Raw genomic sequence first — 115,343 nt, 5'->3', positions numbered from 1 at the left:
CCAATTCCTGCTTGAGCGGATTATCATCAGCGGCCAACAACGGCCCCGTAAAAGCCATCAAGGTAGCCAGGGTCAGCGACCGGATGAGCATGCGCACCTCCTTTGAATTCCATGCAGGGTTCTTGAGTTTCATGTCTGCGACAGCCAAATTCAAGGATGATTCCTACACCACTTTGAGAAGCGTAGGTCAGGAAGCCCGCTACGCAAGGGCTTGGACAGTGGCCTGGTCATTGTTTCTTCCGGTTACGAGACCTTCCACTGCGGCCAATGTCGGGCAAAAACGGGGGCCACGACAGGGTCGGCGTCTACCCGCTCCAGGCTCTGCGCAAAGCCCGGCGCCAGGTTGCCGAGCACCGCGCGCGCGTCGTCCCAACGCGACACAGCCGCCGCCATGATGCCCAGTGCATTCGGCGCGTTGCTGGGTGTAAACAGTTGGCCGGCAAACTGATCGGCAAACACGACCCAGGCCTGATGCAGGTAGCGCCGTGTGCCGCTGACCAGTTGCGCTTGCTGCGCCTCATCGGCATTGCCCAACCAGCGTTGCGGGTAGTCGATGATGCCGATCGCCGCATAGCAGTTGGCGGCGATGTACAGCAAGCCGCGCAGGATCTGCGTACGATCGCCAGCCAGCAACTGGGCCTTGGGATACTCCAGGCCCAGGTGGATCAGGATCGCGGCGCTTTCGGTCAGCACCTGACCATTTGGAGTAACCAGCGTGGGGATCTGCTTGAGTGGATTGATACGTGCAAGGGCGTCGCTGCCCTCGCCGTCCTGCCAGGAACTGGCCTCCACGCGATGCCACGGCACTGCGCAGCGTTGCAGGGCAATTTCGATCATGCAGGAGCCGGATTCGTCGGTGCCATAAAGCGTGTACATGGGCGTTTCCTCCTGAGCCAAGGGCAATAGTGAGCCTGTGGTCGATTAGCTAGAATAGCCCCATTTGCCCGCCCACCAACGTACCGAAATCATCATTCACGAACGGCAGGATTGCGTCGGCCACGGGCTGCAATTGGCGCGTGACGTAGTGGTCGTAGTCGAGGGGCGCCTGGCGTACTTCCAGCGGTTCCGGGCCGTTGACGCTGATCACGTAGCTGATCCAGCCACCGCGCTGGTACTGGCGCGGGCGGCCCAGGCGATCGTTGTACTCGTCCGCCAGGCGCGCGGCGCGTACGTGGGGCGGGACGTTGCGTTCGTAGTCGTGCAAGGGCCGGCGCAGGCGTTTGCGGTAGATCAGCAACTCATCGAATTCGCCGCTCAAGGTACGCCGCACGTAGTCGCGTATGTAGTCCTGATGGGGCTGGCGATGGAAGATACGTTGGTAGAGCTCCTGCTGGAATTGCCGGGCCAGGGGCGACCAGTCGCTGCGCACGGTTTCCAGGCCCTTGTAGACCATTTCTTCGCTGCCATCTTCGCGTACGACCAGGCCGGCATAGCGCTTTTTGCTGCCCTCCTCGGCGCCACGGATAGTCGGCATCAGGAAGCGGCTGAAGTGGGTTTCGTATTGCAGCTCCAGAGCGCTTTGCAGGCCGAACTCGTTGCTCAGGTGTGCGCGCCACCAGTCGTTGACGTGCTGCACCAGCGCCAGGCCGATGCGATTGGCATCCTGCTGGGAATGGGCGCTGCCGAGCCAGACGAAGGTGGAGTCGGTGTCACCGTAAATCACCTCGTACCCTTGGGCCTCAACCAGTGCGCGAGTCTGGCGCATGATCTGGTGACCCCGCAGGGTGATCGAGGACGCCAGCCGAGTGTCGAAGAACCGACAGCCGCTGGAGCCGAGTACACCGTAAAAGGCGTTCATGATGATCTTCAGCGCCTGGGATAACGGCGCATTGCGCTCGCGTTTGGCCTCTTCGCGGCCTTCGGACACCCGCGTGACGATGGACGGCAGGCAATGCCGAGTGCGGGAGAAGCGCGCCCCGCGAAAGCCTTCCACCGAGTCGCTGTCGTCGGGATGCTTGAGGCCTTCGATCAAGCCCACCGGGTCGATCAGGAAACTGCGGATGATCGACGGGTAAAGGCTTTTGTAGTCCAGCACCAGCACCGACTCATAAAGGCCCGGGCGTGAGTCCATGACAAACCCGCCGGGGCTGGCTTGGGGCGGTTTGTCGCCCAGGTTCGGCGCAACAAACCCCTGGCGGTGCATCAACGGCATGTAGAGGTGGGTGAAGGCGGCCACGGAACCGCCGTTGCGGTCGGCCGGCAACCCGGTGACGCTGGCGCGTTCGAGCAGGAACTTGAGCAGCTCGGTCTTCTCGAAAATCCGCGTGACCAGTTCGCAGTCCTTGAGGTTGTAGCGCGCCAGGGCGGGCTTGTCCTCGGCGAACATGCGGTTGATTTCGTCCATGCGCTGGTACGGCGTGGAGATGTCCTTGCCTTCGCCAAGCAGGGTTTGCGCGACGTTTTCCAGGCTGAAGGATTCAAAACTCCAAGTGGCCGAACGCAGCGCTTCGATACCGTCGATGATCAACCGCCCCGCCGCCGCCGCAAAGTAGTGATTGCGGCTGCCGTGTTCGCGCCAGGCCATGGCTTCACCGCCACGTCCCAGCAACAGCGGCACGTTCAGGCGTTGGGCGTGTTCGTGGAGGACGCGCAGGTCGAACTGCACCACGTTCCAGCCGATGATCGCGTCGGGGTCAAACGTGGCCAGCCATTGGTTGAGGCGTTCGAGCAGTTGAGCGCGGGTGTCGCAATAGTCGAGCTTGAAATCCACCGCGTCGGTTTTGTTCGGCGGGCCGAGCATGTACACCTGGCGCTCGCCGCAGCCTTCGAGGGCGATGGAGTACAGATCTCCCTGGGCGGTGGTCTCGATATCCAGGGACACCAGCTTCAAGGGCGGACGGTAGTCGGGGGCGGGCTTCATCTGCGCGTCGAGCAAGGTGCCGCTCGCATCCGGCGTGCCGCCGAACCACACCGGGGCGGTGATAAAGCGCTCCATCATGTAGCGCTCGGGCGGGCGCACGTCACCTTCGTAGACATCGACCCCGGCAGCGCGCAGGCGCTTTTCGATGTCCATCAACTGGCGGTGCTGGCGCGCATACAGGCCCAGGACCGGGCGGTGATGAAAGTCGCACAGCTGCAACGGGCGCAACTCAAGATCGCGCTCGCCCTTGAGCAACCAATCGAGTGGCTTGCGATGAGCCTCCGGGATGAACACCACCGAGGTTTGCACGGGTAGGCGAATGCACCGTGGCCCTTGGTCGGTGGCCAGCCAGAAGCTGACCTCCGTGCCCGCCGGGGTATCGCGCCAATGCCGGGTCAGGACAAAACCCTGCTGTAAATCCACCGTACCGCACCTCAAGAATCGCGTTCAGGGCGTGATTCTACTCGGCATCCGGGCTAAGGCGGCGGGTAAACGCATACGCAACGCGCAATCTCATAAATTTGTTGCAGGACATTAATAGTAATTACTATCATTTGCACCGGAGTCGTATCCGCGCAGTGAGGAAGCGCAACGTTGTTGCCCACTTCCTCATAATTGACGGTTCGCCGTCAGGACCGACCATGCCCATCTGTCACCCTCTCGCTGTACCGTTTCGCCCTGCCCTGCTTGCCTTGTACTGCTCCCTGAGTGTTACGGCACAGGCGGCCCCCCCATCGACGTCAGACAACGTGCTGGAGCTGGGTGCCACCAGCATCAATGCCGAAGCGCCGGCCCCCACTGCGCTGCCCCCCGAGTTTGCCGGCGGCCAGGTTGCACGTGGCGGCCAACTGGGTGTGCTGGGCAACCAAGACATCATGGATGTGCCCTTCAGCATGTCCTCCTACACCGAGAAGTTGATTCGCGACCAGCAGGCAGAAACCGTTGGCGACGTGCTGCTCAATGACTCCTCGGTGCGCCAGGCCTCGGGGTATGCGAACCAGTCCCAGACGTTCATGATCCGTGGCCTGCCGTTGAATGGCGACGACATTTCCTATAACGGTTTGTACGGCATCCTGCCGCGCCAGATCATCTCCACTGACGCCCTGGAGCGCGTAGAGGTATTCAAGGGCCCCAACGCGTTTATCAACGGCGTCACCCCCACCGGCTCGGGGATCGGCGGCGGTGTAAATCTACAACCCAAGCGCGCCGATGATGTGCCGCTGCGTCGTTTCAGCACCGACATCAGCAGTGATGGCCGGATTGGAGAACACTTGGATATTGGCCAGCGCTTTGGCGAAGACAACCGTTTCGGCGCACGGGTCAACCTGTCCCAGCGCGAAGGCGATACCGGCATTGATGATGAGAACCAGCGTTCGAAGCTGTTTGCCGCCGGCCTGGACTACCGCGGCGATGCGTTGCGCTTGTCCGGTGACTTTGTGTATCAGAAGCAACGCATCAACGGCGGGCGCAACTCGGTCTTTCTCGGCAAGCTCACCCACGTACCGGATGCCCCTTCGGCAGACACCAACTACGCACCGAGCTGGAGCAGTACCAACCTTGAGGATACCTTGGGCATGCTGCGCGCCGAGTACGACCTCAACGAATACTGGACCGCATACGCGGCAGCCGGCGCCAAGCACAGCCGCGAAATGGGGCGCTACTCGTCAGTGACACTGAGCGATAACCTCGGCAATGCCAGCGCCAGTGGCTCGACGATCGCCCACGAAGAAAACAACACCAGCGCGATGGGTGGGCTCAATGGCAAGTTCCAGACCGGCCCCGTCAGCCATCGGCTCAACGTCGGCCTGGCCGGTATCTGGACCGAGGCGCGCAACGCCTATGTGTTCGCCAGCGAAAAAACGCCAACCAACATCTATCACCCGGTGACCGGCGCGCCACCGGCCCTCAATAGCCCGCGCAATACTCCCGGTACCGACTTCAGCGATCCGACCATCACTGGCAAGACGTTCGTACGCAGCCTCGCGGCATCCGACACTTTAGGGTTCTTCGACGACCGCTTGCTGGTGACCGTCGGCGCACGCCGCCAGCAGATGGTGGTACAGAGTTACAACTACATGAGCGGCACCCGCACGGCCAATTATGACGAGTCGATCACCACGCCGGTGTACGGCATTGTGTTCAAGCCTTGGAAGTATGTGTCGCTGTATGCCAACCGCATCGAAGGCCTGGCCCAGGGCCCGACATCGCCGCTCAAATCCGGCAGCCTCACGGTCATCGGTGGCGGGCAGGCTTATGCGCCTGCACGGTCCAAGCAGATCGAAGCGGGTGTCAAAGTGGACATGGGCTCCTATGGCGCGACCTTGGGTGTGTACCGTATCGAACAGCCAGGCGCGGGTTATGCCGAAGCCATCGACGCCACCAACGCCCGCTATGTGCGTGAAGGCCAGCAGATCAACAAAGGCGTCGAGCTGAACGTATTTGGTGAGCCCGCCAGCGGCCTGCGCCTGCTGGGCGGAGTGACGCTGATGAATACCGAACTCAAGGGCACACTCAACGGCGCCAACGACGGCAACCGCGCCATTGGCGTACCTTCATTCCAGCTCAACGCGGGGGTGGATTGGGATGTGCCGGGCTTGCAGGGCGTGACCCTCAACGGCCGTATGCTGCGCACCGGCGGCCAGTACGCCGACGCAGCCAACGAGCTGAGCCTGCCGGCCTGGAACCGCTTCGACGTGGGCGCGCGCTACACCTTCATGCTGCAACAGCGTGAGGTGACGGTGGGTGCCACGGTGGAGAACGTGGCCAACGAGAAGTATTGGGAATCGGCCCAGGGTGGATTCCTGAGCCAGGGGGATCCGCGGGTGGCGAAGTTGTCGGCGACGATTGATTTCTGAAAACGTAAAAGGGTTGGGGGACAGAACTCCCCCCCGCCCCCTCACCTTGTTGGGCGACTGCTCAGATAATTTTCGATATTGCCCATTTGCTCGTCCCAGCCACGGGAGTTCATCTTGAAGGCTTTCTGACGCCGCGCTTCGGGTATCTTGTCAAAACCGGACTCAACGACCCGCAAGAGAATGCCTGGAGCGCGATCTTCAATCGTGAACTCCACCAGCGTCGGTGTTTCCTTATCGTAGTCGATGCCCTCTTCCACTGCGAAAGGATGCCACCAGAAAGAAAACAGCGTTTGGGGCAGGATGCGTTCGATCCTGGCCTTCCACACGACATGTTCGTAACCTTTGTAGGTAATGGGTGCTTCGATGGTTTCTCCGGCCACAAAGGTTTTACCCTTAAGCGCGATACCGAACCACTGACCAAATTGCTCGGCCTGCGTGAGTGCCTCCCAGACCTGTTTACGTGATGCGTTGAGCAGGACTTTGCGTTCGATGCGATCTAATACGTGCATAAGTCACCTCCTTCATTGAACACTAGGCGACATCAACCAATGCGCAACCTTGCGTTGTGCGCGATGATGATGACCCCCTCCTTGCCTGGCCATAGGTTATGACTGACCCACTGAATGGAAGTTGCTTGTGCAAAGGCGTGCGCTACCAAGTGGACAGCCTGGACATGCCCATCAGCCACTGCCACTGCGAAAGCTGCCGCAAGGCACACGCGGCCGCGTTTGTTGCCACGGCCGGGGTGATGCGTGAGCATTTTCGCTGGACGCAGGGTGAGCAACTGCTGTCGTCCTTTGAATCTTCGCCGGGCAAATTCAGACATTTCTGCTCGCGCTGCGGCTCACATCTGATCGCCGAACGTGAGCATCAGCCCCACGTGATCGTGCGGGTGGCGACGCTGGATGATGATCCGGGCGTCAGGCCCACCTCGCATATCTGGACGGCCCATGAAGTGCCCTGGCTGGCTTATGACGGCGTAGCGCGCTGGGACGAATGGAAGGTCTGAGTCAAACCCGTGGATCGCCAGGGGCCTTGGCCGGCGCCGCGTATTGCGGCTTTAGGTGGCCTTCCTGGTCGAGCAGCCAGGCATCCATGATCTGTCGCACCACAGGCCCGGCGACACGGCCGCCGGCCTCACCGTTTTCGATCATGACTGAAATCACGATTTGCGGATGTTCGGCCGGCGCAAAGCCGACGAACAAGGCGTTATCGCGGTGCCGCTCCAACGTCTTGTTACGGTTGTAGCGCTCACCCTGCTTGATCGCCACCACCTGAGCGGTACCGCTCTTGCCGGCGATGCGGTATTGGGCGCCTTGCGCTGCCGCCCGGGCAATACCGCGGGGATCGTGCATCACCAATTGCATGCCATGGTTGACCTGCTCCCAGTCACGCGGGTCCTTGAGGACCACGTTGGGCATTGGATGCTCATCCACAGGAGCCACACCATTGATGGTCTTGGCCAGGTGCGGCCGGTTCCATACACCTTTGTTGGCGATCAATGCTGTGGCCTGGGCCAATTGCAGAGGCGTCACCTGCATATAGCCTTGGCCAATGCCGAGAATCACGGTTTCGCCTGGGAACCACGGCTGGCGGCGGGTCGCACGCTTCCAGGCCTGGGATGGCATCAGGCCGGCAGATTCTTCGAACATATCCAGGGACACTTTCTGGCCCAGGCCGAACTCGGCCAGATAGTCGTGCAGGCGATCGATTCCGAGTTTATGGGCCAGGTCGTAGAAGTAAGTGTCGTTGGAACGCATGATGGCCGCGTCCATGTCCACCCAGCCGTCACCGCTGTGGTTCCAGTTGCGGTATTTGTGGTCAAAGTCTGGCAACTGATAGTAACCCGGGTCGAAGACTCGGGTTTGTGGGGTAACAACGCCACTGTCGAGACCAGCGATGGCCACTTCCGGCTTGATGGTTGAACCCGGCGCATAGAGCCCGCGTAGCACGCGGTTGAACAGCGGTCGGTCAATAGAATCATGCAGCGCTGCGTATTCCTTGAAGCTGATGCCGGTGACGAACAGGTTCGGATCGAAACTCGGTTTGCTGACCATGGCCAGTACTTCACCGGTTTGCGGGTCCAGGGCGACTACCGACCCACGACGGTCGCCCAAGGCCTCTTCGGCAGCTTCCTGTAGCTTGACGTCGAGGCTCAGGACAATGTTTTTGCCAGGGATGGGATCGGTGTGCTTGAGCACGCGCAACACGCGGCCCTGTGCATTGGTCTCGACCTCTTCGTAGCCGACATGGCCATGCAGTTCAGACTCGTAAAAACGTTCGATGCCGGTTTTACCGATGGATTGGGTACCGCGGTACTCCACCGAATCAAGGGTCTTGGATTCTTTTTCGTTGATGCGGCCGACGTAGCCGATGGAGTGGGCAAAGTGCGCGCCCAGGGGGTAGTGGCGAACGAATTGTGGCTCGACGTCCACACCAGGTAGACGGAACTCGTTGACGGCCAAAACGGCGATCTGCTCTTCGGTCAACTCGTAGAACAACGTGACGGGAACGAACGGGTGACGGGCCTGCTTGAGCGCCTTATCAAACACTGCACGGTCTTCGGCAGGCAGGTGTAACAGATTGACGATTTCGTCCAGCTCACCCTTGAGGTCGGCAGTGCGCTCACGGGTGATGGTCAGGTTATAACTCGGGCGGTTGTCGGCCAGGACTACGCCATTCCGGTCATAGATCAGGCCGCGAGTCGGTGTGATGGGCAGGACGTGGACCCGGTTGTTTTCGGAAATTGTGGAGTGGTAGTCGTACTGCACCACCTGCAGGAAATACATGCGCCCTACCAGCGCACACGTGATCCCAATCACCAGCACCGCACAGGCGAGCAAGCGCTTGTTGACCAGGCGGTTTTCTTTTTCGTGATCTTTGATAGGTATCGGTTCAGGCATTTCTACAGCATCTCGTTGGAAAAGGTCGACGCCGCATCCTGCGGATAAAGATCAATCCTTGTGAAAATGTGCTGCACCATAGCAAAAATGCAGAAACACTTTGTATCGAATTCCCTCAACGGCAGCTTATTTAATGTTGCCTGTCAATGGCCATTAATTTTGACCCACTTTTGGCCAATAGAATTGACCCACTTGCTCACCGCTAACCGCCGGTTTTCTGCTTCAAACGATAGCTCTCACCTCCCAGCATAAAGATGTGTGAATGGTGGATCACGCGGTCGATGATGGGCACGGCCACGTTGTCGTCATGGAAGAACTCGCCCCAGCTGGTGAAGTCCTTGTTGGTGGTCAGGATGACCGAGCGGTACTCGTACAGGTTGTTGATTAACTGGAACAGGTTGTACCGGGCTTGGCGCGTCATCGGCAGGTAGCCCAGCTCATCGATGATCAGCACGTCGTATTTGCTCAGCTGATTAAGGCGCTTCTTCAGCTCGCCCTTCATTTCCGCCAGCTCCAGATCCTCGACCAACGCCAGAGCCGTGCGGAACAGCACCTTGTAGCCCGCCTGAACCGCCTTGTGGCCAATCCCAATGGCCAAGTGGGTCTTGCCCACACCCGGTGGTCCGATGAACACCAGGTTGTCGCGGTTGTCGATAAAGCTGAAGTCCAGCAAGGTGCTGACCTGGCGCTTGGTGATGGTGGTCTGGTGCCGGTAATCGAAGGCCTCCAGATGCTTCTCCGAGGGGAACTGCGCCTGCTTGAGGTTGCGGCTTACGCGGCTACTGGAGCGGGCGTTAAGCTCATGCTCGACCAGTGACTGGGCGAAGCTCAGGTAGGACAGTTCATTGGCTTCGGCTCTGGCCAGCAGGGTGGCCAGCTCACCCGCGGTCGCGCTGAGGCGCAGGCTTCGGTACTGCGCGATAGTGCTGTCGAGCAGGCTCATTGGGTCACCCCGTGGCCAGTCGACTGGCCAATGCGGGCATAAGCGTTCAGGTCGGCGTGACTAACCTGGCTACCGGCCTCTGGCGCATAGTCATGGTCGCCGATGATCCGGCCCCGCGCCTTGGCTTGCTGCCATGCTTCGAGGTAGCGCTTGAGCCCGGTGGCGGTCAGTTCACTGCGCTCGCACAACTCGCCGAGCAACGCCGTATCAACCGGCGCATGGGCCATGAGCAGGTCGCGTGCAGCAACCAGCTGATCCTTGTAGATACGCGGCGAAGTACGCTTGAGCAGTTGGCACAGGGTTGCCCCAAGGGCATCGGGCAGGATCGAGTCGATGCCGCGCTCCAGGTCGGTAATGCGCTGGGCATGGTCTCGGTAATGGTTGTTGTTCTTGATCATCCGGCCCTTGGCCTTGCACAGGTCATGGGTGGCTATGAGTTCACCGCTCTCCAGGTCATGGATCAGCAACTGGTTGTCCTGTGCGCTGACACCGACACGGGCTTGCTGCCAGGCCATGGGTACCGAGTACTTGTTGGCCTGCCATGAGATCAAGCCGGTCTTGTCGACCTTGCGGGTCTCCCTTGTCGGCGCCACGTGCAGCAGGTTCTGCGGGACGAGATAGGGCTTGAGCTGACTACGCTCCAGTGCCTCGAAATGCGCTCTTGGATGCTGCCCCGTCGTGCCGTGCACGCGTGCGTTGGCGACAGTCTCGAGCCAATCATTCAGGTGCTGTCGGACGGCGGCCTCGTCCTGGAAGTGCTCGCCGTAGAAGCAGTCACGCTTGACGTACTTGACCCCGGCCTCCACCTTGCCCTTGCTCTCCGGGTCATAGCCCTCGCAGGCATGGATGCGGTACCCGACGGTAGTCGCATACTGGTGGAAGCGCTGGTTCAGCGTCAGCTCACGGTACTGCTCGTTGATCACCACCATCTTGGTCTGATCGTAGATGCACTCCTCGGTGACGCCGCCGAAGTAGCGGAAGGCCTCGTCGTGCATCTGGATAAACCGTTCGGTATCCAGCGGCCGGAAGTTCAGACCGACATACATCAGCCGTGAACAGGACAGCACAAACACCACAAAATGAACGACACGCTCCAGGCCGCCAATCATGACGCCTCGCAGCTCACCGGGGTCGACCTGACACTGCACGCCAGGCACTGACTCAACGACCGGCTCGTAATAGCGCAACTGGCCACTGGCAACCTGCTGCTTGAGCGCTTGCACATAGCGGCGAATGCTCCGGTCTGACACCGCCAGCTCGGTGGTGCGCTCCCTCAGGCGACGGGCCAGCTTGACTGCGCTCAGGGCTGGAAACTGACCCAACTGATTAATCAGATAATCGCGGTGCTCGTCGAGCACCTTGGTGCGTGAAGGGTCAGCAATGGTAGCGCTGATCTGCATCTCATCCAGGTGGAGATACTTGCGTACGGTGTTCCGGGAAATCCCCAGCTCACGACTGATGGCACGGACCGACAGGCCTCGGCCCTGGTCATACAACCCCTTGATCTTGTGAATCACAACCCACTCCTTCAATGATCTGTCCCCGGCCTGTGCATAAGGCGGGTGACGCTACATGGTCGGTGGCCAATGCCACTATGGGTGGGTCAAAATTGTTGGCCAGAGGTGGGTCAGTTTAATTGGCCATTAACAGTTGCCAGAAGCGCTGGAATTTTCGAGCGCCCAAAACAAAACCCCAACTGCTTTCGCAATTGGGGTTTCGGAATTTAATCTTGACGATGACCTACTCTCACATGGGGAAACCCCACACTACCATCGGCGATGCATCGTTTCACTGCTGAGTTCGGGATGGGATCAGGTGGTTCCAATGCTCTATGGTCGTCAAGAAATTCGGGTACTGAGTCGTGGCCAGTTGGCCTCGCTTCAGCAAATTGGGTAGGTGATAGATCTCGGTGTTTTGTGAGCGTCGAACTTTCGGTTCATTTTCGTCTTCACACACCGCAATCTGATGCTCGTTAGAGTAGTCAAATTGCTTGGGTGTTATATGGTCAAGCCTCACGGGCAATTAGTATTGGTTAGCTCAACGCCTCACAGCGCTTACACACCCAACCTATCAACGTCGTAGTCTTCGACGGCCCTTCAGGGAACTCAAGGTTCCAGTGAGATCTCATCTTGAGGCTAGTTTCCCGCTTAGATGCTTTCAGCGGTTATCTATTCCGAACATAGCTACCCGGCAATGCCACTGGCGTGACAACCGGAACACCAGAGGTTCGTCCACTCCGGTCCTCTCGTACTAGGAGCAGCCCCTCTCAAATCTCAAACGTCCACGGCAGATAGGGACCGAACTGTCTCACGACGTTCTAAACCCAGCTCGCGTACCACTTTAAATGGCGAACAGCCATACCCTTGGGACCGGCTTCAGCCCCAGGATGTGATGAGCCGACATCGAGGTGCCAAACACCGCCGTCGATATGAACTCTTGGGCGGTATCAGCCTGTTATCCCCGGAGTACCTTTTATCCGTTGAGCGATGGCCCTTCCATACAGAACCACCGGATCACTAAGACCTACTTTCGTACCTGCTCGACGTGTCTGTCTCGCAGTCAAGCGCGCTTTTGCCTTTATACTCTACGACCGATTTCCGACCGGTCTGAGCGCACCTTCGTACTCCTCCGTTACTCTTTAGGAGGAGACCGCCCCAGTCAAACTACCCACCATACACTGTCCTCGATCCGGATAACGGACCTGAGTTAGAACCTCAAAGTTGCCAGGGTGGTATTTCAAGGATGGCTCCACGCAGACTGGCGTCCACGCTTCAAAGCCTCCCACCTATCCTACACAAGCAAATTCAAAGTCCAGTGCAAAGCTATAGTAAAGGTTCACGGGGTCTTTCCGTCTAGCCGCGGATACACTGCATCTTCACAGCGATTTCAATTTCACTGAGTCTCGGGTGGAGACAGCGCCGCCATCGTTACGCCATTCGTGCAGGTCGGAACTTACCCGACAAGGAATTTCGCTACCTTAGGACCGTTATAGTTACGGCCGCCGTTTACCGGGGCTTCGATCAAGAGCTTCGCGTTAGCTAACCCCATCAATTAACCTTCCGGCACCGGGCAGGCGTCACACCCTATACGTCCACTTTCGTGTTTGCAGAGTGCTGTGTTTTTAATAAACAGTCGCAGCGGCCTGGTATCTTCGACCGGCATGAGCTTACGGAGCAAGTCCTTCACCCTCACCGGCGCACCTTCTCCCGAAGTTACGGTGCCATTTTGCCTAGTTCCTTCACCCGAGTTCTCTCAAGCGCCTTGGTATTCTCTACCCAACCACCTGTGTCGGTTTGGGGTACGGTTCCTGGTTACCTGAAGCTTAGAAGCTTTTCTTGGAAGCATGGCATCAACCACTTCGTTAACTAAAAGTTAACTCGTCATCAGCTCTCGGCCTTAGAATCCCGGATTTACCTAAGATTCCAGCCTACCACCTTAAACTTGGACAACCAACGCCAAGCTGGCCTAGCCTTCTCCGTCCCTCCATCGCAATAACCAGAAGTACAGGAATATTAACCTGTTTTCCATCGACTACGCTTTTCAGCCTCGCCTTAGGGACCGACTAACCCTGCGTCGATTAACGTTGCGCAGGAAACCTTGGTCTTTCGGCGTGGGTGTTTTTCACACCCATTATCGTTACTCATGTCAGCATTCGCACTTCTGATACCTCCAGCAAGCTTCTCAACTCACCTTCACAGGCTTACAGAACGCTCCTCTACCGCATCACTTACGTGATACCCGTAGCTTCGGTGTATGGTTTGAGCCCCGTTACATCTTCCGCGCAGGCCGACTCGACTAGTGAGCTATTACGCTTTCTTTAAAGGGTGGCTGCTTCTAAGCCAACCTCCTAGCTGTCTAAGCCTTCCCACATCGTTTCCCACTTAACCATAACTTTGGGACCTTAGCTGACGGTCTGGGTTGTTTCCCTTTTCACGACGGACGTTAGCACCCGCCGTGTGTCTCCCATGCTCGGCACTTGTAGGTATTCGGAGTTTGCATCGGTTTGGTAAGTCGGGATGACCCCCTAGCCGAAACAGTGCTCTACCCCCTACAGTGATACATGAGGCGCTACCTAAATAGCTTTCGAGGAGAACCAGCTATCTCCGAGCTTGATTAGCCTTTCACTCCGATCCACAGGTCATCCGCTAACTTTTCAACGGTAGTCGGTTCGGTCCTCCAGTTAGTGTTACCCAACCTTCAACCTGCCCATGGATAGATCGCCCGGTTTCGGGTCTATTCCCAGCGACTAGACGCCCTATTAAGACTCGCTTTCGCTACGCCTCCCCTATTCGGTTAAGCTCGCCACTGAAAATAAGTCGCTGACCCATTATACAAAAGGTACGCAGTCACCCAACAAAGTGGGCTCCCACTGCTTGTACGCATACGGTTTCAGGATCTATTTCACTCCCCTCTCCGGGGTTCTTTTCGCCTTTCCCTCACGGTACTAGTTCACTATCGGTCAGTCAGTAGTATTTAGCCTTGGAGGATGGTCCCCCCATATTCAGACAAAGTTTCTCGTGCTCCGTCCTACTCGATTTCATGACTAAGAGATTTTCGCGTACAGGGCTATCACCCACTATGGCCGCACTTTCCAGAGCGTTCCGCTAATCTCAAAGCCACTTAAGGGCTAGTCCCCGTTCGCTCGCCACTACTAAGGGAATCTCGGTTGATTTCTTTTCCTCAGGGTACTTAGATGTTTCAGTTCCCCTGGTTCGCCTCTTGCACCTATGTATTCAGTACAAGATAACCATCTTATGATGGCTGGGTTCCCCCATTCAGACATCTCCGGATCAAAGTCTGTTTGCCGACTCCCCGAAGCTTTTCGCAGGCTACCACGTCTTTCATCGCCTCTGACTGCCAAGGCATCCACCGTATGCGCTTCTTCACTTGACCATATAACCCCAAGCAATCTGGTTATACTGTGAAGACGACATTCGCCGAAAATTCGAATTTCTCAGTTAAGAGAACTCACAAATTTTACCTTAGCCTGATCCGTTACCAGTGAAAGTAACGTTCAGTCTATCTTTCTATCACATACCCAAATTTTTAAAGAACGAACTAGTCAAAGACTAGAAATCAACATTCACCATCACAACGATGGAATGCTCATTTCTAAGCTTTATACAAACAGAAGCAGTAGTGGTGGAGCCAAACGGGATCGAACCGTTGACCTCCTGCGTGCAAGGCAGGCGCTCTCCCAGCTGAGCTATGGCCCCGTATTTCTACAGGCGTTTCCCACACAAAATTGGTGGGTCTGGGCAGATTCGAACTGCCGACCTCACCCTTATCAGGGGTGCGCTCTAACCAACTGAGCTACAGACCCAATTTCGGGCTGCTTCTTTTCGTCTTCTTCAATGAATCAAGCAATTCGTGTGGGAACTTATGGAGCAGCTGATGTCGTCGATTAAGGAGGTGATCCAGCCGCAGGTTCCCCTACGGCTACCTTGTTACGACTTCACCCCAGTCATGAATCACACCGTGGTAACCGTCCTCCCGAAGGTTAGACTAGCTACTTCTGGTGCAACCCACTCCCATGGTGTGACGGGCGGTGTGTACAAGGCCCGGGAACGTATTCACCGCGACATTCTGATTCGCGATTACTAGCGATTCCGACTTCACGCAGTCGAGTTGCAGACTGCGATCCGGACTACGATCGGTTTTATGGGATTAGCTCCACCTCGCGGCTTGGCAACCCTCTGTACCGACCATTGTAGCACGTGTGTAGCCCAGGCCGTAAGGGCCATGATGACTTGACGTCATCCCCACCTTCCTCCGGTTTGTCACCGGCAGTCTCCTTAGAGTGCCCACCATTACGTGCTGGTAACTAAGGACAAGGGTTGCGCTCGTTACGGGACTTAACCCAACATCTCACGACACGAGCTGACGACAGCCATGCAGCACCTGTCTCAATGTTCCCGAAGGCACCAATCTATCTCTAGAAAGTTCATTGGATGTCAAGGCCTGGTAAGGTTCTTCGCGTTGCTTCGAATTAAACCACATGCTCCACCGCTTGTGCGGGCCCCCGTCAATTCATTTGAGTTTTAACCTTGCGGCCGTACTCCCCAGGCGGTCAACTTAATGCGTTAGCTGCGCCACTAAAAGCTCAAGGCTTCCAACGGCTAGTTGACATCGTTTACGGCGTGGACTACCAGGGTATCTAATCCTGTTTGCTCCCCACGCTTTCGCACCTCAGTGTCAGTATTAGTCCAGGTGGTCGCCTTCGCCACTGGTGTTCCTTCCTATATCTACGCATTTCACCGCTACACAGGAAATTCCACCACCCTCTACCATACTCTAGTCAGTCAGTTTTGAATGCAGTTCCCAGGTTGAGCCCGGGGATTTCACATCCAACTTAACAAACCACCTACGCGCGCTTTACGCCCAGTAATTCCGATTAACGCTTGCACCCTCTGTATTACCGCGGCTGCTGGCACAGAGTTAGCCGGTGCTTATTCTGTCGGTAACGTCAAAATTGCAGAGTATTAATCTACAACCCTTCCTCCCAACTTAAAGTGCTTTACAATCCGAAGACCTTCTTCACACACGCGGCATGGCTGGATCAGGCTTTCGCCCATTGTCCAATATTCCCCACTGCTGCCTCCCGTAGGAGTCTGGACCGTGTCTCAGTTCCAGTGTGACTGATCATCCTCTCAGACCAGTTACGGATCGTCGCCTTGGTGAGCCATTACCTCACCAACTAGCTAATCCGACCTAGGCTCATCTGATAGCGCAAGGCCCGAAGGTCCCCTGCTTTCTCCCGTAGGACGTATGCGGTATTAGCGTCCGTTTCCGAACGTTATCCCCCACTACCAGGCAGATTCCTAGGCATTACTCACCCGTCCGCCGCTCTCAAGAGAAGCAAGCTTCTCTCTACCGCTCGACTTGCATGTGTTAGGCCTGCCGCCAGCGTTCAATCTGAGCCATGATCAAACTCTTCAGTTCAAACATCTTTGGGTTTTTAAGAAACCCTAAACTTGGCTCAGCAATCGTTGGTTACATCTTTGATTTCTCGCGGAGTAACTTGTGATGCTGATAATCTTGTTGACTATCAGTCTGACTCCACAAGCACCCACACGAATTGCTTGATTCAGTTGTTAAAGAGCGGTTGGTTAAGATCTTTCGTCTCAACCGAGGCGCGCATTCTACAGCAGCCTCATTTGCTGTCAAGTGGTTATTCTCAGAAGTTTTCGAAGATTTCTTCAACAACTTCAACCACTTGCGCTTGCGATCTCTCGTAAGCGGGAGGCGAATTCTACAGCGTTACACGCTGCTGTCAACACCTCTTTTTCAACTTCCTTTTGGCTTCGATGAACTGAAGCAACTTGCTGTCGAGAACTGCGTAACTCTTTGTTTACCAAGGAGTTTTCCGTTTCGACTGCGCCGGAAGTGGGGCGAATTATAGGCTTCCAGAATTTGCCGTCAACCCAATTATTCGGTTTTTCTATCAAAAACCTCAAAAACCCGATAATTCCACTATATAGATAGCTACGAATCAGTTTTTGCGCAATATATTGCTCATTCGCTGACAGTTAAGCATCATAGCGCCACGTATTTATCGACCATGACTTCGGAAGAACTCCCGCAATGACCACCCCTCCTCGCAGCCTGGCATCCGCATTGTTTCCGATCGGCCTGCTATTAATCGCCATGGCGTCCATCCAATCCGGTGCGTCATTGGCCAAAAGCATGTTTCCTATTGTTGGCGCACAAGGCACCACTGCTCTGCGTTTGATTTTTGCCAGTGTGATCATGCTGGTGCTATTACGCCCATGGCGCGCCACGCTGACGGCCAAGTCCTTACGCACAGTGATCATTTACGGGATGGCGCTGGGCGGCATGAACTTCCTCTTCTATATGTCCCTTCGCACCGTCCCCCTGGGGATTGCAGTAGCACTTGAGTTCACAGGCCCGCTTGCCGTCGCAATCTATGCCTCGCGCCGGGCTGTCGACTTCCTGTGGATTGCCCTGGCGATCATCGGCCTACTGCTGTTGATTCCACTGGGCGAGGCCAGTAGCGGTATCGACTGGGTCGGCGCGGCTTACGCGCTGGGCGCAGGCGGATGCTGGGCCCTCTATATTTTGTTCGGCCAAAAGGCTGGGAACGACAATGGTGTTCAGACCGCCGCACTCGGCGTGATGATTGCCGCCCTGTTCGTCGCACCGATCGGCATCGTGCATGCGGGCGCCGCGCTGCTGACGCCCGCCCTGATCCCTATCGCCATCGGCGTCGCGATTCTGTCCACGGCCTTGCCCTATACATTGGAGATGGTTGCACTGACGCGCCTTCCCGCCCGCACGTTTGGCACGTTGATGAGTATCGAACCGGCGTTCGGCGCCCTCTCCGGCCTGTTCTTTCTGCATGAGCATTTATCTCTGGCCCAATGGCTGGCCATCACGTGCATTATCCTGGCGTCCGTAGGCGCCACGTTGACGATGCGCAACGAATCCAAACCGTTAGTACCCGCCGACTGATCATCTTTAAAGCCAGCGCTGGTATTTACCGCTCATTTAGGCCATGTTTAGGCCGTAACCGAATGTCATTCATGGAGAATTTCGACACGGACAGCATGAACGCTTCGCTCGAGAGCGAGTAAAGCGGCTCTGTTCTTTTGCAGGGCGGCTATTAAGGATGGGAATGAAACGAATTTTGATACTGTTGCTGGTTGTGGGCATCGCTGGCTGTGCTGCAACCACAAAAACAGAAGTGAAACGGGGTAAGAAAGGGCTGCATATCAACTGTTCGGGCCTGTCCTCCTCCTGGGACCAGTGCTACACCAGTGCAGCCAACTCATGCGGCGCCAAGGGCTACCGGGTGATCGCCAAATCCGGCGATAACTCCGAGGAGCCTGGGGACTACCCCTTCGGTCTCAACCCTGCCGGCTATACCAGCCGTAGCATGATCGTCATCTGCAAATAGTTGCCCGAGCAGTCTTTCCTGACTGCTCATCTTAAATCCCGGCCATTTGCGGCATGAAGGCTAAACTCCTGCTCGACCATCGAGCCAATGGAGTTCCCATGCCGCACAACAAGAAAATCGTATTAGTCGTGGGTGCCGGTGACGCGACCGGCGGCGCCATAGCCAAACGCTTTGCCCGCGAAGGTTACATCGCCTGCGTCACCCGTCGCAGCGCCGACAAACTGCAGCCCTTGGTAGACAGTATTAAATCGGCCGGCGGTGAAGCTCATGGCTTTGCCTGTGATGCACGTAAAGAAGAAGACGTGATCGCACTGGTCGAGCAAATCGAAACCGAGCTGGGGCCTATTGAAGCGTTCGTCTTCAACATCGGCGCCAATGTGCCTTGCAGCATTCTGGAAGAAACCGCGCGCAAGTACTTCAAGATCTGGGAGATGGCGTGTTTCTCTGGCTTCTTGAACGCACGGGAAGTCGCCAAACGCATGGTCACGCGTAACCGCGGCACTATCCTGTTCTCCGGCGCCACCGCCGGCTTGCGCGGGAGCGCAGGGTTTGCCGCCTTCGCCGGCGCCAAACACGGGATACGCGCCCTGGCACAAAGCATGGCGCGGGAGTTAGGCCCGATGAACATCCATGTTGCCCATGTGGTGGTCGACGGCGCCATCGATACAGACTTCATCCGCGAGAATTTCCCGCAAAAGTACGCCCTCAAGGACCAGGACGCCCTCCTCAACCCTGACCATATTGCCGACAACTACTGGTTCCTGCACAAGCAGCCACGGGACGCCTGGACGTTCGAACTGGACCTGCGCCCCTGGAACGAAACCTGGTGACGCCCCCTATAACAATAAGCAGTGAGTACAGACCATGAGTAAAACCCTGGAGTTTTTCTTTGATCTCGGCAGCCCCGCCACTTACCTGGCCTATACCCAGTTGCCGGCGCTGTGTGCCCAAACCGGCGCACAGGTGGTGTATCAACCGATGCTATTGGGCGGTGTTTTCAAGGCCACGGGCAATGCCTCACCGATCACGGTGCCTGTCAAGGGGCGCTACATGCTCGATGACCTGGCGCGTTACGCCAAACGCTACAACGTGCCGCTCAGGTTCAACCCGCACTTTCCCATCAATACCTTGTTGCTGATGCGCGCTGTCACCGGCATTCAAATCCACCAGCCTGAGCGCTTCCTCGACTTCATCGACTGCCTGTTCCGAGCACTCTGGGTGGAAGGCCATCACCTGGGCGACCCAGAGGTGGTAGCCAATGTGCTCACCGAACAGGGGTTCGATCCCGAGCAGGTACTGGCCCTGTCAAACGATGCAGCCGTCAAGGACGCCCTCAAGGACAAAACCGAACAGGCCGTTAAGCGCGGCGTGTTCGGCGCTCCCAGCTTCTTTGTAGGAAACCAGCTGTTCTTCGGTCAGGACCGTCTGGACTTTGTGCGTGAAGCCCTCAGCTAGATATCGATTGCAGCCGGCAATGCGCCGGCTGCATTCGATCAAATCGCCGCAGTGCGCACCTGCAACCATTCAAGGGCTGCACCATCGAGCAGCGGGCTCAAACGCTCACGTACCTGGGCGTGATACGCGTTGAACCATTCACGCTCATCCGCCGTCAGCAACGACGGCTCCAGGCACCGAGTATCAATCGGGCACAGGGTCAGGGTTTCGAACTTGAGGAATTCACCAAATTCGGTCTTGCCCGCTTCGCGATTCAACACCAGGTTCTCAATGCGCACGCCCCAACGGCCAGGGCGATAAGTACCCGGCTCAATTGACGTAATCATCCCTGGCTGCATCGCCGTTTGTGGCGCTGCAGCGGCTTGATAGGCAATCACTTGCGGGCCCTCATGCACGTTGAGGAAATACCCTACGCCGTGGCCTGTACCGTGACCGTAGTCCACGCCTTCTGCCCAGATCGGCGCCCGGGCAATGGCGTCCAGCAACGGTGAAAGAATGCCTTTGGGGAACTGCGCACGAGACAGGGCAATCACGCCCTTGAGTACCCGCGTGCAATCGCGCTTCTGTTCTTCACTCGGTGTACCGATGGGCACCATCCGCGTGATGTCCGTGGTTCCGCCCAGGTACTGGCCGCCCGAGTCGATCAGCAGCAAGCCATCACCTTCGATCAGCGCATGCTCTTCTTCGGTGGCGTGGTAATGCGGCATCGCGCCGTTGGCATTGAAGGCGGCAATGGTGTTGAAGCTCAGCGATACATAGCCTGGACGGCGGGTACGCGCAGCGGTCAGGTGTTCGTCAATCGTCAGTTCGGTAATGCGCTCGCGGCCCAGGGCACTGTCGAGCCAGGCAAAGAATTCGCACAGCGCCGCACCATCCTGCTCCATGGCTTGGCGGATATGTTCCGCGTCTGCCAGGCTCTTGCGGGATTTGGCCAGTGTGGTGGGGTTGAGGCTTTCAACCAGCTTGACGCCCGCGTCGAGGTTTTCCAGCAAGCCGGCAGTGACGCGGGCGGGGTCCACTTGCAAGCTTGCGCCCGCCGGTACCGCTCGCAGCGCTTGCGCCACTTCGCTGTAGTCACGCAGGGTCACGCCATCCTGCTCAAGCACCGCCCGCAGTTGCGCATCGACCTTGCCCAACGCCACAAACAAAGTGGCCTGCTGTTGATTGATCAAGGCAAACGACACAAACACCGGATTGAATGACACATCAGCGCCGCGCAGGTTGAATAGCCAGGCGATGTCATCCAGCGTCGCGATGAAATGCCAGTCGGCGCCCTTGTCTTTCAAACTGGCACGCAAGGCGGCCAGTTTCTCGCCACGGCTGACGGTGGCCTGGGGCGGCAGATGCTGATAGATCGGCTGGTTCGGCAATGCCGGGCGGTCTTGCCAGACTTCATTGAGTACATCGATATCGGTACGCAGACGCGCGCCACGCTCGGCCAGCTTGCCTCCCAGGGTACGTGCCGAGGCCACGGCCATGACCGCACCGTCCACCGCCACTACGCCACCCTCAGGGATTTGCTCGGCCAGCCACTCCAGCGGCCCAGGCTGACCCGGTTGCAGCTTAACCAGCTCGATACCGCTGCCCTTGAGTTCCTTGGTTGCCTGTTCCCAGTAACGGCTGTCAGCCCAGACCCCGGCAAACTCCGCCGTGACGATCAGGGTGCCCACCGAACCATGAAAGCCGGACAACCACTGACGCCCTTGCCAGTAACCCGGCAAATATTCGGACAGGTGCGGGTCCGCCGATGGCACCAGCAGGGCATGAATGCCTTCGCGGCGCATCAGTTCACGGGTATGCGCCAGGCGCTGGGGAACCGTTCCATGGGTCAAAGGCTGCGTACTCATTGTGTCTCCTGCTAACCACTAATAATTGTTATGTGTTGCGAATGATAAATCAGACCGCCCAGAATGCCGGCGCGCTCGCCAACGCGGCCTTGATCAACTGCGCGGCCTGGTCGATATCCTGTTCGGTGGTGAACCGGCCCAGGCTCAAGCGAATAGTGCGAGCGGCACTGCGAGCGTCATGCCCCAAGGCCAGGAGCACATGGGACGGCGCATTGCTGGCAGAATTGCACGCTGAAGTCGCGGAAAAGGCAATGCCTGCACTCAATGCGGCTGAATTGAATTCACCCTCGCTGAAGGTAAGGCTCAAGGTGTGCGGAATACGCTGGGTTGGGCTGCCATTAATACGCAAGCCGGCTACCGACGCCAGTTGATCCAGCAGGCGCTGGCGAAGTGCGACAATCGTGGCCTTCTCATCCGCGAAAGACGCCGCCGCCAGAGCGAACGCCGTACCCATGCCGGCAATCTGATGGGTCGCCAGGGTGCCGGAGCGCAAGCCTCCTTCATGGCCACCGCCGTGAATCTGCGCCAATACCTTCTGCTGCGCCCGCGGCCCGACATATAACGCGCCGATGCCCTTGGGCCCATACAGCTTGTGAGCAGAGAACGACATCAGGTCTACCGGCCACCGGGCCAGGTCGATAGCCACTTTGCCTGCCCCTTGCGCCGCGTCCACATGGAACAACGCGCCCTGCTCACGCACCCGCGCGCCAATGGCCGGGATGTCGTTGAGGGTTCCCAGTTCGTTGTTGACCAGCATCAGCGAGACCAGAAAGGTGTCCTCGCGCAAGGCTTCGCTGACCGCCTCGACGCTGATCAAGCCGTCTGCATCCGGTACCAGGTAAGTCACTGCCACTCCGGCTTCCTGCAATTGCCTCGCGGTGTCCAGCGTGGCCTTGTGTTCGATCTGGCTGGTGATGATATGCCCACCCGCCACACCACGGGCCTGGGCCACGCCCTTGAGCGCCAGGTTGTTGGATTCCGTGGCACCGGAGGTCCAGACGATCTGCTCGGCCTGCGCCCCCACCAACTCAGCCACTTGGCGACGCGCCTGTTCAACCTTCTGCCTAGCCGCTTGGCCGAATGCATGGGAACTGGACGCAGGGTTGCCGAAGTGAGCGTTGAAACCCAAACACTCGACCATCACCTGAATAACTCGCTCATCCACCGGCGTGGTGGCGGCGTAGTCGAAATACAACGGACGTTTATTCATGAGGTTAAAACTCGCAGAGCGTATTCCCAAGAGCAGCGTCTCGGGGGGCATCGACCAGAACAGAGGTCGTCAGGTTTAACCGATCGAATGCCATTAAAGAAGGTAACTTTATTTAAATGTGCGTAGGAACGCTCCTGGAATTGAGCTTAACAGGCTGAAGTAGCCCCATGGCAAACAAAAAGCCCGAGGTTCCTTGTGGGAAACCTCGGGCTTTTTGCCGCAAGAAGCGCGCTCAACTGGGCCGACCATGCAAAACCACGCTGCGCTCGGCGTTCATTTCGCCTTGGCGATCAAAACCGAAGGGCTTTTGTGGCTGACCAATCAATGCGGCGCGCTGGCGTTGATAGTCGTCAAACGACAAGCCGCGACGGCCCAGGGCCTCCAGGGCCAACTGCTTGGTTTCCTCGGCCGTATAGGGACGCAACTCCGGGGAAGGCTGGGTCGCACAACCCGCAAGGACAGAGGTGACAAGTAAAAAGGAAACAGCGAGGAAACGGTTCATGGCGATGGCCCTGCGAAGGAGGTTTCGAGTCAATGAACACAGGCTACTCCCGGCCCTTCTCGCTGAAAAATCATCGTCCGTGATAGTCGCTATCACGCGTATCGGCGCCTGCGGCGAAATCGCCGACATATTCATTTAAGTTCTATAAATATAGAAACACCTTCATTTACGAATTAAGACGATCCCTCTATAAAGACCTTGCGCGATGACCACTGCCCACCAGGCAACAGCCCTTCATCAAAGCCCGAATTCCCATGAGAGGTCACCATGCAGCTGTTCACCCTGCCGCCCTCACCTGCCCTCGCCACCTCGATCCGCGCCACAGCCCAGGTCTTCGAAGACCCAAAGTCCCAGGCCCTGCTGGACCATATCCAACAAGTGGCCCCCAGCGAAGCCAGCGTGCTGATCATTGGCGAAACCGGCACCGGCAAAGAACTTGTTGCGCGGCATATCCACCACCTCAGTGCGCGGCGAAACCGGCCCTTCGTGGCGGTGAACTGCGGGGCCTTTTCGCACTCCCTGGTGGAAGCCGAGTTGTTCGGCCATGAGAAAGGCGCCTTTACCGGCGCCCTCAGCGCCAAGGCCGGCTGGTTCGAAGAGGCTGACGGCGGCACCTTGTTTCTGGATGAGATCGGCGATTTGCCGGTGGCCATCCAGGTCAAGCTGCTGCGGGTGCTACAAGAGCGTGAGGTGGTGCGCCTGGGTTCGCGCAAGAGCATTGCAATCGATGTGCGAGTCCTGGCCGCCACCAATGTACAGCTGGAGAAAGCCATCAACGCCGGGCGTTTCCGTGAAGACCTCTACTACCGCCTCAATGTAGTCAGCCTGGCATTGAGCCCGCTGCGCGAACGTACCGGCGATATCCTGCCACTGACCCGGCACTTCATCCAAACCTACAGCCAGCGCCTGGGTTACGGCCCGATCAGCGTGAGCCACGGGGCCGAGCACAAGCTCAAGTGCTACAGCTGGCCGGGCAATATCCGTGAGCTGGAGAACGTGATTCATCACACCCTGCTGATCTGCCGCAACGCTGTGATCGAACCCGACGACCTGCGCCTGTCGAACCTGCACCTCGAACGCCAGAACGACAGCGACACCGATACCCGTGCAGAAGCCCTGCTGGCGCGGGCGTTTCAAAAGCTCTTCGAGGAGCAGTCCGGCGCCCTGCATGAAAAGGTCGAAGACGCTTTATTGCGCGCTGCCTATCGCTTCAGCCACTCCAACCAGGTGCACACCGCCAACCTGCTGGGCCTGAGCCGAAACGTCACCCGCGCTCGCCTGATCAAGATCGGCGAACTGGCCGTGAACAAGCGCAGGCTTGGGGCACACATGCAAGGCGAACGGATGCTGCATCTATCCATTTAGCCGGCAGTGCAGGGCATCGTCCTGACTGCGCTCAAAACTGCGCAGTACCTGAAATGCGCCAAAGGTCACGGCCGTGGCCCGGTGAGCACGGATCAGCGTCCAGAAATCTTCGCCGCCCTGTTCAAAACATTTGAAGGCGGCTTCACCCTCTTCCCGCGATTGCCATTGCAAATAATTGAGCACCCGCCGCCCGTCATCGCTGACCTGCACGCTGGCACTCAAGAAGCCGCCATGGCGCACGGCCAGACGCTCGCTCTGGGTGGTCAAGGCGGCCACCAGGGCGGATTGCTGACGGGGTTCGATGTGAAATTCGATCAGTTGAGTGAAGCTGTGATTTTTCTCTGATACCGGCATGAAAACTCCCCTCGCTCTGTAGGCAGAATCTTGCGATTCGATGCCACGCAGGGTAAAACCTCTAGTTAAGTCGAGGTCAAGCACTGTTTGGGAGAGGTTCATGCTCACTAAGGAACTCAGCGTCGGTCAGCTCGCTGCCCGCAGCGGCGTCGCGGCGACTGCCCTGCACTTCTACGAGGCCAAAGGGCTGATCAAGAGCAATCGCAATGCCGGTAACCAGCGGCGTTACCCACGGGATGTGCTACGGCGGGTGGTGCTGATCAAGATCGCCCAGCGCTTGGGCATTCCGCTGGCCAACATTGGCGAGGCATTGCAGGCCTTGCCCGATGGGCGCACACCCAATGCTCAAGACTGGGAGCGCCTGTCGGCGTTGTGGCGTGAAGACCTGGATGAGCGCATCAACAAGCTGATACTGCTACGCGACAAGCTCAATGGCTGCATCGGGTGCGGGTGCCTGTCGATGGAGGCGTGCCCGTTGCGCAATCAGGACGATAAGCTCGCTGAGCATGGGCCAGGCGCCCAGTTGCTGGAGCCCACTACACAGCCTTGATAAAAAGCACCTCGTCGGCTGCCCGCAGGCCACGCATTACGTGGCCTATAGTGAAATGCTCGTATCTCGACTCAAGGAGAACGTTATGAGCGTTAAAGCTATTCCCGATGGTTATCACGGCATTACCCCCTATTTGGGCATCAACGAGGCCGCAAAGGCGATCGAGTTCTACAAGAAGGCCTTTGGCGCCTCAGTGTTCATGCGCCTGGACATGCCTGACGGCCGGGTCGGCCATGCGGAACTGCGCATTGGCGAAGCGGTGATCATGCTGGGCACGCCCTGCGACGAAACGGCCCTGCGCAATCCGGACGCACATCCCAGTGTCGGCCTGCACCTGTATGTAACTGACGTGGACAAACAATTCAAACAGGCGGTTGGTGCCGGCGCCAGTGAGGTGTCCAAGCCGCAGGATCAGTTCTATGGGGATCGCTCGGCAAGTGTGAAGGATCCGTTCGGGCACCTGTGGTTCCTGGCCACCCATAAGGAGGACCTGACCGAGAAGCAAATCCGCCAACGTGCCATGGAGATGTTCAAGCAAAATTAACCCTGTGGGCGTGAGCTTGCTCGCGCCTGCAACACGCCACACCTTGCCCCAGGTTCCAACCGGCCTGCTCCGGCAAGTTAAAGGCCTCTGTGGCGTTTGGAACATGTCAAGGGTTCGTCGATCTGACACCCCGGTAGGCATTGCGCCCCAGCCATATCGTCATGACCAACAAGGCGGTCAATGGCAGCCCATGGAACAACACGATCACCTGGGCCGGCGTCCACGTCACATAGAACGGCCCGACCACCAGCATGCCCACGCCAAAACCGGCCATCTGGATCAGGGTCAAGAGGCTGAACAACGGCAAGCGCAGGCTATCGGGCTCGCTTTGCGCACGGGAAATCAACGCCACCTCGGACAATCCATCGCCCAACCCTGCCCACACCACCAGCAACAGCGCCAGCCACAGTTCGGTCTGCTGGAATGTCAGGATAAAGCCGCTGGACATCAACGCCACACCGAGCATGAACAAGCGCTCCATGCCTTGGGTGCCACGACCTTTCAACACTGCACTGGCGATGCGCGCGCCAACAAACTTGCCACAGGCCCACACGGCCAGCAGATAGCCCATGACCGTCTTGGCCGTGTCCGGTGAAATATACTGCGACAGCACTGGCCAGCCAACGTTATGGGCCGCACTGCCGAGGGTGTCGAGCATACTGATCAGCAACATCGCAGCCAGCACCGGCGCACCGCGCAACCCCTTGGTCAGCTCGTGCCATTCAGCGGCGAGCCCGCGATGGACGGCAACAGCAACGCTATATAACGCGCGCAAGGGCAAGACCAGGCAAGCGGCAATCACATAGGTGCCGATGTTGACGGCAAACACCGCTTCAAATCCGCCCGTGGCAATCAACAAGCCGGAGAGCAAACTGCCGAAGACCGCGCCGGTGGCGGCCGCCGAGGTGATCCATGCGTTGGTATTTACCCGCTGTTCAAGCGCGACCCAGGTGGGCAACTGACTGTTGAGGCCAATGGCAAACAGCGAATTGCACAGGCCGATGCCGAAGGCGATAAAGGGAAGAAGGGTGAGTTGATGGGCCGGTAACAACACCAACAGGGGCGTCAGCAACAGCGCCCGGGCCAGGTCCAACCCCGCCAACGTCCCACGCCCGGCAAACCGCCGGAAAAACGGGATGCCAAACAGGCTCGCGACAATCCCGCCGGTGACCCGGCACGCCAGGAAGATGCTGACAAACACTACGCTCTGGCTGAGCCAGTACACATAAGTGGACAACGCCACCATGTTGAGGAACGCGCCAAAATCCGACACACCGCGGGCAAAGATGATCAGGCGAGCGTTGCGGGTCGACAGATTCAGTTGTTGATCGTGGCTCATGCAGACTGTGCCTCCTCGACACTGCGCAGGCTTACCAAGAGCACATCGCGCCAGGCCGGTGCCGTCGCCACCCGCGGTCGCACCTCCCCGGCCCGATGGTAGAAGCCACGGTCGTTGATCACGATAGTCTCCAGAAATTTCTCCATCGGCAGTTTCAGCAGCCGGCTGTGCTCCGTTTCGTCGGCAAACACCTCCGACACCACCGGCACCGTGTTGCATTCGCCAATAAAGTGCATGAACACCCAATCCAGGCCGTCCTGGTGAATCCCCGATGTGGTCGGGCTGCTCGATGACACATCCGCCCGCACCCGGAACTGGTGAATATCGATCGTATAGGTCTGTTCGCCCAGGTGCGGGGCAATCACCGCAAGGTCCGTCGCCAGCAGCTTGTGCATGAGTGGGTGCTCGATAAAGCCTTCCTCGCTATAGCTCAGGTGGTTCACGCCCTGGCGATAGTTCACCGCGTAGGTGACCGGCGATTTGAACGCCGTATTCCTGTCGATCTGCAATTGCCGTGACGGTAACAGACGATAGCGCAAGATGCGCCGCTCGCGGTGGGTATAAGTCCTGAACGCCTCGTCGCGCACCAGGTTGTCCCAATACGCACGAAAGCTTTGCTCCTCACCGGGTTCAACGTTGACCAGTTCGCGAAAGTCCGGGCGATGACAGAAGTGATGTTCGCGCAAAAGCGCCGAAATCTGATGGATGTCCATATCGCTATCCTGCAACCGGTGGATCGATGAGGATGCGCAGGTGTTGCTGCAACGCATCGTGCAAGGCATGGGCGTCGGCGGCATTGCCAACCCGGGCCCAGCATTTGAGCAAATAATGCTCCTCGATATCCGCGTCAATGTAGTGGCCGGGGTCCTGCGGGGCATATTCCAGCACCGAGCGGTGTTGGTCCAGGAACTGCAGGCCGTCAATGCCCCTGAAAAGGCCACTGTGCTGCGGATAAATCGCCAGCATCGCGTAGTGTTGCCCCGCATCGGCAACCTTATGTGCGCCAGCCTCTAACTGTGCATTGATGCCCTTCTCGCCCAACAACAATCCCATGTACAACTGATAAGGATCGATACCGGCCAAGTCGCGGAACGCCGAGTTCACATACAGTCCGCCCAGGCGCGGGTTGATCTCGATGGCCACCGGCCCTGCGTCCGTCATGCGAAACTCGAAATGCACCACAGCGTTGGTCAGGCCCACCGCGTGCAGGCAGTCCACCGCGTACCGGCGGATCTGCTCGCATTGGGCCTGGCTGAACGACGTCGGCGGGGAAATCAGCAAGTTCTCAAGGACCGTGCCGCTGCGCTCGGTCAGCAGCAGTTTTTCATTGATCAGCAGCGGATGGACACGCTCGCCGACAATCACACATTCCACACTGCCTTCGATGCCAGGAATATAACCTTCCAGCAGAATGCTGTGGCCTGGCAGGTATTCACGCCGCAGCCCATCCTCAAGTGGCAGGGCGTGCGCACAGCCGTAGAAGTCCGCATACGCGGCGGCGCCATGATCACTCACAAAATGCCGATAGTGGCTGCGTAGCTCCTCCCAGCTCGAGCATTTTTTGATAAACGCTGAAGCCCCGCCAAAGGGCGGTTTGGCGATCAGTGGATAACCCACGCGCTCGGCGCCTTGCTGGAGTTCCTGTTCGTTGTTGCACAGCACGAACGGTACCGAACGCAATTCGTGCTGTTTCAACACGCGGCGCATCAAGAACTTGTTATTGCACGCGGCAATCGCCCCTGGGTGGCTGTAGACCAAGCCCAACCGCTGACACGCCTGCGCAACGATACAGCCCACCTCCCCTTGTGCGGACGGGTGCCCGGCCTGGCAGAAAATCCCCCGCACCTGATAACGCCCGTCTAACTGTCCGACCAACTCCAGAATAGACTGCTCACTGAGCGTTTCGAGCAGGAACACTTCGTCACTGTCGTCCTTGAGTCGTTGCAAGTGCTTGTGCCCAGCCACGGCGGCCGTCAAACACGCCAAGCCGTCGGCGCGGGCCACCGTGAAATGCGGTTCCCGGTAGCGGTAGCGAGCGCAAGTGCTGTCATCTACATCAATAAACAGAATCGCAGCCTGTTTCATACCGCATCCTGCCAGCTGCACCATTGGCCCTCCCAGTTGCGAAAACGGTAAGTGCGCTGCCCATCGCGGACTTCAAAATGCGGTAAGTCTTCAGGTTTTTCAAAGTCCAACAACGGCACGGTGAACTTGCCTTGTGCGTGAGGCAGTACATATTCGGGCAGGGCAATATTCGATACGCGGCGTTTGAGCCGATCCATTATGGCGATGGCTTGGCTGATCGACGCCTTATACTCTGAAGCACCGGGTGAAAACGGCATGAAGTGATATAAGTAATATGGCTTTACGCCCAGACGATAAAGATCAATGAATAGTTTATGCAACGTCGTTTCATCATCATTCACGCCACGCAACAGCGGCATGTTAGAGAATACAATCGGTACCACACCCTGAATCCGTTTAACCGCGACGGCAAAATCAGCACTGAGCTCAAGCGGGTGGCAGACATGCACACCAAATGCATTGACCTTGTACTTCTCCAGCATCGCCACTAATTCATCGGTCACGCGAAACGGGTTGAAACTCAAGGCCCGCGAATGAATGCGTATCAGCAGATCATCACGAATGCCGCGCAATGCGGCCAGCATCTCCTCAAGCTTGCGGTCGGCCAGCATCAGTGGGTCACCGCCGCTGAGAATCACCTCTTCAATCGCTGGGTTACCGCGGATGTACTCCACCGAATCCTTGAACGAGTCGGTGTTGGCGTTAGCTTTGTCGGTGCCCACCTGCAGCGTGCGCAGCGCCTCGAAACAGAACTGGCAATAGGCATTGCACGTGTTGGTGGTACGCAGGATCACGCGGTTGTCGTACTTGTGCTGGCAGATGGGCGTCTTCATCTCATGATTGAGTTCCCAGTTTTCGGAACTGCCGTCGTAGTCGCCCTGCACCTGTTCGCTCCAATACGGTACTACCTGGCGCCACAGGGGGTGGTCCATCACCTCTGCGGTGGTGAGTGAACGCTTGATCAAATCAATGTAGTAAGGCGTGATCTGCATCTTGCGATCTTGCAAGTTGTGCTCGATATGCGCCGTTGTGGCCTCGTCCCATCCACCGCACGCATTGCGCAGTGCAGGTTCATCGCGGATGGCATTCTTCTGCTGCCAACGCCAGTCTTGCCATTGAACTGAACGATGCATGGTTTGATCAAAAATCGACATGAGTTTGAACTCTCTGTTAAGGCATAGGGTCGCGTACTTTTCCAGCGCAGGAAAAGTATTATTCGCAGCAATGACAATCGACGGGCAGGCGAGAGACCACGATCAAGTAACTAACTTGATCAACGGCACCAGAGAGATATAACAGTTCAGCACGTGATGGCACGAATAAACGACTAGCACGGTCATGCGATTAACTTCCTTTTTATAAAATCCGACGTCCAAGTCCGCACTCACTAAAGCCGATGCCCGCCAATGTGTCAATACAATAACCTTGTAGTCCCTCTGGAATTAACCGGCACCCGCGCCAACACCCCGTAATGACAAGGGGTGCTTTCGTTCAAGCCAAGCTATTTGAAAAACAAATAACACTGAAAGTAACTATAGAGAGCGTTATTTCTACTTATACAACTACGTAGCCGCACTTCAGCTGAGCCAGGGGTTGGCCGCGAGGTAGTGGCGCTCAAATGCATAGCTGCTGACGACATCACACAGCGGCATGATCACGTCCTTGGAGGTCTGCCCCGGCCTAACGCAAGCCGCTGAACGCCTGCGGGCTGGTGTATCACGTATTCGATCAGCGCTGAAATCCGGCCTGAATGTGAACCTGAAACATTTTCTTTCATATCCGCCTTAGGGATTTCTCATTCTCATCCGTCTTAACTTAGATACAGCCTGTCGCGTCAGCAAAAGCTACGACTGGCCTTTTCCGGGCCTCCATCGCCCCCTCCGATCAAGACCCTCATTGATATGTCGAAGAAGTCACGCTCCAAACTCTGGTTTCTCGTCCATAGCTGGCTGGCGTTGCCCATCTGGTTCTTTGTACTGATTGTCTGCGTCACCGGCACGCTGGCCGTGGTCAGCCAGGAAATCGTGTGGCTGGCCAACCCGGATATCCGCGCCAGCAAGCCGTCGGATGACGCTCAGCCGCTGAGCTACGACCAAGTGATCGCGGCCATCAAACGCGAAGAGCCCCGGGTGTTCGTTCAGTCAATCAGCCGTCCCGACGAATCCCATTTCGCTCTGAGCGTAGACCTCAGCTATCCCGACGGGCGCTCGGTCGAGGTCTACGTCAACCCCTACACCGGAGCAATCCAGGGCATGAGCCCTTCGTTCAATTTCCAGGAATTCACTCGCGCCCTGCACGGTTGGTGGCTTGTACCGTTCACCAACGGCTACAGTTGGGGCTGGTATCTGATCTCTGCCCTCGGTATTCCGCTGCTTGCTTCACTGGTCACAGGACTGGTGGTTTACAAGAAGTTCTGGAAGGGCTTCCTACGCCCGACACTGCGTGTGCGCCACGGTGCACGGATTTTCTGGGGCGACTTCCACCGGTTGAGCGGCATCTGGTCGATCTGGTTCATTGCTGTGATTGCCGTCACCGGCATCTGGTTCCTGATCCGCGCCATCCTGGGGGACAACCACATTTCGATTTCCACCGAGCCCGCCATCCCGGTGATTGCCCGGGATAAGGTGCCAATGTCGGCGCCTGGTGTACCGGCGCCGATGATTCCCATTGATGACGCGATCAAAATCGCCACGCAGCGTATCCCCGGCCTGGAGCCAAGTTTCATCAGCCTTCCCATGAATGCTTACAGCCACCTGCAGATCGGCGGACGGGGCTGGTATCCGTTGATGTACCAGACTGCGCAGATCAACCCCTATGACGGGGAGGTCGCCGCCGCGCACCTGCTGTCCGACCGCTCGAAACTGGAATTTGTCACCGAGTCGATGCGCCCACTGCACACCGGTGACTTCGGCGGCTTGTGGGTCAAGCTGATCTGGGCGTTCTTCGGCCTGGTGCTGAGCATGATGGTATTGAGCGGCTTGCTGATCTGGACCAAGCGCACCGCCCTGGCCACCCTCAACGCCCTCAAGCGGGAAACTAAGACGCAACGTCAATCCGCTTCCATCCCGGCCATGCGCGCTAAAACCTCGGAGGCCCAGCGATGAGCAAGGTCGCGACCGTACCGCCGTCCCCGCTGCGCGCCTTTTGGCTTAAATGGCGTTTCCATATCAACATCCTGCTGTTGCTGGTGCCGTTGGGGTTCATGCCCAAGTACTTTGCCGACGCCGCACTGTTTCGCGGGGATGCCGGCATCGGCGAGCGCGTGGCCGGGCAGGTACAAGTCGGCCCCTGGAGCCTCACGCTGGCTGAGTTTCGCAACAAAGGCCCGAGCCCGAACCCGGCTGGCCCGATGAAGTTTTTCAACGCCGCCCTGTGTGATACCTGCGCCGAGCAGGTCAAGGCCACTTACCTGCGTATCGGCAAACCCCGCAGCCTGCGCGCCGCCGGGGTGATCTTCTTCGGCACGCCGTACCGTATGGGCGCCGCCCTGCCGATCCCCGAACGCACCCCGGCGGACGCCGAAATATGGGTGACCATGGAAGGGTGGGACGGCAGCATGCACCAGGGTTCCATCCCGCTGAGCCAGGCCTCGCCTGCCACCATTGCCTGGCTGAACAAGCAAGGAGTCAAACCATGACGTTCAAGCGCCTCACCCGCGCCGCGCTGTTGCTGTGCGCCGGCCTGAGTACCACCGCCTTCGCCCACAACCCGATGTGCGAATGCAAGGAAATCCCCGGCGAGCAGATCCAGTGCAAAGGCGGTTTCTCCGACGGCAGTGGCGCCCCCGGCGTAACCCTGGATGTGATCGGCTACGACGAAACCATCCTGGTGCCAGGCAAGCTCGGCGAGGACTCGACCCTGACCTTCAAGAAGCCCGCCGCCGAGTTCTACGTGCTGTTCGATGCCGGCCCTGGCCACGTGGTGGAAATCGACCAAGCGGATATCCCGTCGCAATGAGTACCACACAGGTTGTACGCCCCGCCGGCGCCGGCCACGAAACCCTTTATGTGTTGCTGTTGTGCCTGATCATCCTCGCGGTGGCGGGCACGGTCGTGGCGTTGCACGGGGAAACCCAGGAAGTCGTGGCGGTGCCCAGCCACCAGTTGGACGCCCGCCGCGACCTGAGCGCGGCCGAGCAAGGCATCTACGCCGACCTGCGGGTGACCCTGGATGAAATCCACCTGTTGCAGCAGGAACACAGCGCCTTGCCGACGCCTGAGCAACTGGCCGAGGAAGGCTTCGCGCCGTTTGCCCAGGACGCCAGTTCGGTCAGCCGTGGTGGCCATCGCTGGCAGTTGCTGGCACCCGCCGCCTACCTGGGTTTGAGCCAGGCGCCGGCTACCAGCGGTTCGCTGCTGATGCGCGTGCAAGGCAGTGAGCCGGATATCTGGCTCAACCGCAGCGCCAACCTTGCCGCCCCATCCGACCTCACTGACCAGGCGCTGATCGCGGCCGGCTGGCAGCAGGTGGTCGCGCAATTCGATGCCGGCGTCACCCGCCAGCACCGTCACTGAACGAGAAGACCGATTGCCCATGCCTATGTCATCGCCCCTGTTACGCCTGTTAATGGTTGGCCTGTTCAGCCTGATGCTCGCTCCCCTTGCCAATGCCGAGGCCGCCAAGCGCCTGCGTATCGGCATTACCTTGCACCCCTATTACAGCTACGTAGCCAATATCGTGGGCGACAAGGCCGAAGTGGTGCCGCTGATTCCCGCCGGTTTCAACCCCCACGCCTACGAGCCGCGCGCCGAAGACATCAAGCGCATCGGCACCCTGGATGTGATCGTGCTCAACGGCGTCGGCCATGACGACTTCGCCGACCGCATGATCGCCACCAGCGAGCGCCCGGACATCAAGGTGATCGAAGCCAACGCCAACGTGCCGCTGCTCGCCGCCACCGGTAACGCCGCACGCGGTGCGGGCAAGGTGGTCAACCCGCACACCTTCCTGTCGATCAGCGCGTCGATTGCCCAGGTCAATAACATTGCCCGCGAGCTGGGCAAGCTCGACCCGGACAACGCCAAGACCTACACCCAGAACGCCCGCGCCTATGGCAAGCGCCTGCGCCAGATGCGCGCCGACGCCCTGGCCAAGCTGACCAGCGCGCCCAACCCGGACCTGCGCGTGGCCACCGTACACGCGGCCTACGACTACCTGTTGCGCGAGTTTGGCCTGGAAGTCACCGCCGTGGTCGAGCCGGCACACGGTATCGAGCCAAGCCCCAGCCAGCTGAAAAAGACCATCGATGAATTGCGCGCCCTGGATGTGAAAGTGATCTTCTCGGAGATGGACTTCCCGTCCACCTACGTCGATACCATCCAGCGTGAATCCGGGGTCAAGCTGTACCCGCTGTCGCATATTTCCTACGGCGAATACAGCGCCGAGAAGTACGAAGTGGAGATGACCGGCAACCTCAACACCGTGGTCCGCGCGATCCAGGAGTCGGGAGCATGACCGCGGCGCAGCAACTGAACGCCGTCAGCGTCGGCCCCACTCTGAACTTCGACCAGGTCTCCCTGACCCTGGGGCGCACCGTGATCCTCGACGGCGTAAGTTTCCAAGTACAACCGGGCAGCATCCATGCGCTGGTTGGCCCCAATGGCGGCGGCAAAAGCTCGCTGATCAAGACCCTGCTGGGGCAGACGCCGCACCAAGGGCGTTTGAGCCTGGAATGGCCAACCACACCCGGCACCATCGGTTACGTGCCCCAGGCGCTGGAATTTGACCGGGGCCTGCCGATGACCGTGGACGATTTCATGGCTGCCATGTGCCAGCGTCGCCCGGCGTTTCTGGGCCTGTCCAGGCATTACGCGGGGGCAATTGGCGATGCCCTTGAGCGCGTTGGCATGCAAGACAAGCGCAAGCGCCGCATGGGCGCGTTGTCCGGCGGTGAGCGCCAGCGGGTACTGCTGGCCCAGGGGCTGATTCCGGCGCCGCAATTGCTGGTGCTGGACGAGCCGATGTCGGCCCTCGACGAGGCGGGTATCCAGGTGTTCGAACGGCTGCTGAACGACTGGCGCCTGGCCGGGATTACCGTGCTGTGGATCGAGCACGACCTGGGGGCCGTGGGCCGCCTGGCCGACCGCGTCACCGGCTTGAACCGCCGCGTGCTGTTCGACGCCACACCGAAAGAGGCGCTGACCCCGGACCGTCTGCTCACCCTGTTCTCCACCCACCCTCGGAGCCCGGCGCCATGAGTTATGAAGCCTTTCGCTTGATGGTCCAGGGCTGGGCCTCTTCCGGTTACCTGCCCGAAGCCCTGGCCTATGGGTTTGTGGTCAACGCCCTGCTCGCCGGCTTGTTGATCGGCCCGGTACTCGGCGGCCTGGGTACGCTGGTGGTGGTCAAGCGCTTTGCGTTTTTCTCCGAAGCCGTCGGCCATGCCGCGCTGACCGGCGTGGCCGTGGGCATCCTGCTGGGCGAACCCTATACCGGGCCCTATGGCAGCCTGTTTGGCTACTGCCTGCTGTTCGGCATCCTGCTCAATTACCTGCGTAACCGCACCGGCCTGGCGCCCGATACCTTGATCGGCGTGTTCCTGTCGGTGTCCCTGGCACTGGGGGCAAGCCTGCTGCTGATCCTGGCCGGCAAGATCAACGTGCACATTCTCGAGAACGTGCTGTTTGGCTCGGTGCTGACGGTCAACGGCAACGACCTGCTGGTGCTGGCCATTGTCGGCTCGCTGGTGATGGCCCTGGCATTGCCGCTGTACAACCGCATCATGCTGGCCAGCTTCAACCCGCAATTGGCGGCAGTGCGCGGGGTGGCGGTGAAAAGCCTGGACTACCTGTTCGTGATCCTGGTGACCCTGATCACCGTGGCCGCGGTCAAGGTCATCGGCGCAATCCTGGTCGGTGCCTTGCTGGTGATTCCTGCCGCGGCGGCGCGCCTGTTGAGCCAGTCACTCAAAGGCTTCTTCTGGATCTCGGTGCTGATCGCTACGGTCAGCACCCTGTGCGGCATTCTGCTGCCGATCATCTTCGACCTGCCCATCCCCTCCGGCGCCGCCATCATTCTGGTTGCCGGTATCGCCTTCGCCTTCGCCGCCATCGCCCGTGGCGTTGTGCCCAGCCTCAAAGGGAATCTTGGATAATGCGCCCTGTCTTTCGCCCACTGGCCCTGGCCATCGCTTGCTTGATGAGTACGTCGGCGCTGGCCGTCGATGGTTTCGACGCCAAGGACTTCAAAGTCAACCAAGGCCTCGGTCACGCAGCCCTGACCAAGGCCAAGCAACCGGTCAAGGTGCTGGCCTCGCTGCCGATTACCTACGGCTTGGCCGAGGCGCTGCTCGAAGGCACCGACGTAGCGCTTGAACGCGCCGCGCCAGCCAACCTGCCGGGTTCGCGGCAGGTGTCCTACTTCACCGGCCGCGGTGCTGCGGCATTGAATAAGTTGGCGCTGGACGCCGACGCGGCCATCGGCCTGCGCTCGCTGTGGGCCGATGACCCGCTGTACCCCGTGGCACGGCGCAGCAATATCCGCATCGTCGAAGTCGATGCCGCGCGCCCGGTGGACGGTGGCTTGCCGGGTATCGCAGTACAACCGGGGGTCACCGATGGCTTGAACAGCCAACCCTGGCAATCGAGCAACAACATGGGACGCATGGCCGACGTGATGGCCGCCGACCTGAGCCGCCTGGCGCCGGCAGCCAAACCCAGGATCGACGCCAACCTGGCCGCACTCAAACAGCGTTTACTCAAGCTCACCGCCGACAGCGAGGCGCGATTGGCCAAGGCCGGCAACCTGAGTGTGCTCAGCTTGAGCGATCACTTCGCGTACCTGGTCAGCAGCCTGAACCTGGAAGTGCTCAGCACCGATGCACGCCCCGATGCCGAGTGGACGCCTGAGGCGCTGCAAAAACTCAGCAGCGCGTTGAAGGACAACGACGTGGCGGTGGTGCTGCATCACCGTCAACCCAGCGATGCGGTCAAAGCTGCCGTCACTGCCGGCGGTGCCAGACTGTTGGTGTTGAATGTGGACAGCGCCGACCCGGTGACGGAGTTGGAAACCAATGTGGACCAAGTGATCAAGGCACTCACGCCCTAGGCAAGCCACCGATCCGTCAAGGATAACTCGGTTCAATGTGGGAGCTGGCTTGCCTGCGATGCGGGCGCCTCGGTTTATCAGGCCTATCGCGTCGATGCCATCGCAGGCAAGCCAGCTCCCACATGGGTTCGCGGTGCACCAGCCGCTACACCACATCCACCCCCACATGAATCGCATCATGCCGCCAGAACTCCAGGTCACAATCGATCAGGCGTTGATGCTGGTCGTAGTTGACCCGGGCGATGCGCAAGCCCGGGCTGCCCACCGAGACCCGCAGCGCAGCGGCCGCTTCCACCGGCAATGAGGTCGGCACAATCTCGAAACGCACCCGCCCGTAGTGCAAGTCATATTTGCTGGCATACAGCTCAGTCATCGACTGATTCAAATCACACGCCAGGATCCCCGGAAAATACTGCGGGTTCAGGTAGTGCTCCACATACAACACCAAGCGCCCGTCAATCCTGCGGCCCCGGCAAATCTGGATCACGCTCGATAACGCCGGCAATTGCAACCACGCGCACACCGCCGCCGACGCCGGTTGCAAGCGTGCGGAAATAACCTGCGTGGAAGCCTCGCGCCCCTGGTCGCTGACCATGGCGTGAAAGTGGCTGCGCTGCATCAAGTTATAGGCCAGCCGTGGCGGCGAGACGAACCAGCCCCGACGCTCTTCGCGGTAGATCTGCCCTTGTGCCTCCAGTTGTAACAAGGCTTCCCGCACGGTAATCCGAGTGGTACCAAACAACTCGCTGAGCTTGCGTTCGGCGGGCAGTTTGCTGGCAGGCGGCAACAGGCCATGGTCGATCTGCTCTTGCAGCGCCAGGCCGATGGAAGTTACCGCCTTGATTGCCTCATCACGCATCAACGTTACCTATCTGGACTAGACCAGCACCGTTCAGGTGCACAAAACGCGCTCTATCTGGGCTTTTGCTGCTGTCTGCCAGCCTAGGCACTCCAGATGACCGACAGATGACAAAGGCTGTCGACGGCCTCTACCACACCCTGCAATACATCGGCCAAGTCCAGGGCCTGCGGGCACTTGGGCATGGTCTACGCTAAGTCGAAGCTGAGCGACATCAGCGCTTCAAAAACGACATCGACATGAAACTGTCATCCAGGGGGCCTAGATTGGCTCAGGTATTGCTGACCTAGACCAAACCACCGCTAACGTTCAGATAAAACGCCGCGTTGAAAACGCCCAAAGGAGCTTCGGATGAAACAGCTTTTCCTGGCATCACTGTTAGGCTCGACCATTGCCATGTGCACCGCCGCCATGGCTGCTGATACCGATCTAAAAACCTTGGAAGCCGCCGCCAAAGCGGAAGGCGCCGTCAACAGCGTCGGCATGCCCGATGACTGGGCCAACTGGAAGGGCACTTGGGAAGACCTGGCCAAGACCTACGGCCTCAAGCACATCGACACCGACATGAGCTCGGCCCAGGAAATCGCCAAGTTCAAAGCCGAAAAAGACAACGCCAGCGCCGATATCGGTGACGTGGGCGCGGCCTTCGGCCCTATCGCGGTGAAGCAGGAAGTCACCCAGCCGTACAAGCCGTCCACCTGGGCCCAGGTGCCGGATTGGGCGAAAGACAAGGACGGTCACTGGGCCTTGGCCTACACCGGCACCATTGCCTTTATCGTCAACAAAAAGCTGCTGCACGGCTCCGAAGTGCCTACCACCTGGGCTGACCTGCAAACCGGCAAGTACAAGGTATCGGTGGGTGACGTGAGCACTGCCGCCCAGGCTTCAAACGCGGTACTCGCCGCGGCCATCGCCAACAAGGGCGACGAGAAAAACATCGCGCCGGGCCTGCAATTCTTCACCAAGATCGCCCAGCAAGGTCGCCTCTCGCTGTCCAACCCGACCATCGCCACCATGGAAAAAGGCGAAGTCGAAGTGGGCCTCGTCTGGGACTTCAACGGCCTGAGCTACAAGGCCAAGATGGCCAACCCGGATGACTACGTGGTGCTGATCCCCTCGGATGGCTCGGTTAAATCCGGCTACACCACCATCATCAACAAATACGCCAAGCACCCGAACGCCGCCAAGCTCACCCGCGAATACATCTTCAGCGATGCTGGCCAGCTCAACCTGGCGCGCGGCAATGCGCGTCCGATCCGCGCTGAAACCGACTTGAAACTGCCGGCAGACGTTGCCAAGAACCTGATCCCGGGCGAGCAGTACACCAAGGCCAACCCGCAGCCGATCAAGGATGCCGATGCCTGGGAAGCGACGTCCAAGAAGCTGCCACAGATGTGGAACGAGCAGGTCATCGTAGAAATGAAGTAAGGGTTTACCCCACATTGGAGATCCAGTGGAGATCCAATGTGGGAGCGGGCTTGCTCGCGAATGCGGTGGGCCAGTGACTTATAGACTGAATGAGCTACCGCATTCGCGAGCAAGCCCGCTCCCACAGTTTTGCCCTGTTCCTCCAGTTAAATTGGTTCAACCCTCTGTTGCGGAGCCCCCATGAAGCACAATGTCATCCTTGTGGTGCTCGACGGCCTCAACTTCGAGGTCGCCCGGCACGCCATGGGGCACTTGCAGGCCTATGTCGGCGCAGGACGCGCAGCCCTTTACACACTGGAATGTGAACTGCCTGCCCTGTCCCGCCCGCTGTACGAGTGCATCCTCACCGGCGTGCCGCCGATTCAAAGCGGTATCGTGCATAACAACGTCTCGCGCCTGTCCAACCAGCGCAGCATTTTCCATTACGCCACCGACGCAGGCTTGAGCACCGCGGCGGCGGCTTACCATTGGGTCAGCGAGTTGTATAACCGCACGCCCTTTCTCGCCGCCCGCGATCGTCACACCGACGACCAGGCGCTGGCGATCCAGCACGGGCATTTCTACTGGAATGACCACTACCCCGATTCCCACCTGTTCGCCGATGCGGAAAGCCTGCGGCTCAAGCACGCGCCAAACTTTTTGCTGGTGCACCCGATGAACATCGACGATGCCGGCCACAAGCACGGCCTCGACACCGCGCAATACCGCAACAGCGCGCGCTCGGCGGACATCATCCTGGCCGACTACCTGCAAGGCTGGCTCGATGCCGGCTACCAGGTACTGGTCACCGCCGACCACGGCATGAATAACGACCGCTCCCACAACGGCCTGCTGCGTGAAGAACGGGAAGTGCCATTGTTTGTGATCGGTGACGCCTTCAGCCTGGACACTGACGCTGCGCCGAGGCAGATCGACCTATGCGGCACCGTTTGCGAACTGCTGGGCGTGCCCCACGACAAACCTGTGTGCCGGGAGTTGCTCAAGTGAATGCATTGACCCGCGGCAAATGGCTGGCCCTGCTATGCCTGCTGCCCTTCGCACTGTTCTTTATCGTGTTCGAAATTGCGCCGCTGGTGTGGGTGTTGATCAGCAGCCTGCAAACCGAAGAGGCCGGCTGGAGCCTGGAAAACTTCACCCGCATCTTCACCTCTAAGTTCTACCGGCAGGCGATCCAGTTCAGCCTGGAGATCAGCTTTTACTCCAGCATCTTCGGCATCATCATCGCCACCCTGGGCAGCTACTCACTGCGACGGGTGGATTCGCCGCTGCGCAACTTTGTCACCGCGTTCGCCAACATGACCAGCAACTTCGCCGGCGTACCCCTGGCCTTCGCGTTCATCATCCTGCTGGGGTTCAACGGCAGCATCACCCTCATGCTCAAGCAAGCCGGGATCATTGAGGACTTCAACCTGTACTCCAAAACCGGCTTGATCATCCTCTATACCTACTTCCAGATTCCCCTCGGCGTGCTGCTGCTCTACCCGGCCTTTGACGCATTGCGCGAAGACTGGCGCGAGTCGGCCGCCCTGCTCGGTGCGAATGGCTGGCAGTTCTGGCGGCATATCGGCCTGCCGGTGCTCACCCCGGCCCTGCTCGGTACCTTTGTGATCCTGCTGGCCAACGCCCTCGGCGCCTATGCCACGGTCTATGCGCTGACCACCGGCAACTTCAACGTACTGCCGATTCGCATTGCCGGCCTGGTGTCCGGCGATGTGTCGCTGGACCCGAACATGGCCAGCGCCCTGGCCGTGGTGCTGGTGGCGCTGATGACCGTGGTCACGGTGGTGCATCAACTGCTGCTCAAGAGGAGCTATCATGTCTCGCGCTGAAGCCGGTACGGCCTCCCTCTACCATCGGGTGGTGGTGTACCTGTTGTTCCTGATCCTGGTGCTGCCTTTGGTGGGCACCTTTGTCTACTCGATTTCCAGCAGTTGGTCGGCGACCATCCTGCCCGCCGGCTTCAGCGTGAAATGGTATGTACAGCTGTGGAGCGACCCGCGCTTTCTGATGGCCTTCGGGCAATCGTTGCTGGTGTGCGTGGGCGCACTGATCCTTTCGGTGGTGTTGATTTTGCCGCTGCTGTTCGTGGTGCATTACCACTTTCCCAAGCTCGACGCGCTGATGAACATCCTGATCCTGCTGCCCTTTGCGGTGCCGCCGGTGGTGTCCTCGGTAGGTCTGCTGCAACTCTACGGTTCCGGGCCGCTGGCGATGGTGGGTACGCCGTGGATTCTGATCGGCTGCTACTTCACCGTCGCGCTGCCGTTCATGTACCGCGCGATCACCAACAACCTGCAAGCCATCAACCTGCGCGACCTGATGGACGCGTCGCAGCTGCTGGGCGCCAGCACCTGGCAGGCCGCGATCCTGGTGGTACTGCCCAACCTGCGCAAGGGCCTGATGGTGGCGCTGCTGCTGTCGTTCTCGTTCCTGTTCGGTGAGTTCGTGTTCGCCAACATCCTCGTCGGCACCCGCTACGAAACCCTGCAGGTGTACCTCAACAACATGCGCAACAGCAGCGGCCATTTCACCAGTGCCGTGGTGATCTCCTATTTCTTCTTTGTGCTGGTGCTCACCTGGGCCGCCACGCTCTTGAACAAGGACAAAAGCCAATGAGCTTCGTCAGCGTCCAACACCTGCAAAAAGGCTACACCGGCACCCCGGTGTTCAGCGATATCAATTGCGAGATCGCCAAGGGCGAGTTCGTCACCCTGCTCGGCCCGTCCGGTTGCGGCAAATCCACCCTGCTGCGCTGCATCGCCGGGCTTACCCCCGTGGACAGTGGCCAAATCCTGCTGGATGGCCAGGACATCGTGCCCCTGAGCCCGCAGAAACGCCAGATCGGCATGGTATTCCAGAGCTACGCGCTGTTCCCCAACATGACCGTGGAGCAGAACGTCGCCTTCGGCCTGCGCATGCAAAAGGTCAACGCCGACGACAGCCACAAGCGCGTGCAAGAAGTGCTGCAACTGGTGGAGCTCAAGGACCTGGCCGGCCGTTATCCGCACCAGATGTCCGGTGGCCAGTGCCAGCGCGTCGCCCTCGCTCGCTCCCTGGTGACCCGCCCGCGCCTGCTGCTGCTGGATGAGCCGCTGTCTGCGCTGGATGCACGGATTCGCAAGCATTTGCGCGAACAGATCCGCCAGATCCAGCGTGAACTGGGGTTGACCACGATCTTCGTGACCCACGACCAGGAAGAAGCCCTGACCATGTCCGACCGCATCTTCTTGATGAACCAGGGCAAGATCGTGCAGAGCGGCGATGCCGAAACCCTCTATACCGCGCCGGTGGATGCGTTCGCTGCCGGGTTTATCGGCAACTACAACCTGCTCGATGCGGACAAGGCCAGCCAACTGCTGCAACGGCCGATCAGCGGGCGCATCGCGATTCGCCCCGAGGCCATCGAGTTGAGCCGCAGCGGCGAGCTTGATGCGCTGGTGCGTAGCCACAGCCTGCTGGGTAACGTGATTCGCTACCGCATCGAAGCCCGCGGCGTCGAACTGGTGGTGGACGTGCTCAATCGTTCGGCCGATGACCTGCACCCGGATGGCCAGCGCCTGGCACTTTCCATCGACCCCAGCGCACTGTGTGAAGTAGCCTGACAGGCAGCGACCTATTGAGAGAGAGCATCACCGATGGCATTGGTAATTTTTGATCTGGACGACACCCTCATCCACGGCGACTGCGCCACGCTGTGGAGCGAACAGATGGGCCGCCTCGGCTGGGTCGACCCTGAGTCATTCATGCGCCGGAACAACGAGCTGATGGACGCCTACAGCCAGGGCCAGCTGCGGATGGAAGATTTCATGGATTTCAGCCTGGAGCCGATGATCGGCCGTACCCCGGAAGAAATCGAGCACCTGGTGGAGCCATGGGTCGAGGACGTGATCGAGCCGCTGATCTACAGCGACGCCACCAAGACCATCGCCCGCCACCGCGCGAACGGCGACCGGATCCTGGTGATTTCCGCTTCGGGCACTCACCTGGTCACGCCGATTGCGGCGCGTATCGGCATTGAGGAAGTGCTGGGCATAAACCTGGACGTCAGCCACGGCGTGTACAGCGGTAAGACCGTAGGCGTGCTGACCTATCGTGAGGGCAAGATCACGCGGTTGGTGGAATGGCTGGAGCAGGAAGGTGAAACCCTTGAAGATGCGTATTTTTACTCGGATTCGCGCAATGACTTGCCGCTGCTGCTCAAGGTGGATCACCCGCAGGTAGTGAACCCGGACCCGGTGTTGCGCGCCCATGCCGAACAGGCCGGCTGGCCGATCCACCACTGGACCTGACTCAATAGAGATCAACCTGTGGGAGCTGGCTTGCCTGCGATAGCCATAGGTATCTACACAACTCTGTAGCGCTCAACGGTAACCACGATGCGAAGCGAGCCGCTCTTGATCTTGATCTGCTTTTGATCTCAGGCGCCCCGTCAAACCACGCTGGCCGGAATTCGACAGGGATTTGGGGGGTAAACCGGCAGGGATGCCGGTTTAGCCGCCCCGCGCCATGGATGGCGCGTGGCGGCGGCCCCCCAAATCACTGGCGGATTACGGGCACACCGAGCCTAAGCGAGGTGCCGAGTGGTGGGGCAAGAGCGTTTTGCTTACTTTTGCGCTGTTCAAAAGTGAGCCGCCGTCAGGGCGGAACCCTAGGTGGCCGTTACCTAAATAACGGATATGTACCCTGTCCAACTGTGTTGACTGTTAGGCCGTCTTCGCAGGCAAGCCAGCTCCCACATTTGGATTGCGGTGCCTCAGGGAGATAGGCGCCAGCTATCCGGTCGTCACGGGAGCAAGCTCCCTCGCCACAGGTCCAGCGTCGCACCAAAGTTGTGTAGATACCTATGCTGCGATAGCGGTGCAACAGTGAAGAATTCTTCATCTAGTGCACCGCTATCGCAGGCAAGCCAGCTCCCACACTGACTGCATTTCAATCTAGGATTCGCTCAGGCCGTTGGCAATATGGACTACACCGAACGTAGGACGGGGTTGTTCTGGCCCCCCACATCACCGTCAACGCCTTGCAATGCTTTCACAGTGCCTCCATAGTGAGTCTGGACTGAGCCCGGTGCTGTAGCGCCGGGCTTTTTGCATTATGCGACCGGACCATATGGAACCGGCTCCCTCAAAGACGGCCTAATATGCGTTATCAATTGCCCCCGCGTCGAATCAGCATGAAGCATCTGTTCCCCAGCACCGCCCTCGCTTTTTTCATTGGTCTCGGCTTCGCGTCGATGTCGACCAATACGTTCGCAGCCAATAGCTGGGACAACCTTCAGCCTGATCGCGATGAGGTGATTGCCAGCCTTAACGTCGTCGAGTTGCTCAAGCGCCATCACTACAGCAAGCCGCCGCTGGACGACGCTCGCTCAGTGATCATCTACGACAGCTACCTCAAGCTGCTGGACCCGTCGCGCAGCTACTTCCTGGCCAGCGATATCGCTGAGTTCGACAAGTGGAAGACCCAATTCGACGACTTCCTCAAGAGCGGCGACCTGCAGCCTGGCTTCACCATCTACAAGCGTTACCTGGACCGCGTCAAAGCGCGTCTGGACTTCGCCCTGGGTGAGCTGAACAAAGGCGTCGACAAGCTCGACTTCACCCAGAAAGAAACCCTGCTGGTGGATCGCAAGGACGCCCCTTGGCTGACCAGCACCGCAGCCCTGGACGACCTGTGGCGCAAACGCGTCAAGGACGAAGTGCTGCGCTTGAAGATCGCCGGCAAAGAGCCCAAGGCCATTCAAGAGCTGTTGACCAAGCGCTACAAGAACCAGCTGGCACGCCTGGACCAGACCCGTGCCGAGGATATCTTCCAGGCCTACATCAACACCTTTGCGATGTCCTACGACCCGCACACCAATTATCTGTCGCCAGATAACGCGGAAAATTTCGATATCAATATGAGTCTGTCCCTGGAAGGCATCGGTGCCGTCCTGCAAAGCGACAATGACCAGGTGAAGATCGTACGTCTGGTGCCGGCAGGTCCTGCTGACAAAACCAAGCAAGTGGCACCGGCCGACAAGATCATCGGCGTGGCCCAGGCCGACAAAGAGATGGTAGATGTGGTCGGCTGGCGCCTGGACGAAGTGGTCAAGCTGATCCGTGGCCCTAAAGGCAGCGTGGTGCGCCTGGAAGTGATTCCGCACACCAATGCACCGAACGACCAGACCAGCAAGATCGTGTCCATCACCCGTGAAGCGGTGAAGCTCGAAGACCAGGCCGTGCAGAAGAAAGTCCTCAACCTCAAGCAGGATGGTAAGGACTACAAGCTGGGCGTGATTGAAATCCCGGCCTTCTACCTGGACTTCAAGGCGTTCCGTGCCGGTGATCCGGACTACAAGTCCACCACCCGCGACGTGAAGAAAATCCTCACAGAACTGCAGAAAGAGAAAGTCGACGGCGTGGTCATCGACCTGCGCAACAACGGCGGCGGCTCCCTGCAGGAAGCCACCGAGCTGACCAGCCTGTTTATCGACAAGGGCCCAACCGTGTTGGTACGCAACGCTGACGGCCGTGTCGACGTGCTGGAAGACGAGAACCCGGGGGCCTTCTACAAAGGGCCGATGGCGCTACTGGTCAACCGCCTCTCGGCTTCGGCCTCGGAGATTTTCGCCGGCGCCATGCAGGACTACCACCGTGCACTGATCATCGGCGGCCAGACCTTCGGCAAAGGCACCGTGCAGACCATCCAGGCGCTGAACCATGGCGAGCTCAAGCTGACACTGGCCAAGTTCTACCGGGTATCCGGGCAGAGCACCCAGCATCAGGGCGTGCTGCCGGATATCGATTTCCCGTCGATCATCGACACTAAGGAAATCGGCGAAAGCGCCCTGCCTGAAGCCATGCCGTGGGACACCATCCGCCCTGCCATCAAGCCAGCGTCGGATCCGTTCAAGCCGTTCCTGGCACAGCTGAAGGCTGACCACGACACCCGCTCCGCCAAGGACGCCGAGTTCGTGTTTATCCGCGACAAGCTGGCCCTGGCCAAGAAGCTGATGGAAGAGAAGACCGTCAGCCTCAACGAAGCGGATCGCCGTGCACAGCACTCCAGCATCGAGAATCAGCAACTGGTGCTGGAAAACACCCGCCGCAAGGCCAAGGGTGAAGACCCGCTCAAAGAGCTGAAGAAAGAAGATGAAGACGCGCTGCCGACCGAGGCGGATAAAACCAAGCCGGAAGACGACGCCTACTTGGCCGAGACGGGCCGGATCCTGCTGGATTACCTGAAGATCACCAAGCAGGTGGCCAAGCAGTAAATGATGGCGATTTAATGTGATCGCTCCTCGGAGTGTCATCATATAGACATCATTCTGTCGTGAAATAAAAGGACCGCAGGTTTACGCCTGCGGTCCTTTTTTTTGATCGAGATCGCCATGACCATGACCGAACAGCTGAATGCATTGGGCTCAATCCTGGCTCAAGGCAGTTTGCACAGCCTGTTCCAACCGATCATCTGCCTGTCAGAGCGGCGCATCCTCGGTTACGAAGCCCTCAGTCGCGGCCCGTCCAACAGCCCGCTGCACTCCCCCGTCGCCCTGTTCTCGGTGGCCAGCCATGCCGGACGCCTGAGCGAGCTGGACATGGCGTGTCGAGAGAGTGCATGCCGGCGCTTCAGCGAGCAGAAACTGCCCGGCAAGCTGTTCCTCAATATCTCGCCGGAATCCTTGATGGAGCACGCGCATCAGCCAGGGCGCACCCTGCAACTGTTGCGCGACTTCGGCATTTCTCCCAGCCACGTGGTGATCGAACTCACCGAGCAGGCGCCCACCGACGATTTCGCGCTGTTGCAAACTGCCTTGCACCACTACCGCGACATGGGCTTTGCCATCGCACTGGATGACTTGGGCGCCGGTTATTCCAGCTTGCGCTTGTGGTCGGAGCTGCGCCCGGACTACGTGAAGATCGACCGGCACTTTATCGACGGCATTCACCAGGACGCCCTCAAGCGCGAGTTTGTCGGCTCGATCCTGCAGATCGCCAAGGCGTCCCGCGCCCAAGTGATTGCCGAGGGCATCGAGTTGCCGGAAGAACTGGCGGTGTTGACCGAGATGGGCGTCGACCTGGTCCAGGGCTACCTGCTCTGCCGCCCTCAGGAACAGCCGCCGCAGGAAGCGCGCCTGATGCTGCCCAAGCCGGATAACGCCATGCTGGCCCTAAATGACGAAGGCAGTGACCTGAGCGCCCTGCTCAATGAGCAGCCCGCCGTGGATCAAGACACCGCCACCGCCCAAGTGCTGGAATCGTTCCGCCGCCAGGCCAACCTCAACTCGTTGGCGGTATTGGACGGCTGCGGTCGCCCGGTCGGCATTGTGCACCGACACTCGCTGTCAGACGCGCTGCTCAAGCCATTCGCCACCGATTTGTTCGCGCGCAAACCCATCAGCCGCTTGATGAGCGATGACTTTTTGGCGGTGGAACTGAGCCAGTCCTTGCAACAGGTCAGCCGTTTACTCACCAGCCGCGCACGGCAACGCATCGAAGAGGATTTCATCATCACCCTGAACGGTGATTATCTGGGGCTGGGCCGGGTTATCGACGTGCTCAAATTGATCACCGAACTGAAAATCCAGCAGGCCCGCTACGCCAACCCGCTGACCTTGCTGCCTGGCAACGTGCCGATCCAGCAATGCCTCACTAGGCTGTTGCAGCAACAGCGCGAGTCGGTGATCTGCTATGTGGATATCGACAGCTTCAAGCCGTTCAACGATATCTACGGCTACGGGCGCGGGGATGAAGTGCTGCTATGCCTGGCGCAGTGCCTCAACGATCGGGTAGACCCCAGCCGCGACTTTGTCGGGCACATTGGCGGCGATGACTTTCTGCTGGTGCTGGGCCCGCAGGATTGGCGCAAGCGCCTCAACCAGCTGCTGGACGACTTCCACACCCAATGCCGACGCTTCTACCGCGCCGAACACCTTGAGGCTGGCTGCTTCGTGGCCCTCAACCGTCAGGGCGCGCGCCAGGAATTTGCATTGCTGTCGCTGTCCATCGGCGTGGTGCACTTGTATCCACAGGCCTGTGCGCAACTCGATGCCAGCCAGTTGGCAGAGCTGGCTTCACAAGCCAAGCACCATGCCAAGGATGTTGCGGGCTACAGCATCCACGTGATCGACAGCATGGACAGCTGCACCCAGGCGCTCTAGGCCTCGGCGGACTCCGGGTACTCGTACTCGAACACCCGCACCACTTCAGATGCATGCCAAGACGCGGCGGCCACGCCATCGGAAGGCCCGCTGAACCGCCCCAGGCGCTCCACACACTCAAAAAAACCGGTGCGCGGCAGGCGGCTGGCGCCCTGGCTGATCACCAGGGAACTGCGCAGCGGTTGCTCCGCCTTGGCATCCAGCGCCGCCAGGTGCTCCAGGGCCGCAGCCAGGGTCTGCATGGCCGGGGTTGGGAACTGCAGGCGCTCCAGCAGCGCACGATACGTCAGCAAATGGCGCTGGCGACGTGCCTGGTCCAGTTCATTGATTAACCCATCCCAGTGTTGACGGCTGATACGTAGGCTCAAGACTCATCCCTCCAACCTGCAACGCCCAATTCCCAGGCCAGGCTGCGGCGAATGGCGGCATCCGGCTGGCGTTCACCACTTTCTATCAATCCAAGATACGAAGGGCTGATACCCACGGTACGCGCCAGGGCCTCGATCGCCAGGCCCTTGGCCTCACGCAGGCCGCGCAGGGCCGCAAGCGGGCGCAGGTCCTGCTCGGTGGCGGTGGGTGCAGCAGAAGGAGAAGCGCGTGGCGGTTGCAACTGACCGGCGGCTTTTAGCAGCGCCTGGTACTGGTCCCATGGCAACACCGCATATTCGGGTTCGCCATCGCGTGAAATGATCTGGATATCCATGACTGCCCCGTAGGATAAAAACACTTACTAAGTAAGTTATTTCCTTCTTAAGAGTGTAATCCTAACAGCCACAAAGGTCGCAGGGGATAGCTGGCGGCATTAGTTTTTTTGCGGGTTTTCCCGGGCCAGTAGCTCAGGCGTCGCAGGCAGCCGCTCAACCACCGCGAGTTTTTCCGGACGTTGCCCATCGCGCCAGGCGCGAAAGGCGCTCAGCTCGCCGCTCAGGGTCTTCATGACCCACGCCAGCACGGCGATGTCGTCGAGCATGCCGAACATGGGGAGAAAATCCGGAATCGCATCAATCGGGCTAAGAAAATACATCAGCCCCGCCACCACCGAGATCAACGCCTTAGGGCTGATCGCACGGTATTCGCCGCGCCAGTAAGCCAGGCACAGGGCCTGCAGCAACTTGAGATCATCCTTGAGCTGGCCGAGCCGATTGCCTTGGCTTGAGCCTTTGGCAGCGACGGCAAACAGCAAGGTTGGCAAACGCCCACGACCGAGCAAGCGCGCGGCCATCGGCAGGAAACGGGTGAAATTGAACGGTGGTTTCATAGGGCACTCCAGTTCCAGGCGACATAAAAGGTTATCCACACAAATTGTGGATAACCTTGTGAACAGAGCCTGTTTTATCGGCTGAAAGCCACGGACTACAAGGCCTACAGTCAGATCGGGCGTTTTTTGCGCACATCAAAAAAACCCAAGAATTCATTGACTTGGCATGTATGTGCGGCTACCCGTGCTCGAGTCTTATATCAGACTGTGTCCGGTTGCGGACGTTCGTTTGGATTTGTAGAGGCTTCAACGTAGGGGCTGGCTTGCCTGCGATTGCCATAAGTCTCTACACAACCCTACAGGCTGTAGCAGCCAACGCAAACCACGATGCGAAGCGAGCCGCTCTTGATCTGCTCTTGATCTTGATCTCAGGCGCCCCGTTAAACCACGCTGGCCGAACGCAGGCTTGAATCCGTGGGTAACCCGGCAGGACGCCGGGTTAGCCGTCCTGGGCCAAGGATGGCCCATGACGGCGGCCCACGGATTCAAGCCGGAGTGAGGGCACACCGAGCCTAAGCGAGGTGCCGAGTGGTGGGGCAAGAGCGTTTTGCTTACTTTTGCGCTTTTCAAAAGTGAGCCGCTGTCAGAGCGGAACCCTAGGTGGCCGTTACCGCAGGAATGGATATGTACTCGGTATAGCTGTGTCGCCTGTCAGGCCGCCTTCGCGAGCAAGCCCGCACAGTTGGATCGTTGGGGTGCCTGGGAGATAGGCGTCGGCTGGCAGGCCGCCATCGCAGGCAAGCCAGCTCCCACAGTTGGATCGTTGGGGTGTCTGGGAGATAGGCTTTGGCTGGCTAGCCGCCATCGCAGGCAAGCCAGCTCCCACAGGGAATTTTGCGTCGTTTGACCAACGCCGAAAACAACAACGCCCCGTCGAGACGGGGCGTTGTGTGTTCAGGCGCCGATTACTTTTTGGCGGCTGGTGCAGCAGGTGCGTCAGCCGCTTCTGCCTTGGCTGGGTCCTTGATGGCCAGCAACTCCAGGTCAAATACCAGCACCGAGTTGGCCGGGATCGCCGGGCTCGGGCTCTGGGCGCCGTAGGCCAGGTCGGACGGGATGTACAGCTCGACCTTCTCGCCCACGTGCATCAGTTGCAGGCCTTCGACCCAACCCGGGATCACGCCGCTGACCGGCAGGTCGATCGGGCTACCGCGATCTACGGAGCTGTCAAAGGTAGTGCCGTTGGTGAGCTTGCCGGTGTAGTGAACAGTCACCACGTCGGTTGGCTTAGGCTGGGCGCCGTCGGCCTTCTTCACGATCTTGTACTGCAGGCCGGAAGCGGTGGTGACGACACCGTCTTTCTTGGCGTTGTCTTCGAGGAATTTCTTGCCAGCGGCTGCCGACTCTTCGCTCATTTTGGTCATGCGTTCTTCAGCACGCTTTTGCAGTGCGGCAAACGCCTCAACCAGCTCATCGTCCTTGAGCTTCTGCTCTTTCTTGCCGACGGCATCTTCGATGCCTTGGGCAACAGCTTTGGAGTCCAGGTCGTCCATGCCTTCTTGGGCAAGGCTCTTGCCCATGTTCAGGCCGATGCCGTAGGAAGCTTTCTGCGCCGGGGTTTTCAGCTCTACGCTGGTCTGCGAATCACAACCCGCAAGTACCAGGCTAACCAGGGCCACCGCCGCCGCCAACCGATGCTGTTTCATGCTATTTCCTTGTTCATGCGCCATAAGGGCATTCGAATAAAGTCGCGAGCTTATCAGGCGGCCACGACCAATGGCTACCGGCATGTGAGCAGGAAACTTCTGATAAGTTCACGTGTTTAAAAGCATTTCCCTTTATCATGGGGCCCCGCGACGGATCGCGGGACCGCCTGATAGCGGGCCAATTGCTACTTGCCGCACCTGTGGCGCAGTGGCATAACAACGCGACAATTCGACAAGGATAGTTATCTTGCGCATTTTTTCCCGTGTTTTACTCCTGATACTGATCGCACTGGGCCTGATTCTGGCCGTGGTGCTCTACTACACCCTCAACCCCAAGCTGCCGGATTATGTGCCCGTAAAGCAGGTGCACTACCAGGAGCAATGGAGTGCCGACGACCGTCAGACCTACTACTTCACGCCCCAGGGCACCCAAGTAAAAGGCCTGCACTACGACTGGTTCACCGCCCTGGAACTGCCGTTTTCCGAGCAACGCTTTGCCGCGCCGGAGTACCTGGCGCGCTTTGGCTTCCTGGTCGACCCCAAGCAGACGCCCACCGCGCAAAACCCTGGCAACCTGCCGGTAGGTTTCGCCCGGCACCAGAACGCCGATAGCAAGGCTCAGTACCTAGATATCACCTGTGCGGCCTGCCACACCGGCGAATTGCACTTCAAGGGCCAGGCCCTGCGCATCGACGGTGGCTCGGCGCAGCACGTGCTACCCTCCAGCGTTCCCACGTTGCGCGGCGGCAGTTTCGGCCAGGCCTTGGTCGCCAGCCTGGCTGCTACCTATTACAACCCATGGAAGTTCGAGCGCTTTGCCCACAAGGTGCTGGGGGATCAGTACGATGCCCAGCGCGATCAACTGCGCAAAGACTTCAAGCAATCGCTGAACCAGTTCCTCAAAGTCGCCTGGAATGACACCCACCGCGGCCTTTACCCCACCGAAGAAGGCCCGGGCCGTACTGACGCCTTTGGGCGCATCGCCAACGCCAGTTTTGGCGACGCTATTTCCCCAGACAATTATCGCGTCGCCAATGCGCCGGTGGACTACCCGCAGCTGTGGGACATCTGGACCTTCGACTGGGTGCAGTGGAATGGCTCGGCCCAGCAGCCCATGGCGCGCAATATCGGCGAAGCCCTTGGCGTAGGCGCAACCCTGGCGTTCTTCGACGCTGCCGGGCAACCGCTCAAGGGCGATGCCCGCTACCCCTCCAGCGTACGGGTGCGCGACCTGCACCTGATCGAAGAAACCCTGCAACGGCTCAAGCCGCCGACCTGGCCGCAAGACTTGTTCGGTGCCATCGACAAACCCCTCGCCGCCCAGGGCCGCGCACTCTTTGCCGAGAACTGCGCCGGCTGCCACCTGCCCACCGTTACCCAAGAAAACGGCCGCCCGGTGCAGCAGTTGAAAATGCTGCCGGTGGACTACATTGGCACCGACCCCGGCACGGCCAACAACATTGCCGACCAACGCTATGACCTCAGTGCCCTGCAATGGGACCCGGCCGAACTGGCCCGGCTCAATGTCGAACTGCACCCCACCCCCACCGCGCCGCTGGACCTGACAAAAATGTCGGTGGCCCAAGGCCTGGCCTATGTCACCGCCTTCGTCGAAGAACACGCCTACCGTGCGGCCGGCGTCACCCCGGCTGAGCGCCCAGGCCTGGACGGGTTCGGCCTGCCCATCGGCGTGCGCGAGTTGCGCGCCTACAAAGCGCGACCGCTGGCCGGCGTATGGGCCACCCCGCCGTTCCTGCACAACGGTTCGGTGCCGACAATCTACCAACTGCTCTCGCCCCAGGACGAACGCAGCACCACCTTCTATAAAGGCACCTTCAACTACGACCCGCGTCATCTGGGGTTTGAGACCAGCGCCTTCAAGAATGCCTTCCTGTTCGATACCAGAATCACCGGCAACCACAACAGCGGCCACGAATTCCGTGCCGGCGAACGTGGCAATGGCGTTATCGGCCGTGGCCTGCTGCCGCAGGAACGCTGGGCGCTGCTCGAATACCTCAAAGTGCTGGGCGGCCCGCTGGAGCAACAACTGCCATGATTATCCGATCGCAAAACAAGGACCGCTCCATGCTTGCTCGTCTCTGGCTGCGCCTTGGCGCCTTTGTGGGTAAAACGCTGTTGTGGCTGCTGGGCCTGGGCCTGCTGGGGTGGGTGTTGACCATGGCCTGGTTCGCCTGGCAGCACAGGGGCCCGGTGTCGGTGAAAGAACAGATCCCGCCGGGTGAAGCGGCGATGACCCAAGGCATCATCCAGACCGCCGTGCGCATCGTTGACCAGCATCGCGAAGGTACCCGCTACCTGCGTGATGCCCATGCCAAGGCCCATGGTTGCGTGAAAGCCGAGGTCAGCGTCCTGGCGGATCTCGACCCGGCCTTGCGCCAGGGTGTGTTCGCCGAGCCAGGCAAGACCTGGCAGGCGACGATGCGCCTGTCCAACGGCAATGCCTACCCGCAATTCGACAGCATCCGCGATGCCCGCGGCATGGCGATCAAGCTGTTGGATGTGCCGGGCAAGCAACTGATGGCCGACCAGCAAGCGCGCACCGAGCAGGATTTCGTGATGTTCAGCCATCCGAACTTCTTTGTCAGCGATGTTGCGGAATACGCGCAGAACATCGGTGCGCAAGCGGACGGCAAGAAGGTCCTGGCGTTCTTTCCCAAGCTCGACCCGCGCAGCTGGCAAGTACGTCACCTGTTTATCGCCCTGGCAACCCTGGCGCCCGCACCGGCCAGCCCGACGCAGACGACTTACTTTTCAGTGTCGCCTTATAAGTTTGGTGCGGCCAACGCCAAGTTTCGCGTCGCGCCCGACCCGCAAAGCTGCCCGGATTATGTACTGCCCAAACAGAACCAGGACCTGCCCAACTTCCTGCGCAGCGCGCTCAACCAGCAACTGTCCACCGACCGTGTAGATGCGTGTTTTGTGCTGCAGATCCAGCGGCAAAACCCGCAGGCCTTCATGCCCATCGAAGACACCAGCATCGAATGGAAGGAAAGCGACGCACCGTATGAAACCGTGGCCAAGGTCAGGATTCCCGCCCAGGACTTCGACACGCCGGCGCAGAACCTGGCGTGCGATAACCAGTCGTTCAACCCCTGGTTCGGTTTGGAGGCGCACCGCCCCATCGGCGGCATCAACCGCTTGCGCAAAGCGGTGTACGAAGCCGTCAGCGACTACCGCCACAGCCGCAACGCACCGTAAGGTGCGTTAAATTGCAGGCGAAAAAAAACCCGCTCAATGAGCGGGTTTCTTGTGGCTACCTGGCGTTCAGTGTTCCAGGTTACCGAATATGGCGCAGCGGACGGGACTCGAACCCGCGACCCCCGGCGTGACAGGCCGGTATTCTAACCGACTGAACTACCGCTGCGCGTAACACATGAAGCGAATGGTGGGTGATGACGGGATCGAACCGCCGACATTCTGCTTGTAAGGCAGACGCTCTCCCAGCTGAGCTAATCACCCTTCGTTTCGGTGTGGGCGCATCATACACCAAAAAATCGTAATGTCTTGATTTAAATGCAATTTATTTAAAAAAAGTTTAGCGCACGATTTTTTGCCATATTTCGGACAGAAAAAAGCCCGCTCGATGAGCGGGCTTTCTGTGGTTACCTGGCGTTCAGCGTTCCAGGTGACCGAATATGGCGCAGCGGACGGGACTCGAACCCGCGACCCCCGGCGTGACAGGCCGGTATTCTAACCGACTGAACTACCGCTGCGCGTAACACATGAAGCGAATGGTGGGTGATGACGGGATCGAACCGCCGACATTCTGCTTGTAAGGCAGACGCTCTCCCAGCTGAGCTAATCACCCTTCGTTTCGGTGTGGCGCGCATTCTACGGAGCGACCTTAAGTCTGGCAAGCACTTTCTTAAATCTTTTTTTTCAGCCCTTCCAATGGCTTAGGCAGGGTTGGCCTGCGGCGTGATCAAGAGAATAATGCCCCCCTTTGTATAGAGGAGAGACTCACCCCATGTGGTTCAAGAACCTGCTTATCTATCGCCTGACCCAAGATCTGCCTGTTGATGCCGAGGCGTTGGAAGCGGCCATGGCCACCAAACTGGCGCGCCCTTGTGCAAGCCAGGAGTTGACCACTTACGGTTTCGTCGCACCTTTCGGTAAAGGTGAAGATGCTCCCCTGGTTCACGTCAGCGGCGATTTCCTGCTGATCGCCGCCCGCAAGGAAGAACGCATCCTGCCGGGTAGCGTGGTGCGTGATGCACTTAAAGAGAAAGTCGAAGAGATCGAAGCCGAGCAGATGCGCAAGGTCTATAAGAAGGAGCGCGACCAGATCAAGGATGAAATCATCCAGGCCTTCCTGCCCCGCGCCTTTATCCGTCGCTCGTCGACCTTCGCTGCGATCGCGCCGAAACAGGGCCTGATCCTGGTCAACTCGGCCAGCCCCAAGCGCGCCGAAGACCTGCTCTCCACCCTGCGCGAAGTGATCGGCACCCTGCCCGTGCGCCCGCTGACGGTAAAAACCGCCCCGACTGCGATCATGACCGACTGGGTTACCACCCAGAAACCAGCCGATGACTTCTTCGTCCTCGACGAATGCGAACTGCGCGACACCCACGAAGACGGCGGCATCGTGCGCTGCAAGCGCCAGGACCTAACCAGCGAAGAGATCCAGCTGCACCTGACCACCGGCAAGGTCGTGACCCAACTGTCCCTGGCGTGGCAGGACAAGTTGTCCTTCATGCTCGACGACAAAATGACCGTCAAGCGCCTGAAATTCGAAGACCTGCTGCAAGACCAGGCGGAACAGGACGGTGGTGATGAAGCCCTGGGCCAACTGGATGCCAGCTTTACCTTGATGATGCTGACCTTCGGCGATTTCCTGCCGGCGCTGGTCGAGGCACTGGGCGGCGAAGAGACACCACAGGGCATCTAAGCCATGTGAAGATCAAAATGTGGGAGCGGGCTTGCTCGCGAAAGCGATGTATCAGTCAGTATATGTGGTGACTGATTCACCGCTTTCGCGAGCAAGCCCGCTCCCACATTTGATTGCATTCACACCTTCAGAATCTAATAACAAGGACCTCCCCATGCGCGCACTCGCCGCCTTGAGCCGCTTTGTCGGCAACACCTTCGCCTACTGGGTGTTGATCTTCGCCGTCGTCGCCTTTCTCCAACCCAGCTGGTTCATCGGCCTGAAAAGCGCCATCGTCCCACTGCTGGGCCTGGTGATGTTCGGCATGGGGTTGACCTTGAAACTGGAAGACTTCGCCGAAGTCGCTCGCCACCCCTGGCGCGTGGCGCTGGGCGTGGTCGCGCATTTCGTGATCATGCCGGGCGTGGCATGGTTGCTGTGCCAGGCGTTCCATTTGCCAGCGGAAATTGCCGTTGGCGTGATCCTGGTCGGCTGTTGCCCAAGTGGCACGTCGTCCAACGTGATGACCTGGCTGGCACGGGGTGACCTGGCGTTATCGGTGGCGATTGCCGCGGTCACCACCCTCCTCGCTCCGCTGCTCACACCGGCATTGATCTGGCTGCTGGCCTCGGCCTGGCTGCCGGTGTCGTTCATGGAGCTGTTCTGGTCGATCCTGCAAGTAGTGCTGCTGCCGATCGTACTGGGTGTGGTCGCGCAGCGTTTACTCGGTGATCGAGTACGGCACGCGGTGGACGTGCTGCCACTGGTGTCGGTGGTCAGCATTGTGATCATCGTCGCGGCCGTGGTTGCTGCAAGCCAAGGCAAGATTGCCGAGTCGGGCCTGCTGATCATGGCCGTGGTGATGCTGCACAACAGCTTCGGTTACCTGCTGGGCTACTTCACCGGGCGCCTGTTCAAGTTGCCCCTGGCGCAACGCAAGTCGCTGGCCCTGGAAGTGGGCATGCAGAACTCCGGGCTGGGCGCCGCCTTGGCCAGTGCACACTTTTCGCCGCTGGCGGCAGTGCCCAGTGCGCTCTTCAGCGTCTGGCACAATATTTCCGGGGCGTTGCTGTCGACCTACTTCCGGCGCATGAGCGAGAAGGAAGACCGTCGCGCGCTGGAAACCACGCCGTAGCTTGATCGCCTGGTCCAATTTCGGCACTCTACCGAACTTCGCGGGGACGACCTCGCGACGCTATCAAGCGCTTACCCGGGGACGACCCCACTTTGATAGAAGCGAGGTCATCATGTCCTGGATCATTCTGTTTTTTGCCGGGTTGTTTGAAGTGGGCTGGGCCGTCGGCCTGAAGTACACCGACGGGTTCAGCAAGCCGCTGCCCACCGCCCTGACGATTGCCGCCATGGCCGTCAGCCTTGGGCTATTGGGGCTGGCCATGAAGGAACTGCCGTTGGGTACCGCCTATGCCATCTGGACCGGCGTGGGGGCCGTGGGCACCGTGATTGCCGGGATTATCCTGTTCGGAGAATCCATGGCGCTGTTTCGGTTGGCCAGTGTGGCGTTGATTATTTGCGGGCTGATTGGCCTCAAAATCTCGACTTAAGCCACTACCGCTGTCGCAGGCAAGCCAGCTCCCACATTTGACTGTATTCACAATTCAAAAGGTGGGAGCTGGCTTGCCTGCGATGAGGCCCCGACAAACAACCACAAACTACCTGACACTCCCCCGCAAACCACCCACCACAGCCTGCAACTGCTCAGGCGTCGCCGCCTCCACAGCCACCGGCTCACCCGCCACCAACACCACCCGCGACCAGATCCGATGGAAAAAGCCCTTGTTAGGATCGCGGCTGAAGAAACTCCCCCACAACCCCTGCAACGCCATCGGGATCACCGGCACCGGCGTCTCCTCCAGGATGCGTGTCACCCCACCGCGAAACTCATTCATCTCGCCATCGGCGGTCAGCTTGCCTTCCGGGAAGATGCACACCAACTCGCCGTCCTTGAGGTACTGAGCAATCCGCGCGAACGCCTTTTCGTAGATCTGAATGTCTTCATGGCGCCCGGCAATCGGAATCGCCCCGGCGGTGCGGAAGATAAAGTTGAGCACCGGCAAGCGGTAGATCTTGTAGTACATGACAAAGCGAATCGGCCGACGTACTGCACCGCCAATCAACAGCGCATCGACAAACGACACATGGTTGCACACCAGCAACGCGGCGCCTTCATCCGGGATGGCTTGCAGGTTGCGATGCTCCACGCGGTACATGGAATGGCTGAGCAGCCAGATCATGAAGCGCATGGTGAACTCGGGGACGATCTTAAAGATGTAAGTGTTAACCGCGATGTTGAGCAGCGACACCACCAGGAACAACTCGGGGATCGACAGCTTGGCCACGCTCAACAGCAGGATCGAAACGATGGCCGAGACCACCATGAACAGTGCATTGAGGATGTTGTTGGCCGCGATCACCCGAGCTCGTTCGTTCTCGGCGGTGCGCGACTGGATCAGCGCATACAGCGGCACGATGTAAAAGCCGCCGAACACACCCAGGCCGAGGATATCGAACAGCACCCACCACGCCTGGCCGTAGCTGAGCACCGCAAGCCAATCGTTGGCTTGCACGTTCTGCGGGAAGCCGCCGGAGTGCCACCACAGCAGCAGGCCGAACACAGTCAGGCCAAACGAGCCAAACGGCACCAGGCCGATTTCCACCTTACGCCCGGAAAGCTTCTCGCACAGCATCGATCCCAGGGCGATGCCCACCGAGAACACCGTGAGGATCAAGGTCACCACGGTTTCGTCGCCGTACAACCATTCCTTGGCATAGGCCGGGATTTGCGTGAGGTAGATCGCGCCCACAAACCAGAACCATGAGTTGCCGACAATCGAACGTGACACTGCTGGCGTCTGCCCCAGGCCCATGCGCAACGTCGCCCAGGACTGCGTGAAGATATTCCAGTCCAGGCGCAGTTGCGGTGTCGACGCCGCCGCGCGCGGGATACTACGGCTGGCGAGGTAACCCAGCACCGCTACGCCAACAATCGCCACCGCCACCACCGGCGCGTAATGGGTGGAAGACATCATGATCCCGGCACCGATGGTGCCAGCCAGAATCGCCAGGAACGTGCCCATCTCCACCAGACCGTTGCCACCGACCAACTCATCGTCGTGCAACGCCTGAGGCATGATCGAGTACTTCACCGGGCCGAACAGTGCCGAGTGCGTGCCCATGGCAAACAGCGCCAGCAGCATCAGCTCAAGATGATTGGTCAAAAAGCCCGTCGCGCCCACGGCCATGATCACGATCTCGCCGATCTTGATCGCGCGGATCAACGCGTCCTTGTTGAATTTCTCGCCAAACTGCCCGGCCAACGCCGAGAACAGGAAGAACGGCAGGATAAACAACAAGGCGCACAGGTTGACCCAGATGGAGCGGTCGCCCTCGATGGTGAGCTTGTAAAGGATGGCCAGGATCAGCGACTGCTTGAAGATGTTGTCGTTGAACGCGCCCAGCAACTGGGTGATGAAAAACGGCAAGAAGCGCCGCGTGCGCAGCAAGGTAAATTGGGAAGGATGGCTCATCGTCGTCCGTGTTCCTGCGTGGCCTTTATTTATCAGGCCACGACTTTACCTAATCCTGCTTACTTATTCGCTAGCCCGGCAATACAAGGCGAAACAAAAAGCTCGCCTTTATAAGCGCCCTGCACGGTGCGCTTGGCCACGATCAGCCACATCAGCGCCAGCGCAACCACCAGCACACTGCCAAACACACTGAAAAACGCCAGCTGTAACAGGCTCGCCAATTTAAGCGTGGCCAAGGCGTAAACCCCCAATGGGAAGGTGAAGCCCCACCAGCCCAGGTTGAACGGGATACCGGCGCGCAGGTAACGCAGGGTGATCAACACTGCAATCAACATCCACCACAAGCCGAAGCCCCACAGGGTGATGCCCGCAATCAGGCCTAGGCCGTGGGCCATTTCACCGACACTGGCCAGGCCATTGGCGGCAAAGATCGCGGGGGCATCCGTACCGAGCAGCAACATGCCCAGGGCACCGGTACCGATCGGGCCCAGGGCCAACCAGCTCGACGCGGCCATATTGGCGTGAGGCAACTTATGCAAGGCCATGCGCAGCATCAGGATGGTCAGGATGCTGAACGCTACCGGCAGGGAAAACGCCCACAGCACGTAGCTGGTCACCAACATCACCAGTTGCGAATGGGCATCGGCCAAGTGCGGCGCGAGCAAGCCGCCGCTGGCCGCCGCCACTTCGGCCGCCACCACGGGCAACAGCCAGACGGCGGTCATCTGGTCGATGCTGTGCTCCTGGCGCGTGAACATCATGAACGGGATCAGTACGCCGCAGGCCAGGGACATGGCGACGTCCAGCCACCACAAGGCCTCGGCCAACGGGATCACATCACCGCCCCAGCGCGGCAGGCCGAACAGCAGCAAGCCGTTGAGAATGGTCGCCAGCCCCATGGGGATAGTGCCGAAAAACATCGAGACGGTGGAGTGCCCGAAGATGCGTCGCGCCTCGTGGAAAAACATCACCCAGCGGGCGGCATAGAGCACGCTGAACAGCACAAACAGGCCGATGGTGAACAGCCACAGGCCCTCGGCGATAGCGTGCAAACCTGGCAAGTTGACTGGCAACTGAGCCAAGGCCAGCGCCAGCACACCGGTGCCCATGGTCGCGGCGAACCAGTTCGGGGTGAACTGGCGAATCACTTCCCGGGGACGGGTCAGGTGACTGAAGGGTTTGTAGCGGTGAGTGGTCGAGCAGGTCATGGGTTAATCCTCTTCCTCATTTGAGGTTGAAGCCATGATAGAACCTGATCGAATATCTATATAACGGGTAATATCTCTAACTGTTATCTGTTTTATCTATATAGACCGCAATCATGCGCTCGCCCTTGCCTGCGCCGAGTCGCGCATCAACAAACCAACAAGCGCGCCCAGAGACAGCAAGATAAGCACCGCACCGTAGCCGTCCGTAGTCGCGATCAGGCCAAACACACGGCTCAGGTTACCCGCCAATAACGCCGGTATGCAGAACGCCAGGTAGCTCAATACATAGAACGCCGACATCAGGCCCGCCCGCTCATGGGGCAACGCCAGGCCCACGATACTGCGCACACTGCCCATGAAACCGCCGCCGAAGCCCAGGCCTGCGATCACACTGGCGACAAAGAACAGCCACAGGCTGGCGGTGTTTACGGCAACCAGCAGCAACCCCACGCCCACGGCCAGCAGTGCCGCCGACAAGCGCATCACCCTGTCAGCCGCGTGATTGCGCAGGCTGTAGATCATCACCGCGCCGCTCAAGGTCACCACCGCCACCAGCCCGCCGCCGATCAAGTGCGAGGTCGAACCCGTGGCGACACGCACCAACGACGGCGCCAACGAGGAAAAGAACCCACCCAGCGCCCACACGGCCACATTCAATGGCATCGCCAGCCACAACGCGCGCCGCGCTTGCGGCGGCACATGCAGGGTTGGCGCCAGCGACTTCAAGGCGCCCGGTATGCGGCTGACCGTTTCAGGCAGGCGCCACACATACAGCGCCTGCAATACCATCAAGCCCAGCAGGGTGTAATAGATCAATTGGGTTGGCCACGGCGCAAACTCAACCAACAGCCCACTGCCCAGGCCACCACTGGCCATGCCGAGCATCGGTGCAAGGCTGTTGAGCATCGGGCCGCGCACGCGGTCAGTGTCGAGCAGCGTTGCACCCAACACCGCGGTCGCCGTGCCGGTCGCGAAACCCTGCAACGCCCGTGCGGCCAGCAGGTAGCTGGTGCTGTCAGCAACGATAAACAGCAACATCGCCACGATATTGAGCAGCAACGCGGCGAAGATCACCGGTTTGCGCCCCAGGTAATCCGAAAGCGACCCTACGGTGAGCAGCGCCGCCAACAGGCTCACGGCATAAACGCCAAAGATGGCCGTGAGCATCGCCGCCGAAAAATGCAGGTGGTCTTGATACACCTGGTACAACGGCGTCGGCGCGCTGGAGGCAGCAAGAAAGGTCAGCACGGTGATCACCAGAAACGCCAGGCTGGACCGTTGAGAGATGACGCTGGGCATGGGCACGCTCCGCTAAAGCTAATATTTTGCTTTTATGGAGTGTGCTACTCGCTGGGGCTTAAAGCAAATTCTTTGTGTTAAGGTCTTGCCCATGGCGATCAAAGAAGGCCTCCGCCCGGGGGGCCGTAGTGCCCGGGTACAAGAATCCGTCCACAGGGCGGTGCGCGAACTGCTGGAAACCCATGAGCGGTCCAGCGTCACCGTGCCGATGATTGCGGCATGTGCAGGCGTCACGCCATCGACCATCTATCGGCGCTGGGGCGATCTGTCAGTACTGCTCGCCGACGTCGCCCTGGCCCGTATGCGCCCCGATACCGAACCGGCCAACACCGGCAGCCTGCGTGGCGACCTGCAAGCCTGGGCCGAGCAATACCTGGATGAGATGAGTTCGGACGTAGGCCGCAACATGATGCGCGACGTGCAAAGCAGCCCCACGCCTGGGTATTGCGTGAGCATCCTGAGTGGGCAGTTGCAGGTGATCGTGGACCGCTACCCGCAGGAACAGCCGCCGAGCGTTGACCATTTGATCAATCTGCTCGCTGCGCCGACAGTGTTTCGTATTCTGTTTTCGGCCCAGCCGTTGGCGGTAGAAGAACTGCACGCCCTGATCGAACTGGCACTGAAGGCTTAAAGACCGGCACATAGCAAATGTGGGAGCGGGCTTGCTCGCGAAGGCGTCGTGTCAGTCAATGCATCAGCAACTGATCTACCGCCTTCGCGAGCAAGCCCGCTCCCACATTTTTTATCGCGTGCTGTCAGCGGCTAGGTACGCATCCCACGCCCACTCACCAGCAACCGCGCACAACCGATATACAAGACAATGGTGGCCACGATCATGAAGGTGATCGCCACGCTGATCTTGATATCCGACACGCCCAGAATGCCGTAGCGGAAGGCGTTGACCATATGCAGCACCGGGTTGGCCAGAGACACCGTCTGCCAGAACGGCGGCAGCAAGGTGATGGAGTAAAACACCCCGCCCAGGTAGGTCAGCGGCGTCAGCACGAAGGTCGGGATAATGGAAATATCATCGAAGTTGCGGGCGAACACGGCGTTGATAAAGCCCAGCAGCGAAAAAATCGTCGCCGTGAGGACTACCACCAGAATGGTGACCCCAAGGTGATGCACCTGCAGGTGGGTAAAGAACAGCGACAGCAGCGTCACGATCACCCCCACCATCAGGCCACGCAACACCCCGCCCAAGGTGTAGCCGATCAGGATGGTGTGCGGTGACACCGGCGAGACCATCAGTTCTTCAATGGAGCGCTGGAACTTGCTGCCAAAGAAACTCGATACCACGTTGCCGTAGGAGTTGGTGATCACCGACATCATGATCAGGCCCGGCACGATGTACTCCATGTAGGTGAAACCACCCATGTCGCCGATTTGCCGGCCGATCAGGTTACCGAAGATCACAAAGTACAGGACCATGGTGATCGCCGGCGGCAGCAGGGTCTGCGGCCAGATCCGGGTAAAGCGCTTCACTTCGCGATAGACAATGGTTTGCAGCGCGACGAGGTTGGGTTGCAGTTCAGAACTCATACCGCCACCTTCGCAAGGTTTTTCTCCACCAGGGACACGAACAACTCCTCAAGGCGATTGGTTTTATTACGCAGGCTCAGCACTTCGATGTTCTGAGTCGCCAACTGGGTGAACAGCGCGGTGATGCCCATGGCCTTATCTACCTGGACTTCCAGGGTGTGGCTGTCCACCAGCCGGCTGGGGTAGCCGAGCAACTGCGGCGCCACCGACAGATTGTTTTTCAGGTCGAGCAGGAAGGTTTCCACATGCAACTGGCCCAGCAGGTTGCGCATGCTGGTGTTCTCGACAATGGTGCCGTGGTCGATGATGCCGATGTTGCGGCACAACTGCTCAGCCTCTTCCAGGTAGTGGGTGGTGAGGATGATGGTGATGCCCTTCTCGTTCAGTTCGGTGAGGAAGGTCCACATCGAGCGGCGCAGTTCGATATCCACGCCGGCGGTAGGTTCGTCGAGGATCAACAGGCGCGGCTCATGCACCAGGGCGCGGGCGATCATCAGGCGGCGCTTCATGCCACCGGACAGCGAGCGCGAAGGCACGTCGCGCTTGTCCCACAGGCCCAGTTGGGTCAGGTACTGCTCGGCGCGTTCCTTGGCGACTTTCGCCGGAATGCCGTAGTAGCCAGCCTGGGTCACCACAATGTCGAAGGTCTTTTCGAACTGGTTGAAATTGAACTCCTGAGGCACCACGCCGATGGAGCGCTTGAGCGCCGCCGGGGATTTGTCCAGGTCATGCCCGAAGATATTCACCGTGCCGCTGGTTTTGTTGACCAGGGTCGAGAGAATACCGATGGTGGTGGATTTGCCGGCACCGTTGGGGCCGAGCAAGGCGAAGAAGTCACCTTCGGCAACGTCCAGATCGATACCACTCAGGGCCTGGAAACCGTTGCCGTAGGTTTTGGTTAGCTGCCGGATGGACAGAGCGGAACTCATATGGGAATACGCACCAAAGAAGGGAATAGAAAGAATAGATGAAGGCACACCCCAGGTAGTTCAACCTGCGATGCGGTGCGAGCATGGTGCGTGCCCATGCCGCACAAGTACAGTCACCCGTATTAATAGTGTGTATTAAGTCAACGCGGTCATCACCGCCTTGCGGTAGGCCGGGCGCTGTTGCAGGCGCTGGTACCAGGCCTCCAGATGGGGCATGGCGGGGCGTTCGATGGGCATCTCGAACCAGGCGTAGATAAAGCAGCCCAAGGGAATATCGCCCATGCCGAACGCCTGGCCGGACAGGTAGGGTTGCTCGGCGAGGGCTTGCTCGACGGTTTTGAGCGCGTCGATACAGGCTTGGCGCCCGGCATTGATACTGTCCCAGTTTTGCTGGTCAGCCGGGGTGCGCACGATGCCCCAGAACACCGCCTTGAACGGGTCGGCGAGCGTGGAAGTGGTCCAGTCCATCCACTTCTCGGCATTGGCCCGGGCTTGCAGGTCGCTGGGGTAAAAGTCCGATGCCTGCTTGGCGCACAGGTAACGCACGATGGTGTTGGATTCCCACAGCACAAAGTCGCCATCTTCGATCACCGGCACCCGGCCATTGGGGTTCATGGCCCGGTATTGCGGGGTATCGACCACACCAAAAGCCCCGCCCGCATCAATTGCTTCATAGTCCAGGCCGAGTTCCTCGGCGCACCACAGTGCTTTCCTGACGTTTGATGAATTTTTACGACCCCAGATCTTCAGCATGACCGCGCCTTATCGTTGATGAACATGGCTTGATGAAGGCAGCAGCATACGCCGGTTCAGCCGCGGCTTAAATCGCCCTGCATATCACCGAGCAAGGTGGGCGCATCGTCGCCAAACAAGTGCGGGTAACACTGGCGGATATGCGCGAAGAAAAATGCTTCGGGCACGTCAGCAAATTGCCCGTGGTCCACCACGTACTCCATCGAACGCTGGCCCTGGCGATTGAACGCGTGGAACACGCTGTCGTGCAGCCCATCGAATTCCAACGGCGGCACGTCGAACACTTCGCACAGTTGCTGGTTGAACGCCGGCGTGGCCTTGACCCAGCGGCCGTTCAGGTAAAGCTCGGTATAACCGTGCATGGCGAACACGTCACTTTTGAGCAGGGCGAGCAGCCGCGGGGTGGACAGGTGGTTGCGCACGTCCGCCAGGCCAATGCGTGCGGGAATGCCGCAGTGGCGCGCGCAAGCGGCGAGCAACGTGGCTTTGGGTACGCAGTAGCTTTCGCCGGCCGCCAGGGCAAAGCTGGCGCTCAAGGTGTTGGGGTCACGGCTGAAGGTGTAGGGGTTGTAGCGAATGGCCTCACGCACCGCGTAGTAAAGACTGACTGCCTGGTCACTTAAATCCGGGCGGGTTCCGCGATGTTTCTCGGCGAACTCCACCACCACAGGGTGGTCACTATCGATGAAGCGGCTGGGACTCAAGTACGTATTCATGAGCTTGATCTCCGAGGGGAGCCTGGAGTTTAACCACCAGGCCTGCCCGAGAGATAACGACGATTCGGCCAAATGCCGGCGCCGGCTGATGGGTTGCCCAGTACACCTTGTTACACCCTGATCACCCGGCTTATTCGGATGCCGACTAAGCTCCCTGGTGGTTTCGCCCCTGGTTCACGGAGGATTGAATATGCTGTTGTTGTGGATACTGGTGCTGGTGGTCGGCATTGCCTACCTGGCACACCGCCGTACTGCCCCCCTGCCCGCCCTGGGCGTGGTCGCCGTCTACCTGCTGGCGATGGGCGCCTGGAGCCACGCACCGGGTTGGCTGCTGCTGATCTTCTGGGTGCTCCTGGCCGTGGTGGCCGCGCCGTTGTTGCTGCCTGACCTGCGCCGCCAATACTTCACCAAGCCGCTGTTCAGTTGGTTCCAGAAAGTGCTGCCGCCGATGTCCGAGACCGAGCGCGATGCGATCGATGCCGGTACCGTCTGGTGGGACGGCGAGCTGTTCAGTGGCCGCCCCGACTGGGACAAATTGCTGGCCTACCCCAAGGCGCAATTGACCGAGGAAGAGCAGGCGTTTATCGACGGCCCCACAGAAGAACTCTGCGCCATGGTCAGCGACTGGGAAATCGGCCAGGCCATGGACCTGCCGCCACAAGCCTGGGAACACATCAAGACCCATGGTTTCTTCGCCCTGATCATTCCCAAGGAGTACGGCGGCAAGGGCTTCTCCGCCTATGCCCACTCCCAGGTTGCCATGAAGCTCGCGACCCGTAGCGGTGACCTGGCCTCCACCGTGATGGTCCCCAACTCCCTGGGCCCGGCCGAACTGCTGCTGCACTACGGCACCGAGGAACAACGCAACCACTACCTGCCGCGCCTGGCCCGTGGCGACGACATCCCGTGCTTCGCCCTCACCGGCCCGCTGGCCGGCTCCGATGCGGGCGCCATGCCCGACACCGGGGTGATCTGCAAAGGCGAATGGCAAGGCAAGGAAACCCTCGGCCTGCGCCTGAACTGGGAAAAACGCTACATCACTCTCGGCCCGGTCGCGACCTTGCTTGGCCTGGCCTTCAAGGCCCATGACCCGGACCACCTGCTGGGCGAAGAAGAAGACCTGGGCATCAGCCTCGCGTTGATTCCTACCGACACCCCTGGCGTGGAAATCGGCCGTCGTCACCTGCCGCTTGGCGCCGCCTTCATGAACGGCCCCAACTCCGGCAAGGATGTGTTCATCCCCCTGGAATACCTGATCGGTGGCCAGGAAATGCTCGGCAAGGGCTGGATGATGCTGATGAACTGCCTGTCGGTCGGCCGTTCGATCTCGCTGCCTGCGGTCGGCACCGGCGCCGCCAAGTTCACCAGCCTGGTGACCGGGCAATACGCCCAGGTGCGCGAACAGTTCAACGTACCGCTGGCGGCCTTCGAAGGCATCCAGGAAGCCCTGGCGCGCATCGGTGGCAACGCCTGGCTGATGGACAGCGCGCGCATGCTCACCGCCAACGCTGTGGACCTGGGCGAGAAGCCGTCGGTGCTGTCGGCGATCCTCAAGTACCACCTGACCGAGCGCGGCCGTGAGTGCATCAGCCACGCCATGGACGTGCACGGCGGCAAGGGCATCATCATGGGGCCCAACAACTACCTGGGCCGCAACTGGCAGGGCGCACCGATCTTCATCACCGTGGAAGGCGCCAATATCCTCTCGCGTAACTTGATGATCTTCGGCCAGGGCGCGATTCGTTGCCATCCCTTCGTGCTCAAGGAAATGGCCCTGGCCGGTCGCGAAGACCATGACCAGGCGTTGAAGGAATTCGACGGCCTGCTGATGCAACACATCGGCTTTGCCGTGAGTAACGCTGCCAGCACATTGGTGCTGAACCTGGGCTTGGGGCACTTCGAAAAAGCCCCGGGCAACCGGTTGAGCCAGGGCTACTTCCGTGCCCTGAACCGCCAGGCGGCTGCGTTTGCCCTGCTAGCCGACCTGAGCATGATGTTGCTGGGTGGCGAGCTCAAGCGCCGCGAACGCCTGTCCGCCCGCCTGGGTGATGTGCTCAGCCACATGTACCTGGCCTCGGCGGCGCTCAAGCGTTATCACGACCTGGACTCGCCGGACCATCTGGAGCCGCTGTTTGCCTGGGCCATGGAAGAAAGCCTGGGTGAATCGGAACGTGCACTGGATGAGCTGCTGAGCAACTTCCCGAACAAGGTGCTGGGCTGCCTGCTGCGGGTGATCGTGTTCCCATTCGGGCGTCGTCATACCGGGCCGTCCGACGCGCTGGATGCCGAAGTGGCAGCCGTGATCGGCCGCGCCAAGGGCGACCCGACCCTGGAAGAGTTGCTGGCTGGCTGTTATCGCCCGCAATCGGCAGAAGATCCGGTGGGCGCCCTGCAACATGCCTACGACCTGCTCGGTGCCAGCCATACCTTGCAGAAAAAACTTCACAGTGCGCTCAAGAGCGGCCAGGTCAAACCGGTGGCCGGTGAGCACGCCATCGACGCGGCCTTGCAGGCCGGCGTGCTGCAACCGGCCGAGGCGCAAACTCTGCGCGATGCCGAGGCGGCGCGACGCAAGGTGATCGACGTGGATGATTTCAGCAAGGAAGAGCTGATGCAGGCAGAGGGTAAAGTCCGCTGAGTCGAGCGGTCATATAAAAACGGGCGCGAGAGGCTTATACTCTCGCGCCCGTTTTTGCTTTAGAGGCTTTATCTCGTGTCCAACGTCGTTGCCGATCATCTCGTCTTGCTCGACCACTTGCGCAGCATCCTGGTTGCCGTCGGCGAAGCCGAACAGGTGCCCGAGGAAAGCCACGCACTGTTCCTGGAGCGCTTCGACGAACTGCGCGCCCTGCTGCCGATCGACCCGATCGAAAGCCAGTACCTGGGCCAGGACCTGATGAGCCAGGTCATTGTGCGTTACCCGCAAATCGCCCACCTGGTGCCCCGCGACCTGCTGTGGTTCTTCGGTGGCGACTGCCTGCACTTCATGCCCGACGAAGAACTGGACCTGTACCAGGCCCTGGAAGAACGTCGCTATGAAGCCGAACAGAACGACGAACCGTTCGACTGGAACCAGGAAAAACAGCTGCTGGCGATGCCTCAGGACCAGAGCAAACACTGACAACGATGCTCGTTCCCACGCTCTGCGTGGGAACCTATGCTGTGACGCTCTGCATCACCCGTGCACAGGCATAAAGGCAGGACGCGGAGCGTCCAAGGTGGCATTCCCACGCAGAGCGTGGGAACGAGCAACCGCGTTCCTACCGTCGGCGCAGCGTGGGCTCCCTGGCCATGCACTCCACCAGATAATCGATAAACACCCGCAACTTCGGCGGCAGGTACCGTGTGGGCGAATGCAGCAGCCACGCCTCGCCATGGTACGAGGCAATAAAATCCCACCCCGGCAACACCTGCACCAACTCCCCCGCTTCCAGCGCGTGCCGCGCGGTGAAATACGGCAAGCTGGCAATCCCGACATGCTGCAACGCCGCCTCCAGCCGCACCCCGGTGTGGTTCGCCGCATACCGCCCGCGTACGCCGACCGTGACTGCCTTGCCAGCCTGGCGAAACTTCCAGCGTGAATCTCCCGGTGTCTCACCCAGATAGATGCAACTGTGCCCAAGCAGATCATGGGGATGGCTCGGTGTACCGTGCTCGGCCAGGTACTGCGGCGTCGCGCACAGCAAATGTTCGATGGGCAACAGCTGGCGCCCGACCAAGCCCGGCGGAGGGCTGTCGGTGATGCGGATGCTCAAGTCGACGTTGTCGTCGATCAAATCCACATGCCGATCTTCCAGGATCAATTGCACATCCACCTTGGGATAGCGCCGCAAGAATTCCGCCATATGTGGGTGCACCACGAATCGCCCCACCGCCTTGGGCACACTGACCCGCACCAGGCCCTCGGCTTCATGGGTGAATTGCCCGCTGATTTCCATCACTGAGCGCGCCGCGTTGACCATCTCCTGGCAACGCTTGAACACCTCCTCGCCACCCTCGCTCAGGCGCAGCTTACGCGTGGTGCGTTGCAGCAGGCGCGTGGCCAGGGCGTGTTCCAGGCGCGAGATGCTGCGGCTCACCGCCGAAGGCGAAACACTGAGTTGCCGCGCCGCTTCAGAGAAGCTGCCGGTTTCCACGACCTTGACGAAAATCGCCATTTCACCCAATAACGGCAAAGGAAGATTGATGCTCATGACGCACAGGTCCATTGATAATTGAGCGGATTATCACTCATCTGCGCACTATTTATACTGCCCGCAGAACCCTGATGCGGATGTAGATGATGACCGAGCGCCTGTTTTTTACCCACGATCACCTGACGGCAGAGCTGGAAGTGCTCAGTTGCACCGCGTACGAAAAGCAATTCGCCGTGATTGCGCAATCGACGATTTTCCATCCCCAAGGCGGAGGCCAGCCGTACGACACCGGCTGGCTCGGCGACAGCCAGGTACTGCGAGTCATGCAGGAAGCCGAACGGGTGGTGCACTACGTCGACCAACCTCTGGAACCTGGACCTGTCATTGCACGCGTCGACGCAGAGCGGCGCGCCTTGCACACACGTCTGCATTCGGCAGGGCATTTGATCGGCAATGCGGGCGAACGCCTGGGCTGGATGCCGATCAAGGCCCACCATTGGCCGGGCGAAGGCAAGATCACCTTTATCCGTGGCCAGACCGCGCAAGACATGGATGCGCAGACGCTCCAGCAGTGGGTCAACACATGGATCGCCGCCGACTATCCCCGCCATATGACGCTGGAAGACGGCACCCGTGAAGTCGGCTTCGGCGAGTTGCCGGCTTACGCCTGTGGCGGCACGCATGTTCAAGCGTTGAGCGAACTGGGCCAAGTGACGATCCTGGCGCTATCGGAGAAAAAAGGCGCGCTGTCAGTACGCTACAGCCTCGCTGACACCCTGACACCCTGACACTGTAGGAGCGAGCTTGCTCGCGAAGAACGTCAACGATAACGCGAGCAGTCAGGTTGCACACGGTGCCTGTGAGTTTTTCGCGAGCAAGCTCGCTCCTACAGGGCCACGCTCGGCTGGCCCGATTCATTGACGAAAGACTTCAACGTCGACACCGTCGCCGCCGGGTCACGCGGGTCGCTGATCGCACGAAAATTCGTCAACATGGTGTTGGCCGCCAGCTCCACCGACACATAGCCACGCTGGCGGCTGTCGAAGAACTTCACATGGGGGTTGAGCGGCATGATCTTCATGAACGCGTCATAGGGCGGGCCGTCGGAGGTGACCGACGAGCCGACAAACTCGGTGGCGACCACCGCCGAGTCTGGCCTGTCGGCGTCGGCATGCAGGTCGGTGGCCCAGAACGAATGAATATCCCCACCCCAGAACACCGGGTTCTTCACCCGGTTGCGCACGATCGACGCCAGCATCCGTGAGCGGTTAGCCATGTAGCCATCCCAACCATCGGTCCAGCGGCCAAGCTTATGGTTGGTGAGGTCACGCTGCATCAGCGGCGCCACCAGCAAATCCTGGGCGATGATATTCCACTGCGCCTTGGACTGGGCAAATCCTTGGTCCAGCCAGGCCTCTTGCTGCCAGCCGAGCAACGTGCGGCCAGGGTCACGCAGGTCGCTGCAAGGGGTGGTGACAATATGTCCTTGATGGCTGCCATTGGCCGCGATGCACGGTTGCTCGGAACGGTATTGGCGGCCGTCTAGTACATGGAATCGGGCGAGCCGCCCGTAGTCCAGGCGCCGGTAGATGCGCATGTCCGGCCCCTTCGGCACGCTGCTGGCGCGCAAGGGCATGTGTTCGTAGAACGCCTGGTAAGCCGCCGCCCGTTGCTTGAGAAACTGCGCCACCGCCACCTTCGGATCCTGGGACCAGCGGTTGGCGTAGTCATTCTGGACCTCGTGATCATCCCACGTCACGACGCTGGGAGCTGCGGCGTGAAGGGCCTGCAGGTCTGGATCGGTCTTGTACAGTGCGTAGCGGTTGCGGTAATCGCTCAGGCTTTGCGCATTGCCACTGCCGTGGGAACGAAACACCTTGCCCGACTCCGCCGCATAGGAACTGTCGTAAATATAATCACCGAGGAAAAACACCAGGTCCGGCTGCTCGGCGGCAAGGTGTCGGTAGGCGCTGAAATAGCCACGCTCCCAGTGCGAGCAGGACACAAACCCCAGCCGGGCCGAGGCCATGGCGTGCAGCGGCGGCATCGTGCGCGACTGGCCCACCGGGCTCTGCGCGCCGAGCCCTTCAAACTGATACCAATACGGCCGATCCGCCGCCAGCCCCGCCACTTCAACATGCACTGCGTGAGCGAAACGCGATGTCGCCAGTACTTCGCCCTGCTTCACAATGCGCGTCATCGCCGCATCGCTGGCCACCCGCCAACGCACCGGCACCGTGCGACTCAGGCCGCCACGGCCATCCGCCGCATTGAACAAAGGTGCCAAGCGCGTCCAGATCACAAAGCCATCCGGCAGCGGGTCGCCGGAAGCCACGCCAAGGGTGAACGGATAATCCACCCCGGCACTGCGCGCAAACGGGCTGAGAATAGAAAACGCCGTAGCGACCGCCAGCCCGCCGAGGACCCGGCGCCGGCCGTGGTCGACTTCGCCGCTCACCGGCAGCGCTCCCAGTCGTCACGTACGGTGGCAAACCCGAGCATGTCCTCATACACGCCGTTCTTTAAAAACGCCTGGCGCATGCAACCTTCATAGCGCAGGCCGATCTTTTCCATGACCCGCGCCGACTCCTTGTTGCGCGCGAAACACTGGCTGCCCACGCGCTGCAACCCTAGCGCCTCGAAGCCGAAGTCCATCACCGCGCTCGCCGCTTCCGCCGCGTAACCCTGATTACGACAGTGTGCCGCCACCCAGCCCCCCAAGTGCCCATAGTGATGGTGAGCATTGATACGCAGGCTGACCATGCCGACCAATTCATCGGTGCCGCGCACGTGCATACCCAGGTTCAACAGCTCACCGGTGCGGTACTTGTCAGCGATCCCGGCAATAAAATCCTGGGCGGTTTCCAGGGTGTAGGGCGATGGAATGTTCGCCGTGTTGTCGGCAATTTTCGGCCCGTTGGCAAGCGTGAAAAGCACCTGCGCCTGGTGCATTTGCAGTGCGCGCAACAACAGTCGCGGGGTCGTCAATTGAGGCAGTGCGGTAGGCATGGGAGCCGACTCTCAAGATAAATTTCTCAAGCATGGATGCCCCGAGTGTCAGTTTCATTACGCCCGAAAACTGACTGGTAAGTTTTCTGAAAGACGCGTCCTAGAGCCTCCAAACGGTCAATTAAAGTTAACCAATCGGTCATTTTTGGCTGTTAGCGTTTTGCCCCTAATTCAATGACGGGGTAACGGAATGAGAACCTGGGACGAACCCAAGAAACGCAAGGCGCACATCGAGCTGATCCCGATGATCGACGTGATGATGTTCCTGCTGGTGTTTTTCGTACTGGTGAGCCTGAACGTGATTCCCGCGCTCGGCATGAAGACCCAATTGCCCAGCGCCAGCAGTTCCCAGCAGCTCAAGCCGCAGAACAAATTCATCCTCACCCTGGGCCTGGAAGGCCAGTTGCAACTGGACGGCAAGGACCTGACGGTGGAGGCCCTAGTACCGGCGCTGAAGGCGGCCGAAAAGCCCGATAGCAAGTCGACGATCATCGTCAACAGCGATAAAGGCGTGGAGGTTTCGCGCCTGGTGGAAGTGATGGACACCCTGCGCCTGGGTGGCTTCACCTCCGTGTCCATTGCTACGCGTAAGTCCTGATCATGTACGTTCTGTTTCGTGCGCGTCAGCTGCTGGGCAGTGTCCCGGCCCTGATCGCCCTGGTGCTGATTGCACTGGGTATCCAGTCCCAGACGTTGAAAGTCGAGCCGGTGTATGACGAGTCGGCGGTCGAATTGGCCTTGGTCGAGCCGGAACCGGAAGTGGTCCCTGAACCGGTGGTGGAGCAAGAACCGCCACCGCCGGTGATCGAAGAGGAAGAGGCCGAGCCTGCTCCCCCGCCGCCACCGCCCAAGCCGCTGCCAAAACCCGAACCCAAGCCCAAGCCAAAACCTGTGCCCAAGCCTGCGCCCGTGGTCGCCAAGCCCGCGCCGACACCGCCACCGGTGGCCGCCAAACCAGCCCCGGTGGCCCAAGCGGCACCGACGCCCGCCCCACCGGCGCCACCGAAGGTCGATGGCCAGGCCCTGGAAAGCGGTTATCTCAAAGGCTTGCGCAACGAACTGGACACCTACAAGCAGTACCCCACCGGGCGCCAGGCCTCCCTCGAACGCCCGAGCGGCGAAGTGGTGGTGTGGTTGCTGGTAGACCGCCAAGGCCGGGTACTCGACTCGGGTTTACAAACCCAGGCCTCGAGCATGTTGCTCAACCGGGCCGCCACCAACAGCTTGCGTCGCATCAAGCAAGTCAAGCCGTTCCCCGAGCAAGCCTTCGGGGGGCGCAATGAGCAGCGCTTCACCGCCACCTTCAACTACAGCGTGCAATAAGCACCCGACACCAGGACGACAGTGATGAAGTTCACCCGTATTCATCTGGCACTAGTGGCCGCGACCAGCATGACCCAGGGAATGGTCATGGCAGAGACCAGCGACAGTGACGTCGGCACCATTGGCGTACAAGGCAAGGCGACCGCGGGGGGCGGTTACATGGTGCCGGAGGAAAGCATCAAGGGCCGCTCCACGGTGACCAAGGAAGCACTGGATAAACAGGCGGCCACGGGCAATGCCATCGACAAGCTCAAGTACACCCCGGGCTTGAACATCTCCAGTGAAGACAACACCGGCCTGTCGGGCTTTCGCTTCACCATGCGCGGCATGAACTCAGACCAGGTAGGCATGTCGGTGGACGGCATGCCGATCAATGATTCGGGCAACTACGCGCTGTATTCCAACCTGCTGGGCGACCCGGAAAACATCGACCAGATCTTCGTCACCCAGGGCGCCGCGGAATCCGACGGCCCGCACATTGGTTCCAGCGGCGGCAACATTGGCATCGTGACCATTCGCCCGACCAAGGAAACCGGCGCCTTCGTCAAACAGGTCGTCGGCAGCAATGCCACGCGCAAGACTTTTGCCCGCCTCAATACCGGCGAAATCAACGGCCTGAGCAACTGGCTGTCGGTGTCCCATACCGAAGGCGAAATGTGGCGCGGCTCGGGCGCGGTACGCGCGGACAAGGTGGAGTGGAACAGCTTCTTCGACGCCGGCAATGGCAACACCGCCAACCTGATCCTCAAGTACCACGAGCAGGACAACAACAGTTACAGCCAGTTGACCAAGGCGCAATTCCAGCAAAATGGCCGCAAGTACGACCCTTATCCGGCCACCCCCAGCGTGGGCAGCAACGGCAAGTACAACAGCTATTACGCCCTGGCGCAGAACCCGTTCCAGACCTTCACCGCCGTGCTCAACACCCAGTTCAAACTGGCCGATAACTTCGCGCTGTCGGTGATCCCGTATTACTACTGGGGCAATGGCAGCGGCGTCGGTTCATCCAGCTACCCCCTCAACCGTGGCTCCAACCAGGGCGGTGTGTTCGACCTTGGCAACCTGCCCACCGCCGCCCAATACAACGCCGACGGCACACCCAACAGCGGCGTCTACTACCGCCCTTCACGCACGCAAACCTGGCGCCCAGGCATCACCACCAAGCTGACCTGGGACCTGGGCGACCACAGCCTGCAATTCGGTTACTGGTACGAGCGCGCACGCCAGAGCCAGACCCAGCCGTTCATTCCGCTCAAGAGCAACGGCAAGCCGGTGGACACCTGGCCGGACTCCAACAGCGCCATCGTCGATGCCAACGGCAACACCGTGCAGGGTCGCGACCGTTTCACCGTGACGCCGGCGCAAAAGGTCTGGGCCCAGGACACCTGGTACATCAACCCGGACTGGACCTTCATCGCAGGCCTGGCCTACATGAACGTCGAGCGTGAAGGCACCAACCACGGCAGCCTCAACGAACGCCCGGAAAAACGTAACCAGACCTACAACAAACTGCTGCCCAACGCCGGCCTGAAATACCAACTGGACGAGCGTGACCAGTTGTTCTACAGCCTGTCGCGCAACATGCGCGTGCCGCAGAACTACGTGCTCTACGACAAAGGCGCCGGCTCGATCGACGCCGAGCCGGAAACCAGCTGGAACCATGAACTGGGCTGGCGCTACAGCGGCGACGACATGAGCCTGGCCGCCACCCTGTTCTACATGGACTTCAAGAACCGCCAAGTGTCGTCCCGGGACATCAACGGCGACTTTGCCGACATCAACGCAGGTTCCGTGGTCAACAAAGGCCTGGAACTGGAGTGGAGCGGGCAGTTGCCCCACCACTTCAATTACTACACCTCCTACACCTACACCAAGGCCGAGCAGCAGGATGACCTGACCGTCTACAACGCCGGCAAACCCATCGTGCTGCCCACCAGTGGCAAGCAGTTCGCCAACGTGCCCAAGAACATGCTGGCGGCCAACATCGGCTATGACGACGGGCGCTTCTACGGCACCTTCGGCGGCAAGTACACCAGCAAGCTCTACGGCGACCTGACCAACGACGAGGCGATTTCCGGGCGCACTGTGTTCAACCTCGGCGCCGGTATTTACCTGCCGGTGGACAAGAAGGTGGTCAAGGACGCGACCCTGCGCCTGAACGTCGACAACCTGTTCGACAAGAAATACCTGGACGGCGTGTACACCACCAAGACCAACGCGGCCAGCTACAGCGGTTTCCGCGATGGCGACCCTGCGTACATCGTCGGCCTGGACCGCACCGTCACGGTTTCGCTGGAAGCGAATTTCTAAGACTCACCTCAAGAGGAACACCATCATGGATATGAACCTGCTCCACGACGTCACCTTCTATGTGATGTACGCGGCGATGGCCATTGCGATCTTCATCGCCATCGAACGCGGTATCTACTTTGCCTACGTGCGCCGCCAGGCTCGCGCGTTGATCGATGCCCTGGGCACCAACGTGCACAGCGAGCGTGACTTGCCGGAGAACCTGACCCGTCGCGACAGCCTGCCGCTGAACATGATCTTGCCGGTGCTGGCCCAAAAGGCGACCCACGGTTCGCGCAAGGACCTGGACGACGAAATCGACACCCAGTACCTGAAGACCCGCGCCCCACTGGCCCGCAGCCTGTGGATCATCGAGACCATCACCACCGCCGCCCCGCTGCTGGGCCTGCTGGGTACCATTCTCGGCATCATCGACACCTTCAAGGCACTGGCCACCGCAGGCGTGTCTGACCCAGGGCAGATATCCGGTGGTATCGGGACGGCCTTGTTTGCCACGGGATTAGGTATCGCCATCGCGCTGTTCTGCGTGGTGTTCCACAACTTCTTCCAGGACAGCCTGGAGCGTATCAACGACCAGTTGAAGATCCTGTTGATTCGCGCCGCCACCGGCGCCCGCGCACAGGATGAAGTGCCCCATCGCGTGCCCACCCCTCTGCACAGCCGCACAGCCTGACCTGCAGGGCGGGCGCCTTGGGCGCTCGCCTTTTCCTTTGGTGCGATGAGACGCTTATGTCCCTTTCGATAAAGTTGCGTATCGCCGGCCTCACCGGCTTGCTCCTCAGTCCGCTGGCCCAGGCGGACTTTTCCATTCCAGGCTTTGAACTGGTGCATACCGTGCCCGTGGACACCGCCCTGGGCACCGACGATTTACGCCAGCCCGGCCCGGTATGGATCGAGCTGTTCGACGGCGCCAAAAGCCGCATTGATATCGGCCAGTTCTACGCCGCGGATCACCCCGGTTCGGTGATGAACACGGTGCTGGAACACCTGGAAGCCGCCGGCAAACGCGGCGTGAAAATTCGTTTCCTGCTCGAAGAAAAAGGCATCAAGCTCTCGGACGCCGCCACCCTGGAACGCTTGCGCGCCATTCCCAACCTGACCTTGCGCGTGCTGCCCTACGGGCAACTGAGCGGCGGCATCATCCACGCCAAGTACCTGCTGGTGGATGGCAAGCAGGCGTTTGTCGGCAGTCAGAATTTCGACTGGCGCGCCCTGGAGCATATCCACGAAACCGGGCTGCGGATCACTGACGAAACGGTGGTGGGCCAAGTGCAGGCGATCTTCGAGCAAGACTGGCAAGCCCAGGCCGCGCTGGCGGGTAAACAACCGGTGCCGCTACCCGCCAACGGCCAGGCACCTGCACGTACCGGCAACTACCTGGTGGCCAGCCCGCAACGCTACAACCCGCCCGGCGTGGGCGACTCACAGCTGGAACTGCCGCGCCTGCTGGGCGAAGCCAAAAAAGAGGTGCGCGTGCAGTTGCTCGACTACGCGCCGCTGTCCTACGGACCGGATCGAACCCGGCCGTACTACGCGGTGATCGACAACGCCGTGCGCGCCGCCGCTGCCCGTGGCGTGTCGATCAAGTTGATGGTGTCCAACTGGAATACCGACCCACTGGAGCTGCCCTATCTCAAGAGCCTGGCGGTGCTGCCCAATGTCGAGATCAAGATCGTCACCCTGCCCGAAGCCAAGCAGGGCTTTATCCCATATGCGCGGGTGATCCATAGCAAAACCATGGAGATCGATGGCCAGGTGGCGTGGGTCGGCACCAGCAACTGGTTGGGTGGTTACCTGGATAATTCGCGCAATCTGGAGGTGGTGATGCGCAGTGAGGCGATGGCCGAGCGCGTAGGCCAACTGCATCAACAATTGTGGGACGGGCCTTACGCTAGAGCCTTGAGCGTGACGGAGGAGTATCCCGCGCCCCACCCTGGCCAGCATTGACCTTGGGCACCTGAGTAATGGTAGTGTGTGGAAATGTTTCTGACTCTTCCGTCAGAAACCTCCTACTCACTACCTGCAAAGGAATGCCTTTAACCATGCACTTTCCATTGAAAAAACTGGTGGCTGCCACCTTGTTCGCCGCGAGCCTTTCGGCAATCGCCACGCCTGCCTCCGCTAACATCACTGCAGACCAAAGCACGGCAATCCTGAAGCACTTCAGCGAGACCTCGGTCACCGATTTCCGCAGCTTCCTCGGCATCCTGGCTAAGGGCGAACTGGGTAAAACCGCTGACACTGGCCCGGCTATCAACGCGTTTTTGGGTAACAAAACCCTGAATGCCGAGCAGCAGAACGAGATCAATCGCCTGCTGGGCATTTACACCCGCGTGAAATACGGCAAAGCCGCGCTCGAAACCCTGCGTGAACTGGTGGAGATCCCTACGTTCAACGTAGACGGTCTGCCACAGTACAAAAACCCGGAATTCCTCAAGATCGCCGCGAAGATCGAGGCCCTGGCCAAGTCCTTCAACCTGAACTTCCGTAACGTCGATAACCGCGTGTACGAAATCTCCCTGGAAGGCAGCGGTGATGAAGTCGTGGGTGTGCATGCCCACGCCGATGTGGTGCCCGTTACCCCGGAAAACTGGGTGCTGCAAGACGGTACCAAACTCGACCCGTTCAAGGTCACGCTGATCGGCGACCGCATGTATGGCCGCGGTACCGAGGATGACAAGAACGGCATCGTGGTGACGATGTACGCGATGAAGGTGATCAAGGAAGAAAAGCTGCCACTGGCGCGCACGTTCAAGCTGCTGGTGGACACCACCGAAGAAACTTCCGGTGAGGCTATTCCTTACTATTTCGAGCGCAATCCCGTGCCGCAATACAACCTGGCGCTGGATGGCGGCTACCCGGTGGTGATCGCCGAGAAAGGCTCGGGGACGGTCATGGCCACCTTCCCGGTGCGCAAAGGCGAAGGCAAAGGCGCAGAGATCATCGCGATGACCGGCGGCAAGGCGAACAACCAGATCCCATCGGCCTCGGTGGCCACGCTGGTCAGCGATGCACCCGCCGAACTGGCCGCCAGCCTGCAACAGGCCGGTGCCGACTATGCCAAGCGCAACGGTGGCAATTTTCAGGTGACGGCCAAGGTCGATGGCAAGGACGTCAAACTTACGGTGACCGGCGTGTCCGCGCACTCCTCCGAGCCCGAAACCGGAGTCAACCCGGTGGCACGCATGCTGGAGCTGATCCACAGCCTCGATGGCAAGGTCGCCCTCAAGCACAACCACATCACCGATGCTGCGCGGTATGCCGCCGACAACTGGGGCCTGGATTACCTGGGTGGCAAATTGGGCGTGGGCTACGCGGATGATTTCATGGGCCCGCTGACCACCTCGCTGACGTTTGTGGGGCAGGATGACAAAGCTTTCAAACTGGCCGTGAACCTGCGCGCGCCGAAAGGTAAAACCCCGGAAGCGCTCAAGGCGCAGATCGAGCAGAAGCTCACCGCCTGGAACCAGGATGCCAAGGTCAAGGTGAACTTCACTTACTCGCTCGACGCACCGATGTACCGCAACCCTGAAGGCGAATGGGTAAAAGCCTTGCTGGCAGTGGCTACTGAAAACCTGAACATGGCGCACAAATTCGGCACCTCGGCCGGCGCAACCTCCGTGCATGACCTGCCCAACGGCGTGCAATTCGGCCTGGCGCGCCCGGAAGAGAAGTACACCGGGCACACTGACAGTGAGTTCAAGACGGTTGAGCAGTTCTTGCTGGACCTGCAGATCGTCACCGAAATGATGGGCCGCGTCGGGCAGTTGCCGAAGCTCTGACCCAGTTGAAGCCCCAGCGAGGCTGCGATGGCGGCGGCACAGGCAGAATCTTCAGCGCCTGAACCACCGCTTTCGCAGCCTCGCTGGGGCTCGACAGCTCCCACAGGGGATCGGCGGTGTATGCGCAATTTAGCCTTGCATCATCAGCATATCCTCAAAGAACCCACCGACCGGCTCGGTGGGATGGCACAGCTGGATTTCCAATACCCAGGCCATTTCACTGGGCGAGATCTCCAGGTCAGCCAACTCTTTGCTCTCGAACAATGCATGGGGGAAATCTGCAAGGCGGTGCCCTGCCAGGTTGCGTGCCAGTCTCCAGCCTTTGGACAGGGCACTCTGCTCGGCAAAGTCGTAGAGTTCACGCCCGGTCAGGCCACGCAGCCACGCTTGGCGCGTTTCATCGAAGACTTCATGCAAGGCCGTTGTACAGGCCTGATGCAAAGGCCCATCGCCAAACACAAACGTATCGCCATAGTCCCCTTCGTAGCCATCCCATACCGGGCCAAGATCGACCACGGCAATGTCATCAGCCCGCAGCCTGCGTTGGCGATCTATGCCCTCGCGCGGTGGGCGAACGGTGTCAGCGCCAAAACGAATGTAGGTCGGATGCCAGGTGTGCGAAGCGCCCATGGCCTGCAGTTGCCTCGCAGCCATCTCAAGGGCCTCACCGGTAGTCATGCCAACTTTCAACTGGCTGGCAATCGCCGCCAGGGCACGCATGGATTTTTCCCGCGCTGCCAGCATGCCATCCAGGGAATAGCGCGGGCCGACTTTCTCCCAGACCGGGTCAAACAACAGCGAGCCTGTTTCAGCGCCTGACCGACCACTGGCGACAAACGCCTCTGCGATAAACCGGTGGCTCGGCAACCCCGCTTCAAGGCAATGGGCCCGCACCTGGCCGAGCATTGCAGCGTTGCCGCACGCATAGACCTGGGCCTGTTCCCACTGATGCCCATGACTCATTGCAACCTCTTGCACTCTGCCCTCGGAGGACCGCACGGGATGCCAGCGAAAACGCGGATACTCAACCATCAAGTCGTCGAGAAAGGCGCTGTCATAAAAATCCGCCGATTGCGCGCCCCCCCAATACAACGTCACGTCGACATCGCGCTTGAGCGCGGTCAGCAGGATAGGCTTGATGCCCGCATAACCAGTGCCCGTGGCGAATAACACCACAGGCGCCGCATCATCGTCCTGCCAGGTGCAGGCACCAAAAGGCCCTTCCACGTGCAGACGCTCACCCACGGCGAGACCACCCAGGATACCCTCGGAAAAGTACCCGCCACTCACCCGGCGAATCTGGAAGACCAACCGCCCATCGTCCTCGTCGGGCAGGTTGGCAATCGAGAAGCAACGTGTGTCACCGTCCGCCAGGCAAAACTTGAGGTATTGGCCGGCCCGCACCATCACGGGCGTGTCTGGCATCAATACCAACTCGATCACATCGGGGCCCAGCGCACGCTTGCTGTGAACCTGCGCCGCCACTACCAGCGCGGGCGTATCCAGCGACCAGCCGGGAATATGCAGGCGCATGTCGCCACAGGCGTGGCTCTGGCATAACAACATTTCATTGGCTGCCAAAGGATAAGAAGGTACCGGCGCACCCGGTGCCAGGCGCTTGGCCCGGTACTCACCTTCGGCCACCACCACCTTGCACGAACCGCAGGCACCACGCCGACAGGAGAACGGCACGGCCAGGCCACTGGCGAGCATGGCGTCGAGCAACAATTCGTCGCCCGCCTCAAAGGTTTTCCCCGAGGGCGACAGTTCGATGACATGACGTGTATTCATAACAACCTCGGGCTAAGTGAGGCCTGATTGTTGCGCTAGACTAGGCCCATTAAAACCTCCAGATTTGGATACTTCAGATGGTCCAGATGCGCAAATGGCGCCCCTTGCTGCGGCTTGAAGAAACCACCAGCCAGGCGTCCTACCGCAAGATTGCCGAAGGCTTGGTCAATGCCATCCTCGAAGGCCGTCTGCCACCTGGGACATTGCTGCCAGGCACGCGGGAAATGGCGCAGTTGCTCAACGTCAACCGCAAGACGGTGATCCTGGCCTACGAAGAAGCCATGACCAAGGGCTGGCTGGTCAGCGAGCCGCGCCGTGGCACCTTCGTCAATGCGCAACTGACACCCAAACAACTGCCCAGCGTCACACAACCGTCTTTCGCGCCGCCGTTGCTGGAGCAACCACGGGTGCCGTATTTCACCCATAACGCCCAAGTGGTCGCACTCCAGCGTCGGCGCGATGCGCTGTTTTTCGACAACGGCACCAGCGATCACCGCCTGCTGCCCCAGGCCGTTTTGCACCGTTACTATCGCCACGCACTGCGCAACAGTTTCGCCTCCAATACCGTGCGCTACGGCAGCGAAGGCACCGGCTATCACCTGCGCTGCGCCTTGGCCGAGATGCTACGCAACAACCGTGGGCTGACGGTCACTGCCGAAAATATCTGCCTGACCCAGGGCACCCAGATGTCCCTGTACCTGAGCGCCAGCCTGCTGCTCAAGCCCGGCGACGTGGTATTGGTGGAGCGCCTGAGCTACCCACCGGCATGGGAAATTTTCCGCAAGCTCGGCGCGCAGTTGGTCACGGTCGACATCGACGATGAAGGTTGCCGCACCGATCAGGTCGAGCGCTTATGCCGTGAGCACAACGTGCGCATGATCTACCTCACGCCCCATCACCAGTTCCCCACCACCGTGAGCCTTCATGCCGCACGCCGGCAGCACTTGCTGGCGCTGGCCGCGCAGCATGACTTCTGCATTATCGAAGAGGACTACGACCATGAGTTTCACTTCAACGGCCGCCCTTACCTGCCGCTGGCCAGTGAACGCTCTCAGCGCCATGTGATTTATATAGGCTCGTTATCCAAGACGCTGGGCTCGACGTTTCGCTGCAGCTATGTGGTGGCTCCCGCCCAAGTGATTGAGGTGCTGCATCGCAACGCGGCGCTGATGTTGGGCGATGCCGACGCAGTCGCGCAGAGGATGCTGGCCGACTTGATCAATGACGGTGAGCTGAAGAAGCACCTGCGCCGTGTATCGAAAGAATACCGGGCCCGGCGAGAGACGTTGCAAAACTGCCTGCATGAAGCCTTTGGTGAGCGTATCCAGCTGCGCGAGCCCGAAGGCGGCCTGGCATTGTGGGTGCGTTTCGAGGAGGGAATAAACGTTGATCGGATGGTGGCAACCGCTGTGGACCACGGTTTGGTGGTGCGCAGCAGCCGCCAGTTTTCGCCGCTGGACCAGCCGCAGAATGCTCTGCGCCTGGGCTTCGCGTCGCTCAATCAGGACGAGATCCGCGAGGCCACTTTGCGTTTGGCCAAAGCCTGCGGCGAGGGCGCGTGTTAGAACGCCCAGCGCATGCCCAACGAGAATTCGCTGGAGACCAGGTTGGCCTTTATTTTTTCATCTTGCAGGCCTCGGGCATTGGCAAAGTTGTTCCAGCCACTTTCGGTATCGCCCATATCAACGTAGCGATAGCCGAGGTCCAGGGCCAGGCGATCGGTAACGTCATAAGCGACGCCTGCACCGACCGACCACGCCAGGTTGGTCTGGGTCGAGGCCCCATACTGGCGAGACTCATTGCCCTGCCATCCTTTCGACTCAAGGCGGGCAAGACCCAGCCCGGCCGAACCATAAATCGCTACCTTCTCGGTGATTCGAAAGTCGCGATAGGCGTTGAGCATCACGCGCCTGGAGTCGATGTGGTGCTGATTGAGACTGGTAGGGAAAGCAGTCGAACCACTGGTGAATGTGTCGCTTTGCGGGAGGGTCAGTTCGCCCTCCACGCGCCAGCCATTACCGAAGCGATAGCCGACTCCGATGGACCCGGTCATATCCTTCTGGCTGTCGTCGCCGGGCACGAACGAACCAATACCGGGGCGGGCACTGGAATCCATATTGCGGGCTTTGCGCTCGGCGCTGATCACCCGAGCAACCCCGTAGTACCCTTCCTCGTCGGCCGGCGCAGCAATCGCCTGCGACATGTAAATGGCAGAAGTGACCAGTAGCAATACGGGAACAGACTTGGATATTTGCATTTTATTATTCCAATACGGTTTGAACACAAAACAACACACTTCATTCAAGGGGCAATCCGACGCGGGTGTGTTGACGTTTCCATGAGCCGAATGCGGCAGCTCATCTTGTGTCAGCGTCGAGACAAACAACCGGTATAAACGCCTTAGTTGTTGTATGAAATGTCCCAAGAATGAAGATGGCGCCGAGCCCGGCAGCGTATTGGAAAGATGTATGGCGCACTGATTGAGGTGGGAAGGGTCAGGTTCGGATCAACGTCCTGGTAACGGCGCGAGCTGCCGAGGCATCGACGGCCAGCAGCACGTCCAGCGAGACTGCGTCACGGGCTGTGGCGGCAACGCTAGCGCGCGTCATCAGGCCCGTGACGAGGAAGTGTGCAATATCAGCCAGCAGTGCCCAGGAACGGCAGCGCCAGGTACAACTTGATCACCACGGCGTTAGCGATATCGATGAAGAACGCGCCCACCATCGGCACCACCAGAAACGCGATCTGCGAAGGCCCGAAGCGCTGCGTCACCGCCTGCATATTCGCAATCGCCGTGGGCGTAGCGCCAAGCCCGAAGCCGCAATGGCCCGCCGCCAGTACCGCCGCATCATAGTTGCGGCCCATCACCCGGAACGTCACGAAAATCGCGAACAACGCCATCAGCAATGCCTGTGCGGCCAGCAGAATGACGATCGGCAAAGCCAGTGCCGCCAGGTCCCAGAGCTTGAGTGACATCAGCGCCATCGCCAGGAACAACGACAAACTGACATTGCCCAGCACCGAGACTTCGCGCTCGAACACCTGATGCCAGCCGAGCATCGACAGCCCATTGCGCAGCACCACACCCACGAACAGTACACACACGAACGTCGGCAATTCGAAAGCGGTGCCTTGGATGGCGGCATTCAACAGGTTGCCGCCCTGTAGGCTGATCGCGACCAGTGCCAAGGTCTCGATAAACGAAAACGCCGTGATCAGGCGCTCTTCATTCGGCTGTTCAAACCCCTTGGCCAGGCTCGATTGCGGTTGCCCAATACCTGGCACCTCGACCCGCTTGATCAGAAAACGCGCCACAGGCCCGCCGATCAGGCCGCCGAGCACCAGGCCAAAGGTTGCCGAGGCAATCGCCAATTCAGACGCCGAAGCCACGCCATACTGCTCACTGAACACCGCCCCCCAGGCCGCGCCGGTGCCATGCCCACCGGACAAGGTCACCGAACCCGCCAGCAGGCCCATCAACGGGTCAAGCCCGAGCGCCGACGCCAGCGCGATCCCCATGGCGTTTTGCACCACCAGCAAGCCCGTTACCACCAGCAGAAACACCGCCAGGATACGCCCGCCTTTCTTCAGGCTGGCAAAGTCGGCGTTCAAACCGATCGTGGCAAAGAACGCCAGCATCAAGGGGGTTTGCAATGAAGGATCGAAGCGTACTTCGATATCGGCAAACCCGCGCAACGCCAGGAGCAGCATGGCGACCAGCAGGCCACCGGCTACCGGTTCCGGAATATTGTAAGTACGCAAAAAGCCGATACGGGCCACAAGCCCGCGCCCCAGCAATAGCACCAGTGAAGCGGCAACGAGGGTTGAATAAAAATCGAGTTGAAGCATCCGGTCAGTTCTCTGAAGTGGGCAGGGAGAATGGGTGGCCAGAGTAGAGAACACAGGGCGAAAAGGCATCGACCCTACAAAAAATGCAGACTTTCCCTACAAGCCTCACAATAATAACCTACAACTGAGCTGCACCTCCCCATAGGGATAAGTATCGATACAACTCTATAAGCCGAAGTACCCGACGGTAACCACGATGCGAAGCGAGCCGCTCTTGATCTGCTTTTGATCTTAGGCGCCCCGTTAAACCACGCTGGCCGAACGCAGGCTTGAATTCGTGGGTAACCCGGCAGGACGCCGGGTTAGCCGCCCCGCGCCATGGATGGCGCGTGGCGGCGGCCCACGGATTCAAGCCTGTGTTCGGGCACACCGAGCCCAAGCGAGGTGCCGAGTGGTGGGGCAAGAGCGTTTTGCTTACTTTTGCGCTTTTCAAAAGTGAGCCGCCGTCAGGGCGGAACCCTAAGCGGCCGTTACCGCAGCAATGGATATGTACCCAATCCAACTGTGTTGACTGCCAAGCCGCCTTCGCGAGCAAGCCCGCTCCCACAGTTGGATTGCGGGGTGTTAGAGAGATAGGCGTCGGCTGGCAGGCCGTCATCGCAGGCAAGCCCACACAGTTTGATCGCGGGGTGTCAGGGAGATAGGCGTCGGCTGGCAGGCCGTCATCGCAGGCAAGCCAGCTCCCACAGTTTGATCGTGGTGTGTCAGGGAGATAGGCGTCGACTGTCGGACCGTCACGGGTTCAGCTTCGTATCGATGCTGCGTATCGCCCGTCGAGAGGTACACCCAGCAGAGTTATCGACGACGCCTGCGCAGCAAAGGCCAGTTGGAAGCGAGCGCACCCGGCTCAGCGTCACGCCCGGCAACTCGCACCAGGTCGGGAAACTCAAGCAACAAGGCACGATTGCCCCGGCCAATGTGCTCCATCACCGCCAGGGTAATGTTTTCCCGCACCATGCCCGTCGAAACGTAATACATGGCCCAGGCCTGTTCTGGCGTACACAAGCCGATCTGCTCTTCAATTTCTTTGTAGGCCTTGTAGTCGTCTGACTCTAAGTAGCGCTGATCACCGCCCTGGCGCATGCTGTCTCCCTCCCCGGCCCCATCCCCATCACGTACCGCTTTTAACCTTGGTCCAGACCCGCGTGCGAATACGCTCGGCCTTCAGCGGCAAGGGCTCAAGCGGAACCAATGTCGCCATGGTCTTTTTATCGGGATAGATCCAAGGGTTATCCCGCAACTTCTGCTCGACAAACTTCGTGGCATCTTTGTTGGCGTTGGGATAGAGCATGTAGTTGGAGGTCTTGGCTATCACCTGTGGCCGCAGCATGTAGTTGATGAATTCCAGAGCGGCCTTGGGGTGGCGAGCGTCCTTGAGCAACACCCAGTTTTCAGACCAGACCAAGGCGCCTTCGCGCGGCAGGCTGTAGGCAATCTTGCGGCCACTGTTGGACTTTTCATTAATCGCCTGCGCCGCCAGGGCACCATTGGCCCAGCCGACGACCGCACAGATATTGCCGTCTGCCAGGTCGGTGTCGATTCTCGACGAGTCGAAATAGAGTACATAGGGACGGATTTTCAACAACAGCGCCTGGGCCTTCTGGTAATCCTCTGGATCGGTGCTGTTACTGGGCAGCCCCAGATAGTGCAAGGCAATGGAAATGATCTCGCTGGGGGAGTCGAGCATGGCCACGCCACAAGACTTGAGCTTGCTGATGTTTTCTTCTTTGAAGATCAGGTCCCAGCTGTCCACCGGCGCGTCATCACCCAGTGCCGCTTTGACCTTATCCACGTCGTAGCCAATGCCGGTGGTGCCCCAGACATAGGGCACGGCGTAGCGGTTACCGGGGTCATTGACCGCCAGCAGGGCCAGGATGTCAGGGTCGATGTGCGACAGATTACTCAACTGCGCACGATCCAATGGTTGCAACACCCCGGCCTTGATCAAGCCGGGCAATACATTGGAGGTGGCCACCACCAGGTCATAACCGGTGCGCCCAGCCATGACCTTGCTTTGCATGGTTTCGGCGCTGTCGAAGGCATCCATATGCAGCTTGATGCCGCTCTCCTGCTGGAATTGCTTGGGCGTCTGCGGCTCAAGAAACCCGAACCAGTTATACAGATACACCGAATTTTCAGCGGCGGCCGCGGGCGTGCTGATTACAGCGCCCATAAACGAAGCTAAAAAAATAGCTCGCAAGTGTGCTCGACTCATATGACTATCCCTGTCCACACGACGCGCCTTCATGGCTATCGTAAGCTCGGGGTGAATATACCGAGCCTCGACGAATAGTAAATACCTACAAGTACTTAGCTCTGGCCTGCAAAGCCCTAACCCTAAAGGGGTAGAACATGTCGCTTGACCTTCATAGCCTGGCTTGGCACCGATCGGTTGGAAAACTGATCATGCAGCTCAATCGCCCGGAGTTCTGGAGTTCGTTGATTCGGGTACTGAATGAATATGTGCAGATAGACAATTGGGTGGTGCTGGTTTTCGGCGACCACGCAGTACGTGTGATCAGCCTGCCCGAGGTGGCCGACAGCGAAGAAATCGACGCTTTTATTCATCGCTATGTGAAAGGCCTGTATCTGCTGGACCCGTTCTATATCGCTGATCGAGAAAACCCGCAGAGCGGGTTCTTCCATCTGCTCGATATTGCGCCGGAACACTTCCGGGAAACCGAGTACTACCAACAATATTTTGCGCAGTACATCTCGGTCGATGAGGCGCAATACAACGTACAGCTCGATGCCGACAGAACGTTGTGCATGTCATTTGGCAGCAACCTGCGCTTCACCCAGGCGCAGATAACGGTATTGGACATGATCAAGCCGTGGGTAACAGCAATGATGCATCAACGCATGGGCTTTGAAACCGACCCGGCAAAAAACCTCGCCGAGCCGACCCCATGGGCCGAGGCACTCACTCAGTTGGAAACACACGTAACGACGCGTGAAAAAGACGTGCTCAAGTTACTGCTCAGTGGGTTCTCCAACAAAGAGATCGCCGGCAAGCTGTCGTTGTCGACAGAAACCATCAAGGTTCACCGCCGCAATATCTACAGCAAGCTGAATATCAAATCTCAGTCGGAGCTGTTTGCGCGGTTTTTTATGCCACGGCAGGAGATTACATCGACGCTTTGAAGGGGGGGCGGTGCGCTGGCGGGGTAAATGACAGTTCTACAACAGGGTGACCTCATCCTCGGATGATGCTTGCCGCCGCTCTTCCAGCAAAGTCCTCGGTAAAGCAAACCCTTCAAAACTTCGCTGGGTGATGGGGTTGTTGGCTTTCTCCGCACCAATGCGATAACGCATCAACCCATCGGCAACGGCAAAGGTCAGGTCCACGCTGGTGTCGGTTCTTCCATTGAGGTGCCCGCGGCTAAGCAGCCGAAACAGTGACCACGGTCCGCGATAACTCAAACTGGCGGTGTTGCCGGTGCTGTGTACCAGGGTCAGTTGGCTGCCATTGGTATTGCCCAGGGTGTTCGGCCACACCAGCCCCGTGCGTTGCGGCGCACCATGCTGATAAGGGATCAACTGGCCATCGACGCTGAACATGCTGCTCAGGCGGGTCGCACTCAAGGCCAGCGGCTCGATGGTTAGTTGCACGGCCAATTGGCCGTCTGGGTTGAAGAAGGTTTCGCGGATGCGCTCTGCCTTTTCAAGTTGCTCCAATACCTCTTGGCGCACCCAGTGGCCGCCCTGGTCTCCAGTGGACAGGCTGTCCAGATTGTCCTTGAGGAATACGTTCAGATACTGGTCCTGAAACCGTTGCAGACGCCCTTTTGGTCCGAAGAAAGCGACGAAGTCCTGCAGCGAGGCATCCTCGCCACTGGCCTTGAACGGATAGCGTCCAGCCAAGCGGTCACGGTAAAAGCTGTAAATCTCACTGTCCCAACGTTTTTCTAACTCGCGCAACGCGGTAATGTTCAGCATCTGAGAGCTCTGTACAGCCAATTGGTTAACGTGTCGGTTCAGTGGCTCGGGCAGACCCGAAGCGATGCGTTGCAAGTTGCGGATCGGGTCAGGATCGGACTTGGAAAACCGGGTAAGCACCACGCCCAGTGCCGCCTTGCCAGGGTTCGGCTGATCCTGCACACCTTTAACATAGTCGTAGACGCCACTGATCGCGCGCAGGGTTTCTTCGTAGTAGGAGGGCTTGTCCTGCTCGGCATTGAGCAACCCGGACAGGCCCGCGAACGCGCGGTGGATGCCGAGCGCCTGAGTGCGACCCGCCTCATCGCCGGGAGCGCCCTCGTCCTTGCCGGTGGGTGGTGGATAGATCAGCGTGTTGTCACGCACGGTTTCCAACAGACGACGCAGCGGCGCGGCCGGGCCGGTGACTTGCCCCAGTACTTCCAGGGTTTGGGCCAGGTCAGTGAAGTCGGTCACGGCGAACTGGTTCAACGCGCGGCGCCAGCTGTCGACGTAATCAGCGCTGTACAAGCCCCGCAGTCGCTCGGTCAGCACCCTGCGGTCAGCCTCGGAATAATCCAGGCTGCGGCGCTCGCCCAGCACCCATTGATCAATCAATGCCAGCTCGGTGACGTTCTGGCTGTTGGGCTCGAAATAATCCCGAAAGCCCCGTGCGGTCAGCAGCGGCGGCAGCGTCAGGTTTTCGTCCAGCGCCGCACCGCTGTCGCGTTCGTTCAGGGGACGGTAGACCACGTCGAAGGCCGGGCCAATTTCATTGCGCAAATCCAGTTCGCCATGCAGGCGTTCCTGGGCCTGCTGGCGCAGGGTCATGTACACCCGCTGCGCCATAGGCAGCTTGCGCAGTTGCTGTTGGGTGAGTGCGATGAGCTCGCGGTGTTCGGGCAGCTCGACATCGGCATAGGACAGCGCGTAAGTCAGATGACGCATCAAGGCGGCCTGGCGTTGGCCCTGCCCCGGATAAGCCTGTTGCCATTGCTGGGCCATCCATTGCGCAACGATCTTCGGACGACGATTGTCGCGATCCTCGATCATGCGATACACGCGCAGCGCGGCAAGTTGCTCGTCGCTGCCCGGTTCGGCGCGGCGGATGACCTCTACAGCGCCTTCGGCAATCGCGGGCAAGAAACGTCGGGACAACAAGTTCAGGTAGGCCTGATCGACCATCGGCCCGATGAGCTGCCCCTGGTACAAGCCCATGTCGGCCAATTGCGGCCAGGTGGCTCGATAGTCGCCATACACCGTGACAGCCTTACGAATTTCATCCAGCGGCACCAGCAAGTTCAGCCCGGTGGGGTCTGCCTGCAGGTCGCTGGCCTTGCTGCTGAAGGCCTGGCTTTGGGCCAGGACCTGGTCGGCCTTGTCGTGGTTGACACTGTAGTAGTACCACCAACCGCCCACCAGCAATGCGCTGGAAATCCCGGCCAGTACCGAACCGCTGAGCAGCAGGCGACGCTTGTGCCGTGCCACCTTGAAGTTGTCCCCGGCCAACCCGGCTTCCGGGTAGACCACCCGCTGCAACAGGTGCTGGGCGAAGTACACCACCGAATGCCCCTGGGGTTTGGCCGAGCTGACCGGTGCGGGAAAACCATAGGCCCGTGCCGAGGCCTCGACAAACAAGTTGGCCACCACACCGCGCTGGTACACCGACGACAGATACACACCACGCACCAGGGCTGGCGTGGTGTAGCGATCACTGCCCAACACATCGCCAAGAAAGCGCAACAAAATCTCCCGTGAGCCACTGAGCTGACGCATCAGGCAGAACAGGCGCTCACGCACTTCGGCTGGCCCGGGGTCACCCATGGCCCGTATGACCTGCCTGTTCAACGCATCGACGAAGCGGTCATAGACGACCGTCAACTCACCCAGCCAGGCATCAAAATCCCCGACGGATTCGAGACTGAAGGTAAACCCCTGCACCTCTTCCCGCGCCGACGCCGGAAGCTTGGCGAACAACTCTTCAAAACCATCGAGCAAGTCGAACTTGCTCAGCACCACGTACAACGGCAGGCGCGTGCCCAGTTCATGGCCTAGTTCGTTCAGACGAGCGCGCAACATATAGGCCAGATTGCGGCGCTCGTTGGGCGGGCGCTCGAAGAGGCTGACCATGTCCACCAACAGCACCACGCCGTTGAGCGGACGACGGCTGCGGCTGCGCGCCAGCCAGTCGATCATATGGTGCCACAGGCGTTTCTCGGCGCCGGCGGGCAGGCCGGTGGGTTGTTTGACTTGGGCAACGACCACGGGCTCGGCGACCGCTTCAGGGTCCGCCGCCGCATTCTCAGTGGGCGCGACTGGAGCCGGCGTCGGCTGCGGTTGCCGCTCGGGCTGGCTGATGAACTCGCCGGGCGGATCGATCAACACCGCCTCATCGCCGATCCACCAGTCGATGTCGAACGCAAGGTCTGGATCCGAGGTGGTCTGCGCGGTACCACTGCGCGCGGTGCGGGTCAGGGCGAAACTCTGGCTGGAGCGGCTGATAAAGCTGGACTTGCCGGCGTTCTCTTCCCCCAGCACCAAGTACCAGGGGATCTGGTGCAGGCTACGGCCCTGATGGTTGTCCCGAACCCGCGCCAGATTGTTTTCCAATGAGCGTTCCTGGGCTTGCAGGTGAACCAGACAAGGGTCTTGCACCCGTTGTGCCTGCTGCTCACGCTCCAGCTGCAAACGGCGCTGACGACGATGAACCAGCCAGGTCCAGGCCAACAGCGGCAACACCAGCAAAACCACGCTGATGGCCAGGCGCAGCGGCCAAGGCGCCAACGGTTGCGTGTCGCGCCAGGTCCAGTTCGGCGCTAGCCACCAGAGCCAGCCCAGCACCACAGCAATCGCCAACATCCCGGCCACCATAGCGACGAGTGCCCCATGGCGCTGAAGGGCAGAAAACCCACGTGCCAACATGCCCAGCTTCTTATTCATGACTGTTCGCCCCTGAACTTTTTCCAAGATAAAAACGGCCCCACCCTAATGGAGGAAAACAATGTTGGACTTGAAGGATGTCGTTCGTAACTTCAAACAAACAGTAGCAGTGCAAATAACCAGCAATCAATGCTATTTTCTAGAGAAACAAAATATTACACCTAAGCCCTGCAATTACCTTGACGAAACACGCCAACCAAAAGAACCATTCACAAACAGCCTTGCAATCCAAAAAAATATCAAACCACAACTTTCCTACAGAACCTTCTTACAACTAACCCATACAACTTAAACCCACTAAACAGGCTCGCGCCATGCCACTAAAAGATCGTTTTTCAGAAGAACTTCGCTACTTGCGCGAGTTGGGACGCGAGTTCGCTGAAGATAATCCGCAGCTGGCGCCGTTTCTGGGTGACCAGGCAAGCGACCCAGGTGCCGCGCACCTGCTGGAAGGCTTCGCCTTTCTGACCGCCAAACTGGCCCTGAAAATCGAAGACGATCTTCCGCAGCTCACTCACCCGCTGCTGCAACAGGTTTACCCCAACTACCTGCGTCCATTGCCGAGCGTGACCCACGTGCGTTTTGACCCGGTGGTGCAGGCTCTCAGCGGCCCGCAGGTGATTGCCAAGGGCACGCAGCTGTTTTCCCGGCCGGTAGACGGCGTCAGTTGCACCTTTCGCACCTGTACCGATGTGACCCTTTATCCATTGCAGGTCAGCAGCGTCGGTGTTTCCCACAGTGTGCAAAAGTCGGTGTTAAGCATCGAGCTGCAGGCCTTGTCGGACCAGCCGCTGAGTGAAATCAGCAGCAACCGCCTGGATTTCCATCTTGGTGGCAGCGAGCTCAACGCGCTGACGCTCTACCAATGGCTGGCCCAACACCTTAACAAGATGGTGTTGTGTTTCGACGACCAGCGCATGGGCCTGCCCCCGGATGCCCTGGGCTTTCCCGGATTCACGCCCCAGGAGGCCCTGTTACCTGGCCTGGACCATCAACTGGAGGGCTATCGCCTGCTCCAGGAGTATTTCTACTTTCCCCAGCGCTTTCACGGCTTCAGCGTCAGCGGGCTAAGCCGCCTCTGGCCGCAGGCAACGGCGGGGCGGACTCGCCTGGAGTTGCACTTCTCCACTCCGCTGCCGGCGTCCCTCCAGATCACCCCTGACACGCTCTGCCTGTACTGCACCCCTGCCATCAACCTGTTTGAGCACCCCGCCGAACCAATCCAACTGGACGGAGAAGAATTGCACGCATCAGTGCAGCCGCGCGGCCCATACGCCCATACCTATGAGATTTTCAGCATCGACCAGGTCAGCGCTCGGCGTCGCAAGCCGCAAACCGCAGCGGACAATTATCGCGTCGACTTCGCCCCGTATGAGTCGTTGCAGCATCAGGTGGAACCGGCCGGCGAGCGCACGGCGCGCTATTACAGCCACACCATTGAACCGGAACTGCTCAAGGATCGCGCCAAACACAGCCTGCGCCTGATCTATGCCGACCAGCGCCCATACCTGGGCGCGCGTGAAGTGCTCAACATCGAACTGACCTGCAGCAACGGCGACCTGCCTAGACACTTAGAGGTGGGCGAACTCAGCCTCATCACCCAAACCACCCCTTCGTTCGCCACCTATCGCAACCTCACCCGTCCAACACGCGCCTACCCGCCGATGCTTGACGGCCAGACCCAGTGGGCGCTGATCTCCAACCTGGCCCTGAACAACCTGTCACTCTCTTCGCCTGCAGCGCTCAAGGCGGTGTTACAGGTATATGACTTCGTCGCCGCTCACGACCAGCCCCACCACCGCGCCACCCAACGCCGCCTGGAGGGCATTCGCCAAGTCAGCACCGCCCCGGTCGATTGGTTGATCAAGGGAGTCCCCGTGCGCGGCAACTGCACCACCCTGACCATGGACCCCGCCGCCTTCAGCAATGCCGGCGACCTGCACCTGTTTGGCAGTGTGCTCTCACATTTCATGGCGCTGTATGCCAGCGCCAACGCCTTCCATCAGCTGGAAATCATCAACGCCGCCGACCGCACTGCCTTTACTTGGCCGATGCGTACCGGCCAGCAACCCATCATCTGATTCGTGGAGACCGGCATGCCAATCCTCACCCCTACCACTACCTTCTCCAGTACGCACGACGACGCCCGCGAAAACCTGCCTGACCATGAACTGTTCTGCCATCACGACCCGCTGGAGTTCCAGTTGCGCGGGCATAGCCTCAACCCGCTGGTGGATGTCGCCATGCCACTGTTCGGGTTGGTGATTCGTTTGCGCAAAACCGATGCCTACCGCGCGGGAGAACAACTGCACGGGCACCTCGCTAACCAGATCACGGTCATGCTGGAAGAGCTGCGCCAGCACGACTACAGCGAGGCCGAACTGCGGGTGTTCTCCTACGCGCTATGTGTGTTTGTCGATGAGGCCGTATTAGCCACGCCTTGGGGCAGCGGGTCGGTGTGGCAAGCCAAATCGCTGCTGAGCACCTTCCACCAGGAAACCTGGGGCGGCGAAACGTTCTTCACCCTGCTGACGCGTCTGCAGGAAACCCCGGAACACTACCGCGACGTGCTGGTATTCATGTACCTGTGCCTATGCCTGGGCTTCAAGGGCCAGTACAGCGTGCAGACCCAAGGCGACCAGGCCTTGCAACAGTTGATCAGCCGGTTACAGAGCGTCGTCGGCGCACTGCACGAGCCGGCACCTGAGCAATTGACCCGCCCACTGGATAACGTTGCGCCGCGCAACTACCAGTTGAACCGGCAATGGCCGTTGTGGACGCCCTGGGCAGCAGCCGGAGTGGTTTGCCTGGGGGCATACACGTTCTTTGCCATCCGCTTGAACACCACCACTCAACAAGTCATGCAATCGCTGGAAGCCATCTTGTTGCGTTAACGACGGTGCGCACATTCGTTGCCCCCCCGTACTAACAACGTATGTAGCCACCTCGAAAAAACCACCCCACCTCCAACTAAGAGAAACTTCCCACAACACACACGGAAAGCATGAAGGCGACAGCCAGATAACGCCTCTTTAAAGTTCAAGGCCTCTGAAACCTGCCAAAGGGATTGCCCGCAGGAGTTGCCATGCCTAACTTGCGTGATGTGCGCTTTGCCTTCAGTTCTACCGCCAGTATCGACTTCGATGTGGTCTCGTTTGAACTTACCGAAGGTATTGGCGAACTGTATTGCCTGACCGTGGATTTGGTCAGCACTTCGGCCAACGCCAACTTCATGCAACTGCTGGATCAACCCGCCGCCCTGACCATTTGGCAAGGCGAGCAACCGGTACGCCATGTACACGGCCTCATCAGCCGTTTCGAACAGGGCAAGACCGGCTTTCGCCGCACCCGCTATCGCGCCGTGATCGAACCACAACTGGCCCGCGCCACCCTGCAATCGGACTGGCGCATCTTCCAGCAACGCAGCGTGCCGCAGATCCTCGAACAGCTGTGCACCGAACGCCGCTGGGGCGCCTGTACCCAACACCTGACCGAAACCCACCTGCCCCGCGAATACTGCGTGCAGGCCGGCGACCTGGACTGGGACTTCTACCAGCGCCTGGCCGCCGAAGAAGGCCTGCTGTCGATCTTCCAGCACAGCGAGGGCGGGCATCAACTGATTCAGGCCGACCATATCGCCAGCTTCGGGATGCTCGAGGGCGAACCGCTGGTGTACGAGGCCAACCCCGGTGGCGATCAGGCGCAGCCGGCGCTGAACAGCTTCACCTACCGCGAGCAGGTGCGCAGTGCCCAGCAAACCCAGCGCGACTACACCTTCACCCACCCGCGCTACAACCTGGAGCAACACGAGCAGGCACGCCAGCTGGAGCACCAAAGCCCCGACTACGAACGCTACGACTACCCCGGCCGCTACAAGCACGACGACGCCGGTAAACCTTTTACCCAGACCCGCCTGCAAGGCCTGCGCGGCGATGCGCGCACCGCCGAAGTCACGGGCGACGATGCGCGCCTGGTCCCGGGGCTGGCGTTTGATCTGACCGGGCATCCGCGTGAAGACCTCAACATCGGCTGGCGCGCCGTGCACATCAAGCACACTGGCCGCCAACACACGGCGATGGAAGAAGAAGCGGCCGACAGCAAAGTGGGTACCCACTACAGCTTCACCGCCACACTGATTCCCGACAGCGTCGAATGGCAAGCGCCACCACGCCCCAAACCCTGTATCGAAGGCCCACAGATCGCCACCGTGGTCGGCCCGCCCGGCGAAGAAATGTACTGCGACGAACACGGCCGCGTGCGCGTGCAATTCCCCTGGGACCGCGAAGGCCAGGACGACGACCGCAGCTCCTGCTGGGTGCGCGTCACCCACAACTGGGCCGGTGCCGGTTGGGGCCACGTTGCCCTGCCCCGGGTCGGTCAGGAAGTGCTGGTGGGCTTTGTGCAAGGCGATCCCGACCAGCCCCTGATCATCGGCCGCAGCTACCACGCCATCAACCGTTCACCGTACAAACTGCCGGAGTTCAAGGCCCTCAGCCCCATCCGCAGCAAGGAGCTTCACGGCGAGCGCCACAACGAACTGCGCCTGGACGACACCACCGGGCAAATCAGCGCCGCACTGATGAGCGACCACGCCGCCAGCGCCCTCACCCTCGGCTACCTCACCCACCCACGCCCCGGTGGCGGCGTGCCGCGTGGCGAAGGCTTTGAACTGCGCACCGACGCCCACGGTGTACTGCGCGCCGGCGCCGGCCTATTACTCACCACCCAACTGCGCCCCCGTGCCGCAGAGCACCACACCGACCTGCCGGAGACCGCCGAACAACTCGACACCGCCCGCCAACACCACGCCACCTTCGCCAGCGAAGCCCGCGACCACCTGGCCCAGGAAAGCGGGGATCAGGACGAAGTCGCCGACGCACTCAAGGCCCAACACAGCGCCATCCGTGGCACCGGCGGCAACCCCAACGCCAACCAGTACCCGGAACTGGCCGAACCGCACCTGGTACTGCACAGCCCCGCCGGCATCGCCAGCAACACCCCGCAATCCACCCATATCGCCAGCGGCGAACACCTGGCCCTCAGCAGCGGCGGCCACACCAGCCTGGCCATCGGCAAGCGCCTGCTGATCAGCGCCAGCCGTGGTGTGCGCACCTTTGTGCAAAGCCTGGGCTGGCGGTTGGTGGCGGCCTCCGGCGATATCGATATTCGGGCGCTGAAAGACAACATCAACGTGTTGGCCAAGCTCAAGGTCACCGTGACGGCTGAGCGCATTACGTTGAGTGCCAAGGAAGAGATTGTGATTCAGGCAGCGGGGAGCAGCACCACCTACAACGCCGGGGGGATTACCCATGCTACCGGTGGGGTGTACACCGGGCACGCCGTGCAGTTTATCTACGACTCTTCGAAGAGTAAGGCGGGGGCGTTTCCGGAGGAGCCGAAGGCGGGGAAAGGGAATTTGGAATTGCTCCAACAGTATGCCAACGGAGTCGCCTTCAAGGGAGGCGAATACAAGGTTGAGGATGCCTTGGGGAAGGTTTTCAAAGGGTCTCTGGACGCGAACGGATTTGCAGCGGTAGCCGGTGTTGCGCCAGGTCCGGCCAAAGTGCTTTTCAGCAAAGACCCGGTCGATGTCTGGACCGATCCCGGCTTTCCCGGTCCGCATGAGCAGATAGAAGCAAGCGCCACTGAAGCCTCCAAACCACTACCGGCACAAGCGCAATCCATGCTGGACAAGGTGCTCAACGCCACAAAGCAAACGTCAACGAGCCTGGCCACCGACCTGCTGAAAAAGACCGTGCCAATGCCAGATGCTGCGACCGCGCTTGCCTCCCAACTACCTCAGGCACTCGTGAAAAACGCCGAGATGCTCGGATTGCCACGCAAGCTCTCGGAGAAGACACAATGACCGCAGCCACTGCGCGCCCGCCTCAATCAGCCACCGCCCCTCTCAATACCACATCAAAAAATGACATTGATGCAGGCAAGGAAAAGCTCGACAAGTGGCTGCGTAATCTCACCAACGATGCCATTGGCTGGAATGCCGTACAGACCGCAGGCGCTGTGATTCCCGGTGTCGGCACCGTCTTTGCCGCGATTGATGCGATTGGTGACCTGCTCACACTGATCGACGGTGATCAAAACGACTTCCTGACCTGGGTCAGCTTTGGTGTCAATGTCGTCGGCCTGATCTCCTTTCCCGGTGTCGGGCCTGCACGGCTGGCGGTGCGCACCACGCTTTTAACGGTCAGGCGCAACGGTTTGCCCGCCATTTCGACGGCCATGCTCAGTGCATTGGAGGAGAACCTTAACGACAAAACTCGCGGCGCCCTGGAAGATTTTGCCAACGCCATCCAAGCGCGTCTCAGTGAACTGCTCACCAAAATCGCCGCAGAAATCAGGAAAGCATGCGCCGCCTTTGCCCGTATGCTCAGGAGTATTGCCAGCGAGCAAGGGCAGCAGGCGCTGGCAAAGAAGGCCAAGATTGGCTCTTTCTTCTTCGGCCCAGTGGTCGGCATTGCCGCCCAATTCATGATTGACGACAGGCTTCTGTCCAAAGCCGTTTGCCAGAAACTGCTCACCGTCGCCAGTGCCGCTGACAGAATCGGCTTGGCGGTGGCGCAAAAAGTACAGGGGCTAGGAGACCCGAAAAAAATCGGCAGCATCGGCAACCTGATCATGGCATTGGTCAGCGCATTGGCAGCCCGCAAACGTCGAGGTACTCAAACAGCCAGTGCCTCCAGTCACCAGAACAATCGAGCTCAAGCGACCCAAGGCCAAGGCCCACTGGTCAGTCAATCAACTCAACGTAAAACCGCCCATGACCCAAATGGTTGTAAGAACTGCAAGCCTAGCGTCCCTGTAGGTACTCGCCACAGCATCAGTTTCGCCACCGGCAGTGAAACACTGGAACATACCGATTTCTCGCTGCCCGGCCCCTTCCCAATCGAGTGGACGCGAACCTACCGTTCCAGCCTTGCTGCATTTGATCAAGGAAGCCTTGGCGCACGTTGGATCACGCCATTCTCGATTCGCATTGATCAAGATGAGAACGGCCTGAGCTATAACGGCTATGACGGGCGCAGCCAGCGTTACCCTGATGTCCAGATCAGCAAGCATCACTACGACCCGATCGAAGGGGTGTTGCTGATTCGCACCACGCTCAACACGTTGGTGGTCGTGCGCGGTCACGACAGCCAGGAGACATTTCAAAAGCAAGGTGATCGCTACCTGCTCAGCGGCATTACCTTACGAGGGGGCGCACGCATCGCCCTGCACTATGAGCATCAACATGCAGGCCGGGCCCTGCTTTCAGACCTGCTCACCTACCAGGATGACACTCAGCACCAGCACATTCAGACCCGCCTCGACGAACACGGCCGTATCAATGCTCTGTGGTTGATGCACGAAGGCCTGCCTCAGCGCCAACTGACGGGTTATGACTACGACGAACACGGCGACCTGATTGCCGCCCGCGACGAACACGCCGCGCAGTGGGACTACCAATATCAGCATCACCTGATCACCCGTTATACCGACCGCACCGGGCGCGGTATCAACCTGCAATGGCAAGGCGAAGGTGCCGACGCCAAGGCCATACGCGAATGGGCCGACGACGGCACCTACGACACCCGCCTGGAGTGGGATGAAAATATCCGCCTGACCTACGTGACCGACGCGCTGGGCCAGGAGACCTGGTACTACTACGACATCCTCGGCTACACCTACCGTGTCATCCATCCAGACGGCAATGAAGAGTGGTTCTACCGGGACGATGCCAAGAACGTCGTCCGTCATATCCACACCGACGGTAGTACCGACAACTATGTCTACGATGACCGGAGCAACCTGCTCCAACACCTCCGCCCCGACGGCAGCAGTGTTCATCACGCCTACGATGATCAGGATCAACGCTTCAAAACCCGCGATGCCGAAGGCGGCCTGTGGAAGTACGACTACGATCAACGCGGCAACATCATCGAAACCATCGACCCGCTGGAGAACAAAACTCAATACAGCTACAACAGCGACAACCTGCCCGTGGTCATCACCGATGCCAACGGTGGTGCCAAGCAACTGGCCTACAACGCTGACGGCCAGCTGACTCGCTATACCGATTGTTCCGGCAAGGTTAGCCAGTGGCATTACGATTCTTTGGGGCAACTCGCCAGTTTTACCGATGCCGAAGGGAGCACCACTGCCTATGAGTACCGCGCCGGGCAACTCGTACGACTGATCCACCCAGACAAGACCGAAGAACACTTCGAACGCGACGCCGAAGGCCGCCTGCTTACCCACACCGACGCCCTGCGCCAACGCACCACCTGGTATTACAACGAGGCTGGGCTGATCCAGAAGCGCCTGGATGCCAACGACACCACCCTCGATTACCGCTGGGATCGCCTCGGTCAACTGACCGAGTTACGCAACGAAAACAACAGCACCGCCAGCTTCAAGTACGATCCAGCCGGACGTCTACGCCAGGAAACCGGCTTCGACAAACAGATCACCGACTACCTCTACGACCACGGCAGCAACCAGCCGACCCGTCGCATAGCTGGCGACCGGGTCACTACGTTCGAGTACGACCCACTCGGTCGCCTGATCGCCCGTAATGCCGGGCACAGGAAGGGCGAGGAATGGCAGACCGAGACCTTCGCCTACGACGGCAACGGCAACCTACTGCTGGCCGAGAACGCTGCATGCAAGCTGCAATGGTTTTACGACCGTGCAGGCAACAACATCCGCGAGCATCAGTACCTGCGTTATTTGCAGGAACCGCATGTCGCCATCTGGAAGCACGAATACGATGCCCTCAACCAGCGTATCGCTACTACACGACCAGACGGCCATCGTGTCAGTTGGTTGACCTATGGCAGCGGTCATCTATTGGCCTTGAAGGTCGACGACACCGAACTGCTCAGCTACCAACGCGACAACCTGCACCGCGAAATCGTCCGCGACCAGGGCAACGGTCTACAGCAGCGACAAGCCTGGACACCCAACGGCCAGTTGCTGGAACAGGCATTGGGTAAACGCGGCGACTCCCAACGCTTGGTTGTGCGCAACTACCGGCACGACGCTGCCGGCCAACTGACCCGCATCGATGACACCCGGCGCGGAGCCCTCAGCTATCGCTACGACCCACTTGGTCGCCTGCTCGCAGCCCAAACCATCAGCGGCGAAGAAACCTTCGCCTTCGACCCGGCCAGCAACCTCCTAGACCCGCAGGCACCGCGTCGTCCCAACCAATACGGCCCAACCAAACTGCTCGACAACCTGCTGCGCGACTACGTTGGCACCCACTACAGCTACGACGAACGCGGGAACCTCAAAGAGCGTCTGCATAACGGCAAAAAATCCCACTTCACCTGGGATTTGTACGACCGTCTGATCGGCTACGCAGACGACAGACTCACCGTCAGCTTCGCTTACGACGCACTGGGCCGAAGGCTGTTCAAACTGTCCAAGGCCAAGTACCACGACCGCCGCGAAGCCGGGCCGATGTGGAACAAGCTGGAGCGCGCCAAGCTCGACGAGCTATATGGCTGCGGCTACACGATTTATGGCTGGGACGGTGATCTGCTGGCCTTCGAAAGCCGTAACAACGACAAAAGCGAACGCCTCACCCACTACTTTTTTGAACCGGGCAGTTTTGTGCCGGTGGCGCAGGCGGTGGAGCAACGCAGCATCCAACTGCTGGCCGAGCCCGTGTACGAAGGCGCTTACGACATCGACCGTGATCCGGTTTGGCAGCACAAACCAGAACCAGTGACCTTCAGCGCTGTGGCCTGGTACCAATGCGACCACCTCGGCACACCGATGGAGTTGACGGACGAACAAGGTGACATCGCCTGGGCCGGGGTCTACAAAGCCTGGGGACTGGCGAAGGAGCAGCGTAGCGAGACTGCCAAACGTACCGACATCCGCAATCCGTTGCGCTTTCAAGGCCAGTACTTCGATGTGGAAACCGGGCTGCACTACAACCGCTATCGGTACTATGATCCGCAGGTCGGGCGGTTTATTGGCAAGGATCCGATTGGGTTCGCGGGTGACTTGAATGTGTATGCCTACACGCCAAATCCGGTGGAGTGGATTGATCCACTTGGCCTCGCCAAAAAGAAAGGCGGATCAGGCGGAACCCCAAAACAAGCTCAAACTAAAGTTAAAAGAGAGCAAGCGCCTCCTGAAATTGTACGAATTGACGGACCGGAACAGAGCGTACCCAACAGTCAGTGGCATGCACATTGCCCATGCGGGTCGGGCTACAATCTTGATGGGACGATTCATGACAAAGGAAAGGGCGATGTTACCTTTTCCAATAAAACAATTGACTGGCTAAATAATCACGGATGGGAAATACCGAAAAAATGAAACTTACAGACCTATACGAATCTATAATCAGTCAAGAACCATACAACGACATGGATGTATTCTTTGAAAGCCATGATAGTTTCGAGGAAATCCCACTCATATCAAGGTACAGCAGAGCAGACCTACTCTCAGATTCCTTAGGAAAAAGCAACACTACAAACTTTCTGATTGGCTTTTCAGTATTCCTGCTAAATACAATAAATATTATAGCGCGAGCAAGAAACACAACAGAAGACGAGCTATTCACAGCTATATCATTTACAGACTTTGGTGACGCCTTCGAAAATCACCCCATCATTCCAAACATATTCATCTATCCAAATCAAAAAAAAGACAACCATTTTAAAGCACACTTAAAACAGAATAACCCCAATGAAAAATCTATCGAACTTGCAAAAATTCAAGAGTACTTTTCAAGATGCAACTTGATAAACAGCTTCATATTTTATGAAAGTAGATTTTTTGACCAGGCTTGCAATGAGGATATCGTAAGGATATATGCCATCCCTAAACAATTCCATGAAATATAGGGGTATAGCTATTGTGAAGACCGTATGAAAACCATCGTCCGCCTCGGCGACACCACCGACCACGGTGGTGTTGTCACCGAATCCATTCCCCACACCAACCTCAACGGTAAACCCATGGCCGGCAAGGGCCACATGGTGATGTGCCCCCTATGCAAAGGCCCCTTCCCGATCGCCGAAGGCAGCAGCACCTATTCCGTCAACGGCATTCCCGTAGCCTTGGATGGCATGAAGACCACCTGCGGCGCAACCCTGATCGCCAGCGGTTCCCGCGGTGCCGTGCATCGCTGACCTGCGCCCCGCTCTTTAACAACCCGACGTCCCCGGCATTGGCTTGATCTCGCCAATGCCTATGCCAGCGTCAAAACCCGCGATGCCGAAGGCGGGCTGTGGAAGTACGACTACGATCAACGCGGCAACATCATCGAAACCATCGACCCGCTGGAGAACAAAACCCAGTACAGCTACAACAGCGACAACCTGCCCGTGGTCATCACCGATGCCAACAGTGGTGCCAAGCAACTGGCCTACAACGCTGACGGCCAGCTGACTCGCTATACCGATTGTTCCGGCAAGGTTAGCCAGTGGCATTACGATTCTTTGGGGCAACTCGCCAGTTTTACCGATGCCGAAGGGAGCACCACTGCCTATGAGTACCGCGCCGGGCAACTCGTACGACTGATCCACCCAGACAAGACCGAAGAACACTTCGAACGCGACGCCGAAGGTCGCCTGCTCACCCATACCGATGCTCTGCGCCAACGCACCACCTGGTATTACAACGAGGCTGGGCTGATCCAGAAGCGCCTGGATGCCAACGACACAACCCTCGATTACCGCTGGGATCGCCTCGGTCAACTGACCGAGTTACGCAACGAAAACAACAGCACCGCCAGCTTCAAGTACGATCCCGACGGACGTCTACGCCAGGAAACCGGCTTCGACAAACAGATCACCAACTACCTCTACGACCACGGCAGCAACCAGCCGACCCGTCGCATAGCTGGCGACCGGGTCACTACGTTCGAGTACGACCCACTCGGTCGCCTGATCGCCCGTAATGCCGGGCACAGGAAGGGCGAGGAATGGCAGACCGAGACCTTCGCCTACGACGGCAACGGCAACCTACTGCTGGCCGAGAACGCTGCATGCAAGCTGCAATGGTTTTACGACCGTGCAGGTAACAACACCCGCGAGCATCAGTACCTGCGTTATTTGCAGGAGCCGCATGTCGCCATCTGGAAGCACGAATACGATGCCCTCAACCAGCGTATCGCCACCACACGACCAGACGGCCATCGTGTCAGCTGGTTGACCTGCGGCAGCGGCCATTTACTGGCGCTAAAAGTAGATGACCAAGAACTGCTCAGCTACCAGCGCGACAACCTGCACCGCGAAATCGCCCGCGACCAGGGCAACGGTCTACAGCAGCGGCAGGCCTGGACACCCAACGGCCAGTTGCTGGAACATGCACTGGGTAAACGCGGCGACCCTCAACGCCTGGTGGTAAGCAACTACCGGCACGACGCTGCCGGCCAACTGACTCGCATCGACGACAACCGACTCACCGTTGCGGTATTTATTGCGCACAAACAAAAACGCCGATCATCACTGATCGGCGTTTTCGTTAAATATGGAGCGGGAAACGAGACTCGAACTCGCGACCCCGACCTTGGCAAGGTCGTGCTCTACCAACTGAGCTATTCCCGCAAATGGCGTCCCCTAGGGGACTCGAACCCCTGTTACCGCCGTGAAAGGGCGGTGTCCTAGGCCACTAGACGAAGGGGACACGCTACTGAAACACATGGTGTGTGTTCCAGTGCCCAGAGGCCTTGTCCGAAGACTTGGTCCTGGTTTCACTCAATGCCGCCCGAGGGCCACACTGCTTGTAAATTGGAGCGGGAAACGAGACTCGAACTCGCGACCCCGACCTTGGCAAGGTCGTGCTCTACCAACTGAGCTATTCCCGCATATGGCGTCCCCTAGGGGACTCGAACCCCTGTTACCGCCGTGAAAGGGCGGTGTCCTAGGCCACTAGACGAAGGGGACACACGTACAACATTCACTCCCTACCGCGTTTCGCTGTGTGCTTTACGCTGTAAGTGGCGCGCATTCTATGGATGGATTGAAAGGTCGTCAACCCCCAAGGATAAATTTATTTAAATCAATGACTTCGCCATGGTTTCACGGCCTTCGCGGGCATTGGTGCCGTCCGAGCCTTGGCGCCTATATTCTGGCGTTCGACAAGGCGCTATAGTTCACCCAGGTAAATGATGGCAATGTGCATCCATTCAGGCAACGCCTACCTATATAGAAGAAATCACCTGGGCAACTGGTCGATCGGTCCTATCCGCCGGATGACCCAGTCACTACACTCCACAGCACACCCTATTAAAGAGGTCACACCGGTGACACCACTCATGATCACCCTGCTGGTAATAGCCGGGATCGTAATACTGATCGCCATTGGCTACATGAACCACGTGGTGGAAAACAACAAGCTGGAAAAGAAGCGCACCGAGATCGAGCTTAACGATCGGCTGCGTCGCTGCGGTGAAATCACCGAGACCTTCCCTGGCCAACTGATGACCCCAGCGCTCAAGCTGTTGCTGGCTCGCCTGGAGCTGAACGTCAACCAGCGCCTGTTGAACCTGAACAAGTCCAGCACACCACTCAAGGCGCGCATCAACGAACTGAATGCGCTGATCGCCCAAGGCGAGTCGATTCCAGTGGCCAACCCGCCGGCGCCGATCCAGACCGAAGCCAAGGCCAAGGACGTGCGCTTCTTGCTCGAAGCCCTGCACGGCCAAGTCACCCGCGCCGCCCAGGACGGCTTCCTGCCGACCAACGAGGCCAAGCATTGGATCAAGGAAATCCGGCATATCCTGGTGCTGCTGCACATCGAGTTTTTCAACAACCTCGGCCAGCACGCCCTGCTGCAAGGCCAACCCGGCCAGGCACGCCTGGCGTTCGAGCGCGGCGTGCAGTACCTGCGCAAACAGCCAGAGCCGGTGCTCTACAGCGCTCAGTTGCAACTGCTGGAATCCCAACTTGCGCGCGCCAACTCCACGGTGCTGACCAACAGCCAGCCTGCCGAGGACGAAGTCAACGAGTTGACCGAGGGCTTGAAAGTCGTTGACGCTGACGCCGAGTGGAAGAAGAAAGCTATTTACGATTGATGGCAACGCGAGCGCAATGCTCATAGCAACGAAAATCAAGGGTGGGGCTTGCCGGCGAAGACGTCGGCTCAGCAAAGATTGATGTTGACTGACCCGCCGCTTTCGCGAGCAAGCCCGCTCCCACAGTTCGATGGTGGGGTGTCAGGTAGGTGAGTATCGGCTGGCGGGCCTTCATCGCAGGCAAGCCAGCTCCCACAGTAGGATCGTGGGGTGTCAGGCCGCTAAGGAAAATCCGATTCTGCCACATGCCATTAATATGACCCTATCCCCCCGCCCCCGACTAGCGTAAAAAAGTGCCCCTCACTCCGTGAAATTAGAGGCCTGTTATGCCTGTCGCCGTGATTGATGGACAACCGCTGCACTATATCGACCAGGGCGCCGGCCCCGTCGTGCTACTGGGTTCGAGTTACCTATGGGCCAGCGACATGTGGGCGCCGCAGATTGAAGCGCTGTCGCAGCAATACCGCGTAATCGTCCCCGAATTATGGGGCCACGGTGAGTCCGGCCCGTTGCCAGCACCCACCCATTCCCTGGATGACCTTGCCCGCCAGGCCCTGGCACTGCTGGATCACCTGGACATCGCAGAGGCCAACCTGGTGGGCCTCTCGGTCGGCGGCATGTGGGGCGCACGCCTGGCGCTGCTGGCTCCCGAGCGCATCAAAAGCGTGGTACTGATGGACACCTACCTCGGGGCCGAACCCGAAGCAACGTGCCAGTACTATTTCTCGCTGTTCAAGATGATCGAAGACGCCGGGGCGATCCCCGAACCGTTGCTGGATGTGATCGCACCGATCTTCTTCCGCCCGGGCATCGACCGCGAATCCGCGCTGTACCAGGATTTTCGCCAGTCACTGCAAAGCTTCCCCAAAGAACGCCTGCTGGACAGCATCGTGCCGCTGGGCCGCCTGATCTTCAGCCGTGAAGACATCCTGGCGCAACTACCGGCCTTGGACTCCGACACCACCCTGGTGATGTGCGGCGAGCAGGACAAACCCCGGCCACCAGCAGAATCCGAGGAAATGGCCGATCTGATCGGTTGCAGCCTTATTCTCATCCCCGAAGCCGGGCATATCTCCAGCCGCGAGAACCCGGATTTCGTCAACGAGGCGCTGCTGACCTTCCTCGCCAACCACGCCTGATCGCCCTGCCCTCAGATCGCAGCGCCTTGGCTGCGATCAAAGGCGGAAATGCCCCACCATGCCCTTGAGTTGCGCGCCCAACTGCGCCAACTGGATGCTCGAGGCGGCATTGTCTTGCATGCTCAACGCCGAATGATCGGCACTCGCCCGAATACTGGTAACGCTGCGGTTGATCTCTTCGGCCACCGAGCTCTGCTCCTCGGCGGCGGCGGCGATCTGTTGGTTCATCTGCTGGATCAATGAAACAGCCGCCGCAATGCTGCCCAGGGCCCCTTCGGTTTCCAGCGCATCACTGACCGCCAGCTTCACGAGCTCGCCGCTCTGCTGGATCTGCTGCACCGAGGACTGCGCCGCACTGCGCAGCGTGCTGACCAGCCGTTCGATTTCTTCGGTCGATTGCTGGGTGCGCTTGGCCAGTGCCCGCACTTCATCGGCCACCACCGCAAAGCCACGCCCTTGCTCACCGGCACGCGCCGCCTCAATCGCAGCGTTCAAGGCCAGCAAGTTGGTCTGTTCGGCCACACTCTGGATCACACTCAAGACGGTACCAATGTTCTGGATTTGCGCGCTGAGGCTTTCGATGCTGGCGCTGGCACTGTTGCTGGATGTGGCCAGCAGCTCAATACGCTGCAGGCTCATGCGCACCACCTGCTGGCCGCTATCAACCTTGGCATCCGCGGTCTGCGCGGCCTGGGCCGCCTGCTCGGCATTGCGTGCCACATCGTGCACCGTAGCGGTCATCTGGTTCATCGCCGTGGCGACCTGTTCGGTTTCGTCCTTCTGGTTGCTGACTTCGGCAGTGGTTTGCTCGGTGACGCTGGACAGCGAATGTGCGGAGCTGGCGAGCTGTTCGATCCCCGTCTGCAACCCACTGACCATCTGGCTCAAGCTGTTGCCCATCTGCTGCATCGCCTGCATCAACTGGCCGATTTCATCACGCCGGCTGACCTCCATACGCCCACTCAGGTCACCCGAGGCGATCTGCTGGGCCACGACGATCACCGCGCGCAACGGCGCAACAATCAAGCGGGTGATCACCCATGCAGCGATCAAGCCCACCAGCAGCGCCAGGGCGGATGAGCCGATGATCAGCAGCGTGCTGTGTTGCAACTGGGTTTGCATGGACTGGTCTTCGGCGGCATACGCCTGGTTGACCCGGCTGACCACTTGCTCGGCGCGGTCATGCAATTGTGTGTAGACCACTTTTTCCTGGGCCAGCAGCCCGGTGTATTCGCCGAGCTTGTCACTGAACGACGCGATATGCCCGGAGACTTCATTGAGCACGGTCTGGTAGCCGGGGTCCTTGACCGTGGTTTTGAGTTTCTCGACTTCAGCCAGGGCCTGGTCGGCTTGCTCGATCTTGCCCTGCCCGGCGTCGTCTGCGTCCGCCCTGCGGCTCTGGTCCAGGCGCACCCGTGCTTCGTTCATGGCCTGCAACATCAGCCGCGACACTTGGCTGACTTGCCCTGCCTGCTCGATAAACTCCGCGCCCTCCTTGCCTTGGCTTTCCTTGAGGCCATAGGCGCCGTCGTCCGCCAGCCCGGCTTGCAGCACATCCAGGTTATTGGCCACGCTGGACACCGACCAACTGGCCATTTCCAAGGCGAGGTCTTTGGTCTGGGTCAACTCGACGAACTCATCGAATGCCTGGCGATAGGCGACCAAGGCTTGCTCAACGTCGCCCATCACCCGCTCGTTGCTGGCGGACCGAGCCTTGAGACGCGTGGCCTGGGCCAGCAGCGCATCGACACTGGCATGCAGGGCGTCAACGGCCTTGGGGTCGGCGTGCAGCGCATAGTCCTGTTCGATCAAGCGCACCTTGAGCAGGTCACTGTTAAGCGTCGACATCGACGTGAGGCCTTCGAAGCGCTGGCCGATGGTCTGCAGGGACCACACACCGATGGCCGCGACCAGGGCCGTCAGCAGCAGTACCAGGGTAAAACCCAAGCCGAGTTTTTTTGCCATACCGAGGTTGGCGAAACGTCGTTGCACGCCCGAAATCATTGCACTTGATCCTCTTGCAATGGCAAATGCCATAGGCCAGGTTTACAAGCAGCGAGATTCGCAACCCCGAGGCACTGAGCACAAGCCGCTGGCGCCGGAATAATGGCAAAAAGCTACACGTGCGTCGTTTTCAGAATGGTCGAGGTCGATCTTGCCGCGCCCATGGCGCGAAACAGCGTCAACGCGCGTTGATCAGCCGCGTAGGCCACATTGATGCGCAGCCATTCGCTGCGCTCACCCGTGGGGCTGAACAACGCCCCCGGCGACAGCAACACACCGAGCCGCTGGGCGCAGGCTTGCAATCGCAAAGGGTCGGCCAAGCCCGGTCGCGCCCACAAGAACATGCCACCCGCGGGTGCGGCAAATACCTGCCACTCTTCATCCTCCAGCACCTGCAACGTCGCGGCCATCTGCGCGTTCAGGCGCTTGCGCAGGCGCTGCACCCACTTACGGTAAGTGCCGTTAGTCAACAACGTCGTCACCATGGCTTCGGCAAAACGTGAAGTGCCGATGCCAGTCAGGGTCTTGAGTTGGGCCAATTGCGAGATGATCGCAGCACTGGCGCACAGGTAACCCACGCGCAGGGCGCTGCTCAGGGTCTTGGAAAAGCTCGACACATAGATCACCCGGTCATCATGGGCCAGCGCCGCCAAGCGTGTGCAACTGGCATGTTGCAGGTCGCCGTAGACGTCCTCTTCGATAATCAGGAAGTCGCGCTCGCGTGCCAGCTCCAACAAGCGCTCCGCCACCGGACGGCTCAAACTGGTCCCTGTGGGGTTGTGATACAGGCTGTTGATGAACAGGCACTTGGGTCGGTGGGTGTGCAGCAGCGCTTCCAATGCCGGGATATCCGGGCCACCACGGGTGCGCGGCACGTGCAGCAGCGTGACCCCCTGAAAGGCCAGTTGGCGATAGAGGTTGCCATACCCTGGGGTCTCGACCACCACCTCATCACCGGGCTTGAGCAGCGTGCGTATCAGCAGGTCCTGGGCATGGCTGGCGCCATGGGTGGTGAGGATACGGTCCAGGCTGGCGGGCACGTGTATCTGGGTCAGGCGCTTGAGCAGTTGTTCGCGCAACGCCGGCAGCCCCAGAGGCGTGCTGTAGTTGAACAGGCCGCCGGTGTCGGTACGGCTCAGTTCACGGATCGCGTAGCTGATGTCATCGCTTTCGCGCCAGGTGTCGGGTAGCCAGCCGCAGCCCAGCTTCAGCTCGCCCAGCGGGCCATCGGTAAAGGCGCCCCAGCCCTGTTCCGCACCTTCATACCAGTGGTTTTCGTGGGCCGTGGTGGGCTGCGCTACCACAAACCCCGAACCCTGCCTGGGGGCCAGCAGCCCCTGGGCCACCAACCGCTCGAATGCCTCGATCACGCTGGCCTGGCTCAGCAGGTTATCAAGGGCCAATTGGCGAATGGACGGCAAGCGTGTGCCAGGGCTCACCCCCTCCTTGCGAATCCATTCTGCCACCGCGCTGACGATCTGCTGAACAACCGGTACCTGGGCTTGTCGATCAATCCCTAAATCCATGAGCCACTCACTTAAACTGTCTGTTAACCCAAAACAGTTAAGCACAGAAGCCTGTTAAAACCGGTCGCCAACTTTTATTAAAGTATTGATTTTATTGAGTTATTTACCTACTGAAACATATTTAGGCACAGCCCACTGCCTGCCATGGAAACGCCCCACAGCGCCTGGATCTGTTTTCGAATGCCGCGCGACCTGCCGTCCTAGATCGCCGTCGCGCCACCGTCCACCGCCAGGGCCTGACCGGTGGTAAACGCTGCGCCATCACTGCACAGGTACAACACGGCGCTGGCGATTTCCTCAACCTTGCCAATGCGTCCAACCGGGTGCATGGCTGCGGCAAACTCAGCCTTGCGCGGGTCAGCCTCATAGGCGCGGCGAAACATGTCGGTATCAATCACGGCCGGGCAGACGGCATTCACGCGGACTTTCTTCTTCGCGTACTCGATGGCCGCTGATTTGGTCAGGCCGATCACCGCATGCTTGGACGCCGCATAGATGCTCATCTTCGGTGCCGCCCCCAACCCCGCCACCGAGGCGGTGTTGACGATGGCCCCGCCGCCCTGGGCCAACAGCAACGGCAGCTGATACTTCATGCACAGCCACACGCCTTTGACGTTGACCCCCATGATGGCATCGAACTCATCGAGACTGCCGTCGGCCAGCTTGCCCTTTTCGATCTCGATCCCGGCGTTGTTGAAGGCGTAGTCCAGGCGCCCATAGGTGGCGACGGTCTGCGCCATCAATTGCTGTACGTCGGTGTCGAGCGTGACGTTGCAGCGCACAAATATCCCTTCGCCACCGGCCTGGTGGATCAGTGCCACAGTGCCCTCGCCTCCCGCCACATCGAGGTCAGCGACCACCACCTTCAAGCCTTCGGCGGCGAATGCCAGCGCGGTGGCACGGCCAATACCAGCGGCGGCGCCGGTCACCAAAGCGACCTGGCCGGAAAACGTCATGCTCATGGGAACTGTCCTGTGGAGTTAGTAGCGGTGGAGCGAGTCTAGCCAACGCCGGGAGCCGCGCGTCAGCACTATCAGAAGGCCGGTTGGCGCTGCATGAATCGCAGTGATAAAGCCGCCCAGCTAATTATCAATGAGGCCTATTGCCGGGCATTCGCCTGCGCCGCACACCCTTGCCCTTCTGCCACTGAGGGTCTATCACTCATGTTCCCTTTCTAAAGAGTCCTTGCCATGACCGCCCAGACCAACCGCCAATTTCTGCTCGCCAAACGCCCGGTCGGTGCCGCCACGCGCGAGACCTTCACTTACCAGGAAGTGCCGGTGGGCGAACCCCAGGACGGCCAGGTGCTGGTGCGCAACGAATACCTGTCCCTCGACCCGGCCATGCGTGGCTGGATGAATGAAGGCAAGTCCTACATTCCACCGGTGGGCATCGGCGAAGTGATGCGCGCCCTGGGCGTCGGCAAGGTACTTGCCTCGAAGCATCCGAACTTCGCGGTGGGGGACTACGTGAACGGTGCACTGGGCGTGCAGGATTACTTCCTCGGCGAGCCCCGTGGCTTCTACAAGGTGGACCCCAAGCTGGCGCCCCTGCCCCGCTACCTGTCGGCCCTGGGCATGACCGGCATGACGGCCTACTTTGCTCTGCTGGAGACCGGCGCACCGAAAGCCGGTGACACCGTGGTGATCTCCGGTGCTGCCGGTGCCGTGGGCAGCATCGCCGGGCAGATCGCCAAGCTCAAGGGCTGTCGCGTGGTGGGGATCGCCGGTGGCGCCGAGAAATGCAAGTTCCTGGTCGATGAGCTGGGCTTCGACGCCGCCATCGACTACAAAAGCGAAGACGTGCCCGCCGCCCTCAAGCGCGAGTGCCCCAAAGGCGTGGACGTGTATTTCGATAACGTCGGCGGCGATATTCTCGACGCGGTGCTCAGCCGCCTGGCACTCAAAGCCCGCGTGGTGATTTGCGGTGCAATCAGCCAGTACAACAACAAGGAAGCGGTCAAAGGCCCGGCCAACTACCTGTCATTGCTGGTCAATCGTGCGCGCATGGAAGGCTTTGTGGTGATGGACCACGCGGCAAACTTTGCGGCGGCGGGTCAGGAAATGGCCGGCTGGATGGCCCAGGGCAAGCTCAAGAGCAAGGAAGATATTGTCGAAGGGTTGGAGACATTCCCGGAAACGCTGATGAAGCTGTTCAACGGCGAGAACTTCGGGAAGTTGGTGCTCAAAGTCAGCTGACACACCACAAAAACAGATGTGGGAGCTGGCTTGCCTGCGATGGCGGTGGGTCAGATTAATTAATCTGACCCACCGCCATCGCGGCATAGGTATCTACACAACTGTGCAGTTCGCCGCAGCCACCGGGTAACCACGATGCGAAGCGAGCCGCTCTTGATCTTGATCTTAGGCGCCCCGTTAAACCACGCTGGCCGGAATTCGACAGGGATTTGGGGGGTAAACCGGCAAGGATGCCGGTTTAGCCGCCCCGCGCCATGGATGGCGCGTGGCGGCGGCCCCCCAAATCACTGGCGGATTACGGGCACACCGAGCCTAGGCGATGTGCCGAGTGGTGGGGCAAGAGCGCTTTGCTTACTTTCGCGCTTTTCGAAAGTGAGCCGCTGTCAGAGCGG

93 protein-coding genes, 10 tRNA genes, 3 rRNA genes and 2 pseudogenes (1 of these 108 running past the window's edge) are annotated in these 115,343 nt (G+C 59.5%); 53 read left to right on the top strand and 55 right to left on the bottom strand.

Features of this window, described 5'->3' with window-relative positions:
- The 3 genes from ACWHXD_RS10715 to ACWHXD_RS10705 form a co-directional block, all read right to left on the bottom strand.
- A protein-coding gene (locus tag ACWHXD_RS10715; protein WP_032892532.1) for a DUF4174 domain-containing protein crosses the window boundary here: on the bottom strand, positions 1–91 show its 5' end (the start). It extends 488 nt beyond the left edge of the window; the window shows 91 of its 579 coding nt (coding positions 1–91); the start codon lies at positions 89–91; the stop codon falls past the left edge of the window.
- Positions 92–243: 152 nt separating this feature from the next.
- Positions 244–876: a glutathione S-transferase family protein gene (locus ACWHXD_RS10710; RefSeq protein ID WP_138762721.1), complete on the bottom strand. Its 633-nt coding sequence runs from the start codon at positions 874–876 to the stop codon at positions 244–246.
- 49 nt (positions 877–925) lie between these two features.
- A complete protein-coding gene (locus ACWHXD_RS10705; protein WP_138762722.1) occupies positions 926–3,283 on the bottom strand; it encodes a DNA polymerase II in 2,358 nt (785 codons plus the stop codon).
- A 218-nt stretch (positions 3,284–3,501) separates the two neighbouring features.
- Between ACWHXD_RS10705 and ACWHXD_RS10700 the strand changes: the two genes are divergently transcribed.
- Complete coding sequence (locus tag ACWHXD_RS10700; protein ID WP_138762723.1) at positions 3,502–5,715, top strand: TonB-dependent receptor; 2,214 nt, start codon at positions 3,502–3,504, stop codon at positions 5,713–5,715.
- Between the two features lie 41 nt (positions 5,716–5,756).
- Here the strand turns inward: ACWHXD_RS10700 and ACWHXD_RS10695 are convergent, their stop codons facing one another.
- A complete protein-coding gene (locus tag ACWHXD_RS10695; RefSeq protein ID WP_138762724.1) occupies positions 5,757–6,224 on the bottom strand; it encodes an SRPBCC family protein in 468 nt (155 codons plus the stop codon).
- Positions 6,225–6,322: 98 nt separating this feature from the next.
- Between ACWHXD_RS10695 and ACWHXD_RS10690 the strand changes: the two genes are divergently transcribed.
- The gene (locus ACWHXD_RS10690; RefSeq protein ID WP_138762725.1) at positions 6,323–6,724 is read left to right on the top strand and encodes a GFA family protein; all 402 of its coding nucleotides are present in this window, start codon (positions 6,323–6,325) and stop codon (positions 6,722–6,724) included.
- 1 nt (position 6,725) lies between these two features.
- Here the strand turns inward: ACWHXD_RS10690 and mrdA are convergent, their stop codons facing one another.
- From mrdA to ACWHXD_RS10650, 8 genes are all read right to left on the bottom strand, one after another.
- The gene (mrdA, locus tag ACWHXD_RS10685) at positions 6,726–8,618 is read right to left on the bottom strand and encodes a penicillin-binding protein 2 (protein WP_138762726.1); all 1,893 of its coding nucleotides are present in this window, start codon (positions 8,616–8,618) and stop codon (positions 6,726–6,728) included.
- A 202-nt stretch (positions 8,619–8,820) separates the two neighbouring features.
- Positions 8,821–9,561, bottom strand: a complete 741-nt coding sequence (gene istB, locus ACWHXD_RS10680; RefSeq protein WP_064491510.1) for an IS21-like element helper ATPase IstB — start codon at positions 9,559–9,561, stop codon at positions 8,821–8,823.
- Positions 9,558–11,078, bottom strand: coding sequence for an IS21 family transposase (gene istA, locus ACWHXD_RS10675; RefSeq protein WP_081273177.1), 1,521 nt, complete (start codon positions 11,076–11,078; stop codon positions 9,558–9,560). Before istA ends, istB begins: the two co-directional genes overlap by 4 nt.
- A 210-nt stretch (positions 11,079–11,288) precedes the next feature.
- A 5S ribosomal RNA gene (gene rrf, locus ACWHXD_RS10670) occupies positions 11,289–11,404 on the bottom strand.
- Between the two features lie 158 nt (positions 11,405–11,562).
- Positions 11,563–14,454 (bottom strand): 23S ribosomal RNA (locus tag ACWHXD_RS10665).
- A gap of 247 nt (positions 14,455–14,701) precedes the next feature.
- Positions 14,702–14,777 (bottom strand) — tRNA-Ala (locus ACWHXD_RS10660).
- Between the two features lie 30 nt (positions 14,778–14,807).
- A tRNA-Ile gene (locus ACWHXD_RS10655) sits at positions 14,808–14,884 on the bottom strand.
- A gap of 82 nt (positions 14,885–14,966) precedes the next feature.
- Positions 14,967–16,503: ribosomal RNA gene (locus ACWHXD_RS10650) — 16S ribosomal RNA — on the bottom strand.
- Together the 16S, 23S and 5S rRNA genes with 2 tRNA genes alongside form the textbook arrangement of a ribosomal RNA operon.
- A gap of 642 nt (positions 16,504–17,145) precedes the next feature.
- Here ACWHXD_RS10650 and rhtA point away from each other — a divergent pair.
- From rhtA to ACWHXD_RS10630, 4 genes are all read left to right on the top strand, one after another.
- Positions 17,146–18,033, top strand: coding sequence for a threonine/homoserine exporter RhtA (gene rhtA, locus ACWHXD_RS10645; protein WP_032892541.1), 888 nt, complete (start codon positions 17,146–17,148; stop codon positions 18,031–18,033).
- A gap of 163 nt (positions 18,034–18,196) precedes the next feature.
- Positions 18,197–18,478, top strand: coding sequence for a hypothetical protein (locus ACWHXD_RS10640; RefSeq protein ID WP_003190182.1), 282 nt, complete (start codon positions 18,197–18,199; stop codon positions 18,476–18,478).
- A gap of 98 nt (positions 18,479–18,576) precedes the next feature.
- Positions 18,577–19,308: an SDR family oxidoreductase gene (locus tag ACWHXD_RS10635; RefSeq protein ID WP_138763387.1), complete on the top strand. Its 732-nt coding sequence runs from the start codon at positions 18,577–18,579 to the stop codon at positions 19,306–19,308.
- 34 nt (positions 19,309–19,342) lie between these two features.
- Complete coding sequence (locus tag ACWHXD_RS10630) at positions 19,343–19,933, top strand: 2-hydroxychromene-2-carboxylate isomerase (protein WP_138763388.1); 591 nt, start codon at positions 19,343–19,345, stop codon at positions 19,931–19,933.
- A 38-nt stretch (positions 19,934–19,971) separates the two neighbouring features.
- Here the strand turns inward: ACWHXD_RS10630 and ACWHXD_RS10625 are convergent, their stop codons facing one another.
- The 3 genes from ACWHXD_RS10625 to ACWHXD_RS10615 all read right to left on the bottom strand — a co-directional run bounded on the left by ACWHXD_RS10625 (position 19,972) and on the right by ACWHXD_RS10615 (position 23,492).
- Positions 19,972–21,780 (bottom strand): aminopeptidase P family protein, encoded by a 1,809-nt coding sequence (locus ACWHXD_RS10625; RefSeq protein ID WP_138763389.1) that lies wholly within the window; start codon positions 21,778–21,780, stop codon positions 19,972–19,974.
- Between the two features lie 49 nt (positions 21,781–21,829).
- Entirely contained in the window at positions 21,830–22,990 is a 1,161-nt protein-coding gene (locus ACWHXD_RS10620; protein ID WP_138763390.1) for a cysteine desulfurase family protein, read from the bottom strand.
- A gap of 232 nt (positions 22,991–23,222) precedes the next feature.
- The gene (locus tag ACWHXD_RS10615; RefSeq protein WP_098952151.1) at positions 23,223–23,492 is read right to left on the bottom strand and encodes a hypothetical protein; all 270 of its coding nucleotides are present in this window, start codon (positions 23,490–23,492) and stop codon (positions 23,223–23,225) included.
- A gap of 267 nt (positions 23,493–23,759) precedes the next feature.
- Between ACWHXD_RS10615 and ACWHXD_RS10610 the strand changes: the two genes are divergently transcribed.
- Entirely contained in the window at positions 23,760–24,857 is a 1,098-nt protein-coding gene (locus ACWHXD_RS10610; protein WP_138763391.1) for a sigma-54 interaction domain-containing protein, read from the top strand.
- Here the strand turns inward: ACWHXD_RS10610 and ACWHXD_RS10605 are convergent.
- Positions 24,846–25,211 carry an antibiotic biosynthesis monooxygenase gene (locus ACWHXD_RS10605; RefSeq protein ID WP_098952155.1) on the bottom strand — a complete coding sequence of 122 codons (366 nt, stop codon included), beginning with the start codon at positions 25,209–25,211 and terminating at the stop codon, positions 24,846–24,848. The genes ACWHXD_RS10610 and ACWHXD_RS10605 overlap by 12 nt on opposite strands.
- 100 nt (positions 25,212–25,311) lie before the next feature.
- Between ACWHXD_RS10605 and soxR the strand changes: the two genes are divergently transcribed.
- Both soxR and ACWHXD_RS10595 read left to right on the top strand, forming a co-directional pair.
- Entirely contained in the window at positions 25,312–25,761 is a 450-nt protein-coding gene (gene soxR / locus ACWHXD_RS10600; RefSeq protein WP_138763392.1) for a redox-sensitive transcriptional activator SoxR, read from the top strand.
- Positions 25,762–25,846: 85 nt separating this feature from the next.
- Positions 25,847–26,305 (top strand): VOC family protein, encoded by a 459-nt coding sequence (locus ACWHXD_RS10595; protein WP_138763393.1) that lies wholly within the window; start codon positions 25,847–25,849, stop codon positions 26,303–26,305.
- Between the two features lie 106 nt (positions 26,306–26,411).
- Here ACWHXD_RS10595 and ACWHXD_RS10590 read toward each other — a convergent pair whose 3' ends face one another.
- From ACWHXD_RS10590 to ACWHXD_RS10575, 4 genes are read right to left on the bottom strand one after another with little or no spacing between them, the layout of a single operon-like run.
- Positions 26,412–27,644 carry an MFS transporter gene (locus ACWHXD_RS10590; protein ID WP_098952160.1) on the bottom strand — a complete coding sequence of 411 codons (1,233 nt, stop codon included), beginning with the start codon at positions 27,642–27,644 and terminating at the stop codon, positions 26,412–26,414.
- Entirely contained in the window at positions 27,641–28,357 is a 717-nt protein-coding gene (locus tag ACWHXD_RS10585; protein WP_138763394.1) for a 2OG-Fe dioxygenase family protein, read from the bottom strand. Before ACWHXD_RS10585 ends, ACWHXD_RS10590 begins: the two co-directional genes overlap by 4 nt.
- Before the next feature lie 4 nt (positions 28,358–28,361).
- Entirely contained in the window at positions 28,362–29,729 is a 1,368-nt protein-coding gene (locus ACWHXD_RS10580; protein ID WP_098952163.1) for an ATP-grasp domain-containing protein, read from the bottom strand.
- Positions 29,726–30,883, bottom strand: coding sequence for a KamA family radical SAM protein (locus ACWHXD_RS10575; RefSeq protein ID WP_098952165.1), 1,158 nt, complete (start codon positions 30,881–30,883; stop codon positions 29,726–29,728). The genes ACWHXD_RS10580 and ACWHXD_RS10575 overlap by 4 nt, the downstream gene beginning before the upstream one ends.
- 747 nt (positions 30,884–31,630) lie before the next feature.
- On the opposite strand from ACWHXD_RS10575, the gene ACWHXD_RS10570 reads away from it, so the two are divergent.
- From ACWHXD_RS10570 to ACWHXD_RS10535, 8 genes are read left to right on the top strand one after another with little or no spacing between them, the layout of a single operon-like run.
- Positions 31,631–32,833, top strand: coding sequence for a PepSY-associated TM helix domain-containing protein (locus ACWHXD_RS10570; protein WP_499083943.1), 1,203 nt, complete (start codon positions 31,631–31,633; stop codon positions 32,831–32,833).
- Positions 32,830–33,366 (top strand): PA2404 family protein, encoded by a 537-nt coding sequence (locus ACWHXD_RS10565; RefSeq protein ID WP_138763396.1) that lies wholly within the window; start codon positions 32,830–32,832, stop codon positions 33,364–33,366. Before ACWHXD_RS10570 ends, ACWHXD_RS10565 begins: the two co-directional genes overlap by 4 nt.
- Complete coding sequence (locus ACWHXD_RS10560) at positions 33,363–33,686, top strand: hypothetical protein (RefSeq protein ID WP_014717808.1); 324 nt, start codon at positions 33,363–33,365, stop codon at positions 33,684–33,686. The genes ACWHXD_RS10565 and ACWHXD_RS10560 overlap by 4 nt, the downstream gene beginning before the upstream one ends.
- Positions 33,683–34,243, top strand: coding sequence for a DUF6162 family protein (locus ACWHXD_RS10555; protein ID WP_098952170.1), 561 nt, complete (start codon positions 33,683–33,685; stop codon positions 34,241–34,243). The genes ACWHXD_RS10560 and ACWHXD_RS10555 overlap by 4 nt, the downstream gene beginning before the upstream one ends.
- 19 nt (positions 34,244–34,262) lie before the next feature.
- Positions 34,263–35,183, top strand: coding sequence for a metal ABC transporter substrate-binding protein (locus tag ACWHXD_RS10550; RefSeq protein ID WP_138763397.1), 921 nt, complete (start codon positions 34,263–34,265; stop codon positions 35,181–35,183).
- Entirely contained in the window at positions 35,180–35,926 is a 747-nt protein-coding gene (locus ACWHXD_RS10545; protein WP_138763398.1) for a metal ABC transporter ATP-binding protein, read from the top strand. Before ACWHXD_RS10550 ends, ACWHXD_RS10545 begins: the two co-directional genes overlap by 4 nt.
- Positions 35,923–36,822: a metal ABC transporter permease gene (locus tag ACWHXD_RS10540; protein ID WP_003190154.1), complete on the top strand. Its 900-nt coding sequence runs from the start codon at positions 35,923–35,925 to the stop codon at positions 36,820–36,822. The genes ACWHXD_RS10545 and ACWHXD_RS10540 overlap by 4 nt, the downstream gene beginning before the upstream one ends.
- Positions 36,822–37,775: a metal ABC transporter solute-binding protein, Zn/Mn family gene (locus ACWHXD_RS10535; protein WP_138763399.1), complete on the top strand. Its 954-nt coding sequence runs from the start codon at positions 36,822–36,824 to the stop codon at positions 37,773–37,775. Before ACWHXD_RS10540 ends, ACWHXD_RS10535 begins: the two co-directional genes overlap by 1 nt.
- Positions 37,776–37,920: 145 nt before the next feature.
- On the opposite strand, the gene ACWHXD_RS10530 is transcribed toward ACWHXD_RS10535, so the two are convergent.
- Positions 37,921–38,634, bottom strand: a complete 714-nt coding sequence (locus ACWHXD_RS10530) for a UTRA domain-containing protein (protein ID WP_003190151.1) — start codon at positions 38,632–38,634, stop codon at positions 37,921–37,923.
- 351 nt (positions 38,635–38,985) lie between these two features.
- On the opposite strand from ACWHXD_RS10530, the gene ACWHXD_RS10525 reads away from it, so the two are divergent.
- From ACWHXD_RS10525 to ACWHXD_RS10490, 8 genes are all read left to right on the top strand, one after another.
- Positions 38,986–40,062 carry an ABC transporter substrate-binding protein gene (locus ACWHXD_RS10525; protein WP_003190150.1) on the top strand — a complete coding sequence of 359 codons (1,077 nt, stop codon included), beginning with the start codon at positions 38,986–38,988 and terminating at the stop codon, positions 40,060–40,062.
- A 180-nt stretch (positions 40,063–40,242) separates the two neighbouring features.
- Entirely contained in the window at positions 40,243–41,049 is an 807-nt protein-coding gene (locus tag ACWHXD_RS10520) for an alkaline phosphatase family protein (RefSeq protein WP_138763400.1), read from the top strand.
- A complete protein-coding gene (locus ACWHXD_RS10515) occupies positions 41,046–41,891 on the top strand; it encodes an ABC transporter permease (protein ID WP_003190145.1) in 846 nt (281 codons plus the stop codon). The genes ACWHXD_RS10520 and ACWHXD_RS10515 overlap by 4 nt, the downstream gene beginning before the upstream one ends.
- A complete protein-coding gene (locus ACWHXD_RS10510) occupies positions 41,878–42,678 on the top strand; it encodes an ABC transporter permease (protein ID WP_032892564.1) in 801 nt (266 codons plus the stop codon). Before ACWHXD_RS10515 ends, ACWHXD_RS10510 begins: the two co-directional genes overlap by 14 nt.
- Positions 42,675–43,664: an ABC transporter ATP-binding protein gene (locus ACWHXD_RS10505; RefSeq protein WP_003190143.1), complete on the top strand. Its 990-nt coding sequence runs from the start codon at positions 42,675–42,677 to the stop codon at positions 43,662–43,664. Before ACWHXD_RS10510 ends, ACWHXD_RS10505 begins: the two co-directional genes overlap by 4 nt.
- Before the next feature lie 33 nt (positions 43,665–43,697).
- Positions 43,698–44,351, top strand: coding sequence for an HAD family hydrolase (locus ACWHXD_RS10500; protein WP_032892565.1), 654 nt, complete (start codon positions 43,698–43,700; stop codon positions 44,349–44,351).
- Positions 44,352–45,235: 884 nt separating this feature from the next.
- Entirely contained in the window at positions 45,236–47,317 is a 2,082-nt protein-coding gene (locus ACWHXD_RS10495) for a carboxy terminal-processing peptidase (protein WP_499083938.1), read from the top strand.
- A 117-nt stretch (positions 47,318–47,434) separates the two neighbouring features.
- Positions 47,435–49,204, top strand: a complete 1,770-nt coding sequence (locus ACWHXD_RS10490; RefSeq protein WP_032892566.1) for a bifunctional diguanylate cyclase/phosphodiesterase — start codon at positions 47,435–47,437, stop codon at positions 49,202–49,204.
- Here ACWHXD_RS10490 and ACWHXD_RS10485 read toward each other — a convergent pair.
- From ACWHXD_RS10485 to bamJ, 4 genes are all read right to left on the bottom strand, one after another.
- Complete coding sequence (locus ACWHXD_RS10485; RefSeq protein ID WP_003190138.1) at positions 49,201–49,572, bottom strand: hypothetical protein; 372 nt, start codon at positions 49,570–49,572, stop codon at positions 49,201–49,203. The genes ACWHXD_RS10490 and ACWHXD_RS10485 overlap by 4 nt on opposite strands.
- Positions 49,569–49,907 (bottom strand): helix-turn-helix domain-containing protein, encoded by a 339-nt coding sequence (locus ACWHXD_RS10480; protein WP_032892567.1) that lies wholly within the window; start codon positions 49,905–49,907, stop codon positions 49,569–49,571. Before ACWHXD_RS10480 ends, ACWHXD_RS10485 begins: the two co-directional genes overlap by 4 nt.
- 99 nt (positions 49,908–50,006) lie before the next feature.
- Positions 50,007–50,462, bottom strand: a complete 456-nt coding sequence (locus ACWHXD_RS10475) for a YkvA family protein (protein ID WP_020301075.1) — start codon at positions 50,460–50,462, stop codon at positions 50,007–50,009.
- A 905-nt stretch (positions 50,463–51,367) separates the two neighbouring features.
- A complete protein-coding gene (gene bamJ, locus ACWHXD_RS10470) occupies positions 51,368–52,108 on the bottom strand; it encodes a BamJ family beta-barrel-assembly machinery protein (RefSeq protein WP_003190133.1) in 741 nt (246 codons plus the stop codon).
- Positions 52,109–52,355: 247 nt separating this feature from the next.
- Between bamJ and ACWHXD_RS10465 the strand changes: the two genes are divergently transcribed.
- Both ACWHXD_RS10465 and ACWHXD_RS10460 read left to right on the top strand, forming a co-directional pair.
- Positions 52,356–54,164: a di-heme-cytochrome C peroxidase gene (locus ACWHXD_RS10465; protein WP_138763401.1), complete on the top strand. Its 1,809-nt coding sequence runs from the start codon at positions 52,356–52,358 to the stop codon at positions 54,162–54,164.
- Between the two features lie 29 nt (positions 54,165–54,193).
- Positions 54,194–55,327, top strand: a complete 1,134-nt coding sequence (locus ACWHXD_RS10460) for a catalase family protein (RefSeq protein WP_138763402.1) — start codon at positions 54,194–54,196, stop codon at positions 55,325–55,327.
- Between the two features lie 89 nt (positions 55,328–55,416).
- On the opposite strand, the gene ACWHXD_RS10455 is transcribed toward ACWHXD_RS10460, so the two are convergent.
- The 4 genes from ACWHXD_RS10455 to ACWHXD_RS10440 all read right to left on the bottom strand — a co-directional run bounded on the left by ACWHXD_RS10455 (position 55,417) and on the right by ACWHXD_RS10440 (position 55,937).
- Positions 55,417–55,493, bottom strand: a tRNA-Asp gene (locus ACWHXD_RS10455).
- A gap of 19 nt (positions 55,494–55,512) precedes the next feature.
- Positions 55,513–55,588: transfer RNA gene (locus ACWHXD_RS10450), tRNA-Val, on the bottom strand.
- Positions 55,589–55,765: 177 nt separating this feature from the next.
- Positions 55,766–55,842, bottom strand: a tRNA-Asp gene (locus tag ACWHXD_RS10445).
- Positions 55,843–55,861: 19 nt separating this feature from the next.
- Positions 55,862–55,937, bottom strand: a tRNA-Val gene (locus ACWHXD_RS10440).
- A gap of 159 nt (positions 55,938–56,096) precedes the next feature.
- Between ACWHXD_RS10440 and rdgC the strand changes: the two genes are divergently transcribed.
- From rdgC to sugE, 3 genes are all read left to right on the top strand, one after another.
- Positions 56,097–57,017 (top strand): recombination-associated protein RdgC, encoded by a 921-nt coding sequence (rdgC, locus tag ACWHXD_RS10435; RefSeq protein WP_020301078.1) that lies wholly within the window; start codon positions 56,097–56,099, stop codon positions 57,015–57,017.
- A 154-nt stretch (positions 57,018–57,171) separates the two neighbouring features.
- Complete coding sequence (locus tag ACWHXD_RS10430; RefSeq protein ID WP_003190129.1) at positions 57,172–58,131, top strand: bile acid:sodium symporter family protein; 960 nt, start codon at positions 57,172–57,174, stop codon at positions 58,129–58,131.
- A 112-nt stretch (positions 58,132–58,243) separates the two neighbouring features.
- Positions 58,244–58,558 carry a quaternary ammonium compound efflux SMR transporter SugE gene (gene sugE / locus ACWHXD_RS10425; protein WP_010211634.1) on the top strand — a complete coding sequence of 105 codons (315 nt, stop codon included), beginning with the start codon at positions 58,244–58,246 and terminating at the stop codon, positions 58,556–58,558.
- Positions 58,559–58,666: 108 nt separating this feature from the next.
- On the opposite strand, the gene ACWHXD_RS10420 is transcribed toward sugE, so the two are convergent.
- The 3 genes from ACWHXD_RS10420 to ACWHXD_RS10410 all read right to left on the bottom strand — a co-directional run bounded on the left by ACWHXD_RS10420 (position 58,667) and on the right by ACWHXD_RS10410 (position 63,048).
- Entirely contained in the window at positions 58,667–60,541 is a 1,875-nt protein-coding gene (locus ACWHXD_RS10420) for an MFS transporter (RefSeq protein ID WP_138763403.1), read from the bottom strand.
- Positions 60,542–60,600: 59 nt separating this feature from the next.
- A complete protein-coding gene (locus ACWHXD_RS10415; RefSeq protein WP_138763404.1) occupies positions 60,601–61,749 on the bottom strand; it encodes a TDT family transporter in 1,149 nt (382 codons plus the stop codon).
- A 111-nt stretch (positions 61,750–61,860) separates the two neighbouring features.
- Positions 61,861–63,048, bottom strand: coding sequence for an MFS transporter (locus tag ACWHXD_RS10410; protein ID WP_499083934.1), 1,188 nt, complete (start codon positions 63,046–63,048; stop codon positions 61,861–61,863).
- Positions 63,049–63,139: 91 nt separating this feature from the next.
- Between ACWHXD_RS10410 and ACWHXD_RS10405 the strand changes: the two genes are divergently transcribed.
- On the top strand, positions 63,140–63,679 hold the full coding sequence (locus ACWHXD_RS10405) for a TetR/AcrR family transcriptional regulator (RefSeq protein ID WP_044273058.1): 540 nt from the start codon (positions 63,140–63,142) through the stop codon (positions 63,677–63,679).
- Positions 63,680–63,810: 131 nt separating this feature from the next.
- Here ACWHXD_RS10405 and ACWHXD_RS10400 read toward each other — a convergent pair whose 3' ends face one another.
- From ACWHXD_RS10400 to ACWHXD_RS10385, 4 genes are all read right to left on the bottom strand, one after another.
- Complete coding sequence (locus tag ACWHXD_RS10400; RefSeq protein WP_003190115.1) at positions 63,811–64,590, bottom strand: ABC transporter permease; 780 nt, start codon at positions 64,588–64,590, stop codon at positions 63,811–63,813.
- On the bottom strand, positions 64,587–65,519 hold the full coding sequence (locus ACWHXD_RS10395; protein WP_014717781.1) for an ABC transporter ATP-binding protein: 933 nt from the start codon (positions 65,517–65,519) through the stop codon (positions 64,587–64,589). Before ACWHXD_RS10395 ends, ACWHXD_RS10400 begins: the two co-directional genes overlap by 4 nt.
- Positions 65,520–65,654: 135 nt before the next feature.
- Positions 65,655–66,272: a glutathione S-transferase family protein gene (locus ACWHXD_RS10390; RefSeq protein WP_032892575.1), complete on the bottom strand. Its 618-nt coding sequence runs from the start codon at positions 66,270–66,272 to the stop codon at positions 65,655–65,657.
- A 56-nt stretch (positions 66,273–66,328) separates the two neighbouring features.
- Positions 66,329–66,988 (bottom strand): transglutaminase-like domain-containing protein, encoded by a 660-nt coding sequence (locus ACWHXD_RS10385; RefSeq protein WP_032892576.1) that lies wholly within the window; start codon positions 66,986–66,988, stop codon positions 66,329–66,331.
- A gap of 190 nt (positions 66,989–67,178) precedes the next feature.
- On the opposite strand from ACWHXD_RS10385, the gene ACWHXD_RS10380 reads away from it, so the two are divergent.
- Complete coding sequence (locus ACWHXD_RS10380; RefSeq protein WP_138763406.1) at positions 67,179–69,626, top strand: acyl-CoA dehydrogenase; 2,448 nt, start codon at positions 67,179–67,181, stop codon at positions 69,624–69,626.
- A 75-nt stretch (positions 69,627–69,701) separates the two neighbouring features.
- Positions 69,702–70,109, top strand: coding sequence for a PA2817 family protein (locus tag ACWHXD_RS10375; RefSeq protein ID WP_032892578.1), 408 nt, complete (start codon positions 69,702–69,704; stop codon positions 70,107–70,109).
- Between the two features lie 139 nt (positions 70,110–70,248).
- Here ACWHXD_RS10375 and ACWHXD_RS10370 read toward each other — a convergent pair whose 3' ends face one another.
- Positions 70,249–71,181 (bottom strand): LysR family transcriptional regulator, encoded by a 933-nt coding sequence (locus ACWHXD_RS10370; protein WP_098952192.1) that lies wholly within the window; start codon positions 71,179–71,181, stop codon positions 70,249–70,251.
- A gap of 89 nt (positions 71,182–71,270) precedes the next feature.
- On the opposite strand from ACWHXD_RS10370, the gene ACWHXD_RS10365 reads away from it, so the two are divergent.
- On the top strand, positions 71,271–71,912 hold the full coding sequence (locus ACWHXD_RS10365; protein WP_138763407.1) for an alanyl-tRNA editing protein: 642 nt from the start codon (positions 71,271–71,273) through the stop codon (positions 71,910–71,912).
- Between the two features lie 98 nt (positions 71,913–72,010).
- Here ACWHXD_RS10365 and ACWHXD_RS10360 read toward each other — a convergent pair whose 3' ends face one another.
- Together ACWHXD_RS10360 and ACWHXD_RS10355 are read right to left on the bottom strand one after the other, a co-directional pair.
- A complete protein-coding gene (locus tag ACWHXD_RS10360; RefSeq protein WP_138763408.1) occupies positions 72,011–73,582 on the bottom strand; it encodes an alkaline phosphatase D family protein in 1,572 nt (523 codons plus the stop codon).
- Positions 73,579–74,133: a GNAT family N-acetyltransferase gene (locus ACWHXD_RS10355; RefSeq protein WP_098952195.1), complete on the bottom strand. Its 555-nt coding sequence runs from the start codon at positions 74,131–74,133 to the stop codon at positions 73,579–73,581. Before ACWHXD_RS10355 ends, ACWHXD_RS10360 begins: the two co-directional genes overlap by 4 nt.
- A 190-nt stretch (positions 74,134–74,323) precedes the next feature.
- On the opposite strand from ACWHXD_RS10355, the gene ACWHXD_RS10350 reads away from it, so the two are divergent.
- From ACWHXD_RS10350 to ACWHXD_RS10325, 6 genes are all read left to right on the top strand, one after another.
- Positions 74,324–74,731, top strand: a complete 408-nt coding sequence (locus tag ACWHXD_RS10350) for an ExbD/TolR family protein (protein WP_138763409.1) — start codon at positions 74,324–74,326, stop codon at positions 74,729–74,731.
- Between the two features lie 2 nt (positions 74,732–74,733).
- A complete protein-coding gene (locus ACWHXD_RS10345) occupies positions 74,734–75,456 on the top strand; it encodes an energy transducer TonB family protein (protein WP_032892586.1) in 723 nt (240 codons plus the stop codon).
- 24 nt (positions 75,457–75,480) lie between these two features.
- Entirely contained in the window at positions 75,481–77,766 is a 2,286-nt protein-coding gene (locus tag ACWHXD_RS10340) for a TonB-dependent receptor (protein WP_499083927.1), read from the top strand.
- Between the two features lie 25 nt (positions 77,767–77,791).
- Positions 77,792–78,439: a MotA/TolQ/ExbB proton channel family protein gene (locus ACWHXD_RS10335; RefSeq protein ID WP_032892588.1), complete on the top strand. Its 648-nt coding sequence runs from the start codon at positions 77,792–77,794 to the stop codon at positions 78,437–78,439.
- Positions 78,440–78,495: 56 nt separating this feature from the next.
- A complete protein-coding gene (locus ACWHXD_RS10330) occupies positions 78,496–79,713 on the top strand; it encodes a phospholipase D-like domain-containing protein (protein ID WP_138763410.1) in 1,218 nt (405 codons plus the stop codon).
- Between the two features lie 95 nt (positions 79,714–79,808).
- Positions 79,809–81,548 carry a dipeptidase gene (locus ACWHXD_RS10325; protein ID WP_138763411.1) on the top strand — a complete coding sequence of 580 codons (1,740 nt, stop codon included), beginning with the start codon at positions 79,809–79,811 and terminating at the stop codon, positions 81,546–81,548.
- 129 nt (positions 81,549–81,677) lie between these two features.
- Here ACWHXD_RS10325 and ACWHXD_RS10320 read toward each other — a convergent pair whose 3' ends face one another.
- Entirely contained in the window at positions 81,678–83,339 is a 1,662-nt protein-coding gene (locus ACWHXD_RS10320) for a M24 family metallopeptidase (RefSeq protein ID WP_138763412.1), read from the bottom strand.
- A gap of 77 nt (positions 83,340–83,416) precedes the next feature.
- Here ACWHXD_RS10320 and pdxR point away from each other — a divergent pair, with 77 nt between their 5' ends.
- A complete protein-coding gene (gene pdxR, locus ACWHXD_RS10315; RefSeq protein ID WP_499083920.1) occupies positions 83,417–84,904 on the top strand; it encodes a MocR-like pyridoxine biosynthesis transcription factor PdxR in 1,488 nt (495 codons plus the stop codon).
- Here the strand turns inward: pdxR and ACWHXD_RS10310 are convergent.
- The 4 genes from ACWHXD_RS10310 to ACWHXD_RS10295 form a co-directional block, all read right to left on the bottom strand.
- Positions 84,901–85,596 (bottom strand): outer membrane protein, encoded by a 696-nt coding sequence (locus ACWHXD_RS10310; protein ID WP_138763414.1) that lies wholly within the window; start codon positions 85,594–85,596, stop codon positions 84,901–84,903. The two genes, pdxR and ACWHXD_RS10310, sit on opposite strands and share 4 nt — an antisense overlap.
- 380 nt (positions 85,597–85,976) lie before the next feature.
- Positions 85,977–87,188: a sodium/glutamate symporter gene (gene gltS / locus ACWHXD_RS10305; protein WP_003190086.1), complete on the bottom strand. Its 1,212-nt coding sequence runs from the start codon at positions 87,186–87,188 to the stop codon at positions 85,977–85,979.
- Between the two features lie 795 nt (positions 87,189–87,983).
- Complete coding sequence (locus ACWHXD_RS10300; RefSeq protein WP_032892595.1) at positions 87,984–88,271, bottom strand: hypothetical protein; 288 nt, start codon at positions 88,269–88,271, stop codon at positions 87,984–87,986.
- Between the two features lie 28 nt (positions 88,272–88,299).
- On the bottom strand, positions 88,300–89,403 hold the full coding sequence (locus ACWHXD_RS10295) for a polyamine ABC transporter substrate-binding protein (RefSeq protein ID WP_098952208.1): 1,104 nt from the start codon (positions 89,401–89,403) through the stop codon (positions 88,300–88,302).
- Between the two features lie 137 nt (positions 89,404–89,540).
- Here ACWHXD_RS10295 and ACWHXD_RS10290 point away from each other — a divergent pair, with 137 nt between their 5' ends.
- The gene (locus tag ACWHXD_RS10290) at positions 89,541–90,332 is read left to right on the top strand and encodes a helix-turn-helix transcriptional regulator (RefSeq protein WP_032892598.1); all 792 of its coding nucleotides are present in this window, start codon (positions 89,541–89,543) and stop codon (positions 90,330–90,332) included.
- Between the two features lie 36 nt (positions 90,333–90,368).
- Here the strand turns inward: ACWHXD_RS10290 and tssM are convergent, their stop codons facing one another.
- A complete protein-coding gene (gene tssM, locus ACWHXD_RS10285) occupies positions 90,369–94,046 on the bottom strand; it encodes a type VI secretion system membrane subunit TssM (protein WP_050499423.1) in 3,678 nt (1,225 codons plus the stop codon).
- Between the two features lie 61 nt (positions 94,047–94,107).
- Between tssM and ACWHXD_RS10280 the strand changes: the two genes are divergently transcribed.
- The 8 genes and pseudogenes from ACWHXD_RS10280 to ACWHXD_RS10245 all read left to right on the top strand — a co-directional run.
- Positions 94,108–94,338, top strand: coding sequence for a hypothetical protein (locus ACWHXD_RS10280; protein WP_499083916.1), 231 nt, complete (start codon positions 94,108–94,110; stop codon positions 94,336–94,338).
- Positions 94,339–94,360: 22 nt separating this feature from the next.
- The gene (gene tssF / locus ACWHXD_RS10275; RefSeq protein ID WP_032892599.1) at positions 94,361–96,127 is read left to right on the top strand and encodes a type VI secretion system baseplate subunit TssF; all 1,767 of its coding nucleotides are present in this window, start codon (positions 94,361–94,363) and stop codon (positions 96,125–96,127) included.
- Between the two features lie 15 nt (positions 96,128–96,142).
- On the top strand, positions 96,143–96,940 hold the full coding sequence (icmH, locus tag ACWHXD_RS10270; protein WP_050499424.1) for a type IVB secretion system protein IcmH/DotU: 798 nt from the start codon (positions 96,143–96,145) through the stop codon (positions 96,938–96,940).
- 191 nt (positions 96,941–97,131) lie between these two features.
- A complete protein-coding gene (locus ACWHXD_RS10265; protein ID WP_138763415.1) occupies positions 97,132–99,912 on the top strand; it encodes a type VI secretion system Vgr family protein in 2,781 nt (926 codons plus the stop codon).
- Positions 99,909–104,378 (top strand): RHS repeat-associated core domain-containing protein, encoded by a 4,470-nt coding sequence (locus tag ACWHXD_RS10260; RefSeq protein WP_050499426.1) that lies wholly within the window; start codon positions 99,909–99,911, stop codon positions 104,376–104,378. The genes ACWHXD_RS10265 and ACWHXD_RS10260 overlap by 4 nt, the downstream gene beginning before the upstream one ends.
- Positions 104,375–104,908: an Imm15 family immunity protein gene (locus ACWHXD_RS10255; protein WP_050499427.1), complete on the top strand. Its 534-nt coding sequence runs from the start codon at positions 104,375–104,377 to the stop codon at positions 104,906–104,908. The genes ACWHXD_RS10260 and ACWHXD_RS10255 overlap by 4 nt, the downstream gene beginning before the upstream one ends.
- A gap of 24 nt (positions 104,909–104,932) precedes the next feature.
- Positions 104,933–105,196, top strand: a complete 264-nt coding sequence (locus tag ACWHXD_RS10250) for a PAAR domain-containing protein (protein WP_032892601.1) — start codon at positions 104,933–104,935, stop codon at positions 105,194–105,196.
- A gap of 96 nt (positions 105,197–105,292) precedes the next feature.
- Positions 105,293–106,060: pseudogene (locus ACWHXD_RS10245) on the top strand (RHS repeat-associated core domain-containing protein); the annotation flags it as partial.
- Here ACWHXD_RS10245 and ACWHXD_RS10240 read toward each other — a convergent pair.
- The 6 genes from ACWHXD_RS10240 to ACWHXD_RS10215 all read right to left on the bottom strand — a co-directional run bounded on the left by ACWHXD_RS10240 (position 106,031) and on the right by ACWHXD_RS10215 (position 106,954).
- Positions 106,031–106,237, bottom strand: coding sequence for a hypothetical protein (locus ACWHXD_RS10240; protein WP_032892604.1), 207 nt, complete (start codon positions 106,235–106,237; stop codon positions 106,031–106,033). The pseudogene ACWHXD_RS10245 and the gene ACWHXD_RS10240 overlap by 30 nt on opposite strands.
- Positions 106,238–106,327: 90 nt before the next feature.
- Positions 106,328–106,495: a hypothetical protein gene (locus tag ACWHXD_RS10235; RefSeq protein WP_499083908.1), complete on the bottom strand. Its 168-nt coding sequence runs from the start codon at positions 106,493–106,495 to the stop codon at positions 106,328–106,330.
- A gap of 44 nt (positions 106,496–106,539) precedes the next feature.
- Positions 106,540–106,615: transfer RNA gene (locus tag ACWHXD_RS10230), tRNA-Gly, on the bottom strand.
- A gap of 3 nt (positions 106,616–106,618) precedes the next feature.
- Positions 106,619–106,694, bottom strand: a tRNA-Glu gene (locus ACWHXD_RS10225).
- Positions 106,695–106,799: 105 nt separating this feature from the next.
- Positions 106,800–106,875 (bottom strand) — tRNA-Gly (locus ACWHXD_RS10220).
- 3 nt (positions 106,876–106,878) lie between these two features.
- Positions 106,879–106,954, bottom strand: a tRNA-Glu gene (locus tag ACWHXD_RS10215).
- A 359-nt stretch (positions 106,955–107,313) separates the two neighbouring features.
- Here ACWHXD_RS10215 and ACWHXD_RS10210 point away from each other — a divergent pair.
- Complete coding sequence (locus tag ACWHXD_RS10210) at positions 107,314–108,084, top strand: hypothetical protein (protein ID WP_032892606.1); 771 nt, start codon at positions 107,314–107,316, stop codon at positions 108,082–108,084.
- Positions 108,085–108,410: 326 nt separating this feature from the next.
- Entirely contained in the window at positions 108,411–109,223 is an 813-nt protein-coding gene (locus tag ACWHXD_RS10205) for an alpha/beta fold hydrolase (protein WP_138763456.1), read from the top strand.
- A 36-nt stretch (positions 109,224–109,259) separates the two neighbouring features.
- Here ACWHXD_RS10205 and ACWHXD_RS10200 read toward each other — a convergent pair whose 3' ends face one another.
- The 4 genes and pseudogenes from ACWHXD_RS10200 to ACWHXD_RS10185 form a co-directional block, all read right to left on the bottom strand.
- Positions 109,260–110,102, bottom strand: coding sequence for a methyl-accepting chemotaxis protein (locus ACWHXD_RS10200; protein ID WP_423814708.1), 843 nt, complete (start codon positions 110,100–110,102; stop codon positions 109,260–109,262).
- A 15-nt stretch (positions 110,103–110,117) separates the two neighbouring features.
- A pseudogene (locus ACWHXD_RS10195) lies at positions 110,118–110,345 on the bottom strand (HAMP domain-containing protein); the annotation flags it as partial.
- A 995-nt stretch (positions 110,346–111,340) separates the two neighbouring features.
- Entirely contained in the window at positions 111,341–112,753 is a 1,413-nt protein-coding gene (locus ACWHXD_RS10190) for an aminotransferase-like domain-containing protein (protein WP_138763458.1), read from the bottom strand.
- A gap of 200 nt (positions 112,754–112,953) precedes the next feature.
- Entirely contained in the window at positions 112,954–113,715 is a 762-nt protein-coding gene (locus ACWHXD_RS10185) for an SDR family oxidoreductase (RefSeq protein ID WP_138763459.1), read from the bottom strand.
- 228 nt (positions 113,716–113,943) lie between these two features.
- Between ACWHXD_RS10185 and ACWHXD_RS10180 the strand changes: the two genes are divergently transcribed.
- On the top strand, positions 113,944–114,951 hold the full coding sequence (locus ACWHXD_RS10180) for an NADP-dependent oxidoreductase (RefSeq protein ID WP_032892611.1): 1,008 nt from the start codon (positions 113,944–113,946) through the stop codon (positions 114,949–114,951).
- Positions 114,952–115,343 lie beyond the last annotated feature (392 nt).

Source organism: Pseudomonas fjordensis (assembly GCF_976987115.1).
Note: the sequence above shows the minus strand (reverse complement) of the source record. Positions and strands in the feature narration are given on the sequence as shown.

Bases quoted from the DNA above. Each gene is read 5' to 3' on its own strand.
- ACWHXD_RS10330 (WP_138763410.1), top strand. From the start codon at position 78,496: ATGTCCCTTTCGATAAAGTTGCGTATCGCCGGCCTCACCGGCTTGCTC.
- sugE (WP_010211634.1), top strand. From the start codon at position 58,244: ATGTCCTGGATCATTCTGTTTTTTGCCGGGTTGTTTGAAGTGGGCTGG.
- ACWHXD_RS10420 (WP_138763403.1), bottom strand. From the start codon at position 60,541: ATGAGCCATCCTTCCCAATTTACCTTGCTGCGCACGCGGCGCTTCTTG.
- ACWHXD_RS10700 (WP_138762723.1), top strand. From the start codon at position 3,502: ATGCCCATCTGTCACCCTCTCGCTGTACCGTTTCGCCCTGCCCTGCTT.
- ACWHXD_RS10395 (WP_014717781.1), bottom strand. From the start codon at position 65,519: ATGAGTTCCGCTCTGTCCATCCGGCAGCTAACCAAAACCTACGGCAAC.
- rhtA (WP_032892541.1), top strand. From the start codon at position 17,146: ATGACCACCCCTCCTCGCAGCCTGGCATCCGCATTGTTTCCGATCGGC.
- ACWHXD_RS10185 (WP_138763459.1), bottom strand. From the start codon at position 113,715: ATGAGCATGACGTTTTCCGGCCAGGTCGCTTTGGTGACCGGCGCCGCC.
- ACWHXD_RS10610 (WP_138763391.1), top strand. From the start codon at position 23,760: ATGCAGCTGTTCACCCTGCCGCCCTCACCTGCCCTCGCCACCTCGATC.
- ACWHXD_RS10505 (WP_003190143.1), top strand. From the start codon at position 42,675: ATGAGCTTCGTCAGCGTCCAACACCTGCAAAAAGGCTACACCGGCACC.
- ACWHXD_RS10250 (WP_032892601.1), top strand. From the start codon at position 104,933: ATGAAAACCATCGTCCGCCTCGGCGACACCACCGACCACGGTGGTGTT.
- tssF (WP_032892599.1), top strand. From the start codon at position 94,361: ATGCCACTAAAAGATCGTTTTTCAGAAGAACTTCGCTACTTGCGCGAG.
- ACWHXD_RS10200 (WP_423814708.1), bottom strand. From the start codon at position 110,102: ATGGTCAGTGGGTTGCAGACGGGGATCGAACAGCTCGCCAGCTCCGCA.
- ACWHXD_RS10495 (WP_499083938.1), top strand. From the start codon at position 45,236: ATGAAGCATCTGTTCCCCAGCACCGCCCTCGCTTTTTTCATTGGTCTC.
- ACWHXD_RS10695 (WP_138762724.1), bottom strand. From the start codon at position 6,224: ATGCACGTATTAGATCGCATCGAACGCAAAGTCCTGCTCAACGCATCA.
- ACWHXD_RS10710 (WP_138762721.1), bottom strand. From the start codon at position 876: ATGTACACGCTTTATGGCACCGACGAATCCGGCTCCTGCATGATCGAA.
- ACWHXD_RS10430 (WP_003190129.1), top strand. From the start codon at position 57,172: ATGCGCGCACTCGCCGCCTTGAGCCGCTTTGTCGGCAACACCTTCGCC.
- ACWHXD_RS10340 (WP_499083927.1), top strand. From the start codon at position 75,481: ATGAAGTTCACCCGTATTCATCTGGCACTAGTGGCCGCGACCAGCATG.
- ACWHXD_RS10500 (WP_032892565.1), top strand. From the start codon at position 43,698: ATGGCATTGGTAATTTTTGATCTGGACGACACCCTCATCCACGGCGAC.
- ACWHXD_RS10325 (WP_138763411.1), top strand. From the start codon at position 79,809: ATGCACTTTCCATTGAAAAAACTGGTGGCTGCCACCTTGTTCGCCGCG.
- ACWHXD_RS10615 (WP_098952151.1), bottom strand. From the start codon at position 23,492: ATGAACCGTTTCCTCGCTGTTTCCTTTTTACTTGTCACCTCTGTCCTT.
- ACWHXD_RS10350 (WP_138763409.1), top strand. From the start codon at position 74,324: ATGAGAACCTGGGACGAACCCAAGAAACGCAAGGCGCACATCGAGCTG.
- ACWHXD_RS10555 (WP_098952170.1), top strand. From the start codon at position 33,683: ATGAGTACCACACAGGTTGTACGCCCCGCCGGCGCCGGCCACGAAACC.
- ACWHXD_RS10345 (WP_032892586.1), top strand. From the start codon at position 74,734: ATGTACGTTCTGTTTCGTGCGCGTCAGCTGCTGGGCAGTGTCCCGGCC.
- ACWHXD_RS10295 (WP_098952208.1), bottom strand. From the start codon at position 89,403: ATGAGTCGAGCACACTTGCGAGCTATTTTTTTAGCTTCGTTTATGGGC.
- ACWHXD_RS10415 (WP_138763404.1), bottom strand. From the start codon at position 61,749: ATGACCTGCTCGACCACTCACCGCTACAAACCCTTCAGTCACCTGACC.
- ACWHXD_RS10205 (WP_138763456.1), top strand. From the start codon at position 108,411: ATGCCTGTCGCCGTGATTGATGGACAACCGCTGCACTATATCGACCAG.
- ACWHXD_RS10525 (WP_003190150.1), top strand. From the start codon at position 38,986: ATGAAACAGCTTTTCCTGGCATCACTGTTAGGCTCGACCATTGCCATG.
- ACWHXD_RS10255 (WP_050499427.1), top strand. From the start codon at position 104,375: ATGAAACTTACAGACCTATACGAATCTATAATCAGTCAAGAACCATAC.
- ACWHXD_RS10565 (WP_138763396.1), top strand. From the start codon at position 32,830: ATGAGCAAGGTCGCGACCGTACCGCCGTCCCCGCTGCGCGCCTTTTGG.
- ACWHXD_RS10355 (WP_098952195.1), bottom strand. From the start codon at position 74,133: ATGCCTACCGCACTGCCTCAATTGACGACCCCGCGACTGTTGTTGCGC.
- ACWHXD_RS10570 (WP_499083943.1), top strand. From the start codon at position 31,631: ATGTCGAAGAAGTCACGCTCCAAACTCTGGTTTCTCGTCCATAGCTGG.
- mrdA (WP_138762726.1), bottom strand. From the start codon at position 8,618: ATGCCTGAACCGATACCTATCAAAGATCACGAAAAAGAAAACCGCCTG.
- ACWHXD_RS10410 (WP_499083934.1), bottom strand. From the start codon at position 63,048: ATGCCCAGCGTCATCTCTCAACGGTCCAGCCTGGCGTTTCTGGTGATC.
- ACWHXD_RS10380 (WP_138763406.1), top strand. From the start codon at position 67,179: ATGCTGTTGTTGTGGATACTGGTGCTGGTGGTCGGCATTGCCTACCTG.
- rdgC (WP_020301078.1), top strand. From the start codon at position 56,097: ATGTGGTTCAAGAACCTGCTTATCTATCGCCTGACCCAAGATCTGCCT.
- bamJ (WP_003190133.1), bottom strand. From the start codon at position 52,108: ATGAAACAGCATCGGTTGGCGGCGGCGGTGGCCCTGGTTAGCCTGGTA.
- ACWHXD_RS10550 (WP_138763397.1), top strand. From the start codon at position 34,263: ATGCCTATGTCATCGCCCCTGTTACGCCTGTTAATGGTTGGCCTGTTC.
- ACWHXD_RS10585 (WP_138763394.1), bottom strand. From the start codon at position 28,357: ATGGACATCCATCAGATTTCGGCGCTTTTGCGCGAACATCACTTCTGT.
- ACWHXD_RS10365 (WP_138763407.1), top strand. From the start codon at position 71,271: ATGACCGAGCGCCTGTTTTTTACCCACGATCACCTGACGGCAGAGCTG.
- ACWHXD_RS10385 (WP_032892576.1), bottom strand. From the start codon at position 66,988: ATGAATACGTACTTGAGTCCCAGCCGCTTCATCGATAGTGACCACCCT.
- ACWHXD_RS10530 (WP_003190151.1), bottom strand. From the start codon at position 38,634: ATGCGTGATGAGGCAATCAAGGCGGTAACTTCCATCGGCCTGGCGCTG.
- ACWHXD_RS10690 (WP_138762725.1), top strand. From the start codon at position 6,323: ATGACTGACCCACTGAATGGAAGTTGCTTGTGCAAAGGCGTGCGCTAC.
- ACWHXD_RS10280 (WP_499083916.1), top strand. From the start codon at position 94,108: ATGTTGGACTTGAAGGATGTCGTTCGTAACTTCAAACAAACAGTAGCA.
- ACWHXD_RS10625 (WP_138763389.1), bottom strand. From the start codon at position 21,780: ATGAGTACGCAGCCTTTGACCCATGGAACGGTTCCCCAGCGCCTGGCG.
- icmH (WP_050499424.1), top strand. From the start codon at position 96,143: ATGCCAATCCTCACCCCTACCACTACCTTCTCCAGTACGCACGACGAC.
- ACWHXD_RS10320 (WP_138763412.1), bottom strand. From the start codon at position 83,339: ATGAATACACGTCATGTCATCGAACTGTCGCCCTCGGGGAAAACCTTT.
- tssM (WP_050499423.1), bottom strand. From the start codon at position 94,046: ATGAATAAGAAGCTGGGCATGTTGGCACGTGGGTTTTCTGCCCTTCAG.
- ACWHXD_RS10620 (WP_138763390.1), bottom strand. From the start codon at position 22,990: ATGAATAAACGTCCGTTGTATTTCGACTACGCCGCCACCACGCCGGTG.
- ACWHXD_RS10300 (WP_032892595.1), bottom strand. From the start codon at position 88,271: ATGCGCCAGGGCGGTGATCAGCGCTACTTAGAGTCAGACGACTACAAG.
- ACWHXD_RS10190 (WP_138763458.1), bottom strand. From the start codon at position 112,753: ATGGATTTAGGGATTGATCGACAAGCCCAGGTACCGGTTGTTCAGCAG.
- ACWHXD_RS10605 (WP_098952155.1), bottom strand. From the start codon at position 25,211: ATGCCGGTATCAGAGAAAAATCACAGCTTCACTCAACTGATCGAATTT.
- ACWHXD_RS10400 (WP_003190115.1), bottom strand. From the start codon at position 64,590: ATGAGTTCTGAACTGCAACCCAACCTCGTCGCGCTGCAAACCATTGTC.
- ACWHXD_RS10590 (WP_098952160.1), bottom strand. From the start codon at position 27,644: ATGAGCCACGATCAACAACTGAATCTGTCGACCCGCAACGCTCGCCTG.
- ACWHXD_RS10240 (WP_032892604.1), bottom strand. From the start codon at position 106,237: ATGGCCGCTGCCGCAGGTCAACCAGCTGACACGATGGCCGTCTGGTCG.
- ACWHXD_RS10480 (WP_032892567.1), bottom strand. From the start codon at position 49,907: ATGGATATCCAGATCATTTCACGCGATGGCGAACCCGAATATGCGGTG.
- ACWHXD_RS10580 (WP_098952163.1), bottom strand. From the start codon at position 29,729: ATGAAACAGGCTGCGATTCTGTTTATTGATGTAGATGACAGCACTTGC.
- ACWHXD_RS10310 (WP_138763414.1), bottom strand. From the start codon at position 85,596: ATGCAAATATCCAAGTCTGTTCCCGTATTGCTACTGGTCACTTCTGCC.
- ACWHXD_RS10265 (WP_138763415.1), top strand. From the start codon at position 97,132: ATGCCTAACTTGCGTGATGTGCGCTTTGCCTTCAGTTCTACCGCCAGT.
- ACWHXD_RS10640 (WP_003190182.1), top strand. From the start codon at position 18,197: ATGAAACGAATTTTGATACTGTTGCTGGTTGTGGGCATCGCTGGCTGT.
- ACWHXD_RS10560 (WP_014717808.1), top strand. From the start codon at position 33,363: ATGACGTTCAAGCGCCTCACCCGCGCCGCGCTGTTGCTGTGCGCCGGC.
- ACWHXD_RS10475 (WP_020301075.1), bottom strand. From the start codon at position 50,462: ATGAAACCACCGTTCAATTTCACCCGTTTCCTGCCGATGGCCGCGCGC.
- ACWHXD_RS10180 (WP_032892611.1), top strand. From the start codon at position 113,944: ATGACCGCCCAGACCAACCGCCAATTTCTGCTCGCCAAACGCCCGGTC.
- ACWHXD_RS10630 (WP_138763388.1), top strand. From the start codon at position 19,343: ATGAGTAAAACCCTGGAGTTTTTCTTTGATCTCGGCAGCCCCGCCACT.
- gltS (WP_003190086.1), bottom strand. From the start codon at position 87,188: ATGCTTCAACTCGATTTTTATTCAACCCTCGTTGCCGCTTCACTGGTG.
- ACWHXD_RS10260 (WP_050499426.1), top strand. From the start codon at position 99,909: ATGACCGCAGCCACTGCGCGCCCGCCTCAATCAGCCACCGCCCCTCTC.
- ACWHXD_RS10520 (WP_138763400.1), top strand. From the start codon at position 40,243: ATGAAGCACAATGTCATCCTTGTGGTGCTCGACGGCCTCAACTTCGAG.
- ACWHXD_RS10390 (WP_032892575.1), bottom strand. From the start codon at position 66,272: ATGCTGAAGATCTGGGGTCGTAAAAATTCATCAAACGTCAGGAAAGCA.
- pdxR (WP_499083920.1), top strand. From the start codon at position 83,417: ATGGTCCAGATGCGCAAATGGCGCCCCTTGCTGCGGCTTGAAGAAACC.
- istB (WP_064491510.1), bottom strand. From the start codon at position 9,561: ATGAGCCTGCTCGACAGCACTATCGCGCAGTACCGAAGCCTGCGCCTC.
- ACWHXD_RS10545 (WP_138763398.1), top strand. From the start codon at position 35,180: ATGACCGCGGCGCAGCAACTGAACGCCGTCAGCGTCGGCCCCACTCTG.
- ACWHXD_RS10405 (WP_044273058.1), top strand. From the start codon at position 63,140: ATGGCGATCAAAGAAGGCCTCCGCCCGGGGGGCCGTAGTGCCCGGGTA.
- ACWHXD_RS10460 (WP_138763402.1), top strand. From the start codon at position 54,194: ATGCTTGCTCGTCTCTGGCTGCGCCTTGGCGCCTTTGTGGGTAAAACG.
- ACWHXD_RS10535 (WP_138763399.1), top strand. From the start codon at position 36,822: ATGCGCCCTGTCTTTCGCCCACTGGCCCTGGCCATCGCTTGCTTGATG.
- ACWHXD_RS10635 (WP_138763387.1), top strand. From the start codon at position 18,577: ATGCCGCACAACAAGAAAATCGTATTAGTCGTGGGTGCCGGTGACGCG.
- ACWHXD_RS10575 (WP_098952165.1), bottom strand. From the start codon at position 30,883: ATGTCGATTTTTGATCAAACCATGCATCGTTCAGTTCAATGGCAAGAC.
- ACWHXD_RS10490 (WP_032892566.1), top strand. From the start codon at position 47,435: ATGACCATGACCGAACAGCTGAATGCATTGGGCTCAATCCTGGCTCAA.
- ACWHXD_RS10595 (WP_138763393.1), top strand. From the start codon at position 25,847: ATGAGCGTTAAAGCTATTCCCGATGGTTATCACGGCATTACCCCCTAT.
- soxR (WP_138763392.1), top strand. From the start codon at position 25,312: ATGCTCACTAAGGAACTCAGCGTCGGTCAGCTCGCTGCCCGCAGCGGC.
- ACWHXD_RS10510 (WP_032892564.1), top strand. From the start codon at position 41,878: ATGTCTCGCGCTGAAGCCGGTACGGCCTCCCTCTACCATCGGGTGGTG.
- ACWHXD_RS10335 (WP_032892588.1), top strand. From the start codon at position 77,792: ATGGATATGAACCTGCTCCACGACGTCACCTTCTATGTGATGTACGCG.
- ACWHXD_RS10540 (WP_003190154.1), top strand. From the start codon at position 35,923: ATGAGTTATGAAGCCTTTCGCTTGATGGTCCAGGGCTGGGCCTCTTCC.
- ACWHXD_RS10370 (WP_098952192.1), bottom strand. From the start codon at position 71,181: ATGAGCATCAATCTTCCTTTGCCGTTATTGGGTGAAATGGCGATTTTC.
- ACWHXD_RS10290 (WP_032892598.1), top strand. From the start codon at position 89,541: ATGTCGCTTGACCTTCATAGCCTGGCTTGGCACCGATCGGTTGGAAAA.